Source organism: Nocardia sp. NPDC050718 (assembly GCF_040654235.1).
Classification (GTDB): Bacteria; Actinomycetota; Actinomycetes; order Mycobacteriales; family Mycobacteriaceae; genus Nocardia.
Genome location: NZ_JBFAHQ010000002.1, coordinates 976,737 through 1,058,633 on the forward strand (window position 1 = coordinate 976,737; position 81,897 = coordinate 1,058,633).

Genomic DNA, 81,897 nt, shown 5'->3' on the forward strand with positions numbered 1-81,897 from the left:
GCGGTGGTCGCCCTGGTGTCGAGCGACCGGCGGCATCGCTGGGCATGCCGGTACCCGGCACATTCCCCGTGCGCTGTCGTGCTGTCGAGACGGAGCGTGTGTCAGCGGCCGCCGCAGCACACGGCCGACGGCGCGGTCGGGTGGTCAGGGTCGGCGGATGCGGCGGTAGGTGGGGGTAGCCGTGGAGGCGGCGGCGAGTTCGGCGGCCAGCCAGGGGAGATCGGCGGCGGACGACAGGGCGCCGAGGGTGAGGCGGAGGTGGTCGGTGGATGTGCGGGCGGTGACCTCGAAGGGGCCGCCGGGCGCGGCTTTGATGCCGGCGGCGGCGAGGCTGATCATGGCGGCGTTCTCGTCGTGGACGGGGAGCCAGAGGTTGATGCCGTCGCCGGGGGTGACGGTGACGCCGTGGGCGGCCAGGGCGCGGCGCAGGGCGGTGGCGCGGCGCCGGTACTCGCGGCGGGCGCGGGTGACGGTGGCGCGGGCGTCCGCGTCGTCGAGCATCGTGAGCAGCACGCGCTGGAGCAGGCGGCTGGACCAGCCGGGGCCGAGCATGCGGCGCTCGACCACCGGATCCAGCAGCGCCGCGGGGCCGCCCGCCACGGCCAGGCGCAGATCGGCGCCATGGGATTTGGAGTACGAGCGGATGTAGACGCCGCGGTCGGGGAAGCGGGCGGCGAGCGAGCGCAGCGGACTGGTCGCGATGCCCGCGGAGTGGTCGTCCTCGATGATCAGGGCGGGGTGCGGGGCCAGTAGCGCCGCGAGCGCGCGGACCCGGGCGGCGTCGAGCGAGGCGCCGGTGGGGTTGTGCGCGCGCGGTTGCAGGATCACCGCCCGGGGTGCGGGGCCGTCGAAGGCGCGCGCGAATTCCTCGGGGCGGAAACCGGATTCGTCGAGGCGTACGGCGATCGGCCGGGCGCCGAGGCGGGTCAGCAGATCGAGGAACGGCGGAAAGCAGGGGTCTTCCACGATGACCGGGTCGCCGAAGCGGACATGCGCGGCGAGCAGCCGGTCGACCGCGTCGAGCGCACCGTCTAGGACGGCCAGCCGCTCGCACGGCCACGGCCAGTCGGCCCGCAGCGTCGCGGCGAGGGCGGGCAGCACCGCCTCGCCGAGATAGTGCGCCGACAGATCGCCCGGCGCGGTGTCGCGGGACAGGGCGTGCAGGGCGGCGGCCAGGTCGGGCAGCAGCGCCGGATCGGGGGTACCGCGGGACAGATCGACGCGAAAGGCGTTGTCGGAGGGCGAATGCAGCCGCTGGTAGCGCCCGGCGGACTCCGCAGGCAGCTCTCCGACGAAGGTGCCCGCCCGCCCCCTGGCGATGATCGCGCCGGTGGCCGCCAGCGCTCGCCACGCCTGATTGACGGTGGCGGGGGAGACCCGCAGCTCCCGCGCGACCTCGCGCACGGTCGGCAGCCGGGTTCCGGGAGCCAGTGCGCCGGAACGGATCCGGCGGCCGACGGCGGCGGCGATCCCGGCGGCGCTGCGCTCGTCGAGGTCCCCGGCGAAGTTCGCGGGCAGCACGGTCGGCGAGACGTCGGTCATGGCCCCATTCTGCGGCCGTAACAAACCCTATCCCCGGTACACCGCCAGGTTTTACGACAACGAAACTGTTTCCGCGCAGATGTAACACAATGCGATCGTCGGAGGGGGCAATATAACAAAGCATGGGAATCGTCAGAGCGGCCCTGGTCCAGACCACCTGGACCGGCGACAAAGAATCCATGATCAAGGCCCACGAGGACTACGCCCGGCAGGCGGCGGCGCAGGGCGCGCAGGTGATCTGCTTCCAGGAGTTGTTCTACGGACCGTATTTCTGCCAGCAGCAGGACCCGAAGTTCTACGACTACGCCGAATCGGTGCCCGGCCCGACGACCGAGCGGTTCGCCGCCCTGGCCGCCGAACTGAATCTGGTGATGGTGCTGCCGGTGTACGAGCAGGAGCAGCCGGGCGTGCTGTACAACACCGCGGCGGTGATCGACGCCGACGGTAGTTACCTGGGCAAATACCGCAAACACCACATTCCGCAGGTGCGCGGATTCTGGGAGAAGTTCTACTTCCGGCCGGGCAACCTGGGCTGGCCGGTGTTCGACACCGCGGTCGGCAAGGTGGGGGTCTACATCTGTTACGACCGCCATTTCCCGGAGGGGTGGCGGGCGCTCGGACTCGCGGGCGCGGAAATCGTGTTCAACCCGTCGGCGACCTCGCGCGGACTGTCGAGTTATCTGTGGAAGCTGGAACAGCCTGCCTCCGCGGTGGCCAACGAGTATTACATCGGCGCGATCAACCGGGTCGGGATCGAAGCCGAATACGGCGACGACGATTTCTACGGCACGAGCTATTTCGTCGACCCCGAGGGGAAATTCGTCGGCGAGGTCGCCTCCGACACCGCACCGGAATTGGTCGTCCGTGATCTCGACATGGACCTGATCAAGGTGGTGCGCGATCGGTGGGCCTTCTACCGCGACCGCAGACCCGACGCCTACGGATCGCTGGTGGAGCCGTGATGCGCACCTTCATCCACGGCGGGACGGTGGTGAGCGCCACCGGGTCCCAGCTGCTCGACGTGCTGATCGAGGACGAGACCATCGTCGCGGTGCTGCACCCGGGCTCGACCGCGCTCGGGTCCGACCTGGCCGCCACCGCCGACACCGTCATCGACGCGACCGGCAAGTACGTGATCCCCGGCGGCGTCGACGGCCACACCCACATGCAGCTGCCGTTCGGCGGCACCGAGGCGAGCGACACCTTCGAGACCGGCACCAGGGCCGCGGCCTGGGGCGGCACCACCACCATCGTCGATTTCGCGGTGCAGAAGCCGGGGCAGCGGGTGCAGGACACCCTGGCCGAATGGCACGAGAAGGCGTCGGGCAACTGCGCCGTCGACTACGGCTTCCACCAGATCATCGGTGACGTCAACGACGAATCCCTGAAGGGGATGAGCGAACTCGTCGCCGAGGGCGTCACCAGCTTCAAGCTGTTCATGGCGTATCCGGGCGTCTTCTACTCCACCGACGGGCAGATCCTGCGGGCCATGCAGACCGCGGGTGACCTCGGCGCGCTGCTGATGATGCACGCCGAGAACGGCATCGCCATCGACGTGCTGGTGGAGCAGGCGCTGGCCCGCGGCGACACCGCGCCGTACTTCCACGGCACCAGCAGGCCGTGGGAGATGGAGGAGGAGGCGACCCACCGGGCGATCATGCTGGCGCAGCTGACCGGCGCGCCGCTGTACGTGGTGCACGTCTCGGCCAAGCAGGCGATGGAACAGATCGTCACCGCACGCGACGCGGGCCGCAACGTCTTCGCCGAGACCTGTCCGCAGTACCTGTACCTCTCGCTCGAAGAACAGCTGGGCGCACCGGGTTTCGAGGGCGCCAAGTGGGTCTGCTCGACCCCGCTGCGGTCGCGGGCCGAGGGCCATCAGGACGAACTGTGGCGCTACATCCGCACCGGTGACGTCACGGCGGTCAGCACCGACCACTGCCCGTTCTGCATGAAGGACCAGAAGGAACTCGGCCTCGGCGATTTCAGCAAGATCCCCAACGGGATCGGCGGCGTCGAGCATCGGATGGATCTGCTGTTCCAGGGCGTCAAGGACGGGCGGATCTCGCTGGAGCGCTGGGTGGAGGTCTGCTGCACCGCGCCGGCCCGGATGTTCGGGATGTATCCGCGCAAGGGGGTGATCAGTCCGGGCGCCGACGCCGACGTGGTGATCTACGACCCGAACGGGCACACCAGCATCGGCCTCGGCAAGACCCACCACATGAACATGGACCACTCGGCCTGGGAGGGCTTCGAGATCGACGGCCACGTCGACACCGTCCTGTCCCGTGGCCGGGTGATCGTCGACGGCGGCGCCTATCACGGCCGCGCCGGGCACGGCCGTTTCGTGCGGCGCGGGCTGTCGCAGAACCTCCTGTAAGAACCCCTATCCGAAACGGAGAGTGCCATGGACATCGGTGTCGTCCTGCAGTGCACCCCACCCGCGTCGCGGGTGATCGAGCTGGCCAGAGTGGCCGAGACACACGGGTTCTCGCATGTCTGGACGTTCGATTCGCACCTGCTGTGGCAGGAGCCGTACGTGATCTACAGCCAGATCCTGGCCGCCACCCGCAAGGTGATCGTCGGTCCGATGGTCACCAACCCGGCGACCAGGGACCAGACGGTCACCGCGTCGACCTTCGCCACGCTCAACGAGATGTTCGGCAACCGCACCATCTGCGGTATCGGACGCGGTGATTCGGCGGTGCGCACCCTCGGCGGCAAACCGACCACCCTGGCGACGCTGCGGAATTCGGTGGAGGTGATCCGCGAACTCGCCAACGGGCGCAGTGCCCGGGTCGGCGACACCGAAGTGCGGTTCCCGTGGGCCGCGGACTCCCGGCTGGAGGTGTGGGTGGCCGGGTACGGGCCCAAAGCCCTCGAACTGACCGGTCAGGTGGCCGACGGCTTCATCCTGCAGCTCGCCGACCCCGACATCACCGCGTGGACCATCGCCAAGGTGCGCGGCGCCGCCGAGGCCGCCGGCCGCGATCCCCGCTCGGTCACGATCTGCGTCGCCGCACCCGCCTACGTCACCGACGGGACCCCGGCCGGGCTCGACCACGCCAGGGAGCAGTGCCGTTGGTTCGGCGGGATGGTCGGCAACCACGTCGCCGACATCGTCGCGAGATACGGTGCGGGCGGCGATATCCCGGCCGCGCTCACCGACTACATCGCGGGCAGGAAGGGCTACGACTACAACGAGCACGGACGGGCGGGCAATACGCACGCGGAGTTCGTGCCCGACGAGATCGTCGACCGGTTCTGCCTGCTCGGCACGCCCGACGAGCAGCTGGAACGGTTGTGGGAGCTGGAGCGGCTCGGCGTCGACCAGTTCGCCGTCTACCTGCAGCACGACGCGAAGACGGCCACCCTCGAGGCCTACGGCGAGCAGGTGCTGCCCCGGCTGCACCTGCCGGTCACGGCCACCAGGGACGCCGGATGACCGCGGTGGCGCCGGAACCGCCGGTGACGGTGCTCGCGCCCGCGCCGCTCCGGCCCCGCTCGGCGCACCGGGCCCGCGCGGCGCGCATCGGCTACGCGGTCGCCGCGTTCGTGTCGGTCGCGGTGATCTGGGAACTGGTGAAACTGTTCGTCCCGGCCGACGGCGTGCGCATCGGCGGGGTGCGGGTGCTGCCGCGCACCGGCGACGCCGCGCTGCCGCACGTGTGGTCGGTGGTGACCGTGCTCGGCGAGGCCGACGGCACCGGCACCGTCGGCACGACGCTGCTGCGCACCGCCGGATTCACCCTGACGCTCGCCCTGCTCGCGCTGCTGCTCGGCACGGTGATCGGCATCGCGCTCGCGGTGGCGATGCAGCGATTCGGCCCGCTCGAACGCGGCATCCTGCCGTATGTCGTGCTCTCGCAGACCGTTCCGCTGATCGCGCTGGCCCCGCTGGTGGCCGCGTGGGGCGGCAAGCTCGCCATCGGCGGGCAGCCGTGGCGGCCGTGGATGAGCATCGTGGTGATCGCCGCCTACCTGGCGTTCTTCCCGGTCGCGATCGGCATGCTGCGCGGCCTGCACGCGCCGTCGGCGGCCTCGGTGGAGCTGATGCGCAGCTGTTCGGCGGGATGGTGGGCGACCCTGACCCGCTTGCGTTTTCCCGCCGCCGTGCCGTCGCTGATGCCCGCGTTGCGACTGGCCGCCGCCGCGGCCGTGATCGGCGCGGTGGTCGCCGAGATCTCCACCGGCACCGCGGGCGGGATCGGCCGCCAGATCATCGTGTTCTCCCAGCAGGCCACCGGTGACGCCGCCCGGCTCTACGCGGCGGTCATCGCCGCGGCGCTGCTCGGCGTGGTGCTGACGGGGCTGGTCGGCCTCGTCGAGCTGGCCGTGCGCCGCTACAACCATCCGCCGGGCACCGGCGATCCCTCCTCGTAGTTCTCGTTGTCCAGGAAGAAGTACGCATCGCATGACCTCGTCAGCAGTCGGCGCCCCGCCGCCACCGGCGGTCGAACTCACCCACCTCGGCAAGACCTTCGCCGCCGGTGCCGTGACCGCGCTCGCCGATGTCTCCCTCACCGTCGCCCCTGGCGAATTCGTCTCCCTCATCGGGCCTTCCGGCTGCGGCAAGTCCACCCTGTTGCGGATCATCGCCGATCTGGAGACGCCGACCGGCGGCACCGTGACCGTGCACGGCAAGACCGCCCGGCAGGCCAGGATCGACCAGGACTACGGCATCGCCTTCCAGCAGGCGGGCCTGCTGGAGTGGCGCACCGTCGCCGCCAATGTCGAACTGCCGCTGGAACTGCACCGGGTCCCCAAGGCGCAGCGCCGGGCCCGCAGCGCCGAACTGCTCGCCATGGCGGGGCTCACCGAGTTCGCCGATCGCTACCCGGCCGAACTGTCCGGCGGCATGCAGCAGCGCGTCGCGATCGCGCGGGCACTGGCCCGCACCCCGGCGCTGCTGCTGATGGACGAGCCGTTCGGCGCGCTCGACGAGATGACCAGGGAGCGGATGCAGGGCGAGCTGCTGCGGATCGCGGGGGAGACCGGCGCCGCGGTGGTGTTCGTGACGCACTCGATCCCCGAAGCGGTGTACCTGTCGGACCGGGTGGTGGTGCTCTCGGCGCGACCCGGCCGGATCAGCGACATCGTGCCCACCGGCGGGTGGGGGCGCGACACCGACGCCGACGTGCGGTCCTCGGCGGAGTTCTTCGCCGCGGTGGCCGCCGTGCGTGCCGCGCTGCGCGGGGAGCACACGGAGCAGGCCGTGGCCGGACGGGACCTGCCATGAGGACCTGGCTGCCGCCGATCGTGGTGGGTGTCGTCGTGCTGGCGCTGTGGCAGGTGCTCACCGTCGCGGCGGGGGTGCCGTCGTTCCTGCTGCCCGCGCCGAGCGCGATCGCCGAGCAGTTCGCCGGCAACGCGGGCCGGATCCTGGACGCCGCGCTGGCCACCGGGGCCAACGCGCTGGTCGGGTTCGTGGTCGGGACGGTGCTCGGGATCGCCGCCGCCGTGCTCGCGGTGCGGTTCCGGATCGTCGACGGGCTGCTCACCCCGCTGGCCGCCGCCGCGGCCGCCGTGCCCATCGTGGCGCTCGCGCCGCTGCTGAACACGATGTACTCGACCACCACGGAGACGCCCCGCCGGATCGTCGTCACCATCGTCGTGTTCTTCCCGGTGTTCGTCAGTACCGCGCGCGGCCTGCGGCAGGTGCCCAAGGTGCAGGCCGACCTGATGACCTCCTACGCCGCCACCGACTGGCAGATCACCCGTACCGTGCGGCTGCCCGCCGCGCTGCCGCACCTGTTCACCGGACTGCGGATCGCCGCGCCCGGCGCGGTCATCGCGGCCGTCATCGCCGAATACTTCGGCGGCCTCCAGAACGGGCTCGGCAGCCGGATCACCTCCGCCGCCGCCAATACCGCCTATCCGCGGGCCTGGGCGTACGTGGTCGGCGCGATGGCCGTCGGCCTGGTCTTCCTCGCCGCCGTCCTGCTCCTCGAACAGCTCACCCGCCGTCCCCGCACCCCACTGCTGTCCACGATCCGATGAGGGAGATCCATCCAATGAGCAAGACCGCACTCCGGCTGCGCAGTTGTCTGGCGCTGGCCGCGCTCGCCGCCGCCGCGCTGACCGGCTGCAGCACCACCGACACCGCCTCGGAGACCACCGCCGACGGTCTCACCAAGGTGAAACTGCAGTTGCAGTGGTTCAAACAGGGCCAGTTCGCCGGGTACCTGGCCGCCGTCGACCAGGGGTTCTACCGGGAGCAGGGGCTGTCGGTGGAGATCCTCGACGGCGGCACCGACATCGTCCCGCAGACCGTGCTCGCCCAGGGCCAGGCCGACTACGCGGTGGCCTGGGTGCCCAAGGCGCTGGCCTCGCGGGAGGCGGGCGCCGGCATCACCGAGATCGCACAGGTGTTCCAGCGCTCGGGCACCAAGCAGGTCTCGTTCAAGGCCGACAACATCACCGGACCGGCCGCGCTGCGCGGCAAGACCGTCGGGAACTGGGGCTACGGCAACGAATTCGAGCTCTTCGCCGGGATGACCAAGGCGGGCATCGACCCGGCCAAGGACGTGAAACTGGTCCAGCAGCAGTTCGACATGAACGCCTTCCTCGCCAAGGACATCGCCGCCGCCCAGGCCATGTCCTACAACGAGTACGCCCAGCTGCTCGAGACGAAGAACCCGGCCACCGGAAAGCTCTACACCGCCGAGGATTTCACCACCATCGACTGGAACGCCGAAGGTGTGGCGATGCTCCAGGACGCGCTGTGGGCCAACACCGAGAAGCTGAAGGATCCGAAGTACCAGGAGCAGACGGTGAAGTTCCTGGTCGCCTCGCTGAAGGGCTGGGCGTTCTGCCGGGACAACCTCGACATGTGCCGTGACATCACCGTCGCCGCGGGCGCGACGCTGGGCGCCGGGCACCAGCAGTGGCAGATCAACGAGGTGAACAAGCTGATCTGGCCCTCACCGGCCGGGATCGGCATCGTCGACAAGGCGGCCTGGGACCGCACGGTGACCATCGCCAAGGAGACCAGGAACGCCGAGGGCGCGACGGTGCTGACCAAGGATCCCGGCCCCGACGCCTACACCACCGAGTACGTCACCAAGGCCCTCGATCAGCTGCGGGCCGCCGGCGTCGAGGTGACCGGAGCCGGATTCCAGCCCGCCCAGGTCACGCCCACCGAAGGCGGCAAGTAGGCCGGACCCGACGACGGCCCGGCGGGTGGGTCCGCCGGGCCGTCGTCGTGCGGTCAGCGCGGGGTCAGCTCGACGACCACGCCGCCCTGCTGCCAGGTCTGGTAGATGTCGGCCTTGGACGGCTCGCCGTCGGCGGTGAAGCCGATGCCGTTGAACTTGGCGTTCTGCTTGTTGTCGCGGGCGATCACCGTGTACAGGTCGAGCACCGCCTGCTCGTCGGAATGCACGGTGGCGGTGAAGGATTCGGGGGATCGGCCGCGCGAGAGGCGCACCTCGGCGCCGCCGCGCAGGTTCTTGACCCACGGGCGCAGGGAGGTGCCGATCAGCAGCGTGCCGTCGTGGACGGTGTAGGCGACCGGGACGTCGTAGACCGCGCCGGACTTGCGGCCGGTGACGTGCAGGGTCGCCAGCCGCTTGCCGACGATGCCGGACAGCACCGGCACCTTCAGCAGGCCGCGGACGATGGTGTTGACCCGGCCCTGGGAGGGGCGGATCGGTTCGGGACCGGTGGTTGTCGGTGTGCCGTACGGGTTTTCGGAGGGCGCGGTGTCGCTCATCCCTCCAGTATCGGCCGGTGCGCCCGCGCCCGCAGTTCCCGTCCGTGCCCGCGCACTACGCTGCGGGTATGACCGAGATCTGGCACAACCCCCGCTGCACGAAGAGTCGCAACGCCACCGCGCACCTGGACGCCGCCGGAGTCGAGTACACGGTGCGGCGCTACCTCGACGATCCGCCGACGGTCGAGGAACTGCGCGCGGTGCTGGCCCGGCTCGGCGCCCGGCCGTGGGACATCACCCGCACCGGTGAGCAGATCGCCAAGGATCTCGGCATGGCGGGCTGGGGCCGGACCGACGCCGATGTCGACCGGTGGCTGGCCGCACTCGCCGAGCACCCCAAGCTGATCCAGCGTCCGATCGTGCTCACCGCCGACGGTGGCGCGGTGGTGGCCCGCGACGAGGAATCGCTGCGGTCGCTCGACTGATCGTGGGCTTGCCCGGCGATAACTATTCGGACGAGGGCGTAACGGCGACCGCGGTTCGAGTGATGTAGATCACATCATCGGGACGCGGTGTCCCGAGGCGGATATCGAACCGAACGTGGATGCCGGCGGGTTCGACAGCGGGAACTCCACGCGGTGGGAGGTTGTCATGAAATCTCTACGCAAGATCGCTGTGGGAGCCACGGCCGCCGGTCTCATCGGCGCCTCGACTCTGCTCGCCGGACCCGTCCAGGCGCAACCACCGGGTCACTGCTCGGTGAACCCCATCGCCGGTACCGGCGCCTTCTCCCAGTGTGGCGACCCGGTCTGGCACCAGGTGCGCGTCACCTGCTGGGCCTGGTGGAGCTGGTTCAGCAGCTACGAGCGCTACGGGCAGCCCGCGTTCGGCGGCTTCCACTCGGAAACCGCGTGTGACCTGCCGTTCAGCATGCAGACCTGGCAGGTGATCGTCTACTGAGCCAGCAGCTCGCCGAGCAGGATCCGGGTGTCGGGGACGAACGGCCAGGCCGGATCGGCCAGGTGCGCCCGGAGTTCGGCGTCGGTCCACCACCAGCCGTCCGCGATCTCGGACGGCTGGTGGTGGACCGGGCCGTCGGAGCGGATCTCGTAGCCGAACAGATGGCAGCGCAGCGGCCTGCCCGCCCAGCTGCCGTCCCAGGACGCGGTGGCGCGCAAGGTGATCGGCGTGTCCGCGTCCGGCGTGATGCCGAGTTCCTCGCGGAGTTCGCGCCGGGCGGTGTCGGCCGGATCCTCGCCCGCGTCGACGACGCCCCCGGCCAGGCAGTCGTGCAGGCCGGCGAAAACGAGTTTGCTGTCGGTGCGCCGGTGGACATAGATCCGGTGGCCGTCGGTGGAGCGCACCAGCACGCCCGCGCTGGCGTGCCAGAGCCCCTCGCGATAGACCGTGCCCCGCTCGGCCGCGCCGATCACCGCACCGGCGGCGTCGTACACGGCGAGCAGTTCCGACTCCGGATGCGCAGACACCGCCCGAGGGTAACGCGTCTCAGCGGCGCCGCCGTGTCGGCTTCACCCCCGGTCGCGGTGCGGCCGCCTTCGCGCGCGCGGCCGACAGCGCCGCCGCGGCGGCGGCCTCGGCGTCGAGCCTGCGGCGGATCAGGTACTGCTGCCCACACGTCCACACCGCGTTCGTGGCGAAGTAGGTGAGCACGGCGACGGGCAGGATCGCGCCGCTGACCAGCGCGCCCACGGGGAACACCCACAGCGACAACCGGCGCAGGATCGCGGACGTGGCGTCGGTCGCGGGCGGGGTCAGCCGGGCGGTGAGGTGGGTGGCGAGCGCGGTGATCAGCACCAGCGGAATCGCGAGCGCGGCGACCGAGACGAACACCTCGCCCGCCCCGGTCAGGGTCGCCGACAGCGGAGCGCCGAAGAGCCTGGCGTCGAGGAAGGCGTTCACCTCGCGCACCCCGAACAGATAGTTCGGCGTCGCGCTGTTCAGCGCGGGCGTGAGTGGGGCATCGGTCGAGGCGAACGGGCCGACCGCGTAGGTGCCCGTGCGGTCGAACGAGCGCAGGACGTGGAACAGGCCGAGGAACACCAGGGCCTGGGCGATCATCGGCACGAACCCGCCGAACAGGCGCACCCCGTGGTCGCGGTGCAGCGCCCGGGTCTTCTCGGCCTGCGCGCGCTGGTCACCGGGGTGCTGGGCACGGATCTTGTCGAGCTGTGGTCGCAGGGAACGCAGCACGGCCTGGGAGCGGGCCTGCCGCAGCGCCGGGACGACCAGCAGCGCGCGGACGGTGACGACGAGGGCGACCACGGCCAGTAGCCAGGCGAGGCCGTCGGCGGGACCGAGGGGGACGGCGAGGAGCCGGTGCCAGCACCAGAGCACGGCGGACACCGGGAAGTACACGAAATCGAGCATGACGGAACGACCTGTCCGGACAGCGTGCGCGAGCGCGCACGAGAGGGGAGTGGGATCACGGCAGCCGACCGGTGGCGCGCACGGCGCTACCCGTCAGTGGTGATCGATCCCCGGTGCTCGCGGGCGTGGGCGGCCCGCGGCGTCCGGATTGCTCTGGCGCAGAAAGGAACCCCGCAGGCGGCGCTCGGCCGAGCGGGGTGGACCGGCGGTGGCGACCCGGACCGGCAGCTGCCGGTGCGTGGTGATCGCGACCAGTGCGCACACCATGGCCGCGGCGACCGCGCCGAAGGCCAGCATGCGGGCGGTGTCGCCGCCGGGCGTCGTCAGCAGCACGAACGCGGGCAGCACGCACGCGAGCACCGCGTACGCCATCAGCACTGCCCGGGACCGCATGCCGCCGAGCATACCGATCGGCGGCGGGTGGTTGGTGGAACGCTGTGTCACGGTCACCTGCGGTCCGGGTATCGTTGGCACTGTGACTGCACCTTCCGCCCAGGACGCGCAGCCCGTCGGTGACGGGCGCGCCACCCGCTGGCACGGCCACAAGGCCCGCCGCCGGGCGGAGATGATCGATGCCGCGATCGAGGTCATCGACGAACACGGGCTCGAGATCTCGGTGCAGCTGATCGCCGAGCACCTGGGCCTGCCCCGGCCGGTGGTGTACCGGCACGTCGGCGGCCGGGCCGAACTCGACGCCCTCGCCCGCCAGCGCATCCTGGAGCTGCTGCTCGCGGAGCTGCTGCCCGCGCTGGAGCCGGACGGGACGCTCAAGGACGCGGTGCGCGGCGCCATCGGCACCTACCTCGGCTGGATCGAACGCCACCCCAACCTGCACCGCTTCCTCGGTGACGCCGCGCCCGACGGCGGCGCCGCCACCCTGGGCGGCGCGGGGCGCCAGGTCGGTGGGCAGCTGGCCGACATGTTCGCCGCCACGCTGGCCCGCTTCGGGATCGATCCCGCCCGTGCCCGGCCGATGGCCTTCGGCATGGTCGGACTCGTCGACGGCGTGGTCGCCAGCTGGCGCGCCGACCCGGAGCCGGTGCTGTCGGCCGAACAGATCCAGGGCATCCTGACCGAGTCGGTGCTGTCGCTGTTCGAGGGCAACGCCCGCAGCCTCGGTGTCCCGCTGCAACGGGATTCGCTGGTGACCGACCTGCTGGTCGCGCCCGATGCCGCCCCGCCACCGGCGGAGCGGCTGCGCTGACTCACCCCGCCGGCGTGAGCAGCTGATAGGTGCGCTGCCACAGCCATTCGACCGGGCCGCGCTCGAAGCGCCGCAACCAGAAGTGGGCGAACATCGTGATCAGGACGACCACCAGCAGGTAGATCCCGATCGTGAACGGCACCCGCGCGGACGGTGCGACGCTCGCGGCGAGCCCGAAACCCCAGCCGTAGCAGAGCATTCCGGCGATCAGGTTCTGCAGGATGTAGCAGCTCAGTGCCGTCCGGCCGACCTCGCTCAGCCGCGCACCCGCGTAGCCGACCCGCGACCGGCGCAGATAGAACTCCGCGACCGCCGCGAGAATGCCCAGCGCGACGAACGGCGCCGTGCCGTAGCGGGTGAGCAGCACCAGGTCGCCGCCACCGAAGACACCGACCGTGAAGTCCAGCGGCGCCGCGATGCCGAAGCCGATCACCAGCAGCCACCGGCGGATGCGCGCCCCCGCGGGCTGGAACACCCCGGCGCGATACAGCCGAGCGCCCAGCAGGAACAGCGCCACCGACATCGGGAAGACGAAGATCGCCTCCACCCGGAAGGCCCCGGCGTGCTCGATCCGGAACAGCACCAGATCCCAGAAGGAGCCGTCCGCGTAGGGATTCGGGTCGAGGGGTTCGGCAGCGGATGGCTCCGCGGCGGGCGCGAAGGTCAGGGCGGCCGCGATCAGGGTCAGCATCGTCACGTGGATCGACGCCGCGACGATCAGCCACCGGCGTTGCGCCCGGTCGCTCGTCGCCAGCAGGTAGGCGACGACCAGGCCGGTGACCGCGTACCCCATCAGGACATCGAACTCGGCGACGAGCAGGAAGTTCACCAGGCCGTCCAGGAACAGCAGGCCCGCTCGCACGGGATAGCGGCCCGGCCAGCGGCGTCCGCCGCGCCGGGCCGAATCCTGCTGGATGGCCAGCCCGATCCCGAACATCACCGTCAGCAGGCCGAGGAACTTGCCCTGGGCCAGTTGCTGGAGCACCCGTTCGGTCCACAGCCAGCCGTCGGTCGCGGCGGCGCCCAGCCCGTCGATGTAGCCGGTCAACCCCGCCGGATCGGTGAAGATCCAGATATTGGTGCCGAGGGTGCCCAGGATCGCGATGCCACGCAGGACATCGAGCGCGAGCAGCCGGGTGGGCCGTTCGGTCACCTCGCCGGTGAGCTGTTTCACGGATTCGCTCATGGCTTCGAGTATCTCGGCCTGGCCCCACCCGCCGGATCGCCCGCTGGGACCACTCCGGGTCCGCCGAGCGGGGGACCCTGGGTGCGCCCGATCGCCGACAGCAGCTCACCGGCCCGCGGCCGCGCGGGTGAGCCGGGGCGCCGGAGGCCGCTGGGCCGAGATGCCGGTGCGCGTCGGGCCCGTCGCCTAGGCTCGACAGCATGCAGCGCATCATCGGAATCGAGGTCGAGTACGGCATCTCGACCCCCACGGAGCCGACGGCCAACCCGATCCTCACCTCCACCCAGGCCGTTCTCGCCTACGCCGCCGCCGAGGGCGTTCCGCGGGCCAAGCGGACGCGCTGGGACTACGAGGTGGAATCCCCGCTGCGTGACGCGCGTGGTTTCGACCTGAGCCGGATGAGTGGACCCGCTCCCGTGATCGACGCCGACGAGGTCGGCGCGGCGAACATGATCCTCACCAACGGCGCCCGGCTCTACGTCGACCACGCCCATCCGGAGTACTCCGCGCCCGAGGTGGTCGACCCGCTCGACGCGGTCATCTGGGACAAGGCGGGCGAGCGGGTGATGGAGGCCGCCGCCCGGCACGCCTCCAGCGTCCCCGGCGCCCCGCGCCTACAGCTGTACAAGAACAACGTCGACGGCAAGGGCGCCTCCTACGGCACCCACGAGAACTACCTGATGAACCGCGACACCCCGTTCAGCCACATCATCGCGGGGCTCACGCCGTTCTTCGTCTCCCGCCAGGTGATCTGCGGGTCCGGCCGGGTCGGCATCGGCCAGTCCGGCGACCACGCGGGCTTCCAGCTGTCCCAGCGCGCCGACTACATCGAGGTCGAGGTCGGCCTGGAGACCACGCTCAAGCGCGGCATCATCAACACCCGCGACGAGCCGCACGCCGACGCCGACAAGTACCGGCGCCTGCACGTGATCATCGGTGACGCCAACCTGGCCGAGATGTCGACCTACCTGAAGGTCGGCACCACCGCGCTGGTGCTCGATCTGATCGAGGCGGGCGAGGACCTCTCGGAGTTCCAGCTGGCCCGCCCGGTCACCGCCGTGCACCAGATCAGCCACGACCCGTCGCTGCGCGCCACCGTGGCGCTGGCCGACGGCCGCGAGCTGACCGGCCTTGCGCTGCAACGGCTCTACCACGAGCGCGTCGCCAAGTTCATCGACCGTGAGGGCAACGACGACCCGCGCGTGCGCGACATCGTCGACAACTGGGCGATGGTCCTGGACCTGCTCGAGCGCGACCCGATGGAGTGCGCCAACCTGCTCGACTGGCCGGCCAAGCTACGCCTGCTCGAGGGCATGCGCAGCCGCGAGGGCCTGGGCTGGGCCGCGCCCAAGCTGCACCTGATGGACCTGCAGTACTCCGATGTGCGCCTGGACAAGGGCCTCTACAACCGCCTGGTGGCGCGCGGCTCGATGAAGCGGCTCGTCAGCGAGCAGCAGGTGCTCGACGCGATGACCAAGCCGCCGACCGACACCCGCGCGTACTTCCGCGGTGAGTGCCTGCGCCGGTTCGGCGCCGATATCGCCGCCGCCAGTTGGGATTCGGTGATCTTCGACCTCGGCGGCGATTCGCTGGTGCGGATCCCCACCCTGGAGCCGCGCCGCGGCACGAAAGCGCACGTCGGGAAGCTGCTCGACGCCGCGCAGTCGGCCGCCGACCTGGTCGACCAGCTCACGCACTGAGGCGATTTCCGGCACGACAGGGCGACAATCCGATCGCTAATAGACCACCTTGTCGGATCGGCTCGGTAGGGTTGTGGGACGAGCACGAACATCGCTCATGATCGCCGACCGTGCTCATCCGAAAGGTCGCGGTCATGATGAGGAAAGAGGAGGTCGGCTGCCATGGCACAAGAGCAGACCAAGCGCGCCGGGGGTGGCGACGAGGACGAGGGTCCCGAGGGCGTCGACGCGGCGGGTCAGGAACGCCGCGAGAAGCTCGCGGAGGAAACCGACGACCTGCTCGACGAGATCGATGACGTGCTCGAGGAGAACGCCGAGGACTTCGTGCGGGCATATGTGCAGAAGGGCGGCCAGTGACCTCAGGTGACCCGTTGCGCCTCCACGCGGGGCAGGCTCTCTCCTCGTTCACCGAACATCTCCGCATGCACGCTCCGGACCTGTTGCCCGGCAACAGGTTCGGCGCCTCGGATCTGACCGCGGCGAAGGATCTGGCGCCGCACGGCACCACCATCGTCGCGGTCACCTATCGGGGTGGCGTGCTCATCGCGGGCGACCGCAGGGCCACCATGGGCAACCTGCTGGCCAGTCGCGACACCGAGAAGGTCTACATCACCGACACCTTCTCGGCGGCGGGCATCGCGGGCACCGCGGGCATCGCGATCGAGATGATCCGGCTGTTCGCGGTGGAGCTCGAGTACTACGAGAAGATCGAAGGCGTGCCGCTGACCTTCGACGGTAAAGCCAACAAGTTGTCGAAGATGGTCCGCGACAACCTGCCGGCCGCCCTGCAGGGCCTGGCCGTCGTGCCGATCCTCGTCGGCTACGACGACCAGATCGCCGACCTCGACAAATCCGGCCGCATCGTGTCCTACGACGTGGTCGGCGGGCGCAGCGAGGAGCGGTTCGGCTACACCGCGGTCGGCTCCGGTTCGATGTTCGCGAAGTCCTCGCTGAAGAAGCTCTACCAGCGCGGCCTCGATCAGGACCGGGCGTTGCGGATCGCGGTGGAGTCGCTGTTCGACGCCGCCGACGACGACACCGCCACCGGTGGTCCGGACATGCTGCGCGGCATCTACCCGACAGCGGTGGTGATCGACGCCGAGGGCGCGACCGAGGTGGGCGAGGACCGCCTGGCCGAGATCGCCCGCGGCGTGATCGCCGACCGGGAAGCCGCGGAAGAAGGGGGCGCCGTCCTATGACGCTGCCGTATTACGCCTCGGCCGAGCAGATCATGCGCGACAAGACCGAGCTCGCCCGCAAGGGCATCGGTCGTGGTCGCAGTGTGGTCGTGCTGGTCTACGACAAGGGCGTGTTGTTCGTCGCCGAGAACCCCTCGGCGACGTTGCACAAGGTCAGCGAACTCTACGACCGCGTCGGTTTCGCCGCGGTCGGCAAGTACAACGAGTTCGAGGCCCTGCGCCGCGGCGGCATCCTGCAGGCCGACCTCAAGGGCTATCAGTACGACCGGCGCGATGTCACCGGCCGTGGCCTGGCCAACCTCTACGCGCAGAGCCTGGGCTCGATCTTCACCGATCAGCTCAAGCCCTACGAGGTGGAGCTGTGCGTCGCCGAGGTCGGGTATCCGGAACAGTCGCCGACCTCGGTGCTGTACCGGATCACCTTCGACGGGTCGATCGTCGACGAACGCGAGTACGTCGTCATGGGCGGCACCACCGAGCCCATCGTGACCGCGCTCAAGGCCGCCTACAAGCCGGGTCTGACCCTGGACGAGGCGCTGAAGGTGGCCATCGGGGCGCTGCAGGCCGGTCAGCCCGAGGCCGACAAGGACAAGCGCGTGCTCGGTGAGTCCTCCCTCGAGGTGGCCACGCTCGAGCAGTCCCGGCCCCGCCGGGCGTTCCGCCGGCTGCAGGGTGCGGCCCTGGAGAAGGCGCTCGGTACGCCGAAGGCGAAAGCCGTGAAGGAAGCGAAGCTGCCCGAGCCCGAGGACGGCGCGGGGGAGTAGACCCCGCCGTCACGATCATGAACGGGCCCCCGGACCGATCCGGTCCGGGGGCCCGTTCTCGTCGTGCTCGCGGAGGTCGTTCGCTGTCCGAATCGTTGTGAACACGTATGCGAATGGGATGTCCGGAGCGCCGCGCGGGCCCTGGTCATGGCTGTAGTGTCGATAGTGTGCAGCGACGAATCATGGGGATCGAGACCGAGTTCGGTGTGACATGCACCTTCCACGGTCACCGTCGGCTGTCCCCCGACGAGGTGGCCCGGTACCTGTTCCGCCGGGTGGTGTCCTGGGGCCGTAGCTCTAATGTCTTCCTTCGAAACGGTGCCAGGTTGTACCTCGACGTCGGATCGCATCCCGAGTACGCCACGGCAGAATGCGACAGCCTGGTGCAGCTGGTCACCCACGACCGGGCGGGCGAGCGGGTGCTGGAAGACCTGCTGATAGACGCCGAACAGCGGCTCGCCGAGGAAGGCATCGGCGGCGACATCTACCTGTTCAAGAACAACACCGACTCCGCGGGCAACTCCTACGGCTGCCACGAGAACTTCCTCGTGGTGCGCGCGGGCGAGTTCTCCCGGATCTCCGACGTGTTGCTGCCGTTCCTGGTCACCCGCCAGCTCATCTGCGGCGCGGGCAAGGTGCTGCAGACGCCCAAGGCGGCCACGTTCTGCCTCTCGCAGCGTGCCGAGCACATCTGGGAGGGCGTCTCCTCGGCGACCACCCGCTCGCGCCCGATCATCAACACCCGCGACGAGCCGCACGCCGACGCCGAGAAGTACCGGCGCCTGCACGTGATCGTGGGCGACTCCAACATGGCCGAGCCGACGACGATGCTCAAGGTGGGCACGGCGTCGCTGGTGCTGGAGATGATCGAGGCGGGCGTCTCGTTCCGCGACTTCGCCCTCGACAACCCGATCCGGGCGATCCGCGAGGTGAGCCACGATCTGACCGGTCGCCGTCCGGTGCGGCTGGCCGGTGGCAGGCAGGCCAGCGCGCTCGAGATCCAGCGCGAGTACTACGCCCGCGCCGTCGAGCACCTCCGCAACCGCGACCGCGATCCGCAGGTCGACGCGGTGGTCGACCTGTGGGGCCGCACCCTCGACGCCGTCGAGGCGCAGGACTTCGCCAAGGTCGACACCGAGATCGACTGGGTGATCAAGCGCAAGCTGTTCCAGCGCTACCAGGACCGCTACAACATGGAGCTGTCCGATCCGAAGATCGCCCAGCTCGACCTGGCCTACCACGACATCAAGCGCGGTCGCGGCGTCTTCGACCTGCTGCAGCGCAAGGGTCTGGCCAAGCGGATCACCGAGGACGAGGCCGTGGACGCGGCGGTGGAGACCCCGCCGCAGACCACCCGCGCCAAGCTGCGCGGTGACTTCATCACCGCCGCGCAGGAGGCGGGCCGCGATTTCACGGTCGATTGGGTGCATTTGAAGTTGAACGATCAAGCGCAGCGCACCGTGTTGTGCAAGGATCCGTTCCGGTCGGTCGACGAGCGGGTCGATCGGCTGATCGCCTCGATGTAGGCGAACCCCCGAGACGGGGGACCCGGCGACGGGACCGATGGCGCGAGGGAGCGATTGCGTAGACGCCACCGGTCCCGTCGTCGTCTGTGGGTTCAGTCGGGGCTGACGACGCTCGCGTAGGTGCCGCGCAGGCCCGCGATGAACGAGGTCAGGGCCAGCTCGAAGCTGTCGTCGTCGATCTCCTCGGCGACCGCGCGCAGCAGGTGCGCCTGGTTCAGGTGCGGGTAGCGGTCCCGGTAGACCTGCACGTCGTCGGCGAAACCGCCCGCGAACGACCCCACCGTCGAGCCCATCACCAGGTAGCGGGTGGCCGCGCCGATCATGGTCGCGTAGCGCGGCGGCCAGCCCGCGCCCACCAGGCCGCCGTGCACGGCGTCGGCCGCGCGCAGGTTCTCCGCGCGCCTGCCGGGGCCCGCGGCCAGGTAGGGCACGAAGTTCGGATGCGTGACCAGCGCCGTCCGGTAGCTGCGGGCCCAGGCGGCCAGTCCGTCGTCCCAGGGCAGGGTGTCGAAGCCCGAGGTGTCGACGTGGCTCATGATGCCCGTCGCGATGTCGTCGAACAGATCGTCCTTGTTCGGGTAGTGGCCGTACAGCGAGGCGGCCTGTACGCCGAGTTCGGCGGCCAGTTTGCGCATGGAGACCTCGGCGAGGCCGTCCCGGTCGATCATGGCCAGCGCGGTGTCGCGAATGCGTTCGCGGCTCAACAGCGGTACGCGCGGCCTCGCCATGCGCCACTCCTCGTCTGCTCGGGGTCGGTGGGGATTCGAACGCTATCACCGATGGGTATTTCGGCCCTTGATTAACCGAACGGCGTTAGGATACGGTGCCCGAGTAAACCTAACACCGTTTGGTTCAGGAGTGGTCCGATGGATCTCGCACTCACGCAAGCGCACAGCGACCTGCGCGAGCTCGCCCGCACATGGGTGGACAAGGAAGTCGTCCCGTACGCCGCGCAGTGGGATCGGGCGGAATCGGTCGACCCGGCCGTCGTCGGCAAACTCGGCGCGCTGGGGTTCCTCGGCATCGGGATCGACGAGGAGTACGGCGGCTCCGGCGGGGACGCTCTGGCCTACTGCGTGCTGCTGGAGGAACTGGGCCGCGGCGACAGCGCGGTGCGCGGCATCGTGTCGGTGTCGCTGGGGCTGGTCGGCAAGTCGATCGCCGCCTATGGCACCGAGGAGCAGAAGCGCCGTTTCCTGCCGCCGCTGTGCGCGGGCGAGCAGCTCGGGTGCTTCGCGCTGACCGAGCCGGGGACCGGGTCCGACGCGGCCAACCTGATCACCCGCGCCACCCGGGACGGGGCGGACTGGGTCATCGACGGCACCAAGATCTTCATCACCAACGGCACCTGGGCCGACGTGGCACTGGTGTTCGCGCGCACCGGGGGACCGGGGCCGAAGGGTGTGACCGCCTTCCTCGTCCCTACCGATTCGCCCGGCTTCGGCCGGACCGAGATCAAGGGCAAGCTCGGGCTGCGCGGACAGGCCACGGCCGAACTGGTCCTGGACCGGGTCCGGGTGCCCGACGCGCTGCGCCTCGGCGCGGAAGGCCAGGGCTTCCGGATCGCGATGGCGGCGCTGGACAAGGGCCGGATGGGGGTGGCCGCGGGCTGTGTCGGCCTGGCGCGCGCCTGCCTCGAGGCCGCGGTGCGCTACGCCGGGGAGCGCGAGCAGTTCGGCAAGCCGATCGCGGGCTATCAGCTGGTACAGGAACTGCTGGCCGACATCGCGGTGGAGACCGAGGCGGCGCGGCTGCTGGCCTGGCGTGCCGCCGATCTCGTCGACCGGGGCGAGCCGTTCGGCACCGCCGCCTCGATGGCGAAGCTGTTCGCCTCCGAGGCCGCGGTCAAGGCGGCCAACAACGCGATCCAGGTCTTCGGTGGCTACGGCTACATCGACGAGTACCCGGTCGCCAAGTACCTGCGCGACGCGCGCGTGCTGACCCTCTACGAGGGCACCACCCAGATCCAGAAACTGCTCATCGGCCGCGCCCTCACCGGCGTGAACGCCATTGTCTGACAGAGGAGTACGAACCATGACCCACAGAACCGCCTTCGTCACCGGAGCGGCCCGCGGCATCGGCGCTGCCACCGCGGCCCGCCTGGCGGCCGCCGGCTGCGCCGTGGCCGTCGTCGATCTCGACGCCGACGCCGCCGTGCTGACCGCCGGGAAGATCAACGCCGCGGGCGGCACCGCGATCGGGCTCGGTTGCGATGTCACCGACGAGGATTCGGTGGCCGCCGCCGTGGCGCGCACCGTCGCCGACCTCGGCTCGCTCGACGTGCTGGTGAACAACGCCGGCGTGCTGCGCGACAACCTGCTGTTCAAGATGTCGGTGGACGACTGGGACACCGTCATGTCGGTGCACCTGCGCGGGGCGTTCCTGTGCAGCAGGGCCGCGCAGAAGCACATGGTGGAGCGCGGCGGCGGCGCGATCGTGAACACCTCGAGCGTGTCGGCGCTGGGCAATCGCGGGCAGGCCAACTACGCCGCGGCCAAGGCGGGCATCCAGGGCCTGACCCGCACGCTGGCCATGGAACTCGGCCCGTTCGGCATCCGGGTCAACGCGGTCGCGCCCGGCTTCATCGCCACCGAGATGACGGCGGCCACCGCCGCCCGGATGGGCGTGAGCGCCGAGGAGTTGCAGGCCAAGACCGCCGGGATCACGCCGCTGCGCCGGGTCGGCACGCCCGACGACATCGCGGGCGTTGTCGCGTTCCTCGCCTCCGACGACGCCGGGTTCGTCACCGGTCAGACGCTGTACGTCGACGGCGGACGCCGTCTCTAGGTTTCGGGAGTCATTCATGCAGCGCACAGTTTTCACCGGTGAGCACGAGGCGTTCCGCAAGACGGCGCGCGCGTTCATCGAGTCGCAGGTCGTGCCGGTCTACGACCAGTGGTACGAGGCGGGCATCGTGCCGCGCGAGTTCTACCGCTCGCTGGCCGATCTCGGTGTGTTCGGGATCGAGGTGCCCGAGGAATACGGGGGCGCGGGGATCGACTCGTTCAAGTTCCAGGCGATCCTGATGGAGGAAACCGCCAGGGCCGGTGTGTCGTTCGGAGGGTCGGGCGTGCACGTCGGCCTGTGTCTGCCGTACCTGAAGAACCTCGCGACCGACGAGCAGAAGCGGCGGTGGCTGCCGGGGTTCGTCTCGGGCGAGATCATGTTCGCCATCGCGATGACCGAGCCGGGCACCGGGTCGGATCTGGCGGGGATGCGGACGACCGCGCAACTGTCCGAGGACGGCACCCACTACGTGCTCAACGGGGCGAAGACCTTCATCACCGGCGGGGTGCACGCCGACCGGGTGATCGTCTGCGCGCGGACCGCCCCGCCCGCGGAGACCGATCGACGCCACGGTATTTCGCTGTTCGTGGTCGACACGAGCTCGCCGGGGTACGCGGTCGGCCGCAAGCTCGACAAGCTCGGCCTCAAGGTGTCCGACACCGCCGAACTGTCCTTCACCGACGTGCGGGTCCCGGTGGCCGACCTGCTCGGCGCGCCGCATCAGGGCTTCGGCTACCTCGGGCAGAACCTGCCGCAGGAGCGGCTGTCCATCGCGGTCGGCGCCTACGCGCAGGCCAAGTCGGCGATCCGGTTCGCGCTCGAATACACCAGGGGCCGGACGGTGTTCGGCCAGCCGGTGGCGCAGTTCCAGAACACCAAGTTCGAGCTGGCCGCCTGCCGGGCCGAGGTGGACGCCGCCGAGGCCGTGGTCGACCGGGCGCTCGACGCCCTGGACCGGGGCGAACTCACCCCGGCCGACGCCGCGTCGGCCAAGCTGTTCTGCACCGAGGTCGCCTCGCGGGTGATCGACCGCTGCCTGCAACTGCACGGCGGGTACGGCTACATCACCGAATATCCCGTGGCCCGCCTCTACGCCGACAACCGGGTGAACCGGATCTACGGCGGCACCAGCGAAGTGATGAAGATGATCATCGCCAAGGACATGGGCCTGTGACGGCCCGCGCCTTCCTGGTCGACGGCGTCCGCACGCCGTTCGGCCGCTACGGCGGCGCGCTGGCCGAGGTGCGCCCCGACGACCTCGCCGCGCACGTGCTCACCGCGCTCAGGGAACGACTACCCGCCGTGGACTGGGCGCGGGTCGACGATGTCGTGCTCGGCTGCGCGAACCAGGCAGGTGAGGACAACCGCAATGTCGCCCGGATGGCGGCGCTGCTGGCCGGGCTGCCGGTGGACGTTCCCGGCGTGACGGTCAACCGGCTGTGCGCGTCGGGCCTGGACGCGATCGGCTACGCGGCCAGGGCGATCAAGGCCGGCGACGCCGACCTGGTGGTCGCGGGCGGGGTCGAGTCGATGACGCGGGCACCGTACGTGCTGCCGAAAACCGGTGCGCCGTGGGACCGTTCGGCGCAGCTGGCCGACACCACGCTCGGCTGGCGGCTGGTGAATCCGCGGCTGCGGGCGGAGTACGGCATCGACTCGATGCCCGAGACCGCCCAGCACGTCGCCGACGAGCACGGCATCGCCCGCGCCGACCAGGACGCCTTCGCACTGCGCTCGCAACAGCGGGCGGCGGCGGCGATCGCGCGCGGCAGGCTCGCTCGCGAGATCACCCCGGTGCCGGTCCCGCAGCGGCGAGGGGAACCCGTCGTCGTCGACCGCGACGAGCATCCGCGCGAGACGAGCATCGAGGCACTCGCCCGGCTGCGCCCGGTGGTGTCGGGCGGGTCGATCACGGCGGGCAACTCCTCGGGGATCAACGACGGTGCCGCCGCGGTGCTGATCGCCTCCGAGGCAGCGGTGCGGCGCTACGGCGTGACCCCGCTGGCCGAGGTCGGTGCCGTGACGGCGGCCGGGGTGCCGCCGCGCGTCATGGGCATCGGACCGGTCCCCGCGGTCGAGAAGCTGCTCGCGCGAACAGGTCTGGCGATCGCCGACATCGACGTCGTCGAACTCAACGAAGCCTTCGCCGCCCAGGCCCTGGCCGTCCTGCGCGGACTCGGACTGCCCGACGACGCCGAACACGTGAACCCGAACGGCGGCGCCATCGCGCTCGGCCACCCGCTCGGTGCCAGCGGTGCGCGCCTGGCGCTCACCGCCGCACTCGAACTCGCCGATCGCGACGCGCGCCACGCGGTGGTCACCCTGTGTGTCGGTGTCGGGCAGGGCCTCGCGGTCCATCTCCGTCGCTGACCCACGTCGGCCGCACCGGGCATCCGATGCGGCCGACGCCGATCGACCGTTCGGGCCCTCCCTTCGAGGTGCGGGCCGACCGCCCTGAACTCCGACCGATCCGGTCACCCACCGCGCGACACCGAGGGTGCGCGCTCCTTCGCCGAAGCCGTCGACTCCAGGAACTCGAATGAATGCCACTCTCTCCCTGGCGAGCATCCTCGCCGAACCCGCCCGCCGCCGCCCGGATCACCTCGCGCTGATCGAGGGCGAGCACCGCATCACCTTCGCCGACCTGTGGCGGCAGGCCAGGGAACAGGCAGGCGCCCTGATCGCGCGCGGGGTCCGGCCCGGTGACCGGGTGGCGCTGCTGTGCCCGAACACCGCCGACTTCCCGCGCGCGTACTTCGCGATCCTCGCCGCGGGCGCGGTGGTGGTGCCGGTGCACCTGCTGCTCACCGCGCCCGAGATGGAATACGTGCTGCGCGACAGCGCGGCCTCGCTGCTGATCTGTCATCCGATGGTGGCCGAGACCGGTGCCGCGGCGGCGAGCGCGGCGGGCATCGATGTCGTCGCCCCGCAAGACTTGGCGGGCGAGGCGATTCCGGCGTTCGTCTCACGCGGTCCGCTCGACACCGCCGTCGTCTTCTACACCAGCGGGACCACCGGCACGCCCAAGGGCGCCGAACTGAACCACCTCAACATGGTGATGTGCGCGACGGTGAACACCTTCGACGCCAACGAGATCCACCGCGACGACATCGCGCTCGGCGCGCTGCCGCTGTTCCACGTGTTCGGGCAGACCGTATCGATGAACTCGCACTGGCGGGTCGGCGGGACGCTGGTGCTGCTCCCGAGATTCGACGCGGCCCAGGCGATCGCGCTGATGGCGGCGGAGCGGGTCAACCTCTTCCACGGGGTGCCGACGATGTACCTCGCGCTCATCGAGGCGGCGGCGCGGGCGCCGGAGCTGCCCGCGCTGAAGCTGTGCGTGAGCGGCGGTGCGGCGCTACCGGTGTCGGTGCTGGAGGACTTCGAGCGACTCTTCCGCGCGCCGGTGCTCGAGGGCTACGGGCTGTCGGAGACCTCGCCGACCGCGGCGGTGAACCAGCCGATCTACGGCGCCGAGGCGGGCACCGTCGGGCATCCGGTGTGGGGCGTCGACGTGGAGATCGCCGATCCCGCGATCACCGACCGGATCGTGCTGCTGCCGGTCGACGAGACCGGCGAGGTGGTGGTGCGCGGACACAACGTGTTCAACGGGTACACCGGCAGGCCCGAGGCGACCGCGGCGGCCGTCGTCGACGGCTGGTTCCGCACCGGCGATCTGGGCACCAGGGACGCCACCGGCCGGATCCGCATCGTCGACCGGATCAAGGAGATGATCCTGCGCGGCGGATTCAACGTCTATCCGACGGAGGTCGAGGCCGCGCTGGTCCGGCATCCGCGCATCGCGCAGGTCGCGGTGATCGGCGTGCCCGACGAGCACTACGGTGAGGAGATCGTGGCCGTCGTCGTGGCCGACGGCGAGCTGACCGCCCAGGACGTGATCGAGTTCGGCAGGCAACAGGTGGCCAGGTACAAGTACCCGCGCCGCGTGGAATTCGTCACCGAGCTGCCGCTCGGTCCCACCCACAAGGTGCTCAAGCGCGAACTGCGCCGACGTTTCGGAGGTGTGGCATGACCACGGATTTCGCCGATTTCGACACCCTGCGCGCGGCGGCGGGCACCGAACTCGGTCCCAGCGACTGGATCACCATCGACCAGGAGCGGATCGACCGGTTCGCCGACGCCACCGGCGATCACCAGTGGATCCACGTCGATCCGGTGCGGGCCGCCGCGGGCCCGTACGGCACGACCATCGCGCACGGCTTCCTCACGCTGTCGCTGATCGTGCCGATCACCCAGCAGGTGATGACGGTCAGCGCCGCGAGCGCGGCGATCAACTACGGCCTCGACCGGGTCCGGTTCCTCACCCCGGTGCCGGTGGGCAGCCGGATCCGGGGCCGGGTGACGCTCACCGAGGTCACCGAGGTGCCCGGCGGCGTGCAGGCGCACCGGCGCGTCACCGTCGAACTGGAGGGCGCGCCGCGTCCCGCCTGCGTAGCCGACGCTATCGCCCGCTACCTGCGCTGAACGGCCCGGGGGCGGCGGCCTAGTAGCCGTCGCCCTCGGCCAGGTAGCGCTCGATCGTCGCGACCTTGGTGGTGAGCGCGTCGGTGACACCGGGCCGCAGATCGGCCTTGAGCACCAGGCTGCAGCGCGGCGCGACCGCGAGGATCGCGTCGCACGCCGACTTCACCACCGCCATCACCTCGTCCCAGTCGCCCTCGATCGTCGTGAACATCGCATCGGTCCGATGCGGCAGGCCCGAGGCCCGCACCACGCGCACGGCGGCCGCCACGGCCTCGCCGACCGACCCGTCGGCATGGGCGGCGCCACTGGGCGCCACGGAGAACGCAACAAGCATGGTGGTCCTTTCGCTGCGGGTATCCGCACCATTGTGCCGCCGCGCACCGCGGGCAACCGTGCGCCGACGCGCCGCCGCGGTCACCCGACCATTACCCTCTATCGGGTGGCGATATCCAAGGTCGAGCGGCTGATGAATCTGGTCATCGCGCTGCTGTCGACCCGGCAGTTCCTGAGCGCGGAGCGCATTCGCGCCAGTGTGGCCGGTTACGAGGACTCCGCGACCGACGAGGCGTTCAGCCGGATGTTCGAGCGCGACAAGAACGAACTGCGCGACCTGGGCATTCCGCTGGAAGTGGGCCCGGTGGGGCGGTTCTCGACGCTCGAGGGCTACCGGATCAACCGCGACGCCTACGAGCTGCCCGACATCGACCTGTCCAGCGAGGAGGCGGCCGCGGTCGCCGTCGCCGTGCAGATGTGGGCCTCGCCCGAGCTGGCGAGCGCCGCCGAGGGCGCGTTGCTGAAGCTGCGCGCGGCCGGCGTCACCGTCGAGACGGAGAACGTCGGGGTGTCGGTGCCCGCCGTGCCGGCTCGCACCCGTGGCTCGGAGCCGGTGCTGCGCGAGCTGCTCGCGGCGATCGACGCCGGGCAGGCGGTGCGGTTCGGGCACCACAGCGCCGTCACCGATCCGTTCGTCACCCGCGATGTGGAACCCTGGGGCGTGGTCACCCGGCACGGTCGCTGGTACCTGGTCGGGCACGACCGCGAGCGTGACGCCGTGCGCACCTTCCGGCTGTCCCGGATCGGTGGCGAGGTCACGCCGTACGGTCCGCACAACGCGGTCCGCAAGCCGGCCGACGCCGATCTGCGCGCCATCGTCGACCGGGTCACCGGCGACGCGCCCGTCACCGGGTCGGCCACCGTCTGGGTCGCCAAGGGGCGCGGTCGCGAACTGCGCCGCATCGGCACCGAACTCGGGCCAAGGGAACTCGGCGGCCGCGACGGCTCGGTCGTCGAGGTACCGGTCCGCTCGCGCGACTGGGTGGCCCGGCTGATCACCGGCCTGGGCCCGGATGTGCTGGTGCTGGATCCGCCGGAACTGCGCGCCGACGTGATGAACCGGCTACGGTCGGTACTCGACCACACGGAGGTGGCGTCGTGAGTTCGCGCCTGTCCCTACGCCTTTCGCGCCTGCTGAACATGGTGCCGTACCTGCTCGCGCACCCCGGCATCAGCGCCGCCGAGGCCGCCGCCGAGCTGGGGGTGACCACCAAACAGCTGATGAGCGACCTCAACCAGCTGTGGATGTGCGGGCTGCCCGGGTACGGGCCCGGCGATCTGATCGACCTGTCGTTCTCCGAGGAGAGCATCGAGGTCACCTTCTCCGCGGGCATCGACCGGCCACTACGACTGACCTCCACCGAGGCGACGGCGCTGCTGGTCGCGCTGCGCTCGATCGTGGAGATGCCCGGCATGGTCGACCCGACCGCCGCGCACGCCGCGATCGCCAAGATCGAATCGGCCATCGCCAGCACCGACGCCGTCGTCACCCCGGCCGCCGTGCCCGTCGAACAGCCGGTCGTGGCCACCGTGCGCGCCGCGCTCGCCGACGCGCACGCCCTGCGCTTGGTCTACTACTCGGCCAGCCGCGACGAGGTGTCCGAACGCATCGTCGACCCCATCCGGGTGGTGCTGGTCGACAACAACAGCTACCTGCAGGCGTGGTGCAGGCAGGCCGAGGGCGTGCGCCTGTTCCGGTTCGACCGGATCGAGGACGCCACCGAACTCGACGAACCCGCCCGCCCGCCCAGCCACGCCGCCGCCGACGCGGCCGCCCTCGACCTGTTCCAGGACGACCCCGACGTGCCGCTGGCCAGGCTGCGCCTGCGCGCCGATTACGCCTGGGTGCTCGATCAGTACCCGATGCACCGCATCGAGTCCCGCCCCGACGGCAGCATCGAGGCGGGCATGCGCTTCGCCTCCGCCGAGTGGATGGCGCGCCTGCTGCTCGGGTTCGGCACCGGCGTCACCGTCCTCGGCCCGCCGGAACTGGTCACGGCGGTGCGCGACCGCGCCGATGCCGCCCTGGCCGCCTACGCGGCCGCCGGACTGCCCGGGGAGACCGAATCCGCGTGAACCAGCGAGTACTGGTCCTCGGGGCGGGCAGCATCGGGGTCTTCATCGGCGGCCAGCTGGCCGCGGCGGGCCTGGACGTGATCTTCGTCGGCCGCCAGCGCGTGCTCGACGACATCGCCGAGCACGGTCTGCACCTCACCGATCTCGACGGCGGCTCGATCGACGTGTCGCCGGACCGCTTCGGGCTGGCTCTGGAGCCGGACGAACCGGAACTGGCCGACCTCGTCCTGGTCACCGTGAAATCGGCCGCCACCGCGTCCGTCGTGCGGACCGTCGCGGGCAGGCTGCGCCCCGGCACCCCGGTGGTGAGCCTGCAGAACGGCATCGGCAACGACAGCCTGATCCGGGAGGTCCTGCCCACCAGCGTCGTGCTGCCCGGCATGGTCCCGTTCAACGTGGTGCACCGTGGCAACGGCCGGTTCCACCGGGGCAGCGACGGCGTCGTGGCGATCCAGGACGACCCGGTGGTCGACCGGTTCGCCGACCACTTCCGGGCCGCGGGCCTGCCGCTGCGCCGCTATCGCGACCTGCGCCCGGTGCAGTGGGCCAAGCTGCTGCTCAACCTCAACAACCCGATCAACGCGCTGTCCGGGCGGCCGCTGCGCGAGGAACTCGCCGAGCGCGACTACCGCCGCTGCCTCGCGCTCGCCCAGGCCGAAGCCCTCGCGGTGATGAACACTGCGCGAATTCGGCCCGCCCAGCTGACGCCGATCCCGCCGGAACTCATGGTGCATCTGCTGCGCGTTCCCGATGTCGTCTTCCGCCGGGTGTTCGGCAAGGTGCTGGCGATCGACCCGCTGGCCCGCTCCTCGATGGCCGACGATCTCGCCCTGGGCAGGCGGACGGAAATCGCGTGGTTGTGCGGCGAAATCGTGCGCCTCGGCGAAATGGTCGGGCAGCCGACACCGGTCAACCGCAGGCTCACCGAGCTGATCCGGAAGGCCGAATCCGGCGACACCCGCCGGTTCACCGGAAGCCGGCTGTTCGCCGAGCTGACCGGGGCGGCGTCCGCCGTCCAGGGTTGAACGCGTGGCGAACACCGCTGCGGGTGGCCGGTCATGACGCTCCGAGTGCAGGTAGCATCGGTAATCACCACAGTCTTTGGAGGTATCTGATAATGGGCACGTTCAGCTGGACGCACCTGCTGATCATCGCGTTGCTGTTCGTCCTGCTCTTCGGCGCGAAGCGGCTGCCGGACGCGGCGCGCGGTCTCGGCCGGTCGCTGCGGATCTTCAAGAGCGAGGTCGGGCAGATGCAGTCGGAGTCGGCCACGCAGGCCGCGCAGCCGCAGGCCACCCCGGCGCCGCAGCAGCAGCTGCCCGCGTCGGCCCCGCAGGCGCAGACCCCGATCGTCGAACCGCAGCAGGGCCAGAAGTCGGCCTGACCTCGGTGTTCACCCCCGGAGCGCGTCAGTCGCTCCGGGGCTGAGTGCTGTTGTCGAGCATCCGCCGGACCGAGGGTTAGAGGCCACCACCCACCATGCGCATTCCGTTCGATCCACGGCGCAGCAAGCGCAGGACGAATCCCGACGGCACCATGTCGTTGGTCGAGCACCTGCAGGAACTGCGCACCCGGCTGTTGCTTGCGCTGGCCGCGATCGCGGTCACCACGCTCGTCGGCTTCTTCTGGTACGCGCATCCGTTCCTCGGCATCGAGAGCCTGGGCGAGATCCTGCGCGGACCGTACTGTTCGCTGCCGGAGTCGGCGCGGGCGAGCCTGAGCGCCGACGGCTCCTGCCGGCTGCTGGCGACCGCCCCCTTCGAACAGTTCATGCTGCGCCTGAAGGTCGGCTTCACCGCCGGTGTCGTGCTCGCGGCGCCGTTCTGGCTGTACCAGCTGTGGGCGTTCATCACCCCCGGCCTCTATGCCAAGGAACGCCGGTACGCGGTCGGGTTCGTGGTGTCGGGCAGCGTGCTGTTCGTGACCGGCGCCGTGCTGGCCTACGTCGTCGTCGCGCACGCGTTGTCGTTCCTGTTGACCATCGGTGACAACGTCCAGATCACCGCGCTCAGCGGTACCCAGTACTTCGGGTTCATCATCCAGTTGCTGATCATCTTCGGCGTCAGCTTCGAGACGCCGCTGGTCATCATCGGGCTGAACCTGGTCGGCGTGCTGCCCTACGTCAAGCTCAAGGCGTGGCGGCGCGGCATCATCTTCGGCCTGTTCGTCTTCGCCGCCGTCGTGACTCCGCAGGACCCGTTCTCGATGCTGGCGCTGGCCTGCGCGCTGACCGTGCTGTTCGAACTGGCGGTGCAGTTCGCCCGGTTCAACGACGCCCGCCGGGCCCGCCGCGCGGCGAACGAGGGCTGGGGTTCGCTCTCCGACGAGGAGGCCTCCCCGCTGGACACGCCGGACCCGGTGCGGCCCGCCGACCCGGTCGCCGACCCGGAGAAAACCACCCGCCCGGTGTCGGACTACTCCGATACGCTCTGACGGGTGACCGATTCTCCCGCGCGGGCCAACGAGTTGGCGCAGTTCGCCAGCGAAATCTCTTTCGATCTCGACCCTTTCCAGCGGACCGCCTGCGCGGCGCTGGAGGACGGGCACAGTGTGCTCGTCTGCGCCCCGACCGGCGCGGGCAAGACGATCGTCGGTGAGTTCGCGGTCCACATGGCGCTGGCCTCGGGCGGCAAATGCTTCTACACCACGCCGATCAAGGCGCTGTCGAACCAGAAGTTCGCCGACCTGACCGCGCGCTACGGCCGCGACAGCGTCGGCCTGCTCACCGGCGACCAGTCGATCAACCCCGACGCACCGGTGGTCGTGATGACCACCGAGGTGCTGCGCAACATGCTCTACGCGTCCTCGGACTCGCTGCGCGGACTGTCCTATGTCGTGATGGACGAGGTGCACTACCTGGCCGACCGGTTCCGCGGCGCGGTGTGGGAGGAAGTCATCCTGCACCTCTCGCCGGACGTGCGGCTGGTGAGCCTGTCGGCGACGGTGTCCAACGCCGAGGAGTTCGGTGCCTGGATGGAGACCGTGCGCGGCGACACCGCCGTGGTGGTCGACGAGACCAGGCCGGTGCCGCTGTGGCAGCACGTGATGGTCGGGCGGCGGATGTTCGACCTGTTCGACACCAAGTCCAGCGACCAGAAGGTGCTCGTCGACGAGGACCTCGTGCGGTTCATCCGCCAGCGTGAGGCCGCCGACCGGATGCAGGGCTACGGCGGCCCGCGCGGCCGCGGTGGTCGCGGCAACTTCCGGCCGCTGCCGCGCCCGGAGGTGCTGGCCCGCCTCGACGAGGAAGGCCTGCTGCCCGCGATCACGTTCATCTTCAGCCGCGCGGGCTGCGACGGCGCGCTGGCCCAGTGCCTGCGCGCCCGGCTCGACCTGAGCAGGCCCGACGACGCCGCGCGGATCGACGAGATCATCGAGAAGCACACCGGCGACCTGCCCAAGGGCGACCTCGAGGTGCTCGGCTACTGGGAGTGGCGCGAGGCGCTGCACCGCGGGCTGGCCGCCCACCACGCCGGCATGCTGCCCGCGTTCCGGCACACCGTGGAGGAACTGTTCGTCCAGGGGCTGGTCCGAGCGGTGTTCGCCACCGAGACCCTGGCGCTGGGCATCAACATGCCCGCCCGCACGGTCGTGCTCGAGCGCCTGGTGAAGTTCAACGGTGAATCGCACGCCGAGCTGACGCCGGGGGAGTACACCCAGCTCACAGGGCGCGCGGGCAGGCGCGGCATCGATGTCGAGGGACACGCGGTGGTGCTGTGGCAGCCCGAGGTCGACACCAGCGCGGTCGCCGGCCTGGCCTCCACGCGCACCTATCCGCTGCGCAGTTCGTTCCGGCCCGGCTACAACATGTCGATCAACCTGATCGACCGGATGGGTGCCCAGGAGGCGCGGGCGCTGCTCGAGCGGTCCTTCGCCCAGTTCCAGGCGGACCGGTCGGTCGTCGGGCTGGTGCGCGGCATCGAACGCAACCAAGGCGCGATGCGCAAGCTGGAGAGCCAGCTCGGCGGCGTCGACGGCGGGTTCATGGAGTACATGTCGCTGCGCGAGCGGATCAAGCAGCGCGAGCGCGAGATCCAGCAGCAGGGCCGCGCCGATCGCCGCGGTGCCGCTGTCAAGGCCCTGATCGAATTGCGCCGCGGTGACGTGGTGGCGATTCCGTCGGGCAGGCGCGCCGGGCTCGCGGTGATCCTGGAACCCGATCAGACCCCCGGTGACCCGCGTCCGCTGGTGCTCACCGAGGACCACTGGGCGGGCCGGGTCTCGGCGGCGGACTTCCCGGTGCCCGCCGAGGCGCTCGGGCACATGCGGTTGCCACGGCGGGTCGATCACCGCACCGCCCGCATCCGCCGCGATCTGGCCTCGGCCCTGCGCAGCACCGGGATCTCCGCGCCGGGCAGGCGCAGGCGCAACGACCACACCCGCGGCGGCGAGGATCGCGAGCTCTCGACGCTGCGCCGCAGCCTGCGGTCGCACCCGGCGCACAACAGGCCCGATCGCGAACAGCTCAGCCGCACCGGTGAGCGCTACGCCCGCCTCGCGCGCGAGACCGAGTCGATGCGCCAGAAGGTTGCCGCGACGACGAATTCACTGGCGCGCACCTTCGACCGGATCGTCGGCCTGCTCGAGGAACGCGGGTTCGTCGAGCACGGCGAGGTGACCGCCGACGGCAGGCGGCTGGCCCGGATCTACGCCGAGAGCGACCTGGTGGTCGCCGAGGTGTTGCGCCAGGGGCTGTGGCGCGGGCTCGGTGCGGCCGAACTCGCGGCCGTGGTCTCCACGCTGGTCTACGAGTCGCGCCAGGAAGGCGGGTTCCTCACCGCGTCCGGCCCGACCGAACCGATCCGGCGGGCGGTCGGCGCGACCATCGAGGTGTGGACCCAGCTGCGCTCCGACGAGGCACGGCACAAGCTGCCGCCCACCCGTGAACCCGACCTCGGTTTCGTCACCGGCGTGTACAAGTGGGCCCGCGGCGACGCATTGGCCGAGGCGTTGCTGGCCAGTGGCGATCAGGGCACGCCGCTGTCGGCGGGCGATTTCGTGCGCTGGTGCAGGCAGGTCATCGACCTGCTCGACCAGATCCACAACACCGCCGACGATCCCGAGATCGCGGCCACCGCGGCCAAGGCGGTGCGCGCGGTTCGGCGGGGTGTCGTCGCAGTGGACGCCGCGTAGTGGATACGTCTGTGATTTGATTTCCTGGCGTACCGACCGTGATGGCGGAGTCGTGCGAAAGCGGCTGGCCTGGCGCGGGGGGCTACCGTATGTACAACGATGCGAGTGGAGGCGAGTGGATGAGCGGCCCGTACGGACCGAATGGCCCAGGGGAGGGAAGCAACGATCCCACCCAGCACTGGGGAGGTCAGCAGGGGGCCGGTGGCGCCGGTCCCACCCAGCACTGGGGTGGAGGGCAGCAGCCGCAGCAGGCTCAGCCGACCCAGCACTGGGGTGACCCGAACGCGCAGCAGCCGCAGCAGCAGTGGGGTCAGCAGCCGCAGCAACCGGCGCAGCAGCCGCAGTGGGGACAGCAGCCGCAGCAGCCGACCGGCCCGCAGCAGCAGTGGGGTCAGACCCAGCCGCCGCCGCAGGACTGGAACGCGCAGCAGCCGCAGCAGCAGTGGGGTCAGCCGCAGCAGCAGTGGGGACAGCAGCCGCAGCAGCCCGGTCAGCAGCAGTGGGGCCAGCAGCCCCCGTCGTCGGGTGGCAAGGGCAAGGGCCTGGTGATCGGTCTGATCGCGGCGGGCGTGCTGGTGCTCGCCGCCGTCGTCGGTCTGATCCTGGTCGTGTTCTCCTCCGACGAACTCGACTCCGCCGCCGTGCAGGACGGCGTCTCGCGCGTGCTGAAGGACTCCTACGGCATCGCCGACGTCTCCGACGTGTCGTGCCCCTCGGGCCAGGAGGTGAAGGTCGACGCGACCTTCACCTGCGACCTGAAGGTCAGCGGTGAGGCGAAGAAGGTCACCGTCAAGATCACCAAGGACGATGGCACCTACGAGGTCGGCCGCCCGAACTAGGCTGCCGCACCCCCGATTCCGGGCCGACCGCGCGTACGCGGGCGGCCCGGAATCGTCTGCCGGGCCGGGATCAGCTGTGGGCCGCGGTCAGCGCGGTGACGAGCCGGGTGATCGGGCTCTCGGCGTTGTAGGCGGCAGCCAGGGCGAGCAGCCGATCGGGGTCGACCGGTGTCGCGGGCAGTGTGTCCGGTCCGGACATGATCACCTCGGCATCGCGCACCACCTGCACGACCGGCGCGGCGACCTTCAGATAGTCCTGGGCCGCAACCAGTTTCGCGCGGACACCCTTGGCCAGGTCGGATCCGGGATCGTCGACCGCCGCGAGCAGGGCGTCGAGCGAACCGAACTTCGAGATCAGCTGCGCCGCGGACTTGTCGCCGATGCCCGCCACCCCGGGCAGCCCGTCGGAGGCGTCCCCGCGCAGGGTGGCCATGTCGGCGTAGGCCGGTCCCGCGTTCCGCTCCGGCACACCGTATTTCGCCGATACCTCGGCGGGCCCGAACAGTTCGGCCTTGGCCAGGCCGCGGCCCGCGTAGAGGACCCGGACCGGCGGCGCCGGCTCGTCGCGGACCAGCTGGAGCAGATCGCGGTCGCCGCTGACGACGACCACCGGGTCCGTCCGCTCCCGGCTGGCGAGCGTGCCGAGCACATCGTCGGCTTCGAGCCCCTCCGCACCGCCGGTGGCGATCCCGGCGGCGGCGAGCACCTCGAGGATCATCTCGACCTGCGGGGTCAGCGTGTCGGGGACTTCCTCGGCGCCCGGCGCCGCGCCGCTGCTGGTGTCGAGCCGGTGCGCCTTGTACGACGGCACCAGCGCCACCCGGAACGGCGGCCGCCAATCCAGGTCGAGCCCGACCACCAGCCTGCTCGGCCGGTGCTTGGTGATCAGCGAGGCCACCATGTCGGTGAAGCCGCGCAGCGCGTTGACCGAGCGTCCGTCGGCCGCCCTGAGCTTGTCGGGGATCGCGTAGTAGGCGCGGAACCACAGGCTGGCGCCGTCGAGGATCAGCAGGGGTCCACGGGAGGTCTGGTCAGCGGTCACGGGCTCGATTGTGCCCCGAAAGCGCCGTCCCGTGCCCACCGTGCTCCGGGCGCGTCCGGTCGCGGGGAGATCACGTGTCCTGGGCCCGTGCGCCCGTGGCGGGTAACGTCGGACCCTATGAGCGCGCACACGGATGCCAGGTTCGCGGCGAATGTCTACGGTCAGCGGCTGGAGCGGGCGGTCGAACTGATGCGCGCGGCGCATCTGGACGCCCTGCTCATCACTCCCGGCCCCGATCTGCGATATCTCATCGGTTCGGCCGCCGAATCCTTCGAGCGGCTCACCTGCCTGGTGATCCCCGCCGACGGCGCCACGCCCTCGGTGGTGATCCCGAAACTCGAGCTGGCCTCGCTGGACGGATCGGCGGCGGGCGAACTCGGCCTGCAGGTCCTGGACTGGGTCGACGGCGTCGACCCGTATCAGCTGGTGCGCTCGACCCTGCACGCCGGCTCGCGCATCGCCGTCGCCGACGCCATGCCCGCCCTGCACCTGATCCCGCTCGCCGAGTCGACCACCGGCCTGCCCGCGTCGGCGACCCCGGTGTTGCGGCAGTCGCGGATGATCAAGGACGAGGCCGAGATCGAGGCGCTGCGCCGGGCGGGCGCCGCCATCGACCGGGTACACGCCAGGATGGGCGAATTCCTGCGGCCCGGCCGGACCGAGGCCGAGGTCGGCGCGGATATCGCCGCCGCCATCGTCGAGGAGGGCCACACCGAGGCGGCGTTCGTCATCGTCGGCAGCGGCCCGCACGGCGCCGATCCGCACCACGGGGTCTCCGACCGGGTCGTGGAATCCGGCGACGTGGTCGTCATCGATATCGGCGGCCCCGTCGAACCCGGCTACTACTCCGACTCCACCCGCACCTACGTGCTCGGGTCGCCGAGCGCGCAGGTCGCCGAGCAGATGGCCCTGTTGGAGGCGGCCCAGGCCGCCGCGGTGGCCGCGGTCCGCCCGGGGGTGACCGCGGAGTCCATCGACGCCGCCGCGCGCACCGTGCTGGCCGACGCGGGCCTCGGCGACGCCTTCGTGCACCGCACCGGCCACGGCATCGGCCTGTCGGTGCACGAGGAGCCCTACATCGTGGCGGGCAACGACCTGGTGCTCGAGCCGGGCATGGCCTTCAGCATCGAGCCCGGCATCTACTTCCGTGGGAAGTGGGGCGCTCGGATCGAGGACATCGTGGTCGTCACCGCCGACGGCGCCGAGTCGATGAACAACCGGCCGCACGGTCTGACGGTCCTGTAGGCGGGCCTACTTCAGCGTGCTCGACGAGAGCACCCGGCGCACCTGGATCGCGACGACGACCCGCGTCGGGTTCTCCCGCGGCACCCGGTAACGGGCGGTGTAGCGGCGCACGGCCTCGGCCACGTCGTCGGCCTCGGTGAGCACGGTGGCGGGCCCTTCGAGGGTGAGCCAGCGCGGACCCTCGACCTGACTCACGGCCGCGTACCCGCCGCGCGCCGCGTTGCGCGCCTTCACCGAGGCGCCGTCGGTGATGACCCGGGCGATCCCGCTCTCGGCATCCCAGGTGAACCCCACCGCGACCACGTGCGGCGTGCCGTCGGCGCGCAGGGTCGTCAGGGTGGCCAGGTGCCGCTCGGTGACGAAGTCGAGGGCGGCGGGGGACAGCGGTGTGGTGGCGGTCGGCATGCGGGAAACGGTAGCCCGGACGACATGCCGTCGATCGCGCGGGTTTCGGCCCTCGACACCCGAATTCCCCGTCCGGCGCCGGATGACAGACTGATCCCATGGCAGAGCAGCAGAACGACGGACCGGTGCTGGTCCTGGGCGGACGCAGTGAGATCGGGGTCGAGGTGGCGCGCAGGCTGGCGCCCGGACGTGTGGTGATCCTGGCCGCCCGCCGGTCCGGCGCGCTGGACGCCGAGATCGAGCAGGTGCGCGCCGCGGGCGCGACCGCCGTGCACACCGTGGAATTCGACGCCGACGACACCGCAACGCACGCGCCCCTGCTGGAGAAGCTCGCCGCCGAGCACGGCGGCATCGGCACCGCGGTGGTGGCCTTCGGCGTCCTCGGCGATCAGGCGCGCGCCGAACACGATCCGGCCCACGCGGTCGCGGTCGTGCACACCGACTACGTCGCCCAGGTCAGTGTCCTGACGACGCTGGCGACCCTGCTGCGGGCCCAGGACTCCGGGCAGATCGTCGTGTTCAGTTCGATCGCCGGGGTGCGGGTGCGCCGGGCCAACTACGTCTACGGTTCGGCGAAGGCGGGGCTCGACGGCTTCGCGAAGGGGCTCGGCGACGCCCTGCACGGCACCGGTGTCCAGCTGCTGCTGGTCCGGTCCGGATTCGTGATCGGCCGGATGACCACCGGCATGGATCCCGCGCCGATGTCCAGCACGCCCGGCCAGGTCGCCGACTCCGTCGTGCGGGCCCTCGGCCGCGGCAAGACCTACGTCGCGGTGCCCGGCAGGCTCGCGGTGATGTTCTTCGTGATGCGGCTGCTGCCGCAGTTCGTGTGGCGCCGGATGCCGCGGTGATCGACGCGGCCTGGACGGGGCACCCGATCGTCGTCCTCGGCATCGGCGCCGACGGCTGGTCCGGGCTCGGCGAGCCGGCCCGCGCCGCGATCGGCGCGTGCGAGGTCGTCTTCGGGTCGCCGCGCCAGCTGGCGCTGCTCCCGGACAGCGACGCCGAATCGGTGCCGTGGCCGAGCCCGCTGCTGCCCGCGCTGCCGGAGTTGTTCGCGCGCAAAGCCGGTCGGCGCATCGGGGTGCTGGCCAGCGGCGACCCCATGTTCTACGGCATCGGCGTCACCCTGGCCCGTCGCTTCGGCGCGCGGGCGCTGCGGGTGTTCCCGCAGCCGTCCTCGGTGTCGCTGGCGTGCGCGCGGCTGGGCTGGCCGCTGGCCGAGGTCCCGGTGGTGAGTGTGGTTGCCCGCCCGTTGCCCACCGTGCTGCCCGAACTGGCCGACGGCCGCAGGCTGCTGGTGCTCAGCGAGGACGAGTCCACCCCGCACCTGCTGGCGCGATTGTTGCGCGACAACGGGTTCGGCGGGTCCACGCTCACCGTGCTCGAACAGCTCGGCGGGCCCGCCGAACGCACGCGCACCGGCACCGCGGCGCGCTGGGCCCACCCGCACGGCGACCCGCTCAACGTCGTCGCGATCGACTGCGTCGCCGAGGTCGGCGGCCGCCGCGACACCCGGCTGCCCGGCCTGGCCGACACCGCCTTCACCGGCGACGGCCAGCTCACCAAAGCCGAAGTCCGGGCCCTGACGGTCACCGCGCTGGCCCCGGCGCCTGGCGAGACGCTGTGGGATGTCGGCGGCGGGTCCGGCAGCATCGCGATCGAATGGTGCCGCACCCATCCGCTGTGCCGTGCGGTCACCTTCGAACGGCTGCCCGCGCGCCGCGAGCAGATCGCCGTCAATGCCGCCGCGCTGGGCGTTCCGGGAATAACGGTCAGGGGTGAGGTGCGCTCGGAGTTTGCCGAGCGCGAATTGGCGGCGCCGGATGCGATATTTCTCGGCGGCGGGCTCACCCAGGACGGTGTGTTCGACCAGTGCTGGCAGCGGCTGCGCCCGGGCGGTCGCCTGGTCGCCAACGCGGTCACCGCGGAATCGGAAGCGCAGCTGCTGGACTGGACCGCCACCCACGGCGGCGTGCTGCGAAAATTCCAGATCTACCGGGGTGAACCGCTCGGCGGGTTCACCGCGTGGCGGCCGCACCTCCCGGTCGCCCAGTGGATCGTCACAAAACCCGCTGGTTAGCGCGATTCTTCGATCACGGACAAATCACGCGCAGATCACGGTGAAATCGTTCATGCTGGGTCCTGATGCCATGAAAGTTACGAACCGAACGTGTAAGAAGCGTGCCTCGAGGGTAGGGTCGGGGCCGTTCCGGGTAAATCCCGCCGGTTCGATTTTTCCATGATGGGGAGTTACATGAAGTACACGAAGTTCATCGCGGTCGGCGCGTCGCCGGTCGCCGCAGGTTGGGCCGATGTCAGCGGGCAGCCCTGAGGGTCCTGATCCTCGGCGGCACGGGCGAAGCTCGGGAGCTGGCGCGGATCGCGTCCGGTGAACGGGGACTCGACATCGTGTCCTCCCTCGCCGGGCGGGTCGCGCAGCCGCGGCTGCCCGTCGGTCCGGTCCGCGTAGGCGGGTTCGGTGGTGTCGAGGGCCTCCGAACCTGGCTGCGTGAGAACGCGATCGATGCCGTCGTGGACGCGACCCATCCCTTCGCCGCGCAGGTCAGCTCCCACGCGGCGACCGCCGCGGACGACCTGGGCATCCCCGCGCTGCACCTGCGGCGACCCGAGTGGGTGCAGCGCCGCGGTGACCTGTGGACGCGGGTGCCCGATCTGTCGTCGGCGGCCGCCGCCCTGGCCGCCCACGGTGAGCGGGTGCTGCTCACCATCGGCAGGCAGGGGGTCGGCGCGTTCGCCGGCTGCGGGCGGCACCGGTTCGTCATCCGCTCGATCGACGCGCCCGCCGCGCCGCTGCCCCCGCGCTACGAACTGCTGCTGGCGCGGGGACCGTTCACCTTCGACGACGAGCTGGTGCTGATGTCGCGGCACCGGATCGACGTGCTGGTGACCAAGAACAGCGGCGGCGAGCAGACCGAGGCGAAGATCTTCGCGGCCCGCACCGCGGGCCTGCCGGTGGTGATGATCGATCGGCCGCCGCTGCCGGTCGGCGCGGTGACCGTCGACGAGGTCGGCGCCGCGGTGGACTGGCTGCACGACGCGGCCTCACCCCGGGTGCGCTGAGCCGCTCACTGCGGTCGCGGCCCCGTGAAGATGCGGGGCAGCTGGTCGAACCAGTGCAGCACCGCCCGTTCGTAGGCGATGCCGAATTCGAGGGTGGCGCGCTGATGGGGCGCGAGCGCGGTCGGGTCCTCGTCGAGGTAGCGGTCGAGCCGGTCCTGGTGGATGTTCTTGTTGGCGGCGATGATCCGGTCGCGATGCGCCGGGTCGAGGTGTTCGCCGAAGGAGAGGGTGAGCAGCAGCGGCACCCGGATCGTCTCGGCGCCGGGATCGCGGGCGATCCACTCGGCGAAGGCCTCGCGGCCGGTGTCGGTGATCCGGTAGGGCGTGCGCTCCCTGGCGCCCCGTTCGCCCTTGGTCACCAGGCCCGCGGCGTCCATGGCGGTCAGCTCGCGATACACCTGGCTCTGGGTGATCGTCCAGAAGTCGCCGATCCGTTGCTGGGCCTGGGTCGCGAGGTCCCAGCCCGACATCGGGCCCTCGTGCAGGAACCCCAGTAGTGAGGCCGCGGTGGAGTTCAGTGGGCGGCGTCGAGTCGCGGTATCGGTCAACGGTCAACTCCCTTCGAACGACATTCCTAAGTGGAATGTTACGCCTGGGTGCGCTGTCCACCAAGACCGGAGGTGTTGCGGTGTGTTCGCCCGGCGCGGCGGTGACCCCGGCGGGGCCACCGCCGCGCGGGTCGATCAGCGCAGGGCGAGGGTGACGGTGTCGCCGTCGCCGAGCTGGTACTGCGCGAGCGGGGTGCCGTCGGCGAGCTCGACATCACCGTCGACCAGCAGTCGCTGCTGCTCGGCTGGGATGCCGGTCTGCTCCGCGACGAGCGCCTTCAACGCGTCGACCTGCGCCGCCGCGTCGACGGTGACCGGGAAGCTCGCCCCGTCGGCGTTCGTGACCGCCAGTGTGAGGGACTCCGCGATCGGTGACGCGGGCGCGCCGGGCAGGCCCGGAAGGCCCGGCAGGCCGGGGGCGGCGGGTGCCGCAGGAGCCGCGGGGGCGTCGGGTGTCTCGGAAGCGCCCGGTGCGCCGGGCAGCGCGGGGGCGCCGGGAATCGGTGGTGCGGGCTGCGCCGACGCGACGGCGGGAACGACCAGGGCGGCCATCGGCGCGGACAATGCCGCCGTGGTCAGCCCTGCCGCCAGCGCGCGGCGTAACGAGGTGGAGCGGGCGGAGCGACGTGCGTGGTGCTGAACTCTCATCGTGGTGAGTCCTTTCATCGTCCACGAGGACGCGTTGGGGAATCGAACCAGGAAACGAGATGTCACGCTGTGCCATGGCGGGCCGGGCCCGCCGCACCCCAGTGTGCCACCGGACACCCCCGATCCGGCTGACCTCGGGGGTGTCCTCGTGGCGGATCGCGCGGACTAGACCGTCGTGCCGTACCGCCGCGAGGTGAACACGCGGGTGCCCTCGCTGGTCTGGAACGCGGCGGTGGTGGACGAGCCGATGATCAGCAGCGTCCGCATGTCGACCTCGTCCGGATCGAGCTCGCCGAGGGTGATCACCCGGACCGATTCGGTCGGCCCGCCGACATCGCGGCCGAGCACCACCGGCGTCTCCGGCGCGCGGTGCGCCAGCAGCACATCGCGCATGGCGCCCACCTGCCAGCGACGCTGCGACGAGGCCGGGTTGTAGACGGCGATCGCCATATCGGCGGCGGCGACAGCCGAAAGGCGCTGGGCGACAACGTCCCACGGCTTGAGCCGGTCGGAGAGCGAGATCATCGCGTAGTCGTGCCCGAGCGGCGCGCCCACCCGGCTGGCGACCGCGTTGGCGGCGGTGAGGCCGGGCAGCACCCGCACCGGCACCTGCGCGAACTGTGGCTCGGCCGACACCTCGAGCACCGCGGCGGCCATCGCGAACACGCCGGGATCACCCGAGGACACGACCGCGACCCTGGCGCCCCGCTTGGCCAGATCCAGTGCCATGGCGGCCCGTTCGGACTCGACCTTGTTGTCGCTGGCGTGCCTGCGCTGTCCCGCACGGGCGGGCACGCGGTCGATGTAGGTGGTGTAGCCGACGAGATCGGTGGCCTCGGCCAGCGCGGCGGTGACCTCCGGCGTCGTCCACGCGGTGTCGCCGGGGCCGAGCCCGACCACGACGACCTCGCCCGGGGTGACGGGCTCGGCCGGGGGCTCGGCGGCGGAGGCGGCCCTGTCCCTGGCGACGATCGGGGTGGTCGGGGTCGGGCCGGGCACCAGGGTGATCGCGAAGTAGGGCACGTCGGCCTCGTCGACGTCGGCGGCGGCCAGCACCCGTTCGCGGGTGCTGCTCGCGCGCTCGACGTAGTAGGCGTCGTCGAGGCGCCCCGCGTCCGAGAGTGACTGGCGCACACCGGGATAGGTGCGGCCGAGCTTCATGATCGCCGCGGCGTCGGTATCGCGCAGGCGACGGGTGAGCTCCTCGACCGGCATCGTGCCGGGGAGCACGGTGAGCACCTGCTCGCCCTCGACCAGCGGCGTGCCCAGCGCCGCCGAGGCCGCGCTGACGGAGGTGATCCCGGGGACGATCTCGGCCTCGAACCGATCGGCCAGCCGGCGATGCATGTGCATGTAGGAGCTGTAGAACAGCGGGTCACCGGCGGCCAGCAGGGCGACCGAGCGCCCGGCCGCCAGGTGCACGGCGAGCCGGGCCGCGGCCTGCTCGTAGAACTCGTCGATCGCGCCCTGGTAGCCGCCGGGATGATCGGTGGTCTCGGTGGTCACCGGGTAGACCAGGTGCTCCTCGATCTGGCCGGCGCGCAGGTACGGCTCGGCGATCCCGCGCGAAATGCTGCGCCCGTGCCGGGCGCTGTGGAAGGCCACCACGTCGGCGGCGGTGATCAGGCGGGCCGCCTTCACCGTCACCAGTTCCGGATCGCCGGGGCCGAGGCCGATACCCCACAGTTTGCCGGTGCTGATCTCGCTCATTCCTGTTCGCTCGCGATCGCGTTGAGGGCCGAGGCGGTGATCGCGCTGCCGCCGCGGCGGCCCCGCACGGTGAGGTACTCCACCCCGCCGAAGTCGATCAGCGCCTGCTTGGATTCGGCGGCGCCGATGAAGCCGACCGGGATGCCGATGATCGCGGCGGGTGTCGGGGCGCCCGCGTCGAGCATGTCGAGCAGGTGGAACAGCGCGGTGGGCGCGTTGCCGATGGCGACCACCGCGCCGTCGAGCTGATCGCGCAGCAGTTCCAGCGCGGCCACCGACCGGGTGTTGCCCAGCTCGGCGGCGAGCGCGGGCACCCGCGGGTCGGTGAGGTTGCACAGCACCGCGTTGTCGGCGGGCAGCCGCTTGCGGGTGACGCCGGCGGCGACCATGTTCGCGTCGCAGATGATCGGCTTGCCCGCGCGCAGGGCGGCGCGGGCCGCGGCGACCACGCCGGGGGAGTAGGCGATGTCGCCGGCCAGGTCGACCTGCCCGCAACCGTGGATCATGCGCACCGCGACCCGCTCGACATCGGCCGGGAAACCGGCCAGCTCGGCTTCGGCGCGGATCGTCGCGAACGAGCGCCGATAGATCTCGGCCCCGTCGGTGAGGTAGCTGGTACGCACGTCGGACATGCCGACCACCCTAGAACCTGTGTCCGGCGGCGTTTCCGCCGCGGTGGCTCAGGTGCGCGGCCGCTCGAGGATGCGCGACATCACCAGCGAGCTGCGGGTGCGGCCCACGCGCGCGTTCTCCCTGATCCGCTCGACCGTCACCTCGATCTCGGCCATGTCGGTGGCCATCACGTGCACCAGCGCGTCGGCCTCGCCCGCGATCGTCCACACGCCGACGACCTGCGGAATCGGTTCCAGGGTGCGGCGCAGTTCGGCGGGGGAGATGTTGTCGCGGTAGTACACCTCCACATAGGCCTCGGTGGTCCAGCCCAGCGCCGCGGGATTGACCTGCGCGGTGAACCCGGTGATCTGCCCGCTGGCCACCATCTTGTCCACCCGCCGCTTCACCGCGGGCGCCGACAACCCGACCACCGCGCCGATCTCCTGGAACGAGGCGCGGGCGTGGGTGAGCAGGACCGACAGGATGCGGCGATCGATATCGTCCACGTCACTCCTTCGCCGATGGGACGCAAGATTTCTCCATTCTGACACCGAAATGCGCAACGAATCGGTGTTCCCTGTGCAACGCGCACACATTTACCGTCGTAGCAACACGTCGATCCGCGCAGCCACCGGGAGTCCTGATGACCGCCGCAGCCCCCCTTCGCGAAACCACCTCCGCGCGGGTCGCCCCGGCGCCCGCGCGGGTCGCCACCCCGCGCCGCTATGTCATGTGCAGGCCCGACCACTTCGCGGTCGCCTACGCGATCAATCCCTGGATGGACCCCGCCGCCCCGGTGGACCGGGCGCGGGCGCTGGCCCAGTGGGAGATCCTGCGGGCGGTGCTCGAGGAACACGGGCACACCGTGGAGACCGTCCCCGGCGAACCGGGCCTGCCCGACATGGTGTTCGCGGCCAACAGCGGGATCGTGATCGGCGGGCACGCGCTCTCGGCCCGGTTCGCCCACCCCGAACGCGCGGCGGAGGGGCCGGCGTTCCACCGCTGGTTCGCGGCCAGGGAACTGCGCGCGCTCGCCCCCGCGTCCGAGACCAACGAGGGCGAGGGCGATTTCACCTTCGCCGGGCAGCGGATCCTGGCCGGTGTCGGCTTCCGCTGCTCGCTGTCCGCGCACGCCGAGGTCGAGCGGTACTTCGACCTGCCGGTGGTGTCGCTGGAACTCGTCGATCCGCGGTTCTACCACCTCGACACCGCGCTGATGGTCCTCGACGACGCCACCATCGCCTACTACCCGGCCGCGTTCGGCCCGGCCGCCCGCGATGTGCTGGCCGCGCTGTACCCGGACGCGATCCTGGCCGAGGAGAACGACGCGCTGTCGTTCGGCCTCAACGGCGTCAGCGACGGGCACCACGTCTTCCTCGACCCGGGCGCCACCGGTCTGATCGCCGCCCTCCGGGACCGCGGATTCGCGCCGGTGCCGGTCGACATGTCCGAACTGCGCAAGGGCGGCGGCGGCGTGAAGTGCTGTGTGCTGGAACTGCACACGCGCCGCGACACGACCGCCGGGTAGCCCGGGGCAGCCCCGCGACGCCCACATACTGTCCGGGTGGCACACCCGGAGCAGACCACGGCGGAACGGCGCGCCAGCTGGACCGAGCTGTTCTTCGACCTCGTCGCCGTCGCGGGGATCGGCCAGCTCACGCACCTGCTGCACCGGGGTCCGTCGCTGGGCGAGTTCGGCCTGTACGCGCTGCTGTATCTGGCGTTCTGGGTGGTGTGGGCCTGCGTCACCGTGTACAGCAATGTCGCGGGCGAACAGGCGCGCACCACCCTGGTGTTCGGCTGCATGTTCGGCCTGTGCGTGATGATGGCGGCCGTCGACGGGATGCCCGAGGACCACGCGAACGTCTTCGCCGCGATCTACGTGGTGGTCCGGATCGCGTCGTCCTCGGCGTGGGGTCGCGGCCAGGTGGTGGTGGACTGGCCGATCGCGCAGATCGGCTCCGGCACACTGCCGTGGCTGGTCTCGCTGTGGGTGCCCGCGCCGGGGAAGTTCGTGCTGTGGGGCGTCGGCCTCGCGATCGACCTGTGGGTGATGTTCACCGTCGACGCCGAACGGTTGATGCTCGACGCGCAGCGGCGGGTGCGCTCCCGGCTGCGCCGTCGCCGTCCCGGTCCGCCCCGCCCGCCGCGCCGTCCGCCGCCGCGACTGCGGATGCTGCACGCGGAGCCGGGACATCTGGGCGAGCGCCTCGGCCAGTATCTGATCATCGTGCTCGGGGAGGGCGTGATCTCGGTGATCGCGGCGGTGTCGGTGGAGGAGTGGACGGTGCCGGTCGCGGTGATCGGGGTGTGCGCGTTCCTGTGCCTGCTCGGCATGTGGGGCTGACGCTGCACTACGGGTTCGTGCCCCGCATGATGGACGCCGCGACCCGCACGATCGACGTGACCCGGCACCGGGTGATGGCCACCCACTGCGCGCTGAGCGGGACGGTGGCGACCGTCGCGGCCGGCCTCGGCCTGGTGGCCGCGCACCCGTCGGGGCACCTGCCCGCCGGCATCGGCTGGGTCCTCGGTGGCGGCGCCGCGGCCTTCTTCCTGGTCTGCGGACTGGGCGGGCTGGCCAGCGCGGGCCCCCGCTGGCTGCTGCGCTGGCCGCTACCGTGCCTGCTGGCCGCGCTGGTCCTGGCCTGGGCGGCACCGCATCTCGGCGGGATGTGGCTGGTGGTCGGTGTGACGATCACCTTGACGGCGGCGGTCGTCTCGGAGACCTACCGCGCGCGTCGCCCGATCCCCGTGTGACGTGCGCGCCGGTGCGGATCGCCGCACCGGCGCGCGAAAGCTGCTGCTGGTCACTCGAATTCGGTGCCACCGTCGCGCAGCAGATAGGCGTCGGAGACGATCTTGCCGATCGCGCGGCCGCCGAGGCCGGCCGAGAGCCGCTCGGTCGCGGGGCGCACCACCAGGCCCTCCCGGATGTTCGCGCCCGCGCCACTGACGGTCTCGGTGCCCTCGGCCAGTGCCAGCAGCAGCGCCGCGTCGTAGGGGCCCTCGTAGAGGACCGGCACCCGCGGTACGGCGAGCCCGAGTTCGTCGAGCAGCGTGCCGATCTCGGCAGGGTCCAGCCAGCGGACCGGTTCGCCGTCCCGGGCGACCGCGATGTCGAACAGGCCGTAGCCCAGCGAGGCGTCGTGCGCGGCCGAGGCGCCGTAGTGCAGGTCCTGCACGCCCGCGCCGTACACCTCGCCGAAGAGGCCGATCCGGTCGGCGTCGAGCGCGGTGGCCAGCTTCCGGGCGGCCTCGTCGAGTCCGTGCGCCCGGATCGCCCGCCAGTACAGGTTGCCCTCCGCAGGGGTGAGCGACAGCGACTTCCCGCCGACGCCCTTGGAGGACACCAGGATCCGGTCCTCGGCCCGCACGTGCGTGAGCAGACACGCGGTGCCGTGGATCTTCTCCGTCGCCACCACCGGTTCCCCCGCGGTGAAGATGCCGGGGAACCGCTTGATGTTCTCGACATCGATCCACCGCAGCAGCTCCGGCGCCGCTTCGACCTGCCCGGCCATCGAGACCGGCACCGGCGGTACCCATTTGGTGATCCCGAGCAGCTCGGCGAAGTCCGTGCCCGCGTCAGCGGCAGCCGCCAGGTCGACACCGTCGAGCGCGCCGGGCAGGCACACGATGCCCTGCGACACCTCCCCGCGCAGCCGCACGGCCTTCACCCGATTGTGCTGGGACCCCGCCAGTTTCCCGGTCAGCCCGAGCTCGGCGATGAGCGCGTCGGGCAGGACGGCCTGCTCCGGAATGTAGATCGCGTGCGCGCCGGTCGCGAACTGGCCCTTGGCGACGACGGCCCGGTACAGGCCGACCTGGGCCAGTTCGAGCCGGTCGGCGTTCGGATGGGCGTGGACGACCAGTCGTTCGGCCGTCACCTGCAGTGTGGACATGGAAACCCCCTCGATGCGAGGTGGTCAGCGTACGAGCCGGCGCGCGCCGGAGTCGATCGAATTTCGCCGGGGGAGAACGTCAGTGGGTGTCGACGCGGTAGCCGTCGGGGGTGGCCACGACATCGGTGACCGGTCCGGTCGGACGGCCGCAGCGGCGCTCGCAGCCGGACCAGTGCTGGCGGCCCGCCACCGTGACGTCTTCGGCGGGGACCACGATCCGCGCGGGATCCGGGGTACCGGACCGGACGCGGTCGGTCTCGACGGCGGCCGCGAGATCGGCGCGCACGTCGGTGAGTGACTTCGCGCAGCCGGGGCGGCCCGCGCAGGCACTGACCTGCAACCACGGGGACTGCGCGTCGAAGATCAGGCCCATCGGCGCGAGCACCCGGACGACCGTCTCGGCGGGTCCCTCGTCGAGGTCGGTGATCACCAGGCTGCGCCACGGGGTCACGAAGACGGGGCGTTCGACGGCGGCGAGGAACTCCGCGGTCCGCGCGGGCAGCGTGCCGAGTGGCACCCCGGCGCCGAGGCTCACCAGGCCGTCGTCCTGGTCCAGCCAGCCGATCGGAAGATCGTGTGCCGCACCGAGTTCCAATGGCGCGCCGACGGGGGAGCGGTCCAGCGCCTCGATGACGCGCTCGGCGCCGCCGGGGATCTCGTGCAACCGCCACTGCCCGTCGTCGCCGGTGCCGCGCAGGTCGAGGAAGCCGCGCGCCGCGTCGAGCATCACCTCGACCGCCTCGCTCGCGCTGACCCGCAGCCCGGTGTCGGCGCCCGCGAGCACCACGGCGAACTCGTCGGCGGCGACGGCCTGGATACCGATGTCGCCGCGCAGGGTGCTCACGTCGCCGCGGCCGTCGTCCACGGTGAACAGCACCCGGCCGGGCAGATCCGCCAGCCGGGGATCGGCCCGCAGGCCCGCGTCGAGGTCGGCGGCGAGCCCGTGCACGTCCGCCCAGCCGCCGACCCGGCCCGACAGCGGCGACGCCACGATATTGCGCACCCGCTCGTGGGTGCGGCTGGGCAGCAGACCCGCGGCGCCGAGCCGATCGGCGAGCGCGGCGGCGTCACGGACCTGCCGCAGCTGGATATTGCCGCGGGAGGTGAGTTCCAAGGCGCCGTTGCCCAGGTCGCGGGCCGCGTCGGCGAGGGCTTGCAGCTGCTGGGGCGCCAGCCGGCCGCCGGGGACGCGGATCCGCGCCAGCGGCCCGTCGGCGGCCTGGTGCAGGCGCAGGACACCGGGGCAGGAATCGGGGGTACTCCTGGTCATGATCCGTCCAGCCTACGACCGCCGACCGGCGCGCCGCCGTCAGGCGGTGCGGGTGGATGTCCCCTAGGGTGGGCGGGGAATCGTTCGCCGGTCGTTCGCCGACAGGAGAGGTCGCCGCATGTTGCGTGAATTCGTGGACAAGCGTGTCGTTCCCGCGCTCGACCGGGTCGCGCACGCGCAGACCGGCACGGTCGGCCGCTATGTCGACTGGCTCGAGCGCAGGCATCCGGAGGACGCGCCGGTGGAGACGTTGCGGCGGCTGTCGCGGCAGTACCTCGTGGTCGTCACCACCAGCGGTGTGCTGGTCGGCCTCACCGCCGCCGTGCCCGGGGTGGGCACCCTGCTGAGCCTGGCCGCGACCGGTGTCGACACCGCCGTGTTCCTGGAGGCGTCTTCGGTGCTGTCGGTCGGCGCGGCCGCGGCCTACGATCTCGACCCCGACGACCCGCGCCGCAGGTACCTGGTGTCGAAGGTCGTCCTCGGTGAGGCGGGCACGAAGGTGCTCGACGAGACCGCGGGGCACAAGACCGGCCAGTGGCTCGGGGTGGTCACCGACCACATTCCCGGCTTGGCGAGCATGCCCGACTCCCCGGCCAAACGTTTCATCGTCAACTACCTCGTGAAACGCACCCTGCTGCTGTTCGGCACCCTCGTCCCGGCCGGGATCGGCGCCGTCATCGGCGGGGTCGGCAACAACGCGCTCGGCCAGATGGTGGTCGCCAACGTCTACCGCAATCTCGGCACCGGTTCCCCGGAGATGGTCGCCGTGGGCACCACCCGCGACTGAGCGCTTGACCTTCGACCAGCTCGAACCCCGATGATGGCCGGGTGCCCGAACCCGACCTGCTCACCATCGGCGCCTTCGCCCGTGCCTGCGGCCTGAGCACCAGCGCCCTGCGTTTCTACGCCGACGCGGGTGTGCTCGTCCCCGCCGTGATCGACGAGTCCACCGGCTACCGCTACTACGCGCCCGGCCAGACCGGCCCGGCCCGGTTGATCCGCCGGCTGCGTGCCGCCGAGATGCCGCTGCCCGCGGTCGCCGCCGTCCTCGCCGAGCCCGATCCCGCCCGCGCCACCGAACTGGTCGACGACCACCTCGCCGAACTGCATCATCGGCTCCGGGCGGTCCACGCGGCCGCCGACGCGGCCCGGACAGCGGTGCGTGCCGAGGTGACCCCCGGCCCCGTCGACCGGACCGGACCCGGCTCACGCCGGGCGCCGGTGGAGGGGGGTGCGCTGGACGGTCAGGCGTCGGTGAACGATGGCGCACCGATGGACGGCCGCGCTCAGGCCTGCGGTCCCGCGCTGGCGGATGGCACCGCGCTGGCGGATGGCACCGCGCTGGAGGGCGGCACCGCGCGGGTGACCGGCAGCGCACCGGCGGACGGCACCGGGCCGGGGTCGTCCGCGGACGACGTCCTCCGGGTGCGTGGACCACTGCTCGCGGCCGCCATCGACGAGATCGCGACCGCGACGGTCATCGATCCGAACCTGCCCGTGCTGAATACCATTCACGTCGAATCGACCGCCCAGGACCTGACTCTCACCGCCACCGACCGCTACCGCCTGGCCACCCGCACCCTGCGTCCGTCGCAGCCGTCCGCCACCGCGTGGTCGGTCACCGTCGACGCCGACGATCTCCGTGCCGCCACCTCCTGGCTGCGCCGAACGCACACCGTCACGATCAGCGTGGCAGCCACCCACATCGTCCTCGCCGCCGACCCGGCCGGGCGCGCGGAAGCACCCGATGCCCGAGTTCGCGGTAGCCACCATCGGCCGGCGGAACCGGATCGGCCGCGACCGTCGACCGACGATCGCCGGCCCGGGGAACGGGGAACCGCGGCCGACGAGCCCCGCGTGGGTGACGCAGTCGATGCGGCCGGTGCGGATCGGCGACGATGCCGCCGATCGGCCGAGGACTTCCCCGACTACCGGGGAATGCTGACGGCGCTGCCCGCTGTCACCACCCGGGTGGTGCTGGGCCGGGCAGCACTGCTGGACGCGCTCGAGCGGACCGGCTCGTCCACGATCGCGCTGCACATCGATCCGGGGGGTGAGGTGCGAACTGCCGACGGCGAGGACACCCGGAGCCTGCCCGCGACCGTCACCGGCCCGGGCATGACGATCCACTTCACGGTCACCACCCTGTACCCCGCCGTCACCGCAGCGGTCGGCCCCGACGTGATGCTCGATCTCGCCGCCCCCGACCTCCCCGCCCGAATCCGCTCCGCCGACGACGGCGACCTGCTGACCCTGGCCATGCCCTGCCGACCTGCCCCCGCCGACCTGCCCGTCCGGTGACCGCCGACCTGCCCGTCAGGTAACCACCGCAGGGCCTGCCCGGCCGCCCTCGGCCCACCCACCGACCATGCCGATGGCGTCTCGGGGCGCCCGACGACGTCGCGGCGACCTTGCGGCGGGCAGCCGACTCCCTACCGCCACGGCCACCGCTACCGCCGCTGCCACGGCCACCGCCACCGCCGCTGCCACGGCCACGGCCAACCCGCCGCCGGCCGACCGAACCGCCTGCCGACCATCACCGACGAGGAGACCTCCGATGACCACCACCGACCCCACCATGGCCCGAATCACCCAGGGCGTCAATGACTTCCGCGGCGGTGATCCCGAGGGTGGGCGCACCGCATTGCTCGACGTCTGGACCGACATCGGCCCCATGGGCGACCCCCTGCACCGCTGCACCCTCGCCCACTACCTCGCCGACACCTACGACGACCCGGCCGAAGCCCTAGTCTGGGACGTGCGGGCCCTCGACGCCGCCGACGCCCTCACCGACACCCGCCTGCGGGCCCACCACGCGGACCTGAACGTCGCCGGTTTCTACCCGTCCCTGCACCTCAATCTCGCCGACAACTTCCGCCGCCTCGGCGCGTTCCCCGCCGCCACCCGCCACGTCGACGCCGCCCGCGAACGCCTGGCCACCCTCGGCGACGACGACTACGGCACCCTCATCCGCACCGCCGTCACCGAGGTCGCCGCCGCGATCGCCGCGCGCGACACCACCCGCCGTCCGAGCCACTGACAGCGATCGCTCCGCGCCGTCGGCACCCGCCGCGACCAGGAACCGGGCGCGCGTGTGCACCGGGCGACCGATCGCGTCACCCCTGATCAAGATCACTACTCGCCGGTGCGGGCACCCTCCCGGGGGTTGCCCGCGCCGTCGCGTGGTGATCCGCGGAGCGCGGGCTGGAAAGTTGCGGTCGACGGGCGGCCAGTACGATCGGGATGCTCGGCGGGCGTCGAGGAAACCGGTGGAAATCCGGTGCGGTCGCGCCACTGTGAACAGCCAGACCCTCTCCGGCGAGCACGACAACCGATCCCGATGGGCGCGTCACCCGAGGAAGGCCTCACCCTGTGATCCTGCTGCTGTCCACCTCCGACACCGATCTGCTCAGCGCCCGCGCGAGCGGCGCCGACTACCGGTGGGGCAATCCCGCACGGTTGCTGGTGGATGACCTGCCGGGGTTGCTCGACGGCGCCGACCTGGTGATCGTGCGCATCCTCGGCGGCAAGCGCGCCTGGGAGGACGGCCTCGAGGCCGTCCGGGCGAGCGGGGTGCCGATGGTCGCCCTCGGCGGCGAGATCGCCCCGGACGCCGAACTCATGGAGTGCTCGACGGTCCCGGTGGGCGTCGCGGCCGACGCGCACAACTACCTCGCCGCCGGCGGCGCGGACAACCTGCGCGAACTGCACAACTTCCTCTCCGACACGGTCCTGCTGACCGGCCACGGCTTCGAGCCGCCGGTGGAACTGCCCACCTGGGGCGAACTCGACCGCGCCGCCCGCATTCTCGAACCGCACGCCCCGACCGTCGCGGTCGTCTACTACCGCGCCCAGCATCTGGCGGGCAACACCGGCTACATCGACGCGCTGTGCACCGCGATCGAGTCCAAGGGCGCCCGCGCGCTGCCGGTCTACTGCGCCTCGCTGCGCACCGCCGAGCCGGAACTGCTCGCCCTGCTCGGCCGCGCCGACGCGCTCGTGGTGACGGTGCTCGCGGCCGGTGGCAGCAAGCCCGCCACCGCCTCGGCCGGTGGTGACGACGAGGCCTGGGACGTGGCCGCGCTGGCCGCCCTCGACGTGCCGATCCTGCAGGGCCTGTGCCTGACCAGCGGCCGCGCCCAGTGGGAGGACAACGACGACGGCCTCTCGCCGCTCGACGTCGCCACTCAGGTCGCGGTGCCCGAGTTCGACGGCCGCATCATCACGGTGCCGTTCTCGTTCAAGGAGTTCGACGACGACGGCCTGTCCACCTACGTGCCCGATCCCGAGCGCGCCGCCCGCGTCGCCGGGATCGCCGTGCGCCACGCCCGCCTGCGGCACATCCCGGCCGCCGACAAGCGAATCGCGATCATGCTCTCGGCCTACCCGACCAAGCACGCACGCATCGGCAACGCCGTCGGCCTCGACACCCCCGCCAGCGCGATCCGCCTGCTCACCGAATTGCGCACCGCCGGTTACGACCTCGGCGAACCCGGCGAGATCCCCGGCCTCGACGAGCGGGACGGCGACGCGCTCATCCACGCGCTGATCGCCGCGGGCGGACAGGACCCGGACTGGCTGTCCGCCGAACAGCTCGAGGGCAACCCGATCCGGATCGGCGCCGCCACCTACACCCGCTGGTTCGAGTCCCTGCCCGCCGACCTGCGCGAGGCCGTGGTCGAGGCGTGGGGCCCGCCGCCGGGGGAGCTCTACGTCGACCGGTCCGCCGACCCGCAGGGCGAGATCGTCATCGCCGCACTGCGTTTCGGCAACGTGGTGCTGATGGTGCAGCCGCCCCGCGGCTTCGGTGAGAACCCCGTCGCCATCTACCACGACCCGGACCTGCCGCCGAGCCACCACTACCTGGCCGCCTACCGCTGGCTGTCCGCGCCCGACGGTTTCGGCGCCGACGCGATGGTGCACCTGGGCAAGCACGGCAACCTGGAGTGGCTGCCCGGCAAGACCCTCGGCATGTCGGCCTCCTGTGGCACCGACGCCGCCCTCGGCGACCTGCCGCTGATCTACCCGTTCCTGGTCAACGACCCGGGCGAGGGCACCCAGGCCAAGCGCCGCGCGCACGCCACCCTGGTCGACCACCTGATCCCGCCGATGGCGCGCGCCGAGACCTACGGCGACATCTCCCGGCTCGAGCAGCTGCTCGACGAGCACGCCAACATCTCCGCCCTGGACCCGGCCAAGCTGCCCGCCATCCGCCAGCAGATCTGGACGCTGATGCGCGCCGCCAAGATGGACCACGACCTCGGTCTGGCCGAACGGCCCGAGGAAGACGTCTTCGACGACATGCTGCTGCACGTCGACGGCTGGCTGTGTGAGATCAAGGACGTGCAGATCCGCGACGGCCTGCACATCCTCGGCCAGGCGCCCGAGGGTGAGATGGAACTCGACCTGGTGCTGGCCATGCTGCGTGCCCGTCAGCTGTGGGGCGGCGAGCAGAACGTGCCCGGCCTGCGCGAGGCACTGGGGCTCAGCGAAGCCGGTGACGAAGCCCGCGAGCGGGTGGATGTGGTCGAGGGCCGCGCCCGCGAACTGCTGGCGGCGCTGCAGGCGACGGACTGGGCCGTCGACACGGTCGAGCCGCTGGTCGCCGACTTCGAAACCGCGATCCTCGACGGGCACCGCGCCGCACCGGGTGACGGAAACCGCGATGCCGAGCGGCTGGACAAGGTCGCCACCATCCTGCGGTTCGCCGCGACCGAGGTCGTGCCCCGCCTGCGCGAGACCGGCATCGAGATCGCCCGCGTGCTGCACGCGCTCAACGGCGGTTTCATCCCGGCGGGCCCCAGCGGTTCCCCGCTGCGCGGCCTGATCAACGTGCTGCCCACCGGCCGCAACTTCTACTCCGTCGACCCCAAGGCCGTCCCGTCGCGACTGGCCTGGGAGACCGGCCAGGCCATGGCGGAATCCCTGCTGGCGCGCTACCTCGCCGACCACGGCGAATACCCGAAGTCGGTGGGCCTGTCGGTATGGGGCACCTCGGCCATGCGGACCTCCGGTGACGACATCGCCGAGGTCTTCGCGCTGTTGGGCGTGCGGCCGGTCTGGGACGAGGCCAGCCGCCGCGTCACCGCCCTGGCGGTGATCCCCCTCGACGAGCTCGCCCGTCCGCGCATCGACGTCACCGTCCGCATCTCCGGGTTCTTCCGCGACGCCTTCCCGCACGTGCTCGCCCTGCTCGACGACGCGGTCCGCCTGGTCGCCGACCTCGACGAGCCCGCCGAGTCGAATTACGTGCGCGCGCACGCCCAGTCGGACCTGGCCGCGCACGGCGACACCCGCCGGGCAACCACCCGCATCTTCGGTTCCAAGCCCGGCACCTACGGCGCGGGCCTGCTCCAGCTCATCGACTCCAAGAGCTGGCGGACCGACGACGACCTCGCGCAGGTGTACACCACCTGGGGTGGCTACGCCTACGGTCGCGACCTCGACGGCGCCCCTGCCGCCGACGACATGCGCACCGCCTACCAGCGGATCGCGGTGGCGGCCAAGAACACCGACACCCGCGAGCACGACATCGCCGACTCCGACGACTACTTCCAGTACCACGGCGGCATGGTCGCCACCGTGCGCGCGCTGACCGGCAAGAACCCCGAGGCCTACATCGGCGACTCCACCCGCCCCGACGCCGTGCGCACCCGCACGCTCTCGGAGGAGACCGCCCGTGTCTTCCGCGCCCGCGTGGTGAACCCACGCTGGCTCGAGGCGATGCGCCGCCACGGCTACAAGGGCGCCTTCGAGATGGCCGCCACCGTCGACTACCTGTTCGGCTACGACGCCACCACCAATGTGGTCGCCGACTGGATGTACGAGAAGCTGTCCGAGAGCTACGTCTTCGACGACGTCAACCGCAAGTTCATGGAGCAGTCCAACCCGTGGGCGCTGCACGGCATCGCCGAACGCCTGCTCGAGGCCGCCGAGCGCAAGCTGTGGGAGCACCCGGAGCCCGAGACGCTGGACAAGCTGCGCCAGGTCTACCTCGAGACCGAGGGCGAGCTGGAGTGAGCACCGAGCAGTCCGCCGCCTATTTCCGCCGCGACGGCGAGGTGTACACGCCGACGTCGTGGGGCCGGAGCCTGTGGGCCGAGGGGCTCCTGTCCGGCCCGCCGGTGTGCGGACTGCTCGCCCGCGAGATCGAGAACCGGTACCGCACCGGGGAATTCGTGCCCGCCCGGTTCACCGTCGACCTGCACCAGCCGGTGCCGGCGGTCGCGCTGACCGTCGACAGCGAACCGACCCGCGACGGCAACCGGGTGCGCGCGGCGCAGGCGGTGCTGCGCGCCGACGGCGTGGTCGTCGCGCGGGCCTCGGCGGTGCTGCTGAAGCGCTCGGCGCAGCCGCCGGGCGAGGTGTGGCGCGAGGTGCGGCGGCCACCGCTGCCGCCGGCGGAACTGTTGGCCGCTGTCGCGCCGACCGTGCACCTGTTCGACAGCGACGGGTCCGGCGAGGGCTGGTCGGTCGAGATCTCCCGGCACGAGAACGACACCCGCAAGCGCAAGTGGGTGCGCGGCATCCCGGTGGTCGCCGGGGAGCCCGGGTCGCCGTTCGTCTTCGCCGCCATGGCGGGTGAGCAGGCCAGCCTGGTGACCAACTGGGGCACCGAGGGCATCGGCTTCATCAACACCGACGTCTCGATCACGTTCTCGCGGATGCCGATCGGCCCGGAGATGGGCATCGAGGCGGGCAACCACCTCAGCCATGACGGCATCGCCGCCGGGTCGGCCGCGCTCTACGACGCGGACGGTGAATTCGCGGTGTGCACGGTGTCGGCCGTCGCCAACGAGCGCAGGCAGATCAGCGGCGCGGCCATCGACGCCTACATTCCGCAGCGCGGTGGCAGGCAGCACGCCTGAGCTGCCGGACTTGCCGGAAAACTAGAACGCGTTCTACTCTGATCGTGGTGCGTGGGCGCACCACGGCACCCCGGTGCCGACCGCAGGGCAGAAGAGAGTCGCAATGAGCACTTCTCCGGCGTACTTCACGCAGGACGACGGCGTTTTCCAGCCCACCCGCTTCTCGATGAGCCTGTGGGCGCCGAGCACGCTGTCCGGTCCGCCGGTGTGCGGGCTGATCGCCCGCGAGGTCGAGGCACGCTACTGCGGCGACGGGTTCGCGCCCGCCCGGCTGACCGTCGACCTGCACCGGGCGGTGCCCGCGGTGCCGCTGACCGTGCACAGCGAGCTGGTCCGCGACGGCAAACGGGTCCGCGCGGTGGCGATCGTGCTGCGCTCCGGTGGTGAGCCGGTGGCGCGGGGCAGCGCGCTGCTGCTGAAGCGGTCGACCCAGCCGCCGGGGGAGGTGTGGCGGCCCGAGCGGGACCGGCCGCTGCCCCCGCGCGACGCGCTGGCCACCGTCGACGAGGCCATGCACCTGTTCGGCAGCGACGGCAACGGGTGGTCGGTGAAGATGACCGAGCACCAGAACGACGCCAGGAAACGCAAGTGGGTGCGCAATATCCCGGTGGTCGCCGGGGAGGCGTCCTCCCCGTTCTGCTTCGCCGCCATGGCGGGGGAGCAGACGAGTCTGGTGACCAACTGGGGTACCGAGGGCATCGGCTTCATCAACACCGACGTCTCGATCACGTTCTCGCGCCTGCCGATCGGGCTCGAGATGGGCATCGAGGCGGAGTCGCACCTCAGCGACGACGGCATCGCCGCGGGCGCCGCGGTCCTCTACGACGCCGAGGGCGCGTTCGGGATCTGCACCACCACGGCACTGGCCAACGAGCACCGGCAGATCCAGGGCTCGGTCATCGACACCCTGTCCGAGGAGTTCGCGCTGACCCAGGTCACGCCGGATCGAGGCCGCTGAACGCCAGGCCAACGGTGGTCGCGCACAGCACGAACCCGGCCGCGGTGGTGGTCAGCAGGTAGCCGAGCGCGATGAGCCGGGCCGGCGGCAGCAGCGCCAGCAGCAGTGCCGGGGTCAGCAGTGCCGCCAGGGTGAGCGCCCAGCTGAGCCAGTACGAGGTCTGGATGGGCTCGATCTCGGCGAACGCGATCGTCCGCGGCACGGGCACCTGCCACGCGTCCTGCACCGCGAACGTCGCGGGGACCAGCACGAACACGGCGACGAACAGTCCCGCCGCGACTCCCCATCCCGCCCGCCATCTGACCTGCCCCGGCACCGCTGCACTCACCCGCCCACACACCTTCCCTGCCACCCGGTCCACCCACTGCGCCGTGCCCATGCTGCCTCGAGTGGTCCCCGCCCGCGCGCAACCACGCGCCGTGTCCTCGGCTCCGATCAGCCTCGCCGTGGCTCGGACCAGGCTGTTTCCCACGGGCGACGGCCGGCGCGCGCTCGCCTGGGTGCCGGAAGCGGGGTCGTCGCGAACGTCGGTCCGGCCGCGGCGCCGCGCCGGAACAGGCCACGGAGCCGATCGAGCGCGCTCACGCCGGAACCAGCGTCACGATCAGCTCGTCGGCGATCGACTCCGCCTTCACCATGCCCTCGCCGAGATACAGCGTGGCGGCGCGCGGCCTGCCGTCGGGCAGCGGCACGACCGAGACCGCGTCCACCCGCCGACCGGCGAGCGCGTCGTAGGGCGGTTCGTCGGTGACGTCGAACGCGGTGTACTTGCCCGAGGCGGCGACGTATTCGATGTTCACCGGGTCGACCAGCGGTTCGAACGGATCCCGCCACGGCGCGGCGCCGATCCGCAGCTCCGCGCCGTCGACTCCGGCGTCGAGGAGCAGGGTCGCGCCGTCGTGGAAGGTGAATTCGATCGGCCCCTCGGTGCGGTCGATGTCGTCGCCGAGGACGTAGAACATCCGGCGGACGGCGATGATCGTCCCGTCGACCGCGGCATTGAGCGCGGCGCGGCCGGATTCGTCGATGTCGGACACAGGCTTCCTCCCCGGGCGGATGAGCCATCATGTCGCCGCACCGGCGCGCCACGCAACTCCGCTTCGGCGTGTTCACCGCCGCGACCCGGCCACCGGCCGCGCGCCCCGCCGCTCGTACAGTGGATTCATGGTGGATCCCACCCCGGACGACACCGCGGCGGCGGTGGAGCGCGCGGCCGAGCTGCTGGCCGGGCGCCGCGTCGTGGTGATCTCCGGCGCCGGGCTGAGCACCGACAGCGGCATCCCCGACTACCGCGGCCCCGATTCCCCGCCGCGCACCCCGATGACCTATCAGCAGTTCGTGGGTGACGCCGAGTTCCGGCAGCGCTACTGGGCCCGCAACCACCTCGGCTGGCGGCGCATGGACGCGGCCCGGCCGAACCAGGGCCACCGGGCCGTCGCCGCGCTCGAACGCGCAGGCGTGGTCTCCGGCGTCATCACCCAGAACGTGGACCTGCTGCACACCAAGGCCGGGGCGCGGCGGGTGATCGACCTGCACGGCACCTACGCCAGGGTCTGCTGCCTGCGCTGCACCGCGATGATCTCCCGCATGACGCTGGCCGAACGGCTCGAGGCCGCCAATCCCGGTTTCGCGGAGGATGTTTCGGCGACCGGCATCGAAGTGGCCCCCGACGCGGACGCGGTGGTCACCGACACCGACCGCTTCCGGATGCTCGACTGCGCGCGCTGTGGCGGCCTGCTCAAGCCCGACATCGTGTACTTCGGGGAAACCGTGCCCGCCGAGCGGGTGGCCGCGGCCTACGCCCTGATCGACGAGGCGGGGGCGGTGCTCGTCGCCGGATCGTCACTGACGGTGATGTCGGGGCTGCGCTTCGTGCGCCGGGCGGCGAAAAACGGTGTGCCGGTGGTGATCGTCAATCGGGGTGCCACCCGCGGCGACGAGCTGGCCGCCGTGCGCGTCCACGCGGGCTGCTCGGAGACCTTGCGCGCCTTCGCCGAACGGCTCGCCGTGCCCGCGAGCCGATGAGCGATTCCGTCGAGGACGCGATCGCCACCTTCTTCGCGGGCAAACCGCATTCCCACGAGATCTTCACGGTGCTGCGGGAATTGATCGCGGCCAACGGTCCCGCGGAACTGTCGGTGGCTTCGCAGATCGGGTTCGGGGTCGCGCGCAAGTTCGCGTGGGTATCGCTCTACAACGTCACCGGGCGGAATCCGGAAGGCACCGTGCAAATCATGCTCGCGATCGATTCCGAAATCGCGGGCCCACCGGTGTACCGGGTGAATCAGGTCGGCCGGGCGCGGTGGAATCACCTGGTCGTCGTGCATTCCCCGGCCGAAGCGCGGGCCCGGGAACTGCGAGTTCTGATCGCCGCGGCCTATCGTTTCGGTGCGAAATGATCGGTCACTTGATCCCTCGTTGACGGCGGCGGATTCGACGTGGGTAAGCTCTGCCCACCAGTGCATGAAGAGTTCCACCCGCGGCGCAAAGTTTTCCTCGCAGCGGGGTTGTCGGCCCTCGTGTGGGCCGCATGATCGACCCCCAACTTGCCAGCCGATCAGAACCAGGGCTTTTCCATGACCGATACCGTCGTTGCCGAACCACGCCTCACGCATCGCCAGACGCTCACGATTCTGTCCGGCCTGCTACTCGGGGTGTTCCTCGCCGCGCTCGACCAGAACATCGTCAGCGTCGCGATCGTCCGGATCGCGAACAGCCTCGATGGATTCGACGAACAGGCCTGGGCGACAACGGCTTATCTGATCACCGCCACGGTCACCACACCGCTCTACGGCAAGCTCGCCGACATCTACGGCCGCAAACCGTTCTATCTGCTGGCGATCGCGCTGTTCGTGCTCGGCTCGGCTGCCTGTTGCTTCGCGACCACCATGTATCAGCTGGCGGCCTGCCGCGCCTTCCAGGGGCTGGGCGCCGGCGGGCTCATGTCGCTGGCGTTCACCATCGTCGGCGATATCGTGCCCGCCCGGGAACGGGTCCGCTACCAGGGCTATTTCCTCATGGTGTTCGGCATCGCGACGGTGCTCGGCCCGGTGGTCGGCGGATTCCTGTCCGACTACGAGAGTCTCGGCGGGATCGAGGGCTGGCGCTGGGTGTTCCTGGTGAACGTGCCGGTCGGGGTCCTGGCGTTCGTCGTGGTCGCCAAGGTGCTGAACGTGCGCCACGTCCGCCGGCCCAGCCGGATCGACTGGTTCGGCGCGCTCACCCTCGTCGTCGGGGTGGTGCCGTTGCTGATCGTGGCCGAACAGGGCCGGATGTGGGGCTGGACCTCGCCGAAGTCGTTGCTGTGCTACGGAATCTGCGCGGGCGGGCTGCTGCTGTTCCTGATCGTCGAGTTCGTCATGAAGGACGCGGCGCTGATCCCGCTGCGCCTGTTCCGCAGCCGGACGTTCAGCATCGCCATCCTCGGCGGGTTCCTCATCGGCGTCTCGATGTTCGGCGCGATCACGATGGTGCCGCAGTATCTGCAGGTGGTCCGTGGTTTCTCGCCGACCGAGGCGGGTCTGCTGATGCTGCCGCTGGTGTTGGGGATCATGGTCGGCGCCCAGCTGTCGGGGCTGATCACCAAGGCCACCGGGCGCTACAAGGTGCTGCCGGTGCTCGGGGCGCTGATCCTGGCGATCGGCTGCGCCCTGTTCGCCCGGGTCGGCTACGACGGGCCGCTGTGGCAGCCCCTGGCCTACAGCGCGATCATGGGATTCGGCCTCGGCGGCTGCATGCAGACGCTGATCATCGCCGCGCAGAACGCGGTGGCGCGCACCGAGATGGGCGTGTCGACGGCGGCGGCCACCTTCTTCCGGCAGCTCGGCGGCACGCTGGGCGTCGCGGTCTTCCTGACCGTGCTGTTCGACCGGCTGCCCGGCGCGATCCTGTCGGCCTTCGGCGGCAGCCTGCCACCGGGCCTCGACGCCGCCGGTCTCGACGCGCTGCAACGCGACACCTCCGGGATCGCGGGGCTGCCCGACGCGCTGCGGGTGCCGATCCTCACCGGATTCACCGACGCCATGCAGGGCGTGTTCCTGCTCGCCGCCGATCTGGCGGTGGTGGCCTGCCTGGTGCTGGTGTTCATGAAAGAGATTCCGCTGCGCGAGGATCCGGTGCCCGAGGAGGGATCCGACGGCACCCTGCTGCGGGACGTGAGCCTGCACGACGCGCACGAGATGGTCGATTCGCTGCGGCCCGCCGCGACCGGTCGGGTCATCGCGGGACTGTTGCGCCGCGACGACTCCCGTCCGGTGCCCTCGGCCACGCTCACGCTCATCGACCAGCACGGGCATCAGGTGGCGCGCGGCAACGGCGACGCCGACGGGGCCTACGTCATCGAAGCGCCCCAGCCCGGCAACTACGTCCTGATCGCCGCCGCGGCCGGGCACCAGCCCGAGGCGGTGAGCGTGTCGATGGGGGAGCGGGCCCTGCACGTCGACCTGATGCTCGTCGGCGCGGGCGAACTCACCGGCATCGTGCGCTCGGCCCGGCGCGGCGAACCACTGCTCGGCGCGACCGTGACGCTCACCGATCCCGAGGGTGACGTCGTCGGCGCCGCGATCACCGGCGAGGACGGCGCGTACGTGTGCCGCGACGTCGTCAGCGGGACCTACACGCTGGTCGCGGTCGCCGACCACATGCGCCCGTCGGCGGTCGCGCTGACCGTCCCCGAGACGGGCTCGCTGCACCACGACATCGACCTGGAACCGATGGCCATCCTGGTCGGTTCCGCCTGGGTGGACGGCGACCGCCCGGTCGCCGACGTGCAGATCACCGTCCTGGACGCCGGCGGCGACCCGGCCGCCACCACCCGCACCGACGAGAAGGGCCAGTACCTGGTCCCCGACCTGCCCGAGGGCGAGTACACCGTCGTCGCCCGCGGCTACCCGCCGGTCGCCAGCCAGGTCTCGGTGACCCGCGGTGAGATCACCCACGACGTCACCCTGGGCTACGACACCGAGGAGTCCCTCCACCAGCGCTGACCGCCCGGGTCCGGACGGCGCGGCCGGTCATGGCGCGAGCATGGCCAGGAACGTGGCGAGGATCGTTTCGCGGGACGGCACGTCGGTGTCACCGATCAGCCAGGGGTGGCTGACGCGGAACAGACAGCTGCTCACCAGGAGGAAGGTGGCGGCGCGCACGTCTATGCCCGCGCGGATGCGGCCTGCCTCCTGCAGGGCGGTGAGGTGGTCGCCGATCAGGTCGATACCGCGCTGCGGCCTGCGGTCCGCGTCGGCAGCGAGGAAACCGTGCAGCCCGGCGCGGAGGTCGACGTCGGCCTGGGCGGCGAACATGACGACCACGGCGCGTTCGAGGAACTGTTCGACCGTGGCGGTGAAGGTGTCCAGGGTCTCCGGCAGTGGCCGAGTTCCGACGCCCTGCGCACGCAACTCCACCAGCGGTGCGAGGGCGTGCTCGAAGACCGCGGACAGCAGGCCGTCGCGGGTGCCGTAGTGGTAGAAGATGCTGCCCTCGGAGGTGCCCGCGCGTTCGGCGATCTCCTTCGTGGTCAGGCGGGCGATGCCTTTGTCGCGCAGCAGTTCGTAGGTCGCGGTCAGGATCTGCTCGCGGCCGCCGGAGGGTGGCCGGCCGCGCCGGGGCGTCGTCATGCTGCGAACACTACTTCTTGAGTAGACGCTCAGTAAAGGGATATACTGAGTTCACGCTCGAGAAAAGTCCCTTGGCGAATTGCCGGCCGACGCGGTCGGCGGAAAGGGGGCCGTGATGACCATCGTCGTCATGACCGGCGGCAGTTCGGGGTTCGGTGCGATCGCGGTCCGGCATCTCGCCGCGGACACGCGGCTGCTAGTGGGTGCCCGCGCCGCCGCCGACCTCCCGCTCGATCTCGGTCGCTTGGACTCGGTCCGCGAGTTCGCCGCGACGGTGCGCCGGCGCCTCGGCGACGAGCGCATCGACGCGCTGGTGCTGAACGCGGGCATTATCCGGCCCGACGCGGACGGCCGCAGTGCCGACGGATACGAGACGACCTTCGCGGTGAATCACCTCGCGCACTACCTGCTGATCCGGCTGCTGCTGCCGATGCTGGCCGACGGGGCACGCATCGTGCTCACCACCAGCGGTACCTACGATCCGGCCACCGGTGCCGGACTCGCGACGCCGCGGCATGCCGACGCCGACCTGCTGGCTCACCCCGACCGTGATCCCGGTCGCGAGAGCGATCCGAAACTGGCAGGTCAGCATGCCTACACCGCATCTAAGCTGTGTGCTGTGCTGACGGCGTGCGCGCTGCTCGAGCAGCCGGACCTGCGGTCGCGGGACATCACGGCGGTCGCATTCGACCCGGGTCAGGTCTTCGGTACCGGACTGGCGCGTGACCTGGCCGTACCGTTGCGGATCGCGTGGTCGGTCTTCGGTACCCCACTCGGTGCGCCGCTGCGCTGGTTCCAGCCGACGACGAACACCAGGGCCGCGGCGGGGATCGCCATGGCGGACTTGGTGCTCGGGCATGACTCGACCGGAAAGCCCACGCCGCGAACGCCTCTCGTCGCGTTGCGCCGCGGCCGTCTCGCCTGTCCCGAGCTCTCGGAACTGGCACGGCGAGACGACCTGCGGCAGCGACTGTGGAGCGACAGCGCACGGCTGGCCGGCATCGGCAGCGCAGCGGCGCACGGCGTCAGCGGGTGACGGCGGCCTCGCGCTGGAGTTCCAGGGCGATGTCGATCAGCTGGTCCTCCTGGCCGCCGATGAGCTTGCGCTCACCCGCGCGGACGAGCAGGTGCGCCGCGGAGACGCCGTAGCGTTCGGCTTGGCGTTCGGCGTGGCGCAGGAAGCTGGAGTAGACGCCCGCGTAGCCCATCATCAGGGCTTGGCGGTCGAGGAGGCATTCCGACGGCATGGCGGGGCGGACGACGTCTTCGGCGGCGTCGGTGACGGCGAAGAAGTCGACGCCGGTCTTGATGCCGAGTTTGTCGCAGACGCCGATGAAGGCTTCGACGGGCAGGTTGCCCGCGCCTGCGCCGAAGCGGCGGGCGGAGCCGTCGATCTGGGTGGCGCCGGCGCGGACGGCGTAGACGGAGTTGGCGACGGCGAGGCCGAGGTTCTCGTGGCCGTGGAAGCCGACCTGGGCGTCGTCACCGAGTTCGGCGACGAGCGCGGCCACGCGGTCCGAGACCTGTTCCAGGACGAGGGCACCCGCCGAGTCGACGACGTAGACGCACTGGCAGCCGGCATCGGCCATGATCCTGGCCTGCTTCGCCAGCGCCTCCGGCGGCTGGCTGTGCGACATCATCAGGAAGCCGACCGTCTCGAGACCGAGGTCGCGCGCGAACTTGAAATGCTGCACGGAGACGTCGGCCTCGGTGCAGTGCGTCGCGACCCGGCAAATCGAGGCGCCGTTGTCCTGGGAGATCTTGATGTCCTCCTTGACGCCGACGCCCGGCAGCATGAGGAACGCGATCTTGGCCTGCTTGGCCGATTCGGCGGCGGCCTTGATCAGTTCCTGCTCCGGGGTCTTGGAGAACCCGTAGTTGAACGACGAACCACCCAGGCCGTCACCGTGGGTGACTTCGATGACCGGCACACCGGCGCCGTCGAGGGCGGTGACGATGTCGCGGACCTCGGTGACGGTGAACTGGTGGCGCTTGTGGTGCGAGCCGTCACGCAGCGAGGTGTCGGTGACGCGGATGTCGAGATCCGTTGAGTAGACCATGGTGTCGATGCTCCTTACACCCGAGCCGAGATGATCTGGTCGGCCAGCACGTCACCCACGCGGGTGGCTGCGGCGGTCATGATGTCGAGGTTGCCCGCGTACGGGGGCAGGAAGTCGCCCGCGCCTTCGACCTCGACGAAGATCGACACCTTCGCCAAGCCACCTGACACCAGCGACGGGTCGTCGAACTGCGGGTCGTTGAGCAGCCGGTAGCCGGGCACGTACTCCTGGATGGACTTCTCCATCCGGAAGATCGACTCGGAGATCGCGTCGCGGTCGGCGTCTTCGGGAATGGCGCAGAAGATGGTGTCGCGCATGATCATCGGCGGCTCGGCCGGGTTCAGGATGATGATCGCCTTACCGCGCTGCGCGCCACCGATGGTCTCCACGCCCTTGGAGGTGGTCTTGGTGAACTCGTCGATGTTGGCGCGGGTACCCGGACCGGCCGAGACCGACGACACCGAGGCCACGATCTCGGCGTAGGACACCGGCACGACCCGCGAGACCGCGTTGACCATCGGAATCGTGGCCTGGCCACCGCAGGTGATCATGTTGACGTTCATCGCGTCACGCAGCGAATCCAAGTTCACCGGCGGGATCACCGCCGGGCCGACCGCGGCCGGAGTGAGGTCGACCGCGCGGATGCCCGCGGCCTCGTACTTCGGCGCATAGGCCCGGTGGACGTAGGCGGAGGTGGCCTCGAACAGCAGATCAGGCTTCTCGTCGAGAGCCAGCAGCCAGTCCGCGCCCTCGGCGGAGGTCTCCAGACCCAGCCCGCGCGCCCGCTTGAGCCCCTCCGAGTCGGGGTCGATGCCGATCATCCAGCGCGGCTCGATCTTGTCCGAGCGCAGCAGCTTGTAGAGCAGATCGGTGCTGATGTTGCCGGATCCGACGATCGCGGCGGTGACTGTCCCGTTGGACACGTCGAGCCTCCTTGGCTAGGCGAAAGACAAACGGACCGAACCGAGTCCGGTGAAGGTGGCGAGGAAATCGTCGCCGGGGCGGGCGTCGATGGCGCGGGTGCAGGAACCGGGCAGGACCACGTCACCGGCCTTCAGCCGCACCCCGAACCCGGCGACCTTGCGAGCGAGCCAGGCCACCGCGATCACCGGATCACCCAGCACCGCGTCGCTGCGGCCCTCGGCGATGACCTCACCGTTGCGGGTGAGCACGGCGTCGATGGCCTTGATATCGATGTCGCCGGGCGCGACGCGCTCCTTGCCGAGGACATACCCGGCGGAGGAGGCGTTGTCGGAGATGGTGTCGCACAGGCCGATCCGCCAGTCCGTGATGCGCGAATCGATCAGTTCGATCGAGGGCGCGTAGGCGACGGTCGCGGCCAGCACGTCGGCCTCGGTGCAGTCCTCGCCGGGCAGATCGGCGCCGAGCACGAACCCGACCTCGACCTCCACCCGCGGCAGCAGGAACTTCGACGTGTCGACCGGGACGTCCTCGAAGACCTCCATGTCGGCGAGCAGGTGGCCGTAGTCGGGCTCGTCGACGCCCATCATCTGCTGCATCGCCTTCGACGACAGCCCCACCTTGTGGCCGACGATCTTCGCGCCACCGGCCAGCCTGCGCCGGATGTTGAGCAGCTGGATCTCGTAGGCGTCCACCACATCGATGGCCGGATACCGGTCGGCGATGGGGGACACGGCCACCCGATCCAGCTCCGCCCGCGCCAATTCGGCGGCGAGCTCGGCGCGCACGCTGGTTGTCAGCATCCTGGCTCCCTCTTCTCCTCTGGTGATGCCCACCCATGCTCGCCGTCCACCGGCTCGGCGAACTCGGGTGTTCCCGCTGGATGGGCAGGAAATTGCGTGATCCGGCGGGGAATCATCGCGCACGCGACGACCAGTACGAGCGTCATGGCCGCGATGGTCACGAACACCAGATGCACGGCGGCGGACAACGTCTGCGGCGAGGGCGCGCCGACACCGGCCAGCCGCGCGTTGACGATCGCGCCGAAGACCGCGACCCCCACCGCGCTGCCCAGCGACCGCGCGAACATGGTGGCCGAGGTGACGACGCCGCGGTCGGACCACGGCGCGCTGGTCTGCGCCGCGATCAACGACGGTGTGGCCACCAGGCCCATGCCGGCACCGACGACGAAGCACGAGACGGCCACCTGCCACAGCGGTGAGTTCTCGCCGAGCAGCAACATCGTGGCCGTGCCGAGCGCGGCAACCGTACTGCCCAGCACCGCGCACGTGCGGAAACCGAAGCGCAGGTAGACCTTTCCGGCCTGGGCGGCGGCCAGCGGCCAGCCCAGCGTGAGGCCACCGGTGACGAGCCCGGCGACCAGCGCACTGGTGCCGAGCACACCCTGATTGAACATCGGCACATAGGTCGTGAACCCGAACAGCAGGGCGCTACCGAGCATGGCGGCGACACTGCTCGCCACCACCACCCGCCGGGTGAAGACCCACAGCGGCAGAATCGGGTGCGCGGCCCGGGATTCGACCGCGACGAACAGGACGAGCGCGAGTGCGGCGAGCCCGAACACCGCGAGCCCGGTCGGCGATCCCCACGCCCAGGCGCGACCGCCTTCGAGCAGACCGAGGACCAGGGCCCCGGCGCCGAGTGTCAGCAGCACCGCGCCCGCGTAGTCGACGCTGCGGCGACGGCGCGGCGCGGACTCGTGGAAGTTGCGGACCAGCATCCACGCGGCCAGCGCGGCCAGCGGCAGGTTGATCAGGAAGATCCAGCGCCAGCCGAGATAGTCGGCGCAGATCCCGCCCAGCAGCGGGCCGGTCACCGAGGTCACCGCCCACACCCCGGCCAGATAGCCCTGCACGGTGGCCCGTTCGGCGAGGGTGTAGAGATCACTGGCGATGACCATGGTGGTCGGCTGGATGGCCCCGGCGCCGATGCCCTGCACCGCGCGGAACACGATGAGCGCCACCATGCTGGTCGCCACCCCACACAGCAGGGAACCGAGCGCGAACACCGCCACGCCGAACAGCATCACCGGTTTCCGGCCGAAGGTGTCGGCGAGCGCGCCGTAGATCGGCACGGTGACCGCCTGGGCGAGCAGGTAGCTGGTGAACAGCCAGGGGAACAGCGCGAAGTCACCGAGACTGTCGGTGATCGAGAGGACGGCGGTCGCCAGGATCGTCGAATCGAGCGCGACGAGGCCGGTGGCCAGCATGAGGGAGGCGAGCACGGGGCCGCGCTCCGAGCCGAACCCGACCTCGGAGCGTGCGGTATCGGTTGCCACAGAGCACCTCTCGGTCAGAAGCGGATGCGCACCGAATCGGTGGTCGGCCTGGCCTGGCAGGCCAGGGTGTAGCCGGCGTCGATGTCCTCCTGATCGAGGATCGAGCTGGGGCCCATCGACACCGCGCCGTCGACGACGGTGCAGGCGCACGACCCGCATTCGCCCTCGCGGCAGGAGTAGGGCACATCGAGACCGTCGGCCAGCATGACGTCGACCAGGGTGCGCGACCGGGGCCAGCTCAGCGCGTGCACGGTGCCGTCGAGCTCCACCTCGACCTGCGCGGCGTCGGCCGCGTCGGCGTCGGCGATCGGCTCGGGGTCGGCGAACGGATCACCGGACAGCGAAACGAACACCTCGGTGGTGATCCGCTCTCGCGGCCAGCCCGCACCCGACAGCGCCTCGGTCACCGCCGCCATGAACGGGCCGGGCCCGCACACGAACGACTCGTAGGACGCGTACGGCGCCGCGAACTCCGCCAGCTGGGCGGCTGTGGGCAGACCCTGCACCGATTCCAGCCAGTGCACCACGTGCACCCGGCCCGGATGCCGCGCCACCAGTTCGCGCAGCGCCTCGGCGAAGATCACCGACTCCTGCCCGCGATTGGCGTAGAACAGCACCACCCGGCCGGTGCCGCGCGCCAGCGCCGAGCGCAGGATCGACATCACCGGCGTGATGCCGCTGCCCGCCGCCCACAGCAGCAGATCGGTGTCGAGCGAGGCCGGGGTGAAGGCGCCCTGCGGCGGGAGCACGTCGAGGGTGTCGCCGACGGAGACGTTGTCGCACAACCAGTTCGAGCCGTAGCCGTCGGCGGTGCGCTTGACCGTGACCCGCGGCGGTTCGCCGGTGAACGGTGAGCTCGCCAGGGAGTAGCAGCGGGCGACCGGCTCGGGCCGTTCGCTCGGGATCCGCAGGGTCAGGAACTGGCCTGGCCGGTAGGCGAACCGGTCGGCGGCGTCCTCGGGAACCTCGAACACGAGCGAGCGCGCGTCCGCGGTTTCCTCGATCACCGCCGCCACGCGCAGCGTCACCACCCGCGAGCCACGCGGAACGTCGACAGTCGCCCTCGTCACTGGTGTCCTCCTCGATCACAGAGCCGGTCTTGCGTGGCCACCGTCGCAGTTCACCCGTACCGCGTGGTAGACCGATCCCGGTGGTCGGGAGATCACCGCGCACTGTCCACTGACCGGGAAGAACCGGGCCGGTGGTCGCGGCGGCGAACCTAGCGTCGGGCTCGTGGACACTCGATCTCCCGGGGGCGCCCGATGAACCGCATGCAGAACACCGTCGCGCTGGTGACCGGCGCGGCCGGGGGAATGGGCCGCGCCCATTGCCGTCGGCTGGCCGAGGAGGGCGCCGACATCATCGCCGTCGACATCGAGGCCGCCGCGGCGGGCCTGGCGCAGACGGCCGCCGAGGTGGCAGCCCTCGGCCGGGTGTGCGTCACCGCCGCGGCCGACGTCCGCGATCAGGCCTCGCTGGACGTGGCGGTCGCCGACGGCGTCGCCGCGCTTGGCCGCCTGGACGTGATCGTCGCCAACGCCGGCATCTACAGCGACCTCGCCCTGTCCTGGGAACTGACGGACGAGGCCTGGCAGCGCACCATCGACATCAATCTCACCGGCATGTGGCACACCGTGCGCGCCGGTGTCCCGGCGCTGAGCGACGGCGGCTCGATCGTCATCGTCAGCTCCACCAACGGCATCACCGGCGCGGCCACCGCCTCGCACTACTCGGCGAGCAAGCACGCCGTGGTCGGCCTGGCCCGCACCCTGGCCAACGAACTCGGCCCGCGCGGCATCCGGGTCAACACCGTGCACCCCGGCTCGGTGGCGACGCCGATGATCCTCAACGACGCCGTGTACGCCAAGCTGCGCCCCGACCTGGCCAACCCCACCCAGGCCGACGCCGCCGAGGCCCTGGCCCAGCGCACGGTGCTGCCCGTGCCGTGGGTCGACCCGGTCGACATCAGCAATGCCGTGCTCTTCCTCGCATCCGACGAGTCCCGTTACGTGACGGGAACCCAGCTCGTGGTGGATGCCGGACTGACTCAGAAGGTGTGACATGGGACGGGTTTCCGGCAAGATCGCGCTGATCACCGGCGCCGCGCGCGGCATCGGTCGCGCCCAGGCCATCCGGCTGGCCGAGGAGGGCGCCGACATCGTCGCCGTCGACATCTGCGGACCGGTCGAGACCGTGGTGTCGCCGGGCGCGACGCCCGACGACCTCGCCGAGACCGTGCGCGCGGTCGAGGCGACGGGTGCCCGGATCGTCGCGGCCACCGTCGACGTCCGCGACGGCGCCGCGCTGCGGACGGCGGTCGACGCCGCTGTCGCGGAGCTGGGCGGCCTCGACATCGTCTGCGCCACCGCCGGGATCAGCTCCAGCGCCGGCGCGCTGGAGCTGACCGAGCAGCAGTGGCAGACGATGATCGACATCAACCTGACCGGCGTCTGGCAGACCTGCAAGGCCGCCACCCCGCACCTGCTCACCCGCGGCGGCGGCGCGATGATCCTGACCAGTTCGATCGCGGGTCTGCGCGGGCTGGTCGGCGTCGCGCACTACACCGCCGCCAAGCACGGTGTGGTGGGCCTGATGCGCTCGCTCGCCAAAGAGCTGGCGCCGCACCATGTCCGGGTCAATTCGGTGCACCCCACCAATGTCGACACCCCGATGATCCAGAACGACATGGTGCGCAAGGTGTTCCGTCCCGACCGCGAACATCCGACGCGCGAGGAGTTCGCCGAGGCGGCGGTGACGATGAACATGCTGCCGATCCCGTGGGTCGATCCCGTCGACATCGCCAACGCGTCGCTGTTCCTGGCCTCCGACGAGGCCCGCTACATCACCGCGGTGACGCTGCCCGTCGACGCGGGCTCGACCCAGCGCTGAACGATGCGGTGGTGCGGCCCTCGACACGAGGCCGCACCACCGCGACAGCGACTGTCGCCCCAGCTCTTTCGCGGATCTCAGCGGGTCGGCGCAAGATCGGCGAGCCCGGACATGGAGCGGGGAAGGTCGCCGTGGTGCAGGACGCCGAGGCGCTGGGTGGCCCGGGTGAGGGCGACATAGAGTTCGGCCGCGCCCCGAGGTCCGTCGGCGAGGATCCGCGCCGGCTCGACGACCAGCACCGCGTCGTACTCCAGGCCCTTGGTCTCCGACGCGGTGACCGTGCCGGGTACCCCGGGCGGACCGATGACCACACTCGTGCCCGCCCTGGTGGACTCCGCGCGCACGAATTCCTCGATGGCCGTGCCGAGTTCGTCCGCGTCCACCCGGCGCGACCACGGCGCGACGCCACACGCGCGCACCGATTCCGGCGGCCGCACCTCGGGCGCGAACTCGGCGAGCACCGCCGCGGCGACGGCCATGATCTCGGCGGGCGTGCGGTAGTTGACGGTCAGCGCGCGATAGGCCCAGCGGCCCGGGACATACGGCTCCAGCATCGAGGCCCACGAACTCGCCCCGGCCGCCGAGCGGCGCTGCGCGAGATCGCCGACGATCGTGAAGGACTTGCCCGGGCAGCGGCGCATCAGCACCCGCCAGTCCATCTCCGACAGTTCCTGCGCCTCGTCGACGACGACGTGCCGGTAGGTCCACTCGCGGTCCGCCGCGGCGCGTTCGGCCAGCTCCCTGGTATCGCGTTCGAGGAAGCGCTCGGCCAGATCCTCGCCGAAGAGCATGTCCTGGGCGAACAGGTGGTCCTCGTCGTCCATGTGGTCTTCGCGGTTCACCATGTTCTCGAGCACCCGAGCGGCATAGGTCGCCTCGGCCCTGGCCGCCCGCTCGGCGGTGTCGTCGACGGGCTGGTGCCTGCCGAGCAGATCGACGAGTTCGTCGAGCAGTGGCACGTCCGACACGGTCCAGGCGGCGCCGTCGGCGCGATAGAGCGCGGCATCCGCGCCCGCCGCCCGCAGCCGATCGTGCGACGAATACAGCTGGGACAGCAGCGTTTCCGGTGTCAGGATCGGCCACAGGTCGTCCAGTGCCGTGGTGAACGCGGTGTGGTCGGCGAGTTCGGCGACCAGGTCGGCGCGCAGCTGCTCCCACGCCTCGCGGTCGTCGCGGGTGAGCCAACCCTGGCCGATCCGGCCGATCGCGCGCTCGGTGAGGACATAGGTGATGATCTCGCGGAACACCTCGCGCGCCTCGTTGTGCGGCCGTCCGCTCGCGCGGGCCTCCTCGGTCGCCCACTGCGCGGTGTCGGCGTCGATGCGCACGGTGACATCGGAGAGCTCGATCGGGATCGGGTCCACCGGCAGTCGCTGCCGGTCCGCGATCGCCGCCGCGAGCACGTCGAGGATGCGCAGCGAACCCTTGAGCCGTGCCGCCGCGGGCGCGTCCTCGGCCGTGACGTGCAGCCCCGGGACGAGGTCGCCCGTGGTCGTGAACACCACATTGGTCTCGCCCAGCGACGGCAGCACATGCGCGATGTGGTGCAGGAACGCCGGATTGGGCCCGACCACGAGCACGCCCTGGCGTTCCATCCGCGCGCGCTGGGTGTAGAGCAGATAGGCGACGCGGTGCAGCGCCACCACGGTCTTGCCGGTGCCCGGCCCGCCCTCGATCACCAGGACGCCGGGATGGTCGAGCCGGATGATCTCGTCCTGCTCGGCCTGGATCGTCGCGACGATGTCGCGCATGCCCGCCCCGCGGGGCGCGTCGACCGCTGCCAGCAGCGCCGCGTCACCGCGCGCGTCGCCGTCGGGCCTGCCGAGCACCTCGTCGGTGAAGTCGGTCACCCGGCGGCCGCGGGTGTGGAACTGGCGCCGCCTGCGCATGTCCTCCGGTGTGGCGGCGGTCGCGACATAGAACGCGCGCGCGGCGGGCGCGCGCCAGTCGAGCAGCAGCGGCTCGAACTCGTTCGCCTCGTCGAACAGGCCGATGCGGCCGATGTAGGACACCGCGCCGGAGAGCGCGTCGAGCCGGCCGAAGCACAGCCCGTTGTCGGCCACGTCCAGGCGCGCGGCCTCCTTGGCCAGCGCGCGTGCTTCGGCATCCCGGTCCATGGCCGAGACGCCCTTGCCGCGCAGCGTCGCGCGGTAGCGGCCCTTCACCCGGGCCCGCTCGGCGTCGAGCCGCGCGTAGAGCCCGTCCACGTACTGCTGCTCGGACCGCAGTTCGTCCTGATACTCCTGAGCTGACACCTGCCCTCACTTTCCCGGTTCACCGATCCCGGCGGAGCGCGTCGATCACACTCGTTTCCGCAGCTTCTGGCTTCGGCGGACGATTATGCGGCAGCACCGGGGCCTTGCGGCAAGACCCCCTGTGCGCTATATGTTGGATACGGAAGGGGAGTGAGGACTCCTCCCGTCCAGCGCACAGGGGGTTTCAGGACCGGCGCTCACGCCGTCCGGTCGGCATCCTTCCGGGTCAGGAAAGCCAGGACCGCCGACTCGAATTCGTCCTTGCGCTCGATCATCGCCCAGTGCCCGCAGTTCGGGAACACGTGCAGTTCGGCGCGCGGGATCGTGCGCATCGGGATCAGCGCCATGTCCAGCGGGCTCACCCGGTCGTCGCGGCCCCAGGTGATCAGCGTCGGAGCCTGTACCTTGTGCAGCATCGCCCACGGCGGGGGCGCGTCCGAGGCCTCCATCGCCCGCACCATCATCGCGAACGCGGCCTTGCTGTACATCCGGCGCGCGCTGTCGAGCGTCGCCGGATCGGTGGCCTGGGTCCAGCGCTCCTCGATGAGTTCGTCGGTGACCATGGCCGGGTCGTAGACCATCGAGTGCAGCCACTGGACCAGCCGCTCGCGGGTGGGCTCCTCGGTGAACTCCTGCAGCAGCTTGATGCCCTCGCCGGGGCCGGGGCTGAACAGGTTGCGCCCGATGCCGCCGATCGTCACCAGCTTGCCGACCCGCTCCGGGTGCGCGATCGCGTAGTTGAGCGCGACGCCGCCGCCCATCGAGTTGCCGATGATGTCGACACTGTCCAGGCCCAGCGCGTCGACGAAGCGGACCACCGCGTCGAGCGCGGTGACCATCGGGTGCCCGCCGAAGTCGTCGCTCACCCCGAAGCCGGGGAATTCCAGGACCAGGCAGTGGAATCGGTCGGCGAACGTCGCGAGATTGCCGCGGAAGTTCCGCCACCCGGTGACGCCGGGGCCCGATCCGTGCAGGAGCAGCAGCGGCGGACCGTCGCCCGCCTCGTGGTAGCGCAGCACGCCCGCGTCGGTGCGGATCTCGCGCAGCGTGCCCTCGTAGCTCAGGTCGGTCATGCGTGCGTGCCCCCGTCGATGCGGATCTCGGTGCCGGTGATGAACGCGCCGTCCTCGGAGACCAGCATCGCGATGACGCCCGCGACCGCCGTCGGGTCACCCATGCCGGCGCCGCCGGACTCGAGGTCGGTCGGCAGGGCGGGGGACAGCTTCGAGAACAGGGCCCAGTCGGCGTCGGCGGGGACGTAGCCGGGGGTGGCGTCGGTGATGCCGGACTTGATGCTGCCCGGCGCGACGCACACCGCGCGCAGGCCCTTGCCGCCGTATTCGAGGGCGATGGCGTGGGTGAAGGACTGGATGCCGCCCTTGCTCGCCGCGTAGGCCGCCATGTACGGGTGCGCGAACGCCGCCGAGGTGGAGCTGAAGTTCACGATGGTCGCGCGCGGGTTGGCCAGCAGCGCGGGCAGTGCCTCGCGGACGACCAGGAAGGTGCCGGTCAGGTTGACCCGCAGGATCAGGTCCCACAGCTCCAGCGAGGTCTGCTCGGTGTGCGAGGCGCGCAGGATGCCCGCCGCGTTCACCAGCGAATCGAGGCCGCCGAGGGTCTCGGTCGAGGACCGGACGCCATCGATCACCGACTGCTCGTCACCGATGTCGATGGTCAGGGTGGTGAGCCGGTCGGCGGTGCCGCGTTCGGTGGCCTGGGCCTGAGTGGCCGCGAGCCCGTCCGCCGACACGTCGGCGGCGACCACCCGGGCGCCTTCGTCGAGCAACCGGAGCACGGTGGCCTGCCCGATGCCGGACGCGGCGCCGGTGACCAGTGTCCGGTGGCCGTCGAGTCTGTTCATGTGTCGTCTCTCCTAGGTGTGTGGGGTCAGCCGAGCCGGCCGGGAACCGGCTCGTGCCGCAACTGATCGGTCGCCAATTCGCCCTTGCGGACCGCGTTCTCGATCGAATCGCGCAGCGCCGCGCAGGTGGGGATCCAGCTGCTCGGCTCGCCGAGGGCCGCGCGCCGGGCGAACTCCGGGCACGCGGACTCGGCGTCGTCGAGCCATTGGACGCTGGTGTGGCTGGGACTGAACTTCTCGGCCAGCACCTTGTTGCCGCAGCTCGCGCATTCGACGGGATGCATGATGCCCGCCTCAGCGCTCACCGGCGGCGTGACGCGCGCCGACATAGCCGAACACCATCGCGGGGCCGATGGTCGCGCCAGCGCCGGCGTAGTCGTTGCCCATCACGGCGGCCGAGGTGTTGCCCGCGGCGTAGAGGCCGGGGATGGCGGAGCCGTCGGCGCGCAGCACCTGGGCGTCGGCGTTGTACACCAGACCGCCCTTGGTGCCGAGGTCGCCGATGCGCACGCGCAGCGCGTAGTACGGACCCTTGTCCAGGACGTCGAGCGCGGGCACCGACAGCGTCGGGTCGCCGTAGTAGTTGTCGTAGGCGCTGACACCGCGACCGAAGTCGGCGTCGTGACCGTCGCGGGCGAAACCGTTGAACCGGTCGAGGGTCTGCCGCAGCGTGGCGGCCGGAACACCGATCTCGGTGGCCAGGCCCTCGATGTCGGGGGCGCTGCGCACCAGCCCGCTCGAGGTCCACGAGCTGGGGAACTTCTGCCCCGGCACGATGCCGCCGATGGGGTAGCGGCTCTTGGCCTTCGTGTCGAAGATCAGCCACGCGGGATCGTGGCTGCCCTTGAGCTGGGCGTGCACGAACGTGACGTACGGCGACGCCTCGTTGGTGAAGCGCTGGCCCGAGCTGTCGACGATGATCGAGCGCGGAATCGACCGCTCCGAGACCAGCACCTGGTTGATGCCGTCGGGCCGCTGGAACGACGGCATCCACCACGCGTCGTCCATCAGATCGACCGCGGCGCCGACCTGCTCGCCCGCGACGATGCCGTCACCGGTGTTGTCGGCCGAGGCCGCGCTGAAGTTGTCGCTGCCGCCCTCGGGCAGGTAGCGCTCGCGCATGGCCTGGTTGTACTCGAAACCGCCCGTGGCCAGCAGGACACCGTCGCGCGCCCGGATCCGGATCTCGCGGCCGTCGCGTTCGGCGACGACGCCGAGCACCGCCCCGGTCTCGTCGGTGATCAGCGAACGCAGCGGCGTGTTCAGCCACAGCGGCACACCCGCGTCGCGCAGGGCCAGCCGCAGCCGCGCGATCAGCGCCCGGCCGAGGGTGTCCATGTGCCTGCGCAGCAGGATCGCCTTGACCGCCCGCAGGCCGGTCAGCAGCGCGGTCCAGCGCGCCTTCCAGGTGCGGGTCACCATGTTGAGCTGGACGAAGTCCTTGGAGGTGATGAACAGTCCGGGCGGGGTCGCCAGCGCGGCCGGGCGCAGCAGATCCTCGTCCTCGCCGAGCTGCTTGAGGTCCACCGGCAGCGGCTCGATGGACCGGCCCGCGGGCCGTCCGCCCGGCGCTTCGGGGTGGTAGTCGGAGTAGCCGGTGCACCATTGGAACCGCAGGTGCGGGCTGGTCTCGAGGAAGGCGAGCATGCGCGGGCCCTCGTCGATGAAGGCGTCCAGGTTCGCGGTGGGCACCCGGTCGCCGACGACGGCGTCGAGGTAGGCCCGCACGTCGGCGCGGGAGTCACCGAGGCCCTCGCGCAGCAGCGTCGGGTTGTTCGGCACCCAGATACCGCCGCCGGAGAGCGCGGTGCTGCCGCCGTACACCGAGGCTTTCTCGATGACGAGGGTGTCCAGCCCGCGATCGGCGGCGGCGAGCGCGCCGGTCAGCCCGCCCGCGCCGCTGCCGACGACGAGGAAGCCGACTTCGTGATCCCAGTGTTGTTCGGTCGCAGTCACTCTCGCCTCGCTCAGCCGACGACCATGTCGTCCTGGGACCAGAACGCGCGCATGCTGGTGATGCGGGCGTCCTCGTCGAAGGTCATGACATCGATCGGATCGAGGGTGAACTTCTGGTCGTTGAACTCGGTGACCACCCGGAAGCTGAACGCGGCGCTGTTGCCCGCGACGCGCACGGTGAACAGTTCCGCCGACCGCTTCAGCGGCTCGATGGCCTCGTAGAACGTGGTGATCGCGGCGTGGCCGACATGCGGTTCGGTGCCGACCGGGTCCTCCACCGTCGCGTCTTCGCGGTAGAGGGCGACGATGTCGGCAGCCGTCCCGCTGCCGACGGCCTCCACATATTTGCGCACCGTCGCGCGAATGTCGTCCGCTGAAGCCATCGTGTTGCTCCTGAAATGTCGAGAAGAGGGGATATGTGAACCGAACCACACTCGGTGGTCGGTGGGGACGGGTCCCTCCCGGCCAGCGGGAGGGACCCGGGTGGGCTCATTCGCCCAGCATGTGCCGCACGGCGAGGTAGCTGAACAGCATGGACGCGCCGATCGGATTGCCGCCGCCGGGGTAGACCTCGCCGCTGACCGCGGCCATGGTGTTGCCCGCCGCGTACAGGCCCTGGATCGGCGCGCCGTCGCGGCCGAGCACCCTGGCCGCGCTGTCGGTGCGCAGACCGCCCTTGGTGCCCAGGTCGGAGATGCCGAACGCCGCCGCGTGGAACGGGCCCTTCTCGATGGTCACCAGCGGCGGTTCGCCCGCCGAGAAGGCGCGATCGTAGGCCTCGTCGCCGCGCCCGAAGTCCGGGTCGACACCGGTGGCGACCATGCCGTTGAACCGCTCCACGGTGGCCTCGAGCGCCGCCGCGGGCACGCCGATCTTCGCGGCCAGCTCGGCGAGGGTGTCGGCGGTGTGCCACAGACCCGCGTCGACGTACTGCTGGGTCTCGACCATGGACACGTTGGTGGCCTTGATCGGCGGCACCTCGCCTTCCTTGTCGTCGTAGATCATCCAGAACGGCAGCGTCAGGCCGCGCTCGGTCATCTGCCGGATCACGTCGCGGCCGAGCCGGTCGTAGGGCGCGGACTCGTTGACGAACCGGTTGCCCTCCTGGTCGACGAAGATGCCGCCGGTGAACCACAGCGCGAACGCCGAGCGCCCGTCCGGGTGGGTCAGGCCCGGCGACCACCACGCCTGATCCATCAGATCGGTGTCGGCGCCCGCCGCGATGCCCGCCTGGTGCGCCAGACCCTGATTGCCCGAGGGACCCATGGTGTCGCGGGCCTCGCCCGGCACGCCGTAGTGCGCGCGCAGTTCCGCGTTCTGCTCGAAGCCGCCCGCCGCCAGCACCACGCCGCGCCGGGCCCGGATCGCGAACCGGCCACCCTCGCGCTCGACGATCGCGCCGGTCACCACGCCGTCCTCGACCACGAGTTCCACCAGTGGCGACTCGAGGTACAGCTTCGCGTGCGGGTAGGTCGACAGCGCGCGCAGCATGCGCCCGATCAGCGCCTGGCCGCCGATCAGCAGCTCCGGCAGGGGAGCGCCGAGCCGGTCGGTGTCGAGCGGTCCGCGCAGCGACTCGCGCAGCTCGCCCAGTTCGGCGGCGGGCAGCGGGCTCGGCATGATGTGGCGCTGCCCGTCGAGCCGGGCCTTGGGCGCCTTACCGAAGTAGTCCGGCCAGGGCAGCATCTGGAACTCGAAATGATTGTCGGCTTCGAGGTATTCGATGAGGTCGCGACCCCGCCGGACATAGGTCTGCTGCAACTCGTCGGGCGTGCGGTCGCCGACGACGGCCCGGTAGTAGGTGAGCGCGTCGTCGAGGGTGTCGTCGGTGCCCGCCCGTTCCAGCACCGGGTTGCACGGGAACCAGACGCCACCGCCGCCCGAGTACGCGGTCGTGCCGCCGAACTTGTCGGTCGCCTCGACCACCGCGACGCTGAGCCCCTCGCGGGCGGCGGTGTAGGCGCCGGCCAGGCCACCGCCCGAGCCCGCGACCAGCACGTCCACCTCGTCGTTCCAGTCCACCACTGTTTCCTCCTGGTACCGCTTCGTAGTGCCGATGACGGTAGGTGCGGTGACGCCGGTCACGGTGCGGGCCGTCCCGATCACCGGGAGGCGATCGATGCGCGAACGTGCCGGTCAGCGGGAAGGACATCTGCTCACGCGGCCCGCGCGTCCTTAGCGTCGCTGGCAGAGAACCGGTCTCCATCGAAAGGTAGGCACTGTGAACCCCGAGACCCCATCGGCATCAGTGAAGGGCCAGGCCGACGTCGACGTGGTCGTCGTCGGTGCCGGCATCGCCGGCCTGTACGCGCTGCACCGCTTCCGCGGCAGCGGCCTGACCGTGCGGGTGTTCGAAGCAGGCGAGGGCGTCGGCGGCGTCTGGTACTGGAACCGCTACCCGGGCGCGCGGTGCGACGTGGAGAGCGTGGACTACTCGTACTCGTTCGACGACGCGCTGCAGCAGGAGTGGAACTGGAGCGAGAAGTACGCCACCCAGCCCGAGATCCTGTCCTACCTCGAGCATGTCGCCGACCGCTACGACCTGCGCCGCGACATCGAATTCGGTACCCGCGTCACCGATATCGTGCTCGACGAGCAGACCCTGCGCTGGCAGGTCGACACCGACACCGGCCGCGCCGTGTCGGCCCGCTTCGTCGTGCTGGCCACCGGTCCGCTGTCCAACGCGAACACCCCGGCCATCGACGGCCTCGACACCTTCGCCGGCCGCGTGCTGCACACCTCGCACTGGCCGCACGAGGGTGTCGACCTCACCGGGCAGCGGGTCGGCGTCATCGGCACCGGTTCCTCCGGCATCCAGACCATCCCGTGCCTGGCCGAGCAGGCCGAGCAGCTGCACGTGTTCCAGCGCACCGCCAATTACAGTGTGCCCGCGGGCAATACGCCGCTGAGCGAGGCGGACCGGCGGGCCCAGAAGGCGAACTACCCCGAGCGCAGGCGGCTGTCGATGGCCAGCGGCGGCGGCTCCCCGCACCAGGCGCACCCGCGGTCCGCGCTCGACGTCGACGAGCGGGAACTGCGCGAGGCCTACGAGCAGCGCTGGGCGCTGGGCGGCGTGCTGTTCAGCAAGACCTTCCCCGATCAGCTGGTGACCCTGGCCGCCAACGACACCGCGCGCGAGTTCTGGGAGGAGAAGGTGCGGGCGGTGATCGACGACCCGCGGGTGGCCGACCTGCTGGTGCCGCGTGATCACCCGATCGGCACCAAGCGCATCTGCACCGACACGAACTACTACCAGACCTACAACCGCGCCAACGTGGAGCTGGTGGACCTGCGGGCGACCCCGATCGACCGCGTCGACGCCACCGGCGTGCACACCACCGGCGCGCACTACCCGCTCGACACCCTGGTGCTCGCCACCGGATTCGACGCGATGACCGGCTCGGTGTCGCGGATGAACATCGTCGGCCGCGGCGGCGAATCGCTCAACGCGGCGTGGGCGGAGGGGCCGAAGACCTATCTGGGACTGGGTATGACGGGCTTCCCGAACCTGTTCAACCTGACCGGTCCCGGCAGCCCGTCGGTGCTGGCCAACATGGTGCTGCACTCGGAGCTGCACGTCGACTGGGTGGCCGAGGCCATCGGCTTCCTCGACGGCCGGGGCGCGGTGGCGCTCGAGGCCAGGCCGGACGCGGTGGCGGACTGGGTCGGCCAATGCGCGACCAGGGCGGCGGGAACGCTGATGACCCAGGCGAATTCGTGGTACCTGGGCGCCAATATCGAGGGCAGGCCGCGGGTGTTCATGCCCTTCGTCGGCGGCTTCGGGGTCTACGGCGAGATCATCGCCGAGGTCGCGGCCGCGGGATACAAGGGCTTCGACGTCCTGGAGGCGTGAGACACGACGGCGGGGGGGGGGCCTGCGGTCCCCCCCCCCCCGGGTAGGGGGACGGCCCGCAGGCGCCCCAAAACCCCCGGGTG

The 81,897-nt window shown here is 71.0% G+C and carries 80 protein-coding genes; 48 read left to right on the plus strand and 32 right to left on the minus strand.

All coding sequences use genetic code 11. From position 1 onward, the window contains the following. Positions 1 to 144 precede the first annotated feature (144 nt). Positions 145 to 1,542, minus strand: coding sequence for an aminotransferase class I/II-fold pyridoxal phosphate-dependent enzyme (locus AB0H54_RS13980; protein ID WP_357345562.1), 1,398 nt, complete (start codon positions 1,540 to 1,542; stop codon positions 145 to 147). Positions 1,543 to 1,664: 122 nt separating this feature from the next. Between AB0H54_RS13980 and AB0H54_RS13985 the strand changes: the two genes are divergently transcribed. Genes AB0H54_RS13985 through AB0H54_RS14015 form a run of 7 tightly spaced genes read left to right on the plus strand, consistent with a single transcriptional unit; the run spans position 1,665 to position 8,699 of the window. Then, entirely contained in the window at positions 1,665 to 2,504 is an 840-nt protein-coding gene (locus tag AB0H54_RS13985) for a nitrilase-related carbon-nitrogen hydrolase (protein ID WP_355275535.1), read from the plus strand. Continuing rightward, on the plus strand, positions 2,501 to 3,922 hold the full coding sequence (gene hydA / locus AB0H54_RS13990) for a dihydropyrimidinase (RefSeq protein ID WP_357345564.1): 1,422 nt from the start codon (positions 2,501 to 2,503) through the stop codon (positions 3,920 to 3,922). Before AB0H54_RS13985 ends, hydA begins: the two co-directional genes overlap by 4 nt. Before the next feature lie 27 nt (positions 3,923 to 3,949). Then, on the plus strand, positions 3,950 to 4,987 hold the full coding sequence (locus AB0H54_RS13995; RefSeq protein WP_357345566.1) for a TIGR03842 family LLM class F420-dependent oxidoreductase: 1,038 nt from the start codon (positions 3,950 to 3,952) through the stop codon (positions 4,985 to 4,987). Further along, complete coding sequence (locus AB0H54_RS14000) at positions 4,984 to 5,925, plus strand: ABC transporter permease subunit (protein ID WP_357345568.1); 942 nt, start codon at positions 4,984 to 4,986, stop codon at positions 5,923 to 5,925. The genes AB0H54_RS13995 and AB0H54_RS14000 overlap by 4 nt, the downstream gene beginning before the upstream one ends. 31 nt (positions 5,926 to 5,956) lie before the next feature. Continuing rightward, entirely contained in the window at positions 5,957 to 6,781 is an 825-nt protein-coding gene (locus AB0H54_RS14005) for an ABC transporter ATP-binding protein (protein ID WP_357345570.1), read from the plus strand. Next, a complete protein-coding gene (locus tag AB0H54_RS14010) occupies positions 6,778 to 7,542 on the plus strand; it encodes an ABC transporter permease subunit (protein ID WP_357345572.1) in 765 nt (254 codons plus the stop codon). Before AB0H54_RS14005 ends, AB0H54_RS14010 begins: the two co-directional genes overlap by 4 nt. Positions 7,543 to 7,556: 14 nt before the next feature. Continuing rightward, a complete protein-coding gene (locus AB0H54_RS14015; RefSeq protein ID WP_357345574.1) occupies positions 7,557 to 8,699 on the plus strand; it encodes an ABC transporter substrate-binding protein in 1,143 nt (380 codons plus the stop codon). A 53-nt stretch (positions 8,700 to 8,752) separates the two neighbouring features. Here the strand turns inward: AB0H54_RS14015 and AB0H54_RS14020 are convergent, their stop codons facing one another. Continuing rightward, positions 8,753 to 9,256: a nitroreductase/quinone reductase family protein gene (locus AB0H54_RS14020; RefSeq protein WP_357345576.1), complete on the minus strand. Its 504-nt coding sequence runs from the start codon at positions 9,254 to 9,256 to the stop codon at positions 8,753 to 8,755. A gap of 68 nt (positions 9,257 to 9,324) precedes the next feature. On the opposite strand from AB0H54_RS14020, the gene AB0H54_RS14025 reads away from it, so the two are divergent. Together AB0H54_RS14025 and AB0H54_RS14030 are read left to right on the plus strand one after the other, a co-directional pair. Next, a complete protein-coding gene (locus AB0H54_RS14025; RefSeq protein WP_355275519.1) occupies positions 9,325 to 9,681 on the plus strand; it encodes an arsenate reductase family protein in 357 nt (118 codons plus the stop codon). A gap of 166 nt (positions 9,682 to 9,847) precedes the next feature. After that, positions 9,848 to 10,156 carry a hypothetical protein gene (locus tag AB0H54_RS14030; RefSeq protein WP_355275517.1) on the plus strand — a complete coding sequence of 103 codons (309 nt, stop codon included), beginning with the start codon at positions 9,848 to 9,850 and terminating at the stop codon, positions 10,154 to 10,156. Here the strand turns inward: AB0H54_RS14030 and AB0H54_RS14035 are convergent. From AB0H54_RS14035 to AB0H54_RS14045, 3 genes are all read right to left on the minus strand, one after another. Continuing rightward, positions 10,150 to 10,683 carry an NUDIX domain-containing protein gene (locus AB0H54_RS14035; protein WP_357345578.1) on the minus strand — a complete coding sequence of 178 codons (534 nt, stop codon included), beginning with the start codon at positions 10,681 to 10,683 and terminating at the stop codon, positions 10,150 to 10,152. The genes AB0H54_RS14030 and AB0H54_RS14035 overlap by 7 nt on opposite strands. A gap of 19 nt (positions 10,684 to 10,702) precedes the next feature. Beyond that, entirely contained in the window at positions 10,703 to 11,584 is an 882-nt protein-coding gene (yidC, locus tag AB0H54_RS14040; RefSeq protein WP_357345580.1) for a membrane protein insertase YidC, read from the minus strand. 93 nt (positions 11,585 to 11,677) lie between these two features. Continuing rightward, on the minus strand, positions 11,678 to 11,977 hold the full coding sequence (locus AB0H54_RS14045) for a DUF6412 domain-containing protein (protein ID WP_355275511.1): 300 nt from the start codon (positions 11,975 to 11,977) through the stop codon (positions 11,678 to 11,680). Positions 11,978 to 12,059: 82 nt separating this feature from the next. Between AB0H54_RS14045 and AB0H54_RS14050 the strand changes: the two genes are divergently transcribed. Then, entirely contained in the window at positions 12,060 to 12,788 is a 729-nt protein-coding gene (locus tag AB0H54_RS14050; protein ID WP_357345582.1) for a TetR/AcrR family transcriptional regulator, read from the plus strand. Between the two features lies 1 nt (position 12,789). Here the strand turns inward: AB0H54_RS14050 and AB0H54_RS14055 are convergent, their stop codons facing one another. Then, positions 12,790 to 13,974 carry a DUF418 domain-containing protein gene (locus AB0H54_RS14055; RefSeq protein WP_357345584.1) on the minus strand — a complete coding sequence of 395 codons (1,185 nt, stop codon included), beginning with the start codon at positions 13,972 to 13,974 and terminating at the stop codon, positions 12,790 to 12,792. A 200-nt stretch (positions 13,975 to 14,174) separates the two neighbouring features. Here AB0H54_RS14055 and dop point away from each other — a divergent pair, with 200 nt between their 5' ends. The 5 genes from dop (at position 14,175) to pafA (ending at position 19,163) form a co-directional block, all read left to right on the plus strand. Next, positions 14,175 to 15,674 carry a depupylase/deamidase Dop gene (dop, locus tag AB0H54_RS14060; protein ID WP_355275505.1) on the plus strand — a complete coding sequence of 500 codons (1,500 nt, stop codon included), beginning with the start codon at positions 14,175 to 14,177 and terminating at the stop codon, positions 15,672 to 15,674. A gap of 162 nt (positions 15,675 to 15,836) precedes the next feature. Further along, a complete protein-coding gene (locus AB0H54_RS14065; RefSeq protein WP_019047503.1) occupies positions 15,837 to 16,031 on the plus strand; it encodes a ubiquitin-like protein Pup in 195 nt (64 codons plus the stop codon). 65 nt (positions 16,032 to 16,096) lie between these two features. Continuing rightward, the gene (prcB, locus tag AB0H54_RS14070) at positions 16,097 to 16,873 is read left to right on the plus strand and encodes a proteasome subunit beta (protein WP_355275503.1); all 777 of its coding nucleotides are present in this window, start codon (positions 16,097 to 16,099) and stop codon (positions 16,871 to 16,873) included. Next, entirely contained in the window at positions 16,870 to 17,637 is a 768-nt protein-coding gene (prcA, locus tag AB0H54_RS14075) for a proteasome subunit alpha (protein ID WP_355275502.1), read from the plus strand. The genes prcB and prcA overlap by 4 nt, the downstream gene beginning before the upstream one ends. Positions 17,638 to 17,804: 167 nt before the next feature. Further along, complete coding sequence (gene pafA, locus AB0H54_RS14080) at positions 17,805 to 19,163, plus strand: Pup--protein ligase (protein ID WP_355275500.1); 1,359 nt, start codon at positions 17,805 to 17,807, stop codon at positions 19,161 to 19,163. 92 nt (positions 19,164 to 19,255) lie between these two features. On the opposite strand, the gene AB0H54_RS14085 is transcribed toward pafA, so the two are convergent. Then, complete coding sequence (locus AB0H54_RS14085) at positions 19,256 to 19,891, minus strand: TetR family transcriptional regulator (protein ID WP_355275498.1); 636 nt, start codon at positions 19,889 to 19,891, stop codon at positions 19,256 to 19,258. 138 nt (positions 19,892 to 20,029) lie between these two features. On the opposite strand from AB0H54_RS14085, the gene AB0H54_RS14090 reads away from it, so the two are divergent. The 6 genes from AB0H54_RS14090 (at position 20,030) to AB0H54_RS14115 (ending at position 26,435) form a co-directional block, all read left to right on the plus strand. Next, complete coding sequence (locus AB0H54_RS14090; protein ID WP_357345586.1) at positions 20,030 to 21,181, plus strand: acyl-CoA dehydrogenase family protein; 1,152 nt, start codon at positions 20,030 to 20,032, stop codon at positions 21,179 to 21,181. A gap of 16 nt (positions 21,182 to 21,197) precedes the next feature. After that, positions 21,198 to 21,950, plus strand: a complete 753-nt coding sequence (gene fabG, locus AB0H54_RS14095) for a 3-oxoacyl-ACP reductase FabG (protein WP_357345588.1) — start codon at positions 21,198 to 21,200, stop codon at positions 21,948 to 21,950. 16 nt (positions 21,951 to 21,966) lie between these two features. Then, positions 21,967 to 23,124 carry an acyl-CoA dehydrogenase family protein gene (locus AB0H54_RS14100; protein ID WP_357345590.1) on the plus strand — a complete coding sequence of 386 codons (1,158 nt, stop codon included), beginning with the start codon at positions 21,967 to 21,969 and terminating at the stop codon, positions 23,122 to 23,124. Then, positions 23,121 to 24,320: a 3-oxoadipyl-CoA thiolase gene (gene pcaF, locus AB0H54_RS14105; protein ID WP_357345592.1), complete on the plus strand. Its 1,200-nt coding sequence runs from the start codon at positions 23,121 to 23,123 to the stop codon at positions 24,318 to 24,320. The genes AB0H54_RS14100 and pcaF overlap by 4 nt, the downstream gene beginning before the upstream one ends. A gap of 169 nt (positions 24,321 to 24,489) precedes the next feature. Beyond that, a complete protein-coding gene (locus tag AB0H54_RS14110) occupies positions 24,490 to 25,983 on the plus strand; it encodes a long-chain fatty acid--CoA ligase (RefSeq protein ID WP_357345594.1) in 1,494 nt (497 codons plus the stop codon). Then, positions 25,980 to 26,435 (plus strand): MaoC family dehydratase, encoded by a 456-nt coding sequence (locus AB0H54_RS14115; RefSeq protein WP_357345596.1) that lies wholly within the window; start codon positions 25,980 to 25,982, stop codon positions 26,433 to 26,435. The genes AB0H54_RS14110 and AB0H54_RS14115 overlap by 4 nt, the downstream gene beginning before the upstream one ends. A 19-nt stretch (positions 26,436 to 26,454) precedes the next feature. On the opposite strand, the gene AB0H54_RS14120 is transcribed toward AB0H54_RS14115, so the two are convergent. Further along, complete coding sequence (locus AB0H54_RS14120) at positions 26,455 to 26,769, minus strand: thiamine-binding protein (RefSeq protein WP_355275485.1); 315 nt, start codon at positions 26,767 to 26,769, stop codon at positions 26,455 to 26,457. 105 nt (positions 26,770 to 26,874) lie between these two features. Between AB0H54_RS14120 and AB0H54_RS14125 the strand changes: the two genes are divergently transcribed. From AB0H54_RS14125 to AB0H54_RS14155, 7 genes are all read left to right on the plus strand, one after another. Continuing rightward, on the plus strand, positions 26,875 to 27,870 hold the full coding sequence (locus tag AB0H54_RS14125) for a YafY family protein (RefSeq protein ID WP_355275483.1): 996 nt from the start codon (positions 26,875 to 26,877) through the stop codon (positions 27,868 to 27,870). Then, positions 27,867 to 28,844: a YafY family protein gene (locus AB0H54_RS14130; protein WP_357345599.1), complete on the plus strand. Its 978-nt coding sequence runs from the start codon at positions 27,867 to 27,869 to the stop codon at positions 28,842 to 28,844. Before AB0H54_RS14125 ends, AB0H54_RS14130 begins: the two co-directional genes overlap by 4 nt. Then, on the plus strand, positions 28,841 to 29,869 hold the full coding sequence (locus tag AB0H54_RS14135; RefSeq protein WP_357345601.1) for a 2-dehydropantoate 2-reductase: 1,029 nt from the start codon (positions 28,841 to 28,843) through the stop codon (positions 29,867 to 29,869). The genes AB0H54_RS14130 and AB0H54_RS14135 overlap by 4 nt, the downstream gene beginning before the upstream one ends. Before the next feature lie 92 nt (positions 29,870 to 29,961). Then, positions 29,962 to 30,228, plus strand: coding sequence for a Sec-independent protein translocase subunit TatA (gene tatA, locus AB0H54_RS14140; protein ID WP_357345603.1), 267 nt, complete (start codon positions 29,962 to 29,964; stop codon positions 30,226 to 30,228). A gap of 95 nt (positions 30,229 to 30,323) precedes the next feature. Further along, positions 30,324 to 31,277, plus strand: coding sequence for a twin-arginine translocase subunit TatC (gene tatC / locus AB0H54_RS14145; protein ID WP_357345605.1), 954 nt, complete (start codon positions 30,324 to 30,326; stop codon positions 31,275 to 31,277). 3 nt (positions 31,278 to 31,280) lie between these two features. Beyond that, the gene (locus AB0H54_RS14150; protein WP_357345607.1) at positions 31,281 to 33,977 is read left to right on the plus strand and encodes an RNA helicase; all 2,697 of its coding nucleotides are present in this window, start codon (positions 31,281 to 31,283) and stop codon (positions 33,975 to 33,977) included. A gap of 119 nt (positions 33,978 to 34,096) precedes the next feature. Further along, positions 34,097 to 34,816 carry a DUF4333 domain-containing protein gene (locus AB0H54_RS14155; protein ID WP_357345609.1) on the plus strand — a complete coding sequence of 240 codons (720 nt, stop codon included), beginning with the start codon at positions 34,097 to 34,099 and terminating at the stop codon, positions 34,814 to 34,816. A gap of 70 nt (positions 34,817 to 34,886) precedes the next feature. Here the strand turns inward: AB0H54_RS14155 and AB0H54_RS14160 are convergent, their stop codons facing one another. Next, positions 34,887 to 35,858 carry a 5'-3' exonuclease gene (locus AB0H54_RS14160; RefSeq protein WP_357345610.1) on the minus strand — a complete coding sequence of 324 codons (972 nt, stop codon included), beginning with the start codon at positions 35,856 to 35,858 and terminating at the stop codon, positions 34,887 to 34,889. Positions 35,859 to 35,975: 117 nt separating this feature from the next. On the opposite strand from AB0H54_RS14160, the gene AB0H54_RS14165 reads away from it, so the two are divergent. Continuing rightward, entirely contained in the window at positions 35,976 to 37,103 is a 1,128-nt protein-coding gene (locus AB0H54_RS14165; protein WP_357345611.1) for a Xaa-Pro peptidase family protein, read from the plus strand. A gap of 6 nt (positions 37,104 to 37,109) precedes the next feature. Here the strand turns inward: AB0H54_RS14165 and AB0H54_RS14170 are convergent, their stop codons facing one another. Beyond that, positions 37,110 to 37,508: a TIGR03618 family F420-dependent PPOX class oxidoreductase gene (locus AB0H54_RS14170; protein WP_355275469.1), complete on the minus strand. Its 399-nt coding sequence runs from the start codon at positions 37,506 to 37,508 to the stop codon at positions 37,110 to 37,112. Between the two features lie 98 nt (positions 37,509 to 37,606). Between AB0H54_RS14170 and AB0H54_RS14175 the strand changes: the two genes are divergently transcribed. The 3 genes from AB0H54_RS14175 to AB0H54_RS14185 all read left to right on the plus strand — a co-directional run bounded on the left by AB0H54_RS14175 (position 37,607) and on the right by AB0H54_RS14185 (position 40,592). Then, the gene (locus AB0H54_RS14175; RefSeq protein ID WP_357345613.1) at positions 37,607 to 38,359 is read left to right on the plus strand and encodes an SDR family NAD(P)-dependent oxidoreductase; all 753 of its coding nucleotides are present in this window, start codon (positions 37,607 to 37,609) and stop codon (positions 38,357 to 38,359) included. Continuing rightward, entirely contained in the window at positions 38,338 to 39,591 is a 1,254-nt protein-coding gene (gene cbiE / locus AB0H54_RS14180; RefSeq protein WP_357345615.1) for a precorrin-6y C5,15-methyltransferase (decarboxylating) subunit CbiE, read from the plus strand. Before AB0H54_RS14175 ends, cbiE begins: the two co-directional genes overlap by 22 nt. 248 nt (positions 39,592 to 39,839) lie before the next feature. Beyond that, positions 39,840 to 40,592 (plus strand): cobalt-precorrin-6A reductase, encoded by a 753-nt coding sequence (locus AB0H54_RS14185; RefSeq protein WP_357345754.1) that lies wholly within the window; start codon positions 39,840 to 39,842, stop codon positions 40,590 to 40,592. 5 nt (positions 40,593 to 40,597) lie between these two features. On the opposite strand, the gene AB0H54_RS14190 is transcribed toward AB0H54_RS14185, so the two are convergent. From AB0H54_RS14190 to AB0H54_RS14210, 5 genes are all read right to left on the minus strand, one after another. Beyond that, the gene (locus AB0H54_RS14190) at positions 40,598 to 41,140 is read right to left on the minus strand and encodes a PadR family transcriptional regulator (protein WP_355275465.1); all 543 of its coding nucleotides are present in this window, start codon (positions 41,138 to 41,140) and stop codon (positions 40,598 to 40,600) included. 135 nt (positions 41,141 to 41,275) lie between these two features. Then, positions 41,276 to 41,788, minus strand: a complete 513-nt coding sequence (locus AB0H54_RS14195) for a ubiquitin-like domain-containing protein (RefSeq protein WP_357345617.1) — start codon at positions 41,786 to 41,788, stop codon at positions 41,276 to 41,278. Positions 41,789 to 41,953: 165 nt separating this feature from the next. Continuing rightward, entirely contained in the window at positions 41,954 to 43,498 is a 1,545-nt protein-coding gene (gene cobJ / locus AB0H54_RS14200; protein WP_357345619.1) for a precorrin-3B C(17)-methyltransferase, read from the minus strand. After that, positions 43,495 to 44,130, minus strand: coding sequence for a precorrin-8X methylmutase (locus tag AB0H54_RS14205; RefSeq protein ID WP_357345621.1), 636 nt, complete (start codon positions 44,128 to 44,130; stop codon positions 43,495 to 43,497). Before AB0H54_RS14205 ends, cobJ begins: the two co-directional genes overlap by 4 nt. Positions 44,131 to 44,178: 48 nt before the next feature. Further along, positions 44,179 to 44,616, minus strand: a complete 438-nt coding sequence (locus AB0H54_RS14210; protein ID WP_218718291.1) for an Lrp/AsnC family transcriptional regulator — start codon at positions 44,614 to 44,616, stop codon at positions 44,179 to 44,181. A 137-nt stretch (positions 44,617 to 44,753) separates the two neighbouring features. On the opposite strand from AB0H54_RS14210, the gene ddaH reads away from it, so the two are divergent. Genes ddaH through AB0H54_RS14225 form a run of 3 tightly spaced genes read left to right on the plus strand, consistent with a single transcriptional unit; the run spans position 44,754 to position 46,870 of the window. Continuing rightward, entirely contained in the window at positions 44,754 to 45,638 is an 885-nt protein-coding gene (gene ddaH / locus AB0H54_RS14215; RefSeq protein WP_357345623.1) for a dimethylargininase, read from the plus strand. A 36-nt stretch (positions 45,639 to 45,674) separates the two neighbouring features. Beyond that, positions 45,675 to 46,457 carry a low temperature requirement protein A gene (locus AB0H54_RS14220; protein ID WP_357345625.1) on the plus strand — a complete coding sequence of 261 codons (783 nt, stop codon included), beginning with the start codon at positions 45,675 to 45,677 and terminating at the stop codon, positions 46,455 to 46,457. Next, a complete protein-coding gene (locus AB0H54_RS14225) occupies positions 46,433 to 46,870 on the plus strand; it encodes a hypothetical protein (protein WP_357345627.1) in 438 nt (145 codons plus the stop codon). The genes AB0H54_RS14220 and AB0H54_RS14225 overlap by 25 nt, the downstream gene beginning before the upstream one ends. Positions 46,871 to 46,920: 50 nt before the next feature. Here the strand turns inward: AB0H54_RS14225 and AB0H54_RS14230 are convergent, their stop codons facing one another. Further along, the gene (locus AB0H54_RS14230) at positions 46,921 to 48,012 is read right to left on the minus strand and encodes an RNA ligase (ATP) (protein ID WP_357345629.1); all 1,092 of its coding nucleotides are present in this window, start codon (positions 48,010 to 48,012) and stop codon (positions 46,921 to 46,923) included. Between the two features lie 79 nt (positions 48,013 to 48,091). Further along, on the minus strand, positions 48,092 to 49,282 hold the full coding sequence (cobG, locus tag AB0H54_RS14235) for a precorrin-3B synthase (RefSeq protein WP_357345631.1): 1,191 nt from the start codon (positions 49,280 to 49,282) through the stop codon (positions 48,092 to 48,094). Between the two features lie 118 nt (positions 49,283 to 49,400). Between cobG and AB0H54_RS14240 the strand changes: the two genes are divergently transcribed. From AB0H54_RS14240 to AB0H54_RS14265, 6 genes are all read left to right on the plus strand, one after another. Then, positions 49,401 to 50,069: a hypothetical protein gene (locus AB0H54_RS14240; RefSeq protein ID WP_355284568.1), complete on the plus strand. Its 669-nt coding sequence runs from the start codon at positions 49,401 to 49,403 to the stop codon at positions 50,067 to 50,069. Positions 50,070 to 50,110: 41 nt separating this feature from the next. Continuing rightward, entirely contained in the window at positions 50,111 to 51,583 is a 1,473-nt protein-coding gene (locus tag AB0H54_RS14245) for a MerR family transcriptional regulator (protein ID WP_357345634.1), read from the plus strand. Between the two features lie 256 nt (positions 51,584 to 51,839). Further along, positions 51,840 to 52,322 carry a hypothetical protein gene (locus AB0H54_RS14250; RefSeq protein WP_357345636.1) on the plus strand — a complete coding sequence of 161 codons (483 nt, stop codon included), beginning with the start codon at positions 51,840 to 51,842 and terminating at the stop codon, positions 52,320 to 52,322. A gap of 332 nt (positions 52,323 to 52,654) precedes the next feature. Continuing rightward, entirely contained in the window at positions 52,655 to 56,302 is a 3,648-nt protein-coding gene (gene cobN, locus AB0H54_RS14255; protein WP_357345638.1) for a cobaltochelatase subunit CobN, read from the plus strand. Beyond that, entirely contained in the window at positions 56,299 to 57,150 is an 852-nt protein-coding gene (locus AB0H54_RS14260) for an acyl-CoA thioesterase domain-containing protein (protein WP_357345640.1), read from the plus strand. The genes cobN and AB0H54_RS14260 overlap by 4 nt, the downstream gene beginning before the upstream one ends. A gap of 103 nt (positions 57,151 to 57,253) precedes the next feature. Beyond that, positions 57,254 to 58,108: an acyl-CoA thioesterase domain-containing protein gene (locus tag AB0H54_RS14265; RefSeq protein ID WP_357345642.1), complete on the plus strand. Its 855-nt coding sequence runs from the start codon at positions 57,254 to 57,256 to the stop codon at positions 58,106 to 58,108. Here AB0H54_RS14265 and AB0H54_RS14270 read toward each other — a convergent pair. Both AB0H54_RS14270 and AB0H54_RS14275 read right to left on the minus strand, forming a co-directional pair. Beyond that, positions 58,086 to 58,436, minus strand: coding sequence for a hypothetical protein (locus AB0H54_RS14270; protein ID WP_357345644.1), 351 nt, complete (start codon positions 58,434 to 58,436; stop codon positions 58,086 to 58,088). The two genes, AB0H54_RS14265 and AB0H54_RS14270, sit on opposite strands and share 23 nt — an antisense overlap. A 253-nt stretch (positions 58,437 to 58,689) precedes the next feature. Continuing rightward, positions 58,690 to 59,145 carry a hypothetical protein gene (locus AB0H54_RS14275; protein ID WP_357345645.1) on the minus strand — a complete coding sequence of 152 codons (456 nt, stop codon included), beginning with the start codon at positions 59,143 to 59,145 and terminating at the stop codon, positions 58,690 to 58,692. A 127-nt stretch (positions 59,146 to 59,272) separates the two neighbouring features. Here AB0H54_RS14275 and AB0H54_RS14280 point away from each other — a divergent pair, with 127 nt between their 5' ends. From AB0H54_RS14280 to AB0H54_RS14290, 3 genes are all read left to right on the plus strand, one after another. Next, a complete protein-coding gene (locus AB0H54_RS14280; protein WP_357345647.1) occupies positions 59,273 to 60,133 on the plus strand; it encodes an NAD-dependent protein deacetylase in 861 nt (286 codons plus the stop codon). Beyond that, positions 60,130 to 60,507: a DUF5655 domain-containing protein gene (locus tag AB0H54_RS14285; RefSeq protein ID WP_357345649.1), complete on the plus strand. Its 378-nt coding sequence runs from the start codon at positions 60,130 to 60,132 to the stop codon at positions 60,505 to 60,507. Before AB0H54_RS14280 ends, AB0H54_RS14285 begins: the two co-directional genes overlap by 4 nt. A gap of 177 nt (positions 60,508 to 60,684) precedes the next feature. After that, entirely contained in the window at positions 60,685 to 63,093 is a 2,409-nt protein-coding gene (locus AB0H54_RS14290) for an MFS transporter (RefSeq protein WP_357345651.1), read from the plus strand. A 27-nt stretch (positions 63,094 to 63,120) separates the two neighbouring features. Here AB0H54_RS14290 and AB0H54_RS14295 read toward each other — a convergent pair whose 3' ends face one another. Next, positions 63,121 to 63,720 carry a TetR/AcrR family transcriptional regulator gene (locus tag AB0H54_RS14295; protein ID WP_357345653.1) on the minus strand — a complete coding sequence of 200 codons (600 nt, stop codon included), beginning with the start codon at positions 63,718 to 63,720 and terminating at the stop codon, positions 63,121 to 63,123. Positions 63,721 to 63,835: 115 nt separating this feature from the next. Between AB0H54_RS14295 and AB0H54_RS14300 the strand changes: the two genes are divergently transcribed. Beyond that, the gene (locus tag AB0H54_RS14300; RefSeq protein WP_357345654.1) at positions 63,836 to 64,756 is read left to right on the plus strand and encodes an SDR family NAD(P)-dependent oxidoreductase; all 921 of its coding nucleotides are present in this window, start codon (positions 63,836 to 63,838) and stop codon (positions 64,754 to 64,756) included. Here AB0H54_RS14300 and dmpG read toward each other — a convergent pair. From dmpG to AB0H54_RS14325, 5 genes are read right to left on the minus strand one after another with little or no spacing between them, the layout of a single operon-like run. Beyond that, a complete protein-coding gene (gene dmpG / locus AB0H54_RS14305; protein WP_357345656.1) occupies positions 64,746 to 65,780 on the minus strand; it encodes a 4-hydroxy-2-oxovalerate aldolase in 1,035 nt (344 codons plus the stop codon). The two genes, AB0H54_RS14300 and dmpG, sit on opposite strands and share 11 nt — an antisense overlap. 14 nt (positions 65,781 to 65,794) lie before the next feature. Beyond that, the gene (locus AB0H54_RS14310; protein WP_357345658.1) at positions 65,795 to 66,703 is read right to left on the minus strand and encodes an acetaldehyde dehydrogenase (acetylating); all 909 of its coding nucleotides are present in this window, start codon (positions 66,701 to 66,703) and stop codon (positions 65,795 to 65,797) included. A 15-nt stretch (positions 66,704 to 66,718) separates the two neighbouring features. Then, positions 66,719 to 67,504 carry a 2-keto-4-pentenoate hydratase gene (locus AB0H54_RS14315; protein WP_357345660.1) on the minus strand — a complete coding sequence of 262 codons (786 nt, stop codon included), beginning with the start codon at positions 67,502 to 67,504 and terminating at the stop codon, positions 66,719 to 66,721. Next, positions 67,498 to 69,000: an MDR family MFS transporter gene (locus tag AB0H54_RS14320; protein WP_357345662.1), complete on the minus strand. Its 1,503-nt coding sequence runs from the start codon at positions 68,998 to 69,000 to the stop codon at positions 67,498 to 67,500. Before AB0H54_RS14320 ends, AB0H54_RS14315 begins: the two co-directional genes overlap by 7 nt. Positions 69,001 to 69,014: 14 nt before the next feature. Continuing rightward, on the minus strand, positions 69,015 to 70,070 hold the full coding sequence (locus AB0H54_RS14325; protein ID WP_357345664.1) for a ferredoxin--NADP reductase: 1,056 nt from the start codon (positions 70,068 to 70,070) through the stop codon (positions 69,015 to 69,017). Positions 70,071 to 70,262: 192 nt separating this feature from the next. Between AB0H54_RS14325 and AB0H54_RS14330 the strand changes: the two genes are divergently transcribed. After that, a complete protein-coding gene (locus tag AB0H54_RS14330; protein WP_357345666.1) occupies positions 70,263 to 71,060 on the plus strand; it encodes a mycofactocin-coupled SDR family oxidoreductase in 798 nt (265 codons plus the stop codon). 1 nt (position 71,061) lies between these two features. Next, positions 71,062 to 71,889, plus strand: a complete 828-nt coding sequence (locus tag AB0H54_RS14335) for a mycofactocin-coupled SDR family oxidoreductase (protein WP_355284518.1) — start codon at positions 71,062 to 71,064, stop codon at positions 71,887 to 71,889. Positions 71,890 to 71,966: 77 nt separating this feature from the next. Here the strand turns inward: AB0H54_RS14335 and helR are convergent, their stop codons facing one another. The 7 genes from helR to AB0H54_RS14370 all read right to left on the minus strand — a co-directional run bounded on the left by helR (position 71,967) and on the right by AB0H54_RS14370 (position 79,986). After that, entirely contained in the window at positions 71,967 to 74,144 is a 2,178-nt protein-coding gene (helR, locus tag AB0H54_RS14340) for an RNA polymerase recycling motor ATPase HelR (protein WP_357345668.1), read from the minus strand. Positions 74,145 to 74,341: 197 nt separating this feature from the next. Beyond that, positions 74,342 to 75,217, minus strand: a complete 876-nt coding sequence (locus tag AB0H54_RS14345) for an alpha/beta fold hydrolase (protein ID WP_357345670.1) — start codon at positions 75,215 to 75,217, stop codon at positions 74,342 to 74,344. After that, entirely contained in the window at positions 75,214 to 76,005 is a 792-nt protein-coding gene (locus AB0H54_RS14350) for an SDR family oxidoreductase (protein ID WP_357345672.1), read from the minus strand. The genes AB0H54_RS14345 and AB0H54_RS14350 overlap by 4 nt, the downstream gene beginning before the upstream one ends. Before the next feature lie 26 nt (positions 76,006 to 76,031). Further along, positions 76,032 to 76,289 (minus strand): hypothetical protein, encoded by a 258-nt coding sequence (locus tag AB0H54_RS14355; protein WP_357345756.1) that lies wholly within the window; start codon positions 76,287 to 76,289, stop codon positions 76,032 to 76,034. 10 nt (positions 76,290 to 76,299) lie between these two features. Further along, a complete protein-coding gene (locus AB0H54_RS14360) occupies positions 76,300 to 77,961 on the minus strand; it encodes an FAD-binding protein (protein ID WP_355284506.1) in 1,662 nt (553 codons plus the stop codon). Between the two features lie 11 nt (positions 77,962 to 77,972). Continuing rightward, positions 77,973 to 78,344, minus strand: coding sequence for a nuclear transport factor 2 family protein (locus AB0H54_RS14365; RefSeq protein WP_355284503.1), 372 nt, complete (start codon positions 78,342 to 78,344; stop codon positions 77,973 to 77,975). Positions 78,345 to 78,450: 106 nt separating this feature from the next. Beyond that, positions 78,451 to 79,986, minus strand: coding sequence for an FAD-binding protein (locus AB0H54_RS14370; RefSeq protein WP_357345674.1), 1,536 nt, complete (start codon positions 79,984 to 79,986; stop codon positions 78,451 to 78,453). 196 nt (positions 79,987 to 80,182) lie between these two features. Here AB0H54_RS14370 and AB0H54_RS14375 point away from each other — a divergent pair, with 196 nt between their 5' ends. Then, a complete protein-coding gene (locus AB0H54_RS14375) occupies positions 80,183 to 81,814 on the plus strand; it encodes an NAD(P)/FAD-dependent oxidoreductase (RefSeq protein ID WP_357345676.1) in 1,632 nt (543 codons plus the stop codon). Positions 81,815 to 81,897: the final 83 nt, after the last annotated feature.

Excerpts from the sequence above, each read along its gene's own strand:
- AB0H54_RS13980 (WP_357345562.1), bottom strand. The coding sequence starts at position 1,542 with ATGACCGACGTCTCGCCGACCGTGCTGCCCGCGAACTTCGCCGGGGAC.
- AB0H54_RS13985 (WP_355275535.1), top strand. The coding sequence starts at position 1,665 with ATGGGAATCGTCAGAGCGGCCCTGGTCCAGACCACCTGGACCGGCGAC.
- AB0H54_RS13995 (WP_357345566.1), top strand. The coding sequence starts at position 3,950 with ATGGACATCGGTGTCGTCCTGCAGTGCACCCCACCCGCGTCGCGGGTG.
- AB0H54_RS14000 (WP_357345568.1), top strand. The coding sequence starts at position 4,984 with ATGACCGCGGTGGCGCCGGAACCGCCGGTGACGGTGCTCGCGCCCGCG.
- AB0H54_RS14005 (WP_357345570.1), top strand. The coding sequence starts at position 5,957 with ATGACCTCGTCAGCAGTCGGCGCCCCGCCGCCACCGGCGGTCGAACTC.
- AB0H54_RS14010 (WP_357345572.1), top strand. The coding sequence starts at position 6,778 with ATGAGGACCTGGCTGCCGCCGATCGTGGTGGGTGTCGTCGTGCTGGCG.
- AB0H54_RS14015 (WP_357345574.1), top strand. The coding sequence starts at position 7,557 with ATGAGCAAGACCGCACTCCGGCTGCGCAGTTGTCTGGCGCTGGCCGCG.
- AB0H54_RS14020 (WP_357345576.1), bottom strand. The coding sequence starts at position 9,256 with ATGAGCGACACCGCGCCCTCCGAAAACCCGTACGGCACACCGACAACC.
- AB0H54_RS14025 (WP_355275519.1), top strand. The coding sequence starts at position 9,325 with ATGACCGAGATCTGGCACAACCCCCGCTGCACGAAGAGTCGCAACGCC.
- AB0H54_RS14030 (WP_355275517.1), top strand. The coding sequence starts at position 9,848 with ATGAAATCTCTACGCAAGATCGCTGTGGGAGCCACGGCCGCCGGTCTC.
- yidC (WP_357345580.1), bottom strand. The coding sequence starts at position 11,584 with ATGCTCGATTTCGTGTACTTCCCGGTGTCCGCCGTGCTCTGGTGCTGG.
- AB0H54_RS14045 (WP_355275511.1), bottom strand. The coding sequence starts at position 11,977 with ATGCGGTCCCGGGCAGTGCTGATGGCGTACGCGGTGCTCGCGTGCGTG.
- AB0H54_RS14055 (WP_357345584.1), bottom strand. The coding sequence starts at position 13,974 with ATGAGCGAATCCGTGAAACAGCTCACCGGCGAGGTGACCGAACGGCCC.
- dop (WP_355275505.1), top strand. The coding sequence starts at position 14,175 with ATGCAGCGCATCATCGGAATCGAGGTCGAGTACGGCATCTCGACCCCC.
- AB0H54_RS14065 (WP_019047503.1), top strand. The coding sequence starts at position 15,837 with ATGGCACAAGAGCAGACCAAGCGCGCCGGGGGTGGCGACGAGGACGAG.
- prcB (WP_355275503.1), top strand. The coding sequence starts at position 16,097 with ATGCACGCTCCGGACCTGTTGCCCGGCAACAGGTTCGGCGCCTCGGAT.
- prcA (WP_355275502.1), top strand. The coding sequence starts at position 16,870 with ATGACGCTGCCGTATTACGCCTCGGCCGAGCAGATCATGCGCGACAAG.
- AB0H54_RS14085 (WP_355275498.1), bottom strand. The coding sequence starts at position 19,891 with ATGGCGAGGCCGCGCGTACCGCTGTTGAGCCGCGAACGCATTCGCGAC.
- AB0H54_RS14090 (WP_357345586.1), top strand. The coding sequence starts at position 20,030 with ATGGATCTCGCACTCACGCAAGCGCACAGCGACCTGCGCGAGCTCGCC.
- fabG (WP_357345588.1), top strand. The coding sequence starts at position 21,198 with ATGACCCACAGAACCGCCTTCGTCACCGGAGCGGCCCGCGGCATCGGC.
- AB0H54_RS14100 (WP_357345590.1), top strand. The coding sequence starts at position 21,967 with ATGCAGCGCACAGTTTTCACCGGTGAGCACGAGGCGTTCCGCAAGACG.
- AB0H54_RS14110 (WP_357345594.1), top strand. The coding sequence starts at position 24,490 with ATGAATGCCACTCTCTCCCTGGCGAGCATCCTCGCCGAACCCGCCCGC.
- AB0H54_RS14115 (WP_357345596.1), top strand. The coding sequence starts at position 25,980 with ATGACCACGGATTTCGCCGATTTCGACACCCTGCGCGCGGCGGCGGGC.
- AB0H54_RS14120 (WP_355275485.1), bottom strand. The coding sequence starts at position 26,769 with ATGCTTGTTGCGTTCTCCGTGGCGCCCAGTGGCGCCGCCCATGCCGAC.
- tatA (WP_357345603.1), top strand. The coding sequence starts at position 29,962 with ATGGGCACGTTCAGCTGGACGCACCTGCTGATCATCGCGTTGCTGTTC.
- tatC (WP_357345605.1), top strand. The coding sequence starts at position 30,324 with ATGCGCATTCCGTTCGATCCACGGCGCAGCAAGCGCAGGACGAATCCC.
- AB0H54_RS14155 (WP_357345609.1), top strand. The coding sequence starts at position 34,097 with ATGAGCGGCCCGTACGGACCGAATGGCCCAGGGGAGGGAAGCAACGAT.
- AB0H54_RS14165 (WP_357345611.1), top strand. The coding sequence starts at position 35,976 with ATGAGCGCGCACACGGATGCCAGGTTCGCGGCGAATGTCTACGGTCAG.
- AB0H54_RS14170 (WP_355275469.1), bottom strand. The coding sequence starts at position 37,508 with ATGCCGACCGCCACCACACCGCTGTCCCCCGCCGCCCTCGACTTCGTC.
- AB0H54_RS14175 (WP_357345613.1), top strand. The coding sequence starts at position 37,607 with ATGGCAGAGCAGCAGAACGACGGACCGGTGCTGGTCCTGGGCGGACGC.
- AB0H54_RS14195 (WP_357345617.1), bottom strand. The coding sequence starts at position 41,788 with ATGAGAGTTCAGCACCACGCACGTCGCTCCGCCCGCTCCACCTCGTTA.
- cobJ (WP_357345619.1), bottom strand. The coding sequence starts at position 43,498 with ATGAGCGAGATCAGCACCGGCAAACTGTGGGGTATCGGCCTCGGCCCC.
- AB0H54_RS14205 (WP_357345621.1), bottom strand. The coding sequence starts at position 44,130 with ATGTCCGACGTGCGTACCAGCTACCTCACCGACGGGGCCGAGATCTAT.
- ddaH (WP_357345623.1), top strand. The coding sequence starts at position 44,754 with ATGACCGCCGCAGCCCCCCTTCGCGAAACCACCTCCGCGCGGGTCGCC.
- AB0H54_RS14230 (WP_357345629.1), bottom strand. The coding sequence starts at position 48,012 with ATGTCCACACTGCAGGTGACGGCCGAACGACTGGTCGTCCACGCCCAT.
- cobG (WP_357345631.1), bottom strand. The coding sequence starts at position 49,282 with ATGACCAGGAGTACCCCCGATTCCTGCCCCGGTGTCCTGCGCCTGCAC.
- AB0H54_RS14240 (WP_355284568.1), top strand. The coding sequence starts at position 49,401 with ATGTTGCGTGAATTCGTGGACAAGCGTGTCGTTCCCGCGCTCGACCGG.
- AB0H54_RS14250 (WP_357345636.1), top strand. The coding sequence starts at position 51,840 with ATGACCACCACCGACCCCACCATGGCCCGAATCACCCAGGGCGTCAAT.
- AB0H54_RS14265 (WP_357345642.1), top strand. The coding sequence starts at position 57,254 with ATGAGCACTTCTCCGGCGTACTTCACGCAGGACGACGGCGTTTTCCAG.
- AB0H54_RS14280 (WP_357345647.1), top strand. The coding sequence starts at position 59,273 with ATGGTGGATCCCACCCCGGACGACACCGCGGCGGCGGTGGAGCGCGCG.
- AB0H54_RS14285 (WP_357345649.1), top strand. The coding sequence starts at position 60,130 with ATGAGCGATTCCGTCGAGGACGCGATCGCCACCTTCTTCGCGGGCAAA.
- AB0H54_RS14290 (WP_357345651.1), top strand. The coding sequence starts at position 60,685 with ATGACCGATACCGTCGTTGCCGAACCACGCCTCACGCATCGCCAGACG.
- AB0H54_RS14295 (WP_357345653.1), bottom strand. The coding sequence starts at position 63,720 with ATGACGACGCCCCGGCGCGGCCGGCCACCCTCCGGCGGCCGCGAGCAG.
- AB0H54_RS14300 (WP_357345654.1), top strand. The coding sequence starts at position 63,836 with ATGACCATCGTCGTCATGACCGGCGGCAGTTCGGGGTTCGGTGCGATC.
- dmpG (WP_357345656.1), bottom strand. The coding sequence starts at position 65,780 with ATGGTCTACTCAACGGATCTCGACATCCGCGTCACCGACACCTCGCTG.
- AB0H54_RS14315 (WP_357345660.1), bottom strand. The coding sequence starts at position 67,504 with ATGCTGACAACCAGCGTGCGCGCCGAGCTCGCCGCCGAATTGGCGCGG.
- AB0H54_RS14330 (WP_357345666.1), top strand. The coding sequence starts at position 70,263 with ATGAACCGCATGCAGAACACCGTCGCGCTGGTGACCGGCGCGGCCGGG.
- AB0H54_RS14335 (WP_355284518.1), top strand. The coding sequence starts at position 71,062 with ATGGGACGGGTTTCCGGCAAGATCGCGCTGATCACCGGCGCCGCGCGC.
- AB0H54_RS14345 (WP_357345670.1), bottom strand. The coding sequence starts at position 75,217 with ATGACCGACCTGAGCTACGAGGGCACGCTGCGCGAGATCCGCACCGAC.
- AB0H54_RS14350 (WP_357345672.1), bottom strand. The coding sequence starts at position 76,005 with ATGAACAGACTCGACGGCCACCGGACACTGGTCACCGGCGCCGCGTCC.
- AB0H54_RS14355 (WP_357345756.1), bottom strand. The coding sequence starts at position 76,289 with ATGCATCCCGTCGAATGCGCGAGCTGCGGCAACAAGGTGCTGGCCGAG.
- AB0H54_RS14365 (WP_355284503.1), bottom strand. The coding sequence starts at position 78,344 with ATGGCTTCAGCGGACGACATTCGCGCGACGGTGCGCAAATATGTGGAG.